This window comes from Promicromonospora thailandica, from assembly GCF_024171955.1.
Classification (GTDB): Bacteria; Actinomycetota; Actinomycetes; order Actinomycetales; family Cellulomonadaceae; genus Promicromonospora; species Promicromonospora thailandica.
The window spans coordinates 113,004-226,263 of the sequence record NZ_JAMTCS010000009.1; the positions used below are offsets into that span (position 1 = coordinate 113,004).

The 113,260-nt window shown below is 73.4% G+C and carries 100 protein-coding genes and 7 tRNA genes (2 of these 107 only partly in view); 57 read left to right on the top strand and 50 right to left on the bottom strand.

The features are described 5' to 3' along the window. Window positions 1-896 carry the 5' portion of a septation protein SepH gene (gene sepH, locus APR03_RS15445; protein WP_253837017.1) on the bottom strand. 313 nt of this gene lie to the left of the window's left edge, so the window shows 896 of its 1,209 coding nt (coding positions 1-896); the start codon lies at window positions 894-896; the stop codon falls past the left edge of the window. A 120-nt stretch (window positions 897-1,016) separates the two neighbouring features. Between sepH and APR03_RS15450 the strand changes: the two genes are divergently transcribed. After that, complete coding sequence (locus APR03_RS15450) at window positions 1,017-1,904, top strand: inositol monophosphatase family protein (RefSeq protein WP_253837018.1); 888 nt, start codon at window positions 1,017-1,019, stop codon at window positions 1,902-1,904. A gap of 305 nt (window positions 1,905-2,209) precedes the next feature. Further along, a complete protein-coding gene (locus tag APR03_RS15455) occupies window positions 2,210-2,509 on the top strand; it encodes a DUF4193 domain-containing protein (RefSeq protein WP_116675819.1) in 300 nt (99 codons plus the stop codon). 113 nt (window positions 2,510-2,622) lie between these two features. On the opposite strand, the gene APR03_RS15460 is transcribed toward APR03_RS15455, so the two are convergent. Continuing rightward, on the bottom strand, window positions 2,623-3,066 hold the full coding sequence (locus tag APR03_RS15460; RefSeq protein ID WP_253837019.1) for a DUF3093 domain-containing protein: 444 nt from the start codon (window positions 3,064-3,066) through the stop codon (window positions 2,623-2,625). A gap of 133 nt (window positions 3,067-3,199) precedes the next feature. On the opposite strand from APR03_RS15460, the gene dut reads away from it, so the two are divergent. From dut to APR03_RS15480, 4 genes are all read left to right on the top strand, one after another. Beyond that, the gene (gene dut / locus APR03_RS15465) at window positions 3,200-3,634 is read left to right on the top strand and encodes a dUTP diphosphatase (protein ID WP_372494900.1); all 435 of its coding nucleotides are present in this window, start codon (window positions 3,200-3,202) and stop codon (window positions 3,632-3,634) included. A 160-nt stretch (window positions 3,635-3,794) separates the two neighbouring features. Continuing rightward, the gene (locus tag APR03_RS15470) at window positions 3,795-4,517 is read left to right on the top strand and encodes a DUF3710 domain-containing protein (RefSeq protein ID WP_253837023.1); all 723 of its coding nucleotides are present in this window, start codon (window positions 3,795-3,797) and stop codon (window positions 4,515-4,517) included. Between the two features lie 17 nt (window positions 4,518-4,534). Continuing rightward, window positions 4,535-4,921 (top strand): OB-fold nucleic acid binding domain-containing protein, encoded by a 387-nt coding sequence (locus tag APR03_RS15475; protein WP_253837025.1) that lies wholly within the window; start codon window positions 4,535-4,537, stop codon window positions 4,919-4,921. A gap of 35 nt (window positions 4,922-4,956) precedes the next feature. After that, window positions 4,957-5,724 (top strand): DUF3159 domain-containing protein, encoded by a 768-nt coding sequence (locus APR03_RS15480; RefSeq protein WP_253837027.1) that lies wholly within the window; start codon window positions 4,957-4,959, stop codon window positions 5,722-5,724. Window positions 5,725-5,745: 21 nt separating this feature from the next. Here APR03_RS15480 and APR03_RS15485 read toward each other — a convergent pair whose 3' ends face one another. Beyond that, entirely contained in the window at window positions 5,746-6,207 is a 462-nt protein-coding gene (locus APR03_RS15485) for a hypothetical protein (RefSeq protein WP_253837029.1), read from the bottom strand. 114 nt (window positions 6,208-6,321) lie between these two features. Here APR03_RS15485 and APR03_RS15490 point away from each other — a divergent pair, with 114 nt between their 5' ends. Continuing rightward, entirely contained in the window at window positions 6,322-6,903 is a 582-nt protein-coding gene (locus APR03_RS15490) for a TetR family transcriptional regulator (RefSeq protein WP_253837031.1), read from the top strand. Here the strand turns inward: APR03_RS15490 and APR03_RS15495 are convergent. Continuing rightward, complete coding sequence (locus APR03_RS15495; protein WP_253837033.1) at window positions 6,900-7,565, bottom strand: potassium channel family protein; 666 nt, start codon at window positions 7,563-7,565, stop codon at window positions 6,900-6,902. The two genes, APR03_RS15490 and APR03_RS15495, sit on opposite strands and share 4 nt — an antisense overlap. After that, on the bottom strand, window positions 7,565-8,218 hold the full coding sequence (locus tag APR03_RS15500) for a potassium channel family protein (RefSeq protein WP_253837228.1): 654 nt from the start codon (window positions 8,216-8,218) through the stop codon (window positions 7,565-7,567). Before APR03_RS15500 ends, APR03_RS15495 begins: the two co-directional genes overlap by 1 nt. A gap of 83 nt (window positions 8,219-8,301) precedes the next feature. Between APR03_RS15500 and APR03_RS15505 the strand changes: the two genes are divergently transcribed. From APR03_RS15505 to acnA, 4 genes are all read left to right on the top strand, one after another. Further along, window positions 8,302-10,299 carry an APC family permease gene (locus APR03_RS15505; RefSeq protein WP_253837034.1) on the top strand — a complete coding sequence of 666 codons (1,998 nt, stop codon included), beginning with the start codon at window positions 8,302-8,304 and terminating at the stop codon, window positions 10,297-10,299. A gap of 63 nt (window positions 10,300-10,362) precedes the next feature. After that, on the top strand, window positions 10,363-11,745 hold the full coding sequence (locus APR03_RS15510; protein ID WP_253837036.1) for a class I SAM-dependent RNA methyltransferase: 1,383 nt from the start codon (window positions 10,363-10,365) through the stop codon (window positions 11,743-11,745). A 49-nt stretch (window positions 11,746-11,794) separates the two neighbouring features. After that, window positions 11,795-12,622: an SGNH/GDSL hydrolase family protein gene (locus APR03_RS15515; RefSeq protein WP_253837037.1), complete on the top strand. Its 828-nt coding sequence runs from the start codon at window positions 11,795-11,797 to the stop codon at window positions 12,620-12,622. 142 nt (window positions 12,623-12,764) lie between these two features. Then, on the top strand, window positions 12,765-15,524 hold the full coding sequence (gene acnA, locus APR03_RS15520; protein ID WP_253837038.1) for an aconitate hydratase AcnA: 2,760 nt from the start codon (window positions 12,765-12,767) through the stop codon (window positions 15,522-15,524). A gap of 101 nt (window positions 15,525-15,625) precedes the next feature. Here acnA and APR03_RS15525 read toward each other — a convergent pair whose 3' ends face one another. From APR03_RS15525 to APR03_RS15545, 5 genes are all read right to left on the bottom strand, one after another. Next, complete coding sequence (locus tag APR03_RS15525; protein WP_253837039.1) at window positions 15,626-17,536, bottom strand: cupredoxin domain-containing protein; 1,911 nt, start codon at window positions 17,534-17,536, stop codon at window positions 15,626-15,628. A 35-nt stretch (window positions 17,537-17,571) separates the two neighbouring features. Beyond that, complete coding sequence (locus APR03_RS15530; RefSeq protein ID WP_253837040.1) at window positions 17,572-21,564, bottom strand: ThuA domain-containing protein; 3,993 nt, start codon at window positions 21,562-21,564, stop codon at window positions 17,572-17,574. A 31-nt stretch (window positions 21,565-21,595) separates the two neighbouring features. Next, complete coding sequence (locus APR03_RS15535) at window positions 21,596-22,636, bottom strand: multicopper oxidase domain-containing protein (protein ID WP_253837041.1); 1,041 nt, start codon at window positions 22,634-22,636, stop codon at window positions 21,596-21,598. A 410-nt stretch (window positions 22,637-23,046) separates the two neighbouring features. Next, window positions 23,047-23,664, bottom strand: a complete 618-nt coding sequence (locus APR03_RS15540; protein WP_253837042.1) for a hypothetical protein — start codon at window positions 23,662-23,664, stop codon at window positions 23,047-23,049. Between the two features lie 62 nt (window positions 23,665-23,726). Further along, the gene (locus tag APR03_RS15545; RefSeq protein ID WP_253837043.1) at window positions 23,727-24,626 is read right to left on the bottom strand and encodes an alpha/beta fold hydrolase; all 900 of its coding nucleotides are present in this window, start codon (window positions 24,624-24,626) and stop codon (window positions 23,727-23,729) included. Window positions 24,627-24,694: 68 nt separating this feature from the next. Between APR03_RS15545 and APR03_RS15550 the strand changes: the two genes are divergently transcribed. The 3 genes from APR03_RS15550 to APR03_RS15560 are packed head-to-tail and all read left to right on the top strand — an operon-like array spanning window position 24,695 to window position 27,075. Then, on the top strand, window positions 24,695-25,384 hold the full coding sequence (locus tag APR03_RS15550; RefSeq protein ID WP_308216505.1) for a TetR/AcrR family transcriptional regulator: 690 nt from the start codon (window positions 24,695-24,697) through the stop codon (window positions 25,382-25,384). Between the two features lie 9 nt (window positions 25,385-25,393). Beyond that, window positions 25,394-26,107: an NUDIX hydrolase gene (locus APR03_RS15555; protein ID WP_253837044.1), complete on the top strand. Its 714-nt coding sequence runs from the start codon at window positions 25,394-25,396 to the stop codon at window positions 26,105-26,107. After that, window positions 26,107-27,075 carry a threonine/serine dehydratase gene (locus tag APR03_RS15560; RefSeq protein WP_253837046.1) on the top strand — a complete coding sequence of 323 codons (969 nt, stop codon included), beginning with the start codon at window positions 26,107-26,109 and terminating at the stop codon, window positions 27,073-27,075. Before APR03_RS15555 ends, APR03_RS15560 begins: the two co-directional genes overlap by 1 nt. Window positions 27,076-27,079: 4 nt before the next feature. Here the strand turns inward: APR03_RS15560 and APR03_RS15565 are convergent, their stop codons facing one another. Further along, window positions 27,080-27,772 carry a DUF4241 domain-containing protein gene (locus tag APR03_RS15565; protein ID WP_253837048.1) on the bottom strand — a complete coding sequence of 231 codons (693 nt, stop codon included), beginning with the start codon at window positions 27,770-27,772 and terminating at the stop codon, window positions 27,080-27,082. 34 nt (window positions 27,773-27,806) lie between these two features. Then, window positions 27,807-28,697: an aminoglycoside phosphotransferase family protein gene (locus tag APR03_RS15570; RefSeq protein WP_253837050.1), complete on the bottom strand. Its 891-nt coding sequence runs from the start codon at window positions 28,695-28,697 to the stop codon at window positions 27,807-27,809. A gap of 81 nt (window positions 28,698-28,778) precedes the next feature. Here APR03_RS15570 and APR03_RS15575 point away from each other — a divergent pair, with 81 nt between their 5' ends. Continuing rightward, window positions 28,779-29,207 carry a DUF1801 domain-containing protein gene (locus APR03_RS15575; protein WP_253837052.1) on the top strand — a complete coding sequence of 143 codons (429 nt, stop codon included), beginning with the start codon at window positions 28,779-28,781 and terminating at the stop codon, window positions 29,205-29,207. Between the two features lie 78 nt (window positions 29,208-29,285). Continuing rightward, entirely contained in the window at window positions 29,286-31,394 is a 2,109-nt protein-coding gene (locus APR03_RS15580) for a HelD family protein (RefSeq protein ID WP_253837054.1), read from the top strand. Between the two features lie 25 nt (window positions 31,395-31,419). On the opposite strand, the gene APR03_RS15585 is transcribed toward APR03_RS15580, so the two are convergent. Further along, window positions 31,420-32,871: a GuaB1 family IMP dehydrogenase-related protein gene (locus tag APR03_RS15585; protein WP_253837056.1), complete on the bottom strand. Its 1,452-nt coding sequence runs from the start codon at window positions 32,869-32,871 to the stop codon at window positions 31,420-31,422. Window positions 32,872-33,053: 182 nt separating this feature from the next. Here APR03_RS15585 and dxs point away from each other — a divergent pair, with 182 nt between their 5' ends. Both dxs and APR03_RS15595 read left to right on the top strand, forming a co-directional pair. Next, a complete protein-coding gene (dxs, locus tag APR03_RS15590; RefSeq protein WP_253837058.1) occupies window positions 33,054-34,943 on the top strand; it encodes a 1-deoxy-D-xylulose-5-phosphate synthase in 1,890 nt (629 codons plus the stop codon). Window positions 34,944-34,951: 8 nt separating this feature from the next. Then, a complete protein-coding gene (locus APR03_RS15595) occupies window positions 34,952-36,037 on the top strand; it encodes a carboxylate-amine ligase (RefSeq protein WP_253837060.1) in 1,086 nt (361 codons plus the stop codon). Window positions 36,038-36,044: 7 nt separating this feature from the next. On the opposite strand, the gene APR03_RS15600 is transcribed toward APR03_RS15595, so the two are convergent. After that, window positions 36,045-36,476: a helix-turn-helix domain-containing protein gene (locus tag APR03_RS15600; RefSeq protein ID WP_253837063.1), complete on the bottom strand. Its 432-nt coding sequence runs from the start codon at window positions 36,474-36,476 to the stop codon at window positions 36,045-36,047. A gap of 597 nt (window positions 36,477-37,073) precedes the next feature. On the opposite strand from APR03_RS15600, the gene APR03_RS15605 reads away from it, so the two are divergent. Then, a complete protein-coding gene (locus APR03_RS15605; RefSeq protein WP_253837065.1) occupies window positions 37,074-37,751 on the top strand; it encodes a GNAT family N-acetyltransferase in 678 nt (225 codons plus the stop codon). Between the two features lie 3 nt (window positions 37,752-37,754). Here APR03_RS15605 and APR03_RS15610 read toward each other — a convergent pair whose 3' ends face one another. Next, complete coding sequence (locus APR03_RS15610; RefSeq protein WP_253837066.1) at window positions 37,755-38,399, bottom strand: MSMEG_1061 family FMN-dependent PPOX-type flavoprotein; 645 nt, start codon at window positions 38,397-38,399, stop codon at window positions 37,755-37,757. Window positions 38,400-38,475: 76 nt separating this feature from the next. On the opposite strand from APR03_RS15610, the gene APR03_RS15615 reads away from it, so the two are divergent. From APR03_RS15615 to APR03_RS15625, 3 genes are all read left to right on the top strand, one after another. Further along, window positions 38,476-40,677 (top strand): DEAD/DEAH box helicase, encoded by a 2,202-nt coding sequence (locus tag APR03_RS15615; protein WP_253837067.1) that lies wholly within the window; start codon window positions 38,476-38,478, stop codon window positions 40,675-40,677. A gap of 45 nt (window positions 40,678-40,722) precedes the next feature. Further along, window positions 40,723-43,344, top strand: a complete 2,622-nt coding sequence (locus APR03_RS15620; RefSeq protein WP_253837068.1) for a tetratricopeptide repeat protein — start codon at window positions 40,723-40,725, stop codon at window positions 43,342-43,344. A 214-nt stretch (window positions 43,345-43,558) separates the two neighbouring features. After that, entirely contained in the window at window positions 43,559-43,783 is a 225-nt protein-coding gene (locus APR03_RS15625; RefSeq protein ID WP_253837069.1) for an excisionase family DNA-binding protein, read from the top strand. 121 nt (window positions 43,784-43,904) lie between these two features. On the opposite strand, the gene APR03_RS15630 is transcribed toward APR03_RS15625, so the two are convergent. After that, on the bottom strand, window positions 43,905-44,537 hold the full coding sequence (locus tag APR03_RS15630; RefSeq protein WP_253837070.1) for a metallophosphoesterase: 633 nt from the start codon (window positions 44,535-44,537) through the stop codon (window positions 43,905-43,907). 57 nt (window positions 44,538-44,594) lie between these two features. Next, complete coding sequence (locus tag APR03_RS15635) at window positions 44,595-46,442, bottom strand: ICP22 family protein (RefSeq protein ID WP_253837071.1); 1,848 nt, start codon at window positions 46,440-46,442, stop codon at window positions 44,595-44,597. Window positions 46,443-46,581: 139 nt separating this feature from the next. Here APR03_RS15635 and pdxR point away from each other — a divergent pair, with 139 nt between their 5' ends. Then, window positions 46,582-47,994, top strand: a complete 1,413-nt coding sequence (gene pdxR, locus APR03_RS15640; protein WP_253837073.1) for a MocR-like pyridoxine biosynthesis transcription factor PdxR — start codon at window positions 46,582-46,584, stop codon at window positions 47,992-47,994. On the opposite strand, the gene APR03_RS15645 is transcribed toward pdxR, so the two are convergent. From APR03_RS15645 to APR03_RS15675, 7 genes are all read right to left on the bottom strand, one after another. Then, window positions 47,939-49,258: an APC family permease gene (locus tag APR03_RS15645; protein ID WP_253837075.1), complete on the bottom strand. Its 1,320-nt coding sequence runs from the start codon at window positions 49,256-49,258 to the stop codon at window positions 47,939-47,941. The two genes, pdxR and APR03_RS15645, sit on opposite strands and share 56 nt — an antisense overlap. Before the next feature lie 9 nt (window positions 49,259-49,267). After that, window positions 49,268-51,082: an NAD-binding protein gene (locus APR03_RS15650; RefSeq protein WP_253837076.1), complete on the bottom strand. Its 1,815-nt coding sequence runs from the start codon at window positions 51,080-51,082 to the stop codon at window positions 49,268-49,270. 81 nt (window positions 51,083-51,163) lie between these two features. Next, the gene (locus APR03_RS15655; RefSeq protein ID WP_253837077.1) at window positions 51,164-53,290 is read right to left on the bottom strand and encodes a 3-hydroxyacyl-CoA dehydrogenase NAD-binding domain-containing protein; all 2,127 of its coding nucleotides are present in this window, start codon (window positions 53,288-53,290) and stop codon (window positions 51,164-51,166) included. A 3-nt stretch (window positions 53,291-53,293) separates the two neighbouring features. After that, window positions 53,294-54,544, bottom strand: a complete 1,251-nt coding sequence (locus APR03_RS15660) for a thiolase family protein (RefSeq protein WP_253837078.1) — start codon at window positions 54,542-54,544, stop codon at window positions 53,294-53,296. 499 nt (window positions 54,545-55,043) lie between these two features. Next, window positions 55,044-56,096, bottom strand: a complete 1,053-nt coding sequence (locus tag APR03_RS15665; RefSeq protein WP_253837079.1) for a lipid II:glycine glycyltransferase FemX — start codon at window positions 56,094-56,096, stop codon at window positions 55,044-55,046. Between the two features lie 33 nt (window positions 56,097-56,129). Further along, window positions 56,130-57,443, bottom strand: a complete 1,314-nt coding sequence (locus APR03_RS15670; protein ID WP_253837080.1) for an HRDC domain-containing protein — start codon at window positions 57,441-57,443, stop codon at window positions 56,130-56,132. Then, window positions 57,440-58,108 carry a DUF3000 domain-containing protein gene (locus APR03_RS15675; RefSeq protein WP_253837081.1) on the bottom strand — a complete coding sequence of 223 codons (669 nt, stop codon included), beginning with the start codon at window positions 58,106-58,108 and terminating at the stop codon, window positions 57,440-57,442. Before APR03_RS15675 ends, APR03_RS15670 begins: the two co-directional genes overlap by 4 nt. A gap of 164 nt (window positions 58,109-58,272) precedes the next feature. On the opposite strand from APR03_RS15675, the gene gnd reads away from it, so the two are divergent. From gnd to zapE, 5 genes are all read left to right on the top strand, one after another. Beyond that, entirely contained in the window at window positions 58,273-59,709 is a 1,437-nt protein-coding gene (gene gnd, locus APR03_RS15680; RefSeq protein ID WP_372494894.1) for an NADP-dependent phosphogluconate dehydrogenase, read from the top strand. Continuing rightward, entirely contained in the window at window positions 59,706-61,007 is a 1,302-nt protein-coding gene (locus tag APR03_RS15685) for a carboxylate--amine ligase (RefSeq protein WP_253837082.1), read from the top strand. The genes gnd and APR03_RS15685 overlap by 4 nt, the downstream gene beginning before the upstream one ends. 193 nt (window positions 61,008-61,200) lie before the next feature. Then, window positions 61,201-61,662: a DUF805 domain-containing protein gene (locus tag APR03_RS15690; RefSeq protein WP_253837084.1), complete on the top strand. Its 462-nt coding sequence runs from the start codon at window positions 61,201-61,203 to the stop codon at window positions 61,660-61,662. A gap of 79 nt (window positions 61,663-61,741) precedes the next feature. Further along, window positions 61,742-62,380, top strand: a complete 639-nt coding sequence (locus APR03_RS15695) for an SDR family oxidoreductase (RefSeq protein ID WP_253837086.1) — start codon at window positions 61,742-61,744, stop codon at window positions 62,378-62,380. A 53-nt stretch (window positions 62,381-62,433) separates the two neighbouring features. Next, window positions 62,434-63,483, top strand: coding sequence for a cell division protein ZapE (gene zapE, locus APR03_RS15700; RefSeq protein ID WP_253837088.1), 1,050 nt, complete (start codon window positions 62,434-62,436; stop codon window positions 63,481-63,483). 69 nt (window positions 63,484-63,552) lie between these two features. Here zapE and APR03_RS15705 read toward each other — a convergent pair whose 3' ends face one another. The 3 genes from APR03_RS15705 to glgX all read right to left on the bottom strand — a co-directional run bounded on the left by APR03_RS15705 (window position 63,553) and on the right by glgX (window position 68,510). Further along, window positions 63,553-64,476, bottom strand: a complete 924-nt coding sequence (locus APR03_RS15705; protein WP_253837090.1) for a PPK2 family polyphosphate kinase — start codon at window positions 64,474-64,476, stop codon at window positions 63,553-63,555. A gap of 55 nt (window positions 64,477-64,531) precedes the next feature. Then, on the bottom strand, window positions 64,532-66,292 hold the full coding sequence (locus APR03_RS15710) for an alpha-amylase family protein (protein WP_253837092.1): 1,761 nt from the start codon (window positions 66,290-66,292) through the stop codon (window positions 64,532-64,534). 70 nt (window positions 66,293-66,362) lie between these two features. After that, window positions 66,363-68,510, bottom strand: a complete 2,148-nt coding sequence (glgX, locus tag APR03_RS15715; RefSeq protein ID WP_253837094.1) for a glycogen debranching protein GlgX — start codon at window positions 68,508-68,510, stop codon at window positions 66,363-66,365. A gap of 141 nt (window positions 68,511-68,651) precedes the next feature. On the opposite strand from glgX, the gene APR03_RS15720 reads away from it, so the two are divergent. Continuing rightward, entirely contained in the window at window positions 68,652-68,897 is a 246-nt protein-coding gene (locus APR03_RS15720) for a hypothetical protein (protein WP_253837096.1), read from the top strand. 219 nt (window positions 68,898-69,116) lie between these two features. Here APR03_RS15720 and APR03_RS15725 read toward each other — a convergent pair whose 3' ends face one another. The 5 genes from APR03_RS15725 to APR03_RS15745 form a co-directional block, all read right to left on the bottom strand. Beyond that, window positions 69,117-69,392: a hypothetical protein gene (locus APR03_RS15725; protein ID WP_372494896.1), complete on the bottom strand. Its 276-nt coding sequence runs from the start codon at window positions 69,390-69,392 to the stop codon at window positions 69,117-69,119. A gap of 391 nt (window positions 69,393-69,783) precedes the next feature. Then, complete coding sequence (locus tag APR03_RS15730) at window positions 69,784-70,977, bottom strand: cystathionine gamma-synthase (protein WP_253837098.1); 1,194 nt, start codon at window positions 70,975-70,977, stop codon at window positions 69,784-69,786. 45 nt (window positions 70,978-71,022) lie between these two features. Next, window positions 71,023-72,390 (bottom strand): cystathionine beta-synthase, encoded by a 1,368-nt coding sequence (locus APR03_RS15735; RefSeq protein ID WP_253837100.1) that lies wholly within the window; start codon window positions 72,388-72,390, stop codon window positions 71,023-71,025. A gap of 124 nt (window positions 72,391-72,514) precedes the next feature. Then, window positions 72,515-72,838 (bottom strand): DUF2277 domain-containing protein, encoded by a 324-nt coding sequence (locus APR03_RS15740; protein ID WP_253837102.1) that lies wholly within the window; start codon window positions 72,836-72,838, stop codon window positions 72,515-72,517. Between the two features lie 72 nt (window positions 72,839-72,910). Continuing rightward, window positions 72,911-74,359: an MFS transporter gene (locus APR03_RS15745; protein ID WP_253837104.1), complete on the bottom strand. Its 1,449-nt coding sequence runs from the start codon at window positions 74,357-74,359 to the stop codon at window positions 72,911-72,913. 116 nt (window positions 74,360-74,475) lie between these two features. Here APR03_RS15745 and APR03_RS15750 point away from each other — a divergent pair, with 116 nt between their 5' ends. The 5 genes from APR03_RS15750 (at window position 74,476) to APR03_RS15770 (ending at window position 79,208) form a co-directional block, all read left to right on the top strand. Continuing rightward, window positions 74,476-74,934, top strand: a complete 459-nt coding sequence (locus APR03_RS15750) for a MarR family winged helix-turn-helix transcriptional regulator (RefSeq protein WP_253837106.1) — start codon at window positions 74,476-74,478, stop codon at window positions 74,932-74,934. A gap of 47 nt (window positions 74,935-74,981) precedes the next feature. After that, window positions 74,982-75,671: a FadR/GntR family transcriptional regulator gene (locus tag APR03_RS15755; protein WP_253837108.1), complete on the top strand. Its 690-nt coding sequence runs from the start codon at window positions 74,982-74,984 to the stop codon at window positions 75,669-75,671. Continuing rightward, complete coding sequence (locus tag APR03_RS15760) at window positions 75,668-76,435, top strand: creatininase family protein (protein WP_253837110.1); 768 nt, start codon at window positions 75,668-75,670, stop codon at window positions 76,433-76,435. Before APR03_RS15755 ends, APR03_RS15760 begins: the two co-directional genes overlap by 4 nt. Before the next feature lie 107 nt (window positions 76,436-76,542). Beyond that, a complete protein-coding gene (locus APR03_RS15765; RefSeq protein ID WP_253837112.1) occupies window positions 76,543-77,649 on the top strand; it encodes a CE1 family esterase in 1,107 nt (368 codons plus the stop codon). Then, window positions 77,646-79,208, top strand: coding sequence for an AbgT family transporter (locus APR03_RS15770; protein WP_253837114.1), 1,563 nt, complete (start codon window positions 77,646-77,648; stop codon window positions 79,206-79,208). The genes APR03_RS15765 and APR03_RS15770 overlap by 4 nt, the downstream gene beginning before the upstream one ends. Before the next feature lie 46 nt (window positions 79,209-79,254). Here the strand turns inward: APR03_RS15770 and APR03_RS15775 are convergent, their stop codons facing one another. Beyond that, entirely contained in the window at window positions 79,255-80,481 is a 1,227-nt protein-coding gene (locus APR03_RS15775; protein ID WP_253837116.1) for a sialidase family protein, read from the bottom strand. 105 nt (window positions 80,482-80,586) lie between these two features. Further along, on the bottom strand, window positions 80,587-81,507 hold the full coding sequence (locus APR03_RS15780) for an AraC family transcriptional regulator (protein ID WP_253837118.1): 921 nt from the start codon (window positions 81,505-81,507) through the stop codon (window positions 80,587-80,589). 73 nt (window positions 81,508-81,580) lie between these two features. Between APR03_RS15780 and APR03_RS15785 the strand changes: the two genes are divergently transcribed. Next, entirely contained in the window at window positions 81,581-82,633 is a 1,053-nt protein-coding gene (locus APR03_RS15785; RefSeq protein ID WP_253837120.1) for an SDR family NAD(P)-dependent oxidoreductase, read from the top strand. Between the two features lie 22 nt (window positions 82,634-82,655). On the opposite strand, the gene APR03_RS15790 is transcribed toward APR03_RS15785, so the two are convergent. The 3 genes from APR03_RS15790 to APR03_RS15800 are packed head-to-tail and all read right to left on the bottom strand — an operon-like array spanning window position 82,656 to window position 85,871. Beyond that, a complete protein-coding gene (locus tag APR03_RS15790) occupies window positions 82,656-83,972 on the bottom strand; it encodes an ABC transporter substrate-binding protein (protein WP_253837122.1) in 1,317 nt (438 codons plus the stop codon). Window positions 83,973-84,010: 38 nt separating this feature from the next. Continuing rightward, window positions 84,011-84,922, bottom strand: coding sequence for a carbohydrate ABC transporter permease (locus APR03_RS15795; RefSeq protein ID WP_253837124.1), 912 nt, complete (start codon window positions 84,920-84,922; stop codon window positions 84,011-84,013). Continuing rightward, window positions 84,912-85,871, bottom strand: coding sequence for a carbohydrate ABC transporter permease (locus APR03_RS15800; RefSeq protein WP_253837126.1), 960 nt, complete (start codon window positions 85,869-85,871; stop codon window positions 84,912-84,914). The genes APR03_RS15795 and APR03_RS15800 overlap by 11 nt, the downstream gene beginning before the upstream one ends. Before the next feature lie 175 nt (window positions 85,872-86,046). On the opposite strand from APR03_RS15800, the gene APR03_RS15805 reads away from it, so the two are divergent. The 3 genes from APR03_RS15805 to gap all read left to right on the top strand — a co-directional run bounded on the left by APR03_RS15805 (window position 86,047) and on the right by gap (window position 89,334). Then, on the top strand, window positions 86,047-87,096 hold the full coding sequence (locus tag APR03_RS15805) for a LacI family DNA-binding transcriptional regulator (RefSeq protein ID WP_253837128.1): 1,050 nt from the start codon (window positions 86,047-86,049) through the stop codon (window positions 87,094-87,096). A gap of 10 nt (window positions 87,097-87,106) precedes the next feature. Beyond that, window positions 87,107-88,063: a GlxA family transcriptional regulator gene (locus tag APR03_RS15810; RefSeq protein ID WP_253837130.1), complete on the top strand. Its 957-nt coding sequence runs from the start codon at window positions 87,107-87,109 to the stop codon at window positions 88,061-88,063. 272 nt (window positions 88,064-88,335) lie between these two features. Next, on the top strand, window positions 88,336-89,334 hold the full coding sequence (gene gap / locus APR03_RS15815) for a type I glyceraldehyde-3-phosphate dehydrogenase (protein ID WP_253837132.1): 999 nt from the start codon (window positions 88,336-88,338) through the stop codon (window positions 89,332-89,334). Here gap and APR03_RS15820 read toward each other — a convergent pair. Continuing rightward, complete coding sequence (locus APR03_RS15820; RefSeq protein WP_253837134.1) at window positions 89,300-89,770, bottom strand: protein-tyrosine phosphatase family protein; 471 nt, start codon at window positions 89,768-89,770, stop codon at window positions 89,300-89,302. The genes gap and APR03_RS15820 overlap by 35 nt on opposite strands. An 86-nt stretch (window positions 89,771-89,856) precedes the next feature. On the opposite strand from APR03_RS15820, the gene APR03_RS15825 reads away from it, so the two are divergent. Both APR03_RS15825 and APR03_RS15830 read left to right on the top strand, forming a co-directional pair. Then, entirely contained in the window at window positions 89,857-90,438 is a 582-nt protein-coding gene (locus APR03_RS15825; protein ID WP_253837135.1) for a dihydrofolate reductase family protein, read from the top strand. 25 nt (window positions 90,439-90,463) lie between these two features. Beyond that, a complete protein-coding gene (locus APR03_RS15830; protein ID WP_253837136.1) occupies window positions 90,464-91,027 on the top strand; it encodes a hypothetical protein in 564 nt (187 codons plus the stop codon). A gap of 147 nt (window positions 91,028-91,174) precedes the next feature. Here APR03_RS15830 and APR03_RS15835 read toward each other — a convergent pair whose 3' ends face one another. Next, the gene (locus APR03_RS15835) at window positions 91,175-92,851 is read right to left on the bottom strand and encodes a beta-1,3-glucanase family protein (RefSeq protein ID WP_253837137.1); all 1,677 of its coding nucleotides are present in this window, start codon (window positions 92,849-92,851) and stop codon (window positions 91,175-91,177) included. Window positions 92,852-93,049: 198 nt separating this feature from the next. Beyond that, window positions 93,050-93,343 carry a membrane protein insertion efficiency factor YidD gene (yidD, locus tag APR03_RS15840; RefSeq protein WP_253837138.1) on the bottom strand — a complete coding sequence of 98 codons (294 nt, stop codon included), beginning with the start codon at window positions 93,341-93,343 and terminating at the stop codon, window positions 93,050-93,052. A gap of 278 nt (window positions 93,344-93,621) precedes the next feature. Here yidD and APR03_RS15845 point away from each other — a divergent pair, with 278 nt between their 5' ends. After that, complete coding sequence (locus APR03_RS15845; protein ID WP_253837139.1) at window positions 93,622-94,554, top strand: alpha/beta fold hydrolase; 933 nt, start codon at window positions 93,622-93,624, stop codon at window positions 94,552-94,554. A 62-nt stretch (window positions 94,555-94,616) separates the two neighbouring features. Here APR03_RS15845 and APR03_RS15850 read toward each other — a convergent pair. The 6 genes from APR03_RS15850 to APR03_RS15875 all read right to left on the bottom strand — a co-directional run bounded on the left by APR03_RS15850 (window position 94,617) and on the right by APR03_RS15875 (window position 98,645). Beyond that, window positions 94,617-94,688: transfer RNA gene (locus tag APR03_RS15850), tRNA-Val, on the bottom strand. A gap of 82 nt (window positions 94,689-94,770) precedes the next feature. Next, entirely contained in the window at window positions 94,771-95,619 is an 849-nt protein-coding gene (locus tag APR03_RS15855) for an aminotransferase class IV (protein ID WP_253837140.1), read from the bottom strand. A 13-nt stretch (window positions 95,620-95,632) separates the two neighbouring features. Continuing rightward, window positions 95,633-96,235, bottom strand: a complete 603-nt coding sequence (locus APR03_RS15860; RefSeq protein WP_253837141.1) for a dihydrofolate reductase family protein — start codon at window positions 96,233-96,235, stop codon at window positions 95,633-95,635. A 42-nt stretch (window positions 96,236-96,277) separates the two neighbouring features. Then, a complete protein-coding gene (locus APR03_RS15865; protein ID WP_253837143.1) occupies window positions 96,278-96,676 on the bottom strand; it encodes a VOC family protein in 399 nt (132 codons plus the stop codon). Further along, window positions 96,673-97,533: a helix-turn-helix domain-containing protein gene (locus APR03_RS15870; RefSeq protein ID WP_253837145.1), complete on the bottom strand. Its 861-nt coding sequence runs from the start codon at window positions 97,531-97,533 to the stop codon at window positions 96,673-96,675. Before APR03_RS15870 ends, APR03_RS15865 begins: the two co-directional genes overlap by 4 nt. Beyond that, window positions 97,530-98,645 carry a chorismate-binding protein gene (locus APR03_RS15875; protein ID WP_253837147.1) on the bottom strand — a complete coding sequence of 372 codons (1,116 nt, stop codon included), beginning with the start codon at window positions 98,643-98,645 and terminating at the stop codon, window positions 97,530-97,532. The genes APR03_RS15870 and APR03_RS15875 overlap by 4 nt, the downstream gene beginning before the upstream one ends. A 155-nt stretch (window positions 98,646-98,800) precedes the next feature. Here APR03_RS15875 and APR03_RS15880 point away from each other — a divergent pair. From APR03_RS15880 to APR03_RS15890, 3 genes are all read left to right on the top strand, one after another. Then, window positions 98,801-98,872: transfer RNA gene (locus tag APR03_RS15880), tRNA-Gly, on the top strand. A 45-nt stretch (window positions 98,873-98,917) separates the two neighbouring features. Further along, window positions 98,918-98,988: transfer RNA gene (locus tag APR03_RS15885), tRNA-Cys, on the top strand. A 12-nt stretch (window positions 98,989-99,000) separates the two neighbouring features. After that, window positions 99,001-99,072: transfer RNA gene (locus APR03_RS15890), tRNA-Val, on the top strand. Window positions 99,073-99,134: 62 nt separating this feature from the next. Here the strand turns inward: APR03_RS15890 and APR03_RS15895 are convergent. Next, window positions 99,135-99,689, bottom strand: a complete 555-nt coding sequence (locus APR03_RS15895) for a dihydrofolate reductase family protein (RefSeq protein WP_275977627.1) — start codon at window positions 99,687-99,689, stop codon at window positions 99,135-99,137. A gap of 77 nt (window positions 99,690-99,766) precedes the next feature. Further along, window positions 99,767-100,165: a PPOX class F420-dependent oxidoreductase gene (locus APR03_RS15900; protein WP_253837149.1), complete on the bottom strand. Its 399-nt coding sequence runs from the start codon at window positions 100,163-100,165 to the stop codon at window positions 99,767-99,769. Between the two features lie 142 nt (window positions 100,166-100,307). On the opposite strand from APR03_RS15900, the gene APR03_RS15905 reads away from it, so the two are divergent. The 3 genes from APR03_RS15905 (at window position 100,308) to APR03_RS15915 (ending at window position 100,549) form a co-directional block, all read left to right on the top strand. Next, window positions 100,308-100,379, top strand: a tRNA-Gly gene (locus tag APR03_RS15905). Between the two features lie 26 nt (window positions 100,380-100,405). Further along, window positions 100,406-100,476, top strand: a tRNA-Cys gene (locus APR03_RS15910). 1 nt (window position 100,477) lies between these two features. Further along, window positions 100,478-100,549, top strand: a tRNA-Val gene (locus APR03_RS15915). Between the two features lie 205 nt (window positions 100,550-100,754). Here APR03_RS15915 and APR03_RS15920 read toward each other — a convergent pair. Further along, window positions 100,755-101,441 (bottom strand): tyrosine-protein phosphatase, encoded by a 687-nt coding sequence (locus tag APR03_RS15920; protein ID WP_253837150.1) that lies wholly within the window; start codon window positions 101,439-101,441, stop codon window positions 100,755-100,757. A gap of 10 nt (window positions 101,442-101,451) precedes the next feature. Then, entirely contained in the window at window positions 101,452-103,236 is a 1,785-nt protein-coding gene (locus APR03_RS15925; RefSeq protein WP_308216506.1) for a cation:proton antiporter, read from the bottom strand. A 207-nt stretch (window positions 103,237-103,443) separates the two neighbouring features. Here APR03_RS15925 and APR03_RS15930 point away from each other — a divergent pair, with 207 nt between their 5' ends. From APR03_RS15930 to APR03_RS15975, 10 genes are all read left to right on the top strand, one after another. Then, window positions 103,444-103,728 (top strand): hypothetical protein, encoded by a 285-nt coding sequence (locus APR03_RS15930; RefSeq protein ID WP_253837151.1) that lies wholly within the window; start codon window positions 103,444-103,446, stop codon window positions 103,726-103,728. A gap of 140 nt (window positions 103,729-103,868) precedes the next feature. Further along, entirely contained in the window at window positions 103,869-105,884 is a 2,016-nt protein-coding gene (gene thrS, locus APR03_RS15935; RefSeq protein ID WP_253837152.1) for a threonine--tRNA ligase, read from the top strand. Beyond that, window positions 105,884-106,450, top strand: coding sequence for an HIT family protein (locus tag APR03_RS15940; protein ID WP_253837153.1), 567 nt, complete (start codon window positions 105,884-105,886; stop codon window positions 106,448-106,450). The genes thrS and APR03_RS15940 overlap by 1 nt, the downstream gene beginning before the upstream one ends. Beyond that, entirely contained in the window at window positions 106,450-107,109 is a 660-nt protein-coding gene (gene pgsA, locus APR03_RS15945; RefSeq protein WP_253837154.1) for a phosphatidylinositol phosphate synthase, read from the top strand. Before APR03_RS15940 ends, pgsA begins: the two co-directional genes overlap by 1 nt. Continuing rightward, window positions 107,106-108,059, top strand: coding sequence for a phosphatidylinositol mannoside acyltransferase (locus tag APR03_RS15950; protein WP_253837156.1), 954 nt, complete (start codon window positions 107,106-107,108; stop codon window positions 108,057-108,059). Before pgsA ends, APR03_RS15950 begins: the two co-directional genes overlap by 4 nt. Continuing rightward, on the top strand, window positions 108,056-109,279 hold the full coding sequence (locus APR03_RS15955) for a glycosyltransferase family 4 protein (protein ID WP_372494898.1): 1,224 nt from the start codon (window positions 108,056-108,058) through the stop codon (window positions 109,277-109,279). The genes APR03_RS15950 and APR03_RS15955 overlap by 4 nt, the downstream gene beginning before the upstream one ends. Further along, window positions 109,276-109,863 (top strand): hypothetical protein, encoded by a 588-nt coding sequence (locus APR03_RS15960; protein WP_253837157.1) that lies wholly within the window; start codon window positions 109,276-109,278, stop codon window positions 109,861-109,863. The genes APR03_RS15955 and APR03_RS15960 overlap by 4 nt, the downstream gene beginning before the upstream one ends. A gap of 135 nt (window positions 109,864-109,998) precedes the next feature. Continuing rightward, entirely contained in the window at window positions 109,999-110,913 is a 915-nt protein-coding gene (pdxS, locus tag APR03_RS15965) for a pyridoxal 5'-phosphate synthase lyase subunit PdxS (protein WP_308216507.1), read from the top strand. A gap of 611 nt (window positions 110,914-111,524) precedes the next feature. Continuing rightward, window positions 111,525-112,787: an ATP-binding protein gene (locus APR03_RS15970; protein WP_253837158.1), complete on the top strand. Its 1,263-nt coding sequence runs from the start codon at window positions 111,525-111,527 to the stop codon at window positions 112,785-112,787. A gap of 114 nt (window positions 112,788-112,901) precedes the next feature. Next, window positions 112,902-113,260, top strand: the 5' end (the start) of a protein-coding gene (locus APR03_RS15975; RefSeq protein ID WP_253837159.1) for a hypothetical protein. It continues 577 nt past the right edge of the window; 359 of the gene's 936 nt are visible here — the first part of the coding sequence; its start codon is at window positions 112,902-112,904; its stop codon lies beyond the right edge, outside the window.

A 113,260-nucleotide genomic window follows, 5' to 3' on the forward strand; every position in this document is an offset into this window, starting at 1 on the left:
GCCTCCCACTCCAGGTCGGCGGGGGAGTCCGGCACCCGCACGGGCGGCATCGTGGCGCGCGCGCCGCCGCGGCGTGCGCCGATGTCGACCACGGCGGCGGACTGCTCTGCCGGCTCGTCGTCCGCGGGCGCGCCGGGGCCGTCCGGCTCCAGCAGGTCGGGCAGGTCGAGGCCGGGGTCCGAGCGCCGGGCCGGGCGGTGGCCGCGCCGCTCCGAGAGGTTGTCGAGCAGCAGGTCGGTGTCGTCCGGCTCGGGCGGTACCGGGCGCGACGGCTGCCCCGGTCGGTGAGGCGGCAGCGCGGACACGCCGGCCAGGGCCGGGCGGTCCTCGTCCTGCGGCAGGCCGAGCCAGCGCGCCTCGTCGTCGAGCGGCTCGACGAACCCGCCGCGCGGCTCGAGCGACCAGCGCGCCACCCGCGGTCGGTCGGCCGCCGTGAACTCGACCTGCACGATCCACGGGTGGGTGCCCTCGCGGGTGGCGGTCCACACCGCGTCGTCGGGCCGCACGCCGCGCGACCTCAGCCGCTCGTCGGCGACCTCGCCGAGGGTGGTCGCGGCGTCGTCGTCCGTGCGCACGGCCTTGGCGCGCACGCGGGAGACGGAGTGCTCGCGCTCCGAGATCACGGGGTACTCGAAGCGCCGCACGTGCTCGACGGGCAGGCCGGAGGCCTCCGCGAGCTGCTCGACGGTCTCGCCCGCACGCAGGCGCGCCTGGATCTCGCGGGGGCGCAGCGCCGACTCCTCCTGGGCCCGGATCGACTCCATGCGCGGCCGGTCGCCTCGGACGGCGGCGCGCAGGGCATCGGTGATGGGCAGGGTGCTCTGGGCGCCGTCGCGCGCGACGAGGACGAGCCGCTCGCCGTCCTCGTGCAGCCGTACCAGCTCCAGCTCGTCCATGCCAGTCCTCCCGGGGTAGTCCTGTGGGCCGAGCCTGCCACCGCGGGCCCGCCCCGCGGCGCAGGCGCGTCGGTGTGCCGCGGGATAGTGGCCCGCGGCGGGGTGCGGCAGGATGGACGGGTGATCGCACCCGTACCGCCCGCTCTGCCCGACGGCGTCACCGTCACCGCCCTCCGCGACCTCGCCGTCCGCCTCGCGACGGCGGCGGGCGCCCTGGTCCGCGAGGGCAGACCGGAGCGGGTGGTCGTGGCGGCGACCAAGTCGAGCGTCGTGGACCCGGTCACCGTCATGGACCGCGCCTCGGAGGACCTGCTGCGCGAGATGCTCGCGGCCGAGCGGCCCGACGACGCGATCATGGGCGAGGAGGGCGACGACCGCCCCGGCACCAGCGGCCTGACCTGGGTGCTCGACCCCATCGACGGCACGGTGAACTACCTGTACGGGGTGGCGTCGTGGGCGGTGTCGGTGGCCGTGGTGGCGGGCCCGCCCGACCCGGCCTCCTGGACGGTGCTGGCCGGCTGCGTGCACAGCGTGACCGACGGGCGCACGTGGTCGGCGGGGCTTGGCGAGGGGGCCACGCGCGACGGCGAGCCGGTCCGCGTGGGCTCCGCCGCGTCGCTGGCCACCGCCCTCGTGGGCACGGGCTTCGGGTACGACGCCGGCCGCCGGGCCCAGCAGGCCCAGGTGCTGGCCCAGGTGCTGCCGCGGATCCGCGACATCCGCCGGCTCGGCTCCGCGGCGATCGACCTGTGCCTGCTGGCGGACGGCTCGCTCGACCTCTACTACGAGCGCGGCCTGAACCCGTGGGACATGGCGGCGGGCGCCGTCGTGGCGACCGAGGCGGGCGCGACGGTCGCCGGCCTGCGCGGCGCGCCGGCGGGCACCGCGATGCTCGTCGCGGGCGCCGAGCACCTCGTCGCCGAGCTCACCCCGATCCTCGAGGAGGCCGACGCCGACGGGGGCGCGGACGGGGGCACGAAGGGGTCTTCGGCGCCCGGATTCGGGTGATCTTTTTCTGACACGGACTGTGACGTGCGCCCGCCCCGGGCGGCGTCCGGATACCGGTCTGAAAGGCGTCGATGCAGGTCAGAGCGTGCGTGACCGGGGTTACACCGGTACATGTAGCGCGCCTGACAGAAATGGTGCACAATCCGTGGGCCGACTCGGGAACAAATCCGGGGCCGCATGCATTATCAGCGCGTACACCCGCTGAGGGCGCCGTCCCGCGGCGCTGTGCGGAGTCCCGGCCGGGGCGGCGTCGACCCCGGATGGTCCGAAGTCCGGCGCGACCACCTACCGACGGAGAACACCACATGGCAACTGACTACGACGCCCCACGCAAGACCGATGAGGATGTCGAGCAGGACTCGATCCAGGAGCTGCAGGCACGTCGTTCTGACAAGTCCTCGGGCGTTGTGGACGAGGACGAGACCGAGGCGGCCGAGGGCTTCGAGCTCCCGGGTGCCGACCTGTCGGGCGAGGAGCTCGCCGTACGTGTGCTGCCGCGTCAGGCGGACGAGTTCACGTGCTCCAGCTGTTTCCTCGTGCACCACCGCAGCCAGCTGGCCTACGAGAAGGCCGGTCAGATGATCTGCACGGAGTGCGCCGCCTGATCCACCAGGCAACGGCGTACCCCGTCGAGCACAGGCGGGTACTGACGACACGACCGGGCTGTCATGCGAAGCGTGGCAGCCTTCGTCGTACCCGGGGGCGGGCCGGTGCCCGCTCAGCCCTCCAGCGCCCGGACCAGCAGCTCCGGCCGGCGGGTGGAGACCAGCCAGTACGGGGTCGGGTCCGCGGGGTCATCGAGCGCGACCCGCACCCCGGTGCGGGCCCACGCCCGCAGGCACACGTAGGCGCGCGCGTCGAGGCCCGGTCCGAGCTCGTGCCGCATCGCGGTCACGTCCAGGGCCTGCGCGGCGCCGAGCAGCGCGACCGGGATGCGGGCGCTCCCGGCGCGCAGGACGCCGTCGGACACCTCGACCACCGGCGAGGTCGCCGCCAGGGCGGCCGCCGAGCCGAGGCACACCACGAGGCCGGTGACCGCCGCGGCCACGGCGTGCACGGGCCACAGCGCGATCGCCACGATGACGCCCAGACCGACCGTGCCGAGCCAGCCGCCGGGACCGGGCAGGAGACGCTCGTGGAAGGTGAGGGTGGTCGCCGTCATGTGCACATCATCCCAGCCCCGGGGGGCCGCCCCGACACCTCGCGCGACACCTCTCGCGGCGGCGCGCCCCGAGGTGGCGTACTCTTCCGGCGTGCCCACCCCCGAGACCACCGCTGACGGCAGCACGGTCGACGTGCTCATCCGGCTCCTCGACGACGTCCCCGTCCCGTCCTACGCGCACCCCGGCGACGCCGGGGCCGACCTGGTGACGACGATCGACGTCGAGATCCCGCCCCAGGGGCGGGTGATGGTCCCCACGGGCGTCTCGATAGCGCTGCCCGACGGCTATGCGGCGTTCGTGCACCCCCGGTCCGGTCTGGCGGCGAAGCACGGCGTGACGATCGTGAACGCTCCGGGCACCGTGGACGCGGGGTACCGCGGCGAGATCAAGGTCACGCTGCTCAACACCGACGCCACACAGGCCGTGAAGCTGGCCCGCGGCGACCGGGTGGCGCAGCTCGTGGTCCAGCGGGTCGAGCGCGCGAGGTTCCTGCAGGCCGAGACGCTGCCGGGCTCGCACCGCGGCGACGGCGGCTTCGGCTCGAGCGGCGGTTTCGCCGGACGCTGACTTCCGTACCGGCCGCGGGCCGGACGGGTCTAGGCTGTAGGTAACGAGCGGATAACAACGCGTGGGGCGCCGTCGTGTGCGGCTGACCGTGCACGCAGGTGAGCGGCCCGGGCGTGGGATCCGCCGCACTGAGACGAACGAACGACGAAGGAGCGTGGCTGTGGGTCTGTTCAGCCGACGGGGCACGGCGAGCGAGCCTGCCCCGGTCGAGTGGGCTTCCGTGGAGGCCGAGCAGCAGAAGCGGCCGCACGGCCCGTTCGACCGGTCGCAGGTGGACGAGATGGGTCCCCGGGTCGACCTGGGTGCCATCTGGCTGCCGGTGATGCCGGGCCTCGAGCTGCGCATGGAGATCGACAAGAAGACGCAGAAGGTGACGGGGGTGACGGCCGCGCTGGAGGGGTCGAACCTGCAGATCCAGGCGTTCGCCGCCCCGCGCACCGAGGGCATCTGGGACGAGATCCGGCACGAGATCGCCCAGTCGGTGAGCGGCCAGGGCGGTGTGGTCGACGACGTGCCCGGGGTGTTCGGGCGCGAACTGCTGGTGCGCATGCCGGTGACCGGCCCGGACGGGCAGCCGGCGCAGCGCCCGGCGCGCTTCGTCGGCGTGGACGGCCCGCGCTGGTTCGTGCGCGGCGTGCTCGCGGGCCGGGCGGCCCTGGACGCCGAGGCGGCCAAGCCGCTCGAGTCCGTGTTCGCCAACATCGTCGTGGTGCGCGACCAGAGCCCCCGGCCGCCGCGCGACCTGCTGCCCCTGGCGCTGCCCAAGTCGGCGCGCAAGGACGGCGCGCAGCCGCCGGCGCAGGCCGCCCCCGAGAACGCGGCGCCGCAGGCGTCGGACTTCAACCCGCTGCGCCGCGGTCCTGAGATCACCCAGATCGGCTGACCCGAGGTGAGGTACTGATGTCCCTGCGTTCGGCGCTCGCGTCGCGGGTGGCGCGGACGCTCGCGTCCAACGAGCAGGTGTCGGACACCGAGGAGCGGGCCGACGCCTCGCGCAACGCGGGCTGCGCCCCGGTCGCCGCGGTGCCCCCGCGCACCCGCGGCAAGGTCGCGGGCGTGCTGCGCTGCGTGGTGCTGCACCCTCGCGAGGGCGTGCGCACGCTGGAGGCGGAGCTGTTCGACGGGTCCGGCGCGCTGAACCTGGTGTGGCTCGGCCGCCGGACGATCGACGGCATCGAGCCCGGCCGCCGCATCCGCGTCGAGGGCATGGTGAGCGAGGTCGACGGGCGCCGCACCATGTTCAACCCGCGCTACGAGCTCCGGCCCCGGCCGGGGGAGTGCGGGTGAATCAGCACCCCGCCGAGCACGGCACAATGGGGCCCATGAGCGAACCCGCACGTGGCGACGTGCCCCCGCAGTCAGAGCCGCAGTCCCCGCAGCAGGGGCAGGCCCCGGCGCGGGGCGTGCGCGCCCTCACCGGCGACGAGTTCTCGGCGGCGCAGGCCGTGGGCGGCGTGCGCGGCCTGGTCGAGGCGGTGCTGCCCGGCCTGGTGTTCGTGGTCGCCTTCGTGATCGTCAACGACCTGATGGTCCCGCTGATCGCGTCGGTGGTCGCCGCCGTGGTGCTGGTCGCGGCCCGGCTCGTGCAGCGCACGCCCGTCACGCAGGCCCTGGGCGGCCTGCTCGGCATCGCGATCGGCGTCGTCTGGGCGTGGACGTCCGGCGAGGCGGAGAACTACTACGCGGGCGGTCTCCTGCTCAACGCCGCGTACCTCGTCGTGCTGCTGGGCACGATCCTCGCCCGGCGCCCCGCCGTCGGCTACGTCGTCGAGGGGCTGCGGGCCGGCCTCACGCCGGACGCGGTGCGGGCCGAGGCGAACCGGGACCCTGACAGCGACGCGCCGTCGCCCTTCGCCGCCCTGACCGCCTGGCGGCAGGACCCGGGCCTGGTGCGCACCTACACGATCGCCACCTGGCTCTGGGTCGGGCTGTTCGCCCTGCGCCTGGCGGTCAAGACGCCGCTCTACCTGGCCGGCGACATCGCGTGGCTGGGCACGTTCCACCTGCTGCTCGGCGTGCCGCTCTGGGCGCTCGTGCTGTACCTGACCTGGTACGTCGTGCGACGCCCGAAGGCACCGGCGGCCCGGTAGGGCCCGGCGGGCCCGGCCCGGTCACCGCCGGCGCCACAGCAGCACCACCGTCACGGCCCCCGCGACGCAGGGCAGCGCCTGGAGCCAGCCCAGCGCGGGCGCGAGGCCGACGTCCCCGGACGTGTCGGTCACGGTGAGGGCCGCGACGCTCCAGCAGACCGCCCCGGCCAGAGCCAGCGCGGCTGCCCACGGTGCCCACCGCTTCCCGGCGCGCGCGGCGCCGGCGACCACGAGCCACGTGGCGACACCGAGCACGCCGACGGTGGTCAGGATCGCCAGGTAGGCGGTCACCGCGGCGTCGACCTCCGCGCCGCCGTAGGCCGGGTAGGACGCCGCGACGTGCCGGGCGAGCAGCCCCGTCGTGGCCCGGTCGACGTACGGGTAGACCGTGGCCAGCACCGTCAGGACCAGCCCGGCCACCAGGGCGCCGAGCGCGGCGCGGTGCCGGTCGGCGGGGCGGGTGGTGGTCAGGGACTCGGACATGATGCCTCCTGCGTCTGTCGTTCTGAGAGTGACTGTCTGTACGAATGTCGCTCCCAACAACCGCGAAGTCAAGGCGTTTCTGGAAGTCACTGTCAGAACCGCTACGCTCACCGCATGGCAGGACTTCGTGAGCAGTGGCGGCGCACCGCGATGCGCACCATCCAGGAGCGCGCGCTCGACCTGTTCGACGAGCGGGGTTTCGGGGCGGTCACCATCGAGGAGATCGCCGCGGCGGCCGAGGTCTCGGCGTCGTCGGTGTACCGGTACTTCGGCACCAAGGAGGGCCTGCTCGTTGCCGACGAGCTCGACACCATGAGCCCCGCCGGGCTGGCGGACCTGGTGGACCCCGCCGACCCGGTGACCAGCCTGGTCGAGGCCGTGCGCCGCTACGAGGCGCCGCAGGAGCCGGCCGGCGAGGGCCCCTGGCGCCGGGTGCGGTACTTCTTCACCGAGCCGTCCGTGCGCTCGGCCGCTCTCGCGGCCATGGACCGCGCCGCCCGCCGGATCGCCCCGCACCTCACCGACGGCCCGGCCGGGCTGGACGCCGCGCAGGCGCGCGTCGCGGCCCAGGCGCTCGCGTTCGGGTACTTCGCGGCGCTCGAGACCTGGTACGACGACGGCGGCGCGCGCCCCATCGCCGGGTACGTCGAGGACGGCCTGCGCCCGCTGCGCGCCGTCTGGGGGCGGGGCGACTAGTCCTTCGGCACCAGCAGCCGCTGCAGGGCGTCGGTGTCGGCGTCGGCGCCGGCCACGAGCAGCAGCTCGTCGCCCGCCTCCAGGGTGTCGTCGCCGCTGGGCGCGAGCGGCCGGCCGTCGCGCACGATGGTCGCGAGCGTCACGTCGGCGGGCCACACCACCTGGCCCACGCGCGTCCCGGCCACGCGCGAGTCGGCGGGCAGCGTGAGCTCCAGGATGTCGGCCCGCGACTGGTGGAAGCTGAAGATGCGCACCAGGTCGCCCACCGCGACCGCCTCCTCGACCATGGCCGTCATGATGCGCGGCGTGGACACCGCGACGTCCACGCCCCACGACTGGTCGAACATCCACTCGTTCTTCGGGTTGTTCACGCGCGCCACGGTGCGCGGCACCCCGAACTCCGTCTTGGCCAGCAGGGAGAACACCAGGTTCACCTTGTCGTCGCCGGTCGCGCCCACCACGACGTCGGCCTGCTCCGTCCCGGACTTCTCCAGGGCGGGCAGCTCGCACGCGTCCGCGAGCAGCCACTCCGCCTCGGGCACCTGCGAGACCCGCATGGCCGCGGCGCTCTTGTCGATGAGCGTGACCTCGTGGTCGTGGCTGAGCAGCTCCCGCGCGATGGACCGGCCCACCGAGCCCGCACCCGCGATGACGACGCGCATCAGTCCTCCTCGGCGGGCGGGGCGGCGGTGAGGATGCGCTCGACGTCGGCCGACGCGTCCGCCGTCATGAGCAGGTGCAGCGCGTCGTTCTCCTGGAGCACGACGTCCGGCGTCGGGAGCACCGCCGCGGTGTAGCGGGTCACGAACGCGACCCGGGCGCCCGTCGCGGCCTCGACCGCGAGCACGGGGCGGCCCACCCACCGCCGGTGGTAGTCGATCTGCGCCAGGCGCACCGTGCCGGAGGGGTCCACGTACTCGTCGGTCGAGCCCAGCGGGAGCATGCGGCGCAGCACCTGGTCGGCCGTCCAGCGCACGGTCGCGACCGTGGGGATGCCGAGCCGCTGGTAGATCTCGGCGCGGTGCGGGTCGTAGATGCGCGCCACGACGTTGTCCACGCCGTACGTCTCGCGCACCACCCGCGCCGACAGGATGTTGGAGTTGTCGCCGTCCGACACCGCGGCGAACGCGTACGTGTCCTCGATCCCCGCCTGCACGAGCGTGTCCCGGTCGAAGCCCACGCCCGTCACCTTCTTGCCGGAGAACTCCGCGGGCAGGCGCCGGAACGCGTCCGGGTTCTGGTCGATGACGGCCACGGAGTGCCCGCGGCCCTCGATCTCCTGGGCGAGGCTGGAGCCCACGCGGCCGCAGCCCATGATGACGAAGTGCACGGACGGAACGCTACCGCGCCCGCGGGCACTGCGGCGGGCGGGTCGCGACGGGCATAGAGTCGTCCAACGTGTCGGACATCGTCGATGCGGCCAAACGCCTCCTGGTCGGCCGCCCCATGCGCAGCGAGAGCCTGGGGCACACGCTGCTGCCCAAACGGATCGCCCTGCCGGTGTTCGCCTCGGACGCGCTGTCGTCCGTGGCCTACGCGCCGGACGAGATCCTCCTGACCCTCTCGCTGGCCGGGATCGCCGCGCTCGCGTTCTCGCCGTGGGTCGGTCTCGTGGTGGTCGTGGTGCTGCTCATCGTGGTCGCCTCCTACCGCCAGAACGTGCGCGCCTACCCTTCCGGCGGCGGCGACTACGAGGTGGCCACCACCAACCTCGGGCCGACGGCGGGCATCGGCGTGGCCTCGGCCCTGCTCGTGGACTACGTGCTCACCGTCGCGGTGTCGATCTCGTCCGCTGCCCAGTACGCGTCGGCCGCCCTGCCGGGCCTGCGCGGGCACGAGACGCTCGCCGCCGTCGTCGCCGTCGCGCTGCTCACCCTCGTGAACCTGCGCGGCGTGCGGGAGTCGGGCACCGCCTTCGCCATCCCGACCTACTGCTACATGGCCGCCATCGGCGCGCTCGTGGTCACCGGCGCGTTCCGCTACTTCTCCGGCACCCTGCCGCGGGCCACCAGCGCCGAGTTCGAGCTGTCCGGCGAGGCGGCGTTCGACCAGGGCCTGGTGGGCCTCGCCGGCGCCTTCCTCCTGGCCCGCGCGTTCGCGTCCGGCTGCGCCGCGCTGACCGGCGTCGAGGCCATCAGCAACGGCGTGCCCGCCTTCCGCCGCCCCAAGTCGCGCAACGCCGCCACCACGCTCCTGCTGCTGGGCGCGATCTCGTCCACGATGATCATCTCGATCCTCCTGCTGGCCCAGGCCACCGGCGTGCAGTTCGCCGAGGACCCGCACGAGCAGCTCACGCTGGACGGCCAGCCGGTCTCGGACCACTACGTCCAGATCCCGGTGATCGGCCAGCTCGCGGAGGCCGTGTTCTCCGGCTTCCCGCCGGCGTTCTACGCGGTCTCCGCCGTCACCGGCCTCATCCTCGTGCTCGCCGCCAACACGGCCTTCAACGGGTTCCCCGTGCTCGGCTCGATCCTGGGCCGCGACGGCTACCTGCCGCGCCAGCTGCACACCCGCGGCGACCGCCTCGCCTTCTCCAACGGCATCATCACCCTGGCCGTCGCGGCCATCGTGCTCGTCGTCCTGTTCGACGCCGAGGTCACCCGCCTCATCCAGCTCTACATCGTCGGCGTGTTCGTGTCGTTCACGCTGTCCCAGCTCGGCATGCTGCGGCACTGGACGCGCGAGCTGCGCACCCAGCACGACCCCGTGGTGCGCAGCCGCATGCGGCGCTCGCGGCTGGTCAACGGCGTCGGGTTCGGCCTCACGGGCGCCGTCCTGGTCATCGTGCTGGTCACCAAGTTCACGCACGGCGCGTGGATCACGCTGCTCGCGATGGGCGTGCTGTTCGTGTTCATGCGGTCCATCCGCCGGCACTACGACCGGGTGCGCGACGAGCTCGCGCTGGACGACGTCTCCGCGGCCCGCGCGCTGCCCAGCCGGGTGCACGCCGTGGTGCTGGTCTCCAAGGTGCACAAGCCGACCCTGCGGGCGCTGTCCTACGCGCGCGCCGCCCGGCCCAACGTGCTGGAGGCGGTCACGGTGGGCGTGGACCGCGAGGACGTCGACGGCCTCGTGGCCGAGTGGGACGCCCTGGACCTGCCCGTGCCGCTGCGCATCCTCGACTCGCCGTTCCGCGAGATCACGCGGCCCGTGGTCAAGTACGTGCGCTCGCTGCACCGGGAGTCGCCGCGCGACCTGGTCATCGTCTACATCCCCGAGTACGTGGTGGGCCACTGGTGGGAGCAGCTGCTGCACAACCAGTCGGCGCTGCGGCTCAAGGGCAGCCTGCTGTTCACGCCGGGCGTCGTGGTCGCGTCGGTGCCCTGGCAGCTCGCCTCGTCGCGCGGGCACACGGGTCTGGAGGGCGACACCTTCCTGCGCGGGCGGCGCATGTAGGGCGGCGGACGTCACGGCGCCGGCGGTCGGTGCGGGAGGGGGCCGTGGGAGATACTTGGGCACATGCCCCGCAACCCCGACCGCCGCACCGCGCCCGCCGACCCGGAGTCGGGCGGCCGCCCGCGCCGCCGTCCGCAGCGTTCCCCGCGGCCGGGCCGCGCCCGTCGCGTGAGCGACGTCCCGGACCCCGCGGTGGGCCGCGAGGTCGAGCTGGAGGTCGGCCCCGTGGCGCACGGCGGCCACTGCGTCGCGCGCCTGGACGGCCGGGTGGTCTTCGTCCGCCACGCCCTGCCGGGCGAGCGGGTGCGCGCCCGCGTCACCGAGGGCGGACCCACGTTCTGGCGGGCCGACGCCGTCGAGGTGCTCGAGGCGTCCGGCGACCGCGTCGAGCCCGCGTGGCCCGCGGCCGGGCCGGACGGTGCGGGCGGCGGCGAGCTGTCGCACGTCGCGATGGCCGCCCAGCGGCACTGGAAGCGCACCGTGCTGATCGAGCAGCTCCAGCGGCTGGCCCGCATCGACCCCGAGTGGCTCGAGCGCGAGGTCACGGTGGAGGCGGCGCCGGGCGACGACGAGCGCCGCGGGCTGCACTACCGCACCCGCATCGAGCTCGTGGCGGACGCCGACGGCCACGCCGGCATGCGCGCGCACCGCGGCCACCGGGTCGTGGCGCTGAAGAAGATGCCGCTCGCCACGACCGAGCTCTCGGAGTTCGCGGTGGCGGAGGACGTGTTCACGCGCCTCTGGACGCCGGGCGCGCACCTGCGGCTCGTGGCGCCGTCCGAGGGCGACCCGCTGCTGCTGGTGGACGGCGCGCCGTGGCGCCGCGGCCGTCCGGACCCGCGGGCCAACGCCCGCCGCTCGGTGTCCGAGGTCGTGTCCGGGCCGTGGGGTACGCACCGCTACCGCGTGGCGGCCGACGGCTTCTGGCAGGTGCACCGCGCCGCGCCGGCCCTGCTGACGGGCGCCGTGCTCGACGCGACCGGCGCGACGGCGGGGGAGCTCGCCGGGGCGACCGTGCTGGACCTGTACTCCGGAGCGGGGCTGTTCACGCTCCCGCTCGCGGACGCCGTCGGCCCGCAGGGGCGGGTGATCGCCGTCGAGGGCGACGAGCGCGCCGTGAAGGACGCGCGCCGCAACGCGCACGCGTTCGACCAGGTGCGGCTCGAGGTGGGCGCCGTGGAGCAGGTGCTGGCCGGGGACGTCCCCGCGGCCGACGTCGTCGTGCTGGACCCGCCGCGCACGGGTGCCGGCCGCGCGGTGGTCGACGCGATCGCCGCGCGCGACCCGCGCCGGATCGTGTACGTGGCCTGCGACCCGGCCGCCCTGGCGCGCGACGTGGGCTACCTCGCGGCGCACGGGTACACGTTGTCCGGCGTACGCGGGTTCGACCTCTTCCCGCACACGCACCACGTCGAGGCCGTGGCCGTGCTGGACCGGCGGGGCTGACGGGCAATATGGACAAAACACCCCCGTCGAGGCGCATAGGATGCGGGTCGTGCGGACAGGCATCGTGAAGCGGTGGGTGGTGGGCGGCGCGCTGGCCGTCGGGGTGGCGGCGGCGTTCGTGCTGGCCGTGGTGGTGGGCATGTTCCTCGGCGGCGGCAGCTACGTCGCGGGCGACACGGCGGTGGCGGTGCCCACGGCGATGCCGGCCGCGGCGGTCTCGCCCACGCCCGGCTCCACGCCCGACCGGGTGGCCACGGGGGAGACGGCGCTGCCCACCCCGCTGCCGACCCCGACGGCGCCGCTGCCCCGGACCGGGGCCAAGCCGGCGATCGCCCTGTTCGTGGGCGACTCCTACACGGCCGGCCAGCGGGCCTCCACGCCGGACGCCCGGTGGAGCTCGCTCGTGGCCGGCACCATGCACTGGACCGAGCGCAACGTCGCCGACGGCGGCACCGGGTTCGTGACCCGGTACCCGGGCCGCGGCCTGCTGTCCTACGCCGAGCAGCTGCGGTCCGTGAAGTACCCGAAGCGCATCGACGTGGTGGTGATCGCGGGCGGGCAGAACGACTTCGACGAGCTGCGCACCGAGCCGGGCACCGTGTTCAGGGCGGTCGACGAGACCTACGCGCTCGCCGCGCGGCGCTTCCCGGACGCGCGGATTATCGCCGTCGGCCCCTCCACGCCCTGGGCGGTGGGGCTGGAGGCCCGTGCCCTGGACAGCGCGGTGCGGGCGGCGGCCGAGCGCTACGGCGCCACGTACGTGTCCCTCATCGACCCGAACGTGGTGCGCCGCGACCACCTCGACGCCGACGGGATCCACGTGACCGACGAGGGCTACGCCGCGATCGCGCGCCGGGTCGTCACGCAGATATCTTGACGTCAAGATAAATGCGTTATGCTGGGCGGAGCAGCCCGGCCTAGGCTGGGTGAAGCCCCCTGGAACCCCCGCGACGGCTCCATCGCGCGACGACAGCGCCTCGTGAGAGCCGACGCACCGTCAGCCCCGCAAAGGAGCCAGAGTGAGCACCGTGGACACGTTCGGATCAAAGGGAACGCTGGAGGTCTCCGGCAAGTCCTACGAGATCTTCCGGCTCAGCGCGGTCGAGGGCACCGAGCGCCTCCCGTACTCGCTGAAGATCCTCGCCGAGAACCTGCTGCGCACCGAGGACGGCGCGAACATCACCGCCGACCACGTGCGCGCCCTCGCGTCCTGGGACCCGGACGCGCAGCCCGACACCGAGATCCAGTTCACGCCGGCGCGCGTGATCATGCAGGACTTCACCGGCGTGCCCTGCGTCGTGGACCTCGCCACCATGCGTGAGGCCGTGGCCGCGCTCGGCGGCGACGCGACCCGGATCAACCCGCTGGCCCCCGCCGAGATGGTCATCGACCACTCCGTGCAGATCGACGTCGCCGGCCGCGCCGACGCGTTCCAGCGCAACGTCGAGTTCGAGTACCAGCGCAACCACGAGCGCTACCAGTTCCTGCGCTGGGGCCAGACCGCGTTCGACGACTTCAAGGTCGTGCCGCCGGGCACCGGCATCGTGCACCAGGTCAACATCGAGTACCTGGCCCGCACGGTCATGACCCGCGAGGTCGAGGGGGCGCTGCGCGCGTACCCCGACACCTGCGTCGGCACCGACTCGCACACCACGATGGTCAACGGCCTGGGCGTGCTGGGCTGGGGCGTCGGTGGCATCGAGGCCGAGGCCGCGATGCTCGGCCAGCCGGTCTCGATGCTCATCCCGCGCGTCGTGGGCTTCAAGCTGAACGGCTCGATCCCGGCCGGCGTGACCGCCACCGACGTGGTGCTCACGATCACGCAGATGCTGCGCCAGCACGGCGTGGTCGGCAAGTTCGTCGAGTTCTACGGCGAGGGCGTGGCCCAGGTGCCGCTCGCGAACCGCGCCACCATCGGCAACATGTCGCCCGAGTTCGGCTCGACGGCCGCGATCTTCCCGATCGACTCCGTCACGGTCGACTACCTGCGCCTGACCGGCCGCTCCGAGGAGCAGCTCGCCCTCGTCGAGGCCTACGCCAAGGAGCAGGGCCTCTGGCTCGACGCCGACTCGCCCGAGCCGGTGTTCTCGGAGTACCTCGAGCTCGACCTGTCGACCGTCGTCCCGTCGATCGCCGGGCCGAAGCGCCCGCAGGACCGCATCGAGCTGACCAGCGCCAAGCAGCAGTTCCTGCACGACCTGCCGAACTACGCGCCCGACTTCGCGGACGTGGACGAGGCCGGCCGCGAGTCGTTCCCCGCCTCGGACTCCCCGGCGCCCGCCGCGAACGGCCGCAAGCACGTGCACGTGACCAACAGCGAGGGCAAGGAGTTCGAGCTGTTCCACGGCGCGGTCGCGATCGCCTCGATCACGTCCTGCACCAACACCTCGAACCCGTCGGTCATGCTGGCCGCCGCGCTGCTCGCCAAGAACGCGGTCGAGAAGGGCCTCGTCTCCAAGCCCTGGGTCAAGACCTCCATGGCCCCCGGCTCGCAGGTCGTCACCAACTACTACGAGAAGGCCGGCCTCTGGCCGTACCTCGAGAAGCTGGGCTTCCACCTGGTCGGCTACGGCTGCGCCACCTGCATCGGCAACTCGGGCCCGCTGGACGACAAGGTCTCCGAGGCGGTCAACGACCACGACCTGTCGGTCGTCTCGGTGCTCTCGGGCAACCGCAACTTCGAGGGCCGCATCAACCCGGACGTCAAGATGAACTACCTGGCCTCCCCGCCGCTGGTCATCGCCTACGCCCTGGCCGGCACCATGGAGTTCGACTTCGAGCACGACCCGCTGGGCCGCGACGAGGCCGGCAACCCGGTGTTCCTGCGCGACATCTGGCCCTCGCCCGAGGAGGTCGAGGCCACCATCGCGTCCTCGATCGACCGCAAGATGTTCGAGTCCGACTACGCCGACGTGTTCAAGGGCGACGAGCGCTGGGCGGCGCTGGAGACCCCCGAGGGCGACACGTTCGCCTGGGACGCGGAGTCGACCTACGTGCGCAAGCCCCCGTACTTCGACGGCATGGGCATGACGCCCGACCCCGTCACCGACGTGACCGGCGCGCGCGTGCTGGCCAAGCTGGGCGACTCGGTCACCACCGACCACATCAGCCCGGCCGGCTCCATCAAGGCGGACAGCCCGGCGGGCAAGTACCTCGCCGAGCACGGCGTCGAGCGCCGCGACTTCAACTCCTACGGCTCGCGTCGTGGTAACCACGAGGTCATGATCCGCGGCACGTTCGCGAACATCCGCCTGCGCAACCAGCTCCTCGCCTCGGAGAACGGCGGAGCGGGCGTCGAGGGTGGCTTCACCTTCAACTTCGTCAAGAACGCGCAGGACACGATCTACGACGCCGCGCAGGACTACGCCGCGCAGGGCACCCCGCTCGTGGTGCTCGGCGGCAAGGAGTACGGCTCGGGCTCGTCGCGCGACTGGGCGGCCAAGGGCACCGCGCTCCTGGGCGTCAAGGCCGTCATCACCGAGAGCTTCGAGCGCATCCACCGCTCGAACCTCATCGGCATGGGCGTGCTGCCGCTGCAGTACCCGGCCGGCCAGAACGCCGAGTCGCTGGGCCTGGACGGCACCGAGGTCTTCGACATCGCGGGCGTCACCGCGCTGAACGAGGGCGTCACGCCCGAGACGGTGGCGGTCACGGCCACGAAGGCCGACGGCTCGCAGGTCGCCTTCGACGCCGTGGTGCGCATCGACACCCCGGGCGAGGCGGACTACTACCGCAACGGCGGCATCCTGCAGTACGTGCTCCGCTCCCTGGTCGCCTGACCCGAAGTAGAACTGCAGCGAGATAGAACTGCCGCCCACCCCGGAAGGGTGGGCGGCAGCTCTCGTTCTATCTCGCTGCAGTTCTATCTCGGCGGGGTGGGTCAGCGGCCGACGTCGGACTGGCGGGCGGCCCGGATCAGCTTCGTGGCCTCCTGCGGCGTGATGAGGTCGACGTCGTCGAGCTGGTCGGCGACCTGCGTCACGTGCAGGACGAAGGCGCTGTGGCTGATCCACGCCCCGTCCGCGTCGACCAGGTCGGCGATGGTGCAGCCGTTGCCCGTGTCGACGTTGGCGACCTTGCTGTCCTTGTTGCCGATGATGACCGTCGGGCGCTCGTCGGAGACGGGGCACGCGTCGATCGTGGACCGGGACACCGAGAAGCGCAGCGTCCCGGTGCGGGTCACGTTCCCGGCGTTGTCCGTGGCCCGGTAGGCCAGCGCGTGCGCCCCCGGGTCGGTGACGTCGAACGGGCCGGTGTACTCCCGGAACGCGGTGTCGCCGAACGCGTACTCGACGAACGCCACCCCGGACTCGTCGTCCCGCGCGCTGATCGACACCGTCGCGACCTCGAGGTAGACCCCGTAGTCGTCCTGGTCGCCGTCGACCTGCGCCGACGCGATCGGCGGCGTGACGTCCGGCGGGTCCGCCCCGCCCACGACCACGACGTCCACCGAACCCGGCTCCGACGTGTTGCCCGCCGCGTCCGTGGCCCGGTACGTCAGCGTGTGCGAGCCGGTCACATCGACCAGCACGGGGTCGCCGTAGTCGGTCCAGCCCGCGCCGTCCAGGTCGTACTCGACGCTCGTCACCTCGGACGCCTCGTCCTCGGCCATCAGGTGCACGGTGGCCGAGCCGACGTACGCGCCGTCCCCGTCCTGCTCGCCCATGACGTGCGCCGTCACGGTCGGGGGAGTGGTGTCCTCCTGCGAGGGCTCCACCACGGTGAACGTCGCCGAACCCTCCTGCGAGACGTTGCCGGCGTTGTCCGTGGCCCGGTAGGTGACCGTGTGCTCGCCCGGTGCGTCGACCACCACGGGGTCCGTGTAGGCCGCGTACCCGGCGCCGTCCAGGTCGTACTCCACGCTCGCCACACCCGAGCCGGCGTCCAGCGCCGACAGGTTGACGGTCGCGGTGCCGACGTAGGCGCCGTCCTCGTCGAGATCGCCGGTCACCTCGGCCGTGACCGTGGGCGCCGTCGTGTCCTCGCCGTCGGCGGACACCACGGTGACCTCCACCGAGCCGGGCTCGGAGACGTTCCCCGCGTTGTCCGTGGCCCGGTGGGTCAGCGTGTACGTGCCCGGCTCGTCGAGCACGACCGGCTCGCCGTAGGGCACGTAGTCGCCGCCGTCCAGCGCGTACTCGACGGAGGCGACGCCCGAGGCGTCGTCCTCGGCCGCCAGGCTCACGGTGGCCGACCCGATGTAGGCGCCGTCACCGTCCTGCTGCCCGGCGACCTGCGCCGTCACGACCGGGGCCGTGGTGTCCTCGCCCGGGCCGTCGGTGACCACGAGCTCGCCCACCATGGTGCCGTGCCCCGGGATGGCGCAGAAGTACCGGTACGTGCCCGGGGTCAGCTCGACCTCGGCCTCGTAGCGGCCCCCGTTGCTGTCCAGGGGGTTGGCGAGGATGTCCAGCGTGACGTCGTGGTTGTACCCCGGCGTGCTGGTGTCGAACGTCAGCGTGTGGCTCATGGCGATGTTGTTGCCGGTCGCCGTGCTGTTCTCGAAGACGATCGTCGTCGGCCCCGCCGTCGCGGTGGCCGGCGCCGACGCGTACTGCGTCACGCTGGCGCTCGCCGTCCAGGTCAGCACCTGGCCGGCGACCTCGGCGGCGGCGCCGTCGGCCGCCGTCGCGGCCTCGGGCGCCTTCGGCGCGCTCCCGGCCGGGGGAGACCACGCGGTCACGCCCTCGTCCTTGGGCTCCACGGCCGCGGCTCCGGTCGAGGCCAGCGGCAGCGCCACGAGGGCACCGACCGCCACCCCCGCCAGGAGGCGGGACAGCTTCTGTCTCATGGGCCTACCTCTCCTGTTCGTCTCCGCCCGCGTGCTCACAGGTCACGCACCCGGATGTTGCGGAACTCCATGGCGTCCGCGTCGCTGTGGTTCTGCAGGCCGATGTACCCCTCGAGGAACTGCCGCAGGTCCGTGGGCGGGTCGCCCGCACGCGAGGACTCCTTGCCCGGCGAGTTCTCGAACTCGTTGATGACCTCGCCGTTGCGGATGATCGTGTACTGCTGGCCGACCACCTGGATCTCGTAGTCGTTCCACTCGCCCTTGGGGGTCACCCCGGCCTGGTCGAGGGTGTTCGGGTCGAAGTTGTACACCGAGCCCGTCTTCTGCGGCTCTCCGGTGGCCCCGTCGTAGATCTGGATCTCGTGGCCGCAGTAGATCGCCACCCAGGCCTCGTCGTCGGTGCCCTGCCCGCACTCGGGCTGCTCGTCACGCGGCAGCCGCGGGTCCGGGAACCGGGTGAACACGCCGCTGTTGGCGCTGCGCCCCTCCGGTGCGGTGTCCTTGAACTGGAGCTTGAGCGAGAAGTCGCCCAGCTCCTCGCCCGGGTACCAGAGCATGCCCAGGCCGCCCGTGGCCAGGATGGAGCCGTCCGGCTTCAGGTCGAACTTGCCGCCCGGGGCCTGCCGCCAGCCGGCCAGCGACTCGGCCGTGCCGTCGAACAGCCACCGGTAGCCGGTGGGGGCGTTCTCCCCGCCGATGCCGGACTCCTGCGCGGCGGCCACCAGGGCCTTGCGCTCCTTCTTGGTCACGACCTTGTCCGCGAGGAGCTGGTCGGCCACCGCGGTCACGTGGTTCACGAACCGGCCGTTGGTGTCCCACTCGGCCTCGTCCCGGACCAGGTCGTTGATGGTGCAGCCGCCCAGGTCGTCGTTGGCGACCGTGCTGTCCACCTCGCCGACGTGCACCGTGGCCCGGTCGTCCGGGATGGTGCACTCGGTGGTGACCGGCACGTCGACCGTGGTGGTCTCGCCGTCGGCGTAGGTCACCGTCAGCGTCGCCTCGTAGCTGCCCACGCGGGCGTAGGTGTGCCGCGGGTTCGCCTCGGTCGAGGTGCTGCCGTCGCCGAAGTCCCAGGCGTAGGAGACGCCGCCAGACGGGCTGCCCGTGAAGGCGACCGTCAGCGGGTCGCTCTGCACGCTGGCGCCGGACCCGGCCGGGACCGGCGTGGCCGGGCCGCCCGTGTAGCTGATCCGGACCAGCTTCTGCCGGTTGGTCAGGGAGAAGAAGCCCCCGCCGTAGTCCAGCAGGTAGAGCGCCCCGTCCGGACCGAACTTGGCGTCCATCCACTGCTCGACGGCGGCGTTCCCGTTGCCGCCGCGGACGATCTGGCGCAGGTCCTCGGCGAAGACCGGGGGACCGGCCTCGTCGACGGTGTCCGGGTTCACCGTGACGGCGATCCGGTTGTTCGCGTTCGACTGGTCACCGATGAACCACTTGTCGTCCCAGTACTCCGGCCACGCCACACCGCTGTCGGTGTCGACCTGCGACCGGTGGTAGGTCGGGCCGTCCATGATGGCCTGGCCGCCGCCCCGCAGGTACGGCTGCGTGTACGTGGCCTCCTCGTCGACGTACGACGGGATGCCGTCCTCGCCGATCGGGAAGACCGGGCCGCCGCCGCTGGGCGAGTACCAGATCATGTTGTCCCGCACCGGCGGGAGGTCCACCAGGCCGGTGTTGCGCGGCGAGGTGTTCTTCAGGTTGTCGCAGTCGTACCAGCCGGTCAGGACGCTCGCGTCCTCGTTGCTCCGGTCACGGTACGGCTGCCCGTCGCCCATGCAGTACGGCCAGCCCTGGTTGCCCGCCGACGTGATGATCGTGGCGGTCTCGTACTTGGCCGGGCCGAGCTCCGGGTTCGGCAGGCTCGCGTCGGGCCCCACCCAGGCGGCCGTCAGCCAGTCGTTCTCCTTGTCGTAGGCCAGGCGCGAGATGTTGCGCACGCCCATGACGTAGATCTCCGGCCGCGTCTTGTCCGCCGGGTACTCGCCCTCGGGGAAGAGGTTGCCCTCCGGGATCGTGTACGTGCCGTCCGGCTCCGGGTGGATCCGCAGGATCTTGCCGTTCAGGTCGTTCGTGTTGCCCGCCGTGCGGCGCGCGTCCTGGAACGAGATGCCCGCGAACTCCTGCGTCCAGTTGTTGCCCGAGTAGCCGTCCGAGCCGCCCGACGAGTTGCTGTCACCGGAGCCGATGTACAGGTTCCCGTCGTTGTCGAAGTCCATGCCGCCGCCCGCGTGGCAGCAGCTGTGGATCTGCGTGTCCCAGTGCAGCAGGTCCACGCGCGTGGCCTGGTCGATGGTGTTCGCCTCGGCGTCGTACGTGAACCGCGAGACGGTCCGCTGACCCACGCGCCGCTCCACGTCGATCGACTCGTGCGGCATCCAGTAGAGGTAGACCCACTGGTTCTCCTCGAAGTTCGGGTCCAGCGTGATGCCCAGCAGACCCTCCTCGTTCTTGACCAGCTCGCTGCCGCTGCCGCGGTTGCCCATCACGTCGAGGGTGGTGAGCAGCGTCGTCGACTCCGACTCCGGGTCCCAGCGGTGCACCGTGCCGCAGCCCAGGCCCACGTCCGGGTCCTCCCACGGCACGACCGGCCCGGACGGGCACGCGGCCTTGCCGATGTAGAAGACGCCGCCGTCGGGCGCCACCGTCAGGCCGTGCGGCTCACCGATCTGGTCCAGCTGGCCCGAGGCGTTCTGCGCCGTCAGGCGCTCGGCCTCGTAGTTCGCCGCGATGGTCGCCTGGCAGTCGCCGCGCACCATGCCCGTGGACCACAGCAGACCGCCCAGCAGGTGCGCGCGGAAGTCCTCCTCGGCGTAGCTCGCCGTCGTGCCGCCCATGCCCGTGTAGAACGACCGGCCGCCGTCGTAGTCGCGGCACCACGAGATCGGGTGGAAGGCGCCGTTCGCGCCCTTGCCCGGGTCGTAGTCCCACTCCTGCACCTGCGCGACGGTGTGCACGTCGCCGATCGGGTTCGGCGACCAGTTCAGCCACCGGTCCGAGCGGGTCCAGTTCAGCGGCAGCCCCTCGTTGGCGGGGTGGTCGCGGTCGACGACGTTCACCGTCGCCTCCTGCACCGGCACCACCGGGTCGGGCTCCTCCTCGGCGGACGCGTCGAACAGCTCGATCTCGGCGAGCTGCGTCAGGTCGTCGCCCGCGTTCGCCGTGATGTCGAGCCGGTAGTGCTGGTAGGCCGTCTCGTTCTCGAACCGGTAGTCCATCGGCGTGAACCGGTCGGGGAACTCCTGACCCTCCTGCGCGTCCAGGTCGGTCCACGTCTCGCCGTCGGTCGAGCCCTGCAGCGTCCAGGCCTGCGGGTCGCGGCCGGCGAAGTCGTTGGCCGACGTCAGCGCGTAGCGCGTGGCCACGGCGGGCTCCGCCAGCTCCAGGTCGATGACCGCCGTCGGCTCGAACGCGAGCCACTTGGTGTTGGTGTCGCCGTCGATCAGGTTCGGGGCGTCCTCGTTCGGCGGGTTCTCGGCGCTCGCGGTGACGCTCGCGACCTCCAGCGGGTCCGGCAGGTTGCCGGCCGGCCGGGTGCCGATCAGCCCGGTGAACCACTGCGAACGGTCCTGGGCGCGCGCGGCGTCGCGCACGCCGAGGAAGCCGCCGCCACCTTGGACGTACCCCTTGAGCGCGTCCTCCTGGGCCGTGCTCAGCTCGACGCCCTCGGCGGAGAGGAAGACCACGCCGCGGTAGTCCGCGAGGTTCTTCGCGGTGAAGACCTTCGGGTCGCTCGCCGTGTGCACGGTGAACCCGTTCTGGGCGCCGAGCTCACGGAAGGTCTTGACGGCGGTCGTGACCGGGTCCTTCTGCTGTGCCGGTGCCCCGTAGAACACCAGCACCGTGACGTCCGCGGCGTCCTGCGCGGCCGCCACCGGGGCGGTGTCCGCGACCGCGGTGCGCTGCGCCTGGGCGGGCACCGTCGCCATGCTGACGACGAGCGCCGCTCCGGCGAGCGCGGCGAACGCGCCCCGTACCGTTCTGCGCGAGGCGGCCGCCCCGCGTGTCCTGCGTCGTAATGTCCGTTCCATCACTGCTCCCTTGCGCGTGAGTGCGTGCTGGTCAGTGGCCGGAGTGGCCCGAGGCCTCGGCGTCCGTGCCTGCCTTCGTGTCCGCCTTCGTGTCCGACGCCGCGGCGTGGCTCCCGTGGTCGTGGAACCGGTCGATGGCGTCCTGCGCGCCCTCGGGCATGGAGCCGTCGGCGTTGCGCACCAGGAAGATGCCCGCCATGCCGCCGTCCGAGTGGAACTGGACGTGGCAGTGGTACATCCAGGCGCCCGCGCCCACCCGCTGCCCGGCCTTGACCTGGAAGCCGAACGAGTCGCCGGGGTTGAGGTCGCGGGTGTCGATCACCTGGCTGGGGTCGTCGGGCCCGGTGAGGTACCCGGTCCGGTTGTTGGCCCAGCGGTGGGCGTGCAGGTGGAACGTGTGGAACTGGTCCCCGTGCCCGATGGCGAGGAACTCCACCGTCTCGCCCAGGTTCGCCTCGAACATCGGGGTGTCCGGCGCCGACCTGTTGTTGATCGTCATGTCGTTGAACACGACCGTGTAGGTGCGGTCCGGCAGCACGTCGCCCTTGCGGCGCACGATCAGGCCGCCGTACAGGCCCGCGCGCAGGCCCGCCGTGCCGTGCTCGCCGTCCATCGCGTGGTCGTGGTACTGCCAGTAGCCGGCGCTGCCCGGCACCCAGTGGCCGTCGTCGAGCTGGGTCTGCACGTGGCTGCGCCAGGTGTACGTGCGCGTCTCGCCGGGCTCGTTGAAGGACGCGTTGAACGGGCTGCCGTCGGAGTCGGTCGAGTAGTCCACGCCGTGCGGGTGGATGGACAGGCGCTTGTCGGTGTTGTTCACCAGCTCGATCTGGAGGGTGTCGCCCTCCCACATCTCCAGCAGCGGTCCGGGGATCGTGGCCTTGCCCGGGGCCAGGCCGTATCCGTACTGCCCGCCGGACAGCTTCTCCGCGTAGATGGTGATGTGCCGGGTGGTGCCCAGCGTGGTGATCGGCCCGGGTCCGGCCGCGACCGCGCTGTCGGCGCCGAGCGCGAGGGCTGCCGTCGGGGCCATCAGGCCGGCGAGCGTCCCGGTGAGGACCGTACGGCGGGACACGCCGCCCCGCATGGTTCGGGTGTCAGAGCTGTTCTCAGGCATGCGTCTCCGTTCGACACCGCCGGGCGGGCGGTCGGGCCGGCCCGGCGAGACAGGGATCGGGAGGGATGGGGGCAGCTGACAGCGGTGTCACGAGGTGGACCACATCGTCGTTCCCTCCCAGGACGTCGGCTCGTGGCCGTCAGCGGCGACGGCCACGCCCTCATGACCCATGCGGCCGCCTTGCCGGGATGGCGAGGGTTGGCTCGCATGCGTGGTGTGCACCACAAAGTGGCTTTGTGAACCTATGGCGACTTCTGCCGAGTGTCAAGCAAAAGATGACGGACAATCGCCAGACTTCATCGGCTCGCACGGGTAAAAGGGGTGGTGAGACTGCTGCTCGCGCGCACCTTCCACCCCCACGCGAGGCGTCACAGAGCGGGCAGCAGCACCCAGAGGCCCGTCGCGACCAGGGTCGCGCCCGTGAGCAGGCCGGTCAGCGGGTGCACCAGGGCCACCGTGGGCCGGGCCAGCCGGGGGCGGGTGAGCGGACGCAGCGCCCACCCCAGCGGCCAGGCGAGCAGCGCGACGGCGACACCCGCCGCGCCGCCGAGGTACAGGGCCGGCACGTCGAGGGTGTCCGCGATCACCACGAGCTGGAGGCCCGTCGAGACGGCGACGACCGTCGGGATGAGGTGCACGCGGGACTTGCCCACGGTGACCCCGGCCTTGGCGTCGTCCTTCGCCGCGGCCACCGCCCGGCGGTACCTGCTGGCGAGGAGGCCGGTGCACAGCCGCGTGAGCCCCGCGTGGACCAGCAGTGCCGCGGCGTAGATGGCCACCACGCCGCCCGTCACCACGGTGCCGTCGGACCATGCCCGGACGGCGGCCAGGGCGCCGGCCGTCGCCAGGGCCGCCGCGGCGGCCGCCCCGGCGACCGGCAGCACGCGGGTCCAGGGGCCTGAGTGGCGTACGGTCCAGCCGAACCAGGCGGCGGCCAGGAGCCCCGCCGCCGTCGCTGCCAGGGCATGATCGCTCGCGTGCTCCATGGTCTTCCCTCCACCCGGAAAAACGGCACAAACCGGGCGGAAGCCTAGATCGTTTCCGCAGGTCAGGGAAGGTTTTGCGTATCCCGCTGGTGATGTCGCGCGACGTTCACGCGGTGTTCACCACCGCCGGCCGCGACGTGGCCCACGACCGCGGCGCGCGCGGCCGCCTCGTCGAGCGCGCTGTTGTGCCCGGCGTCCACCTCGAGCAGCCGGCTGCGGGGGTGTGCGGCGTGCAGCGCCCGGGCCGCGGCGGCCGGCACCTCGCGGTCGCGGGTGCCGTGCACGAAGAGCGCGGGTGCCGGGGCGGGGTGGCGCAACAGGTCGAACCGGTCCACCGGGTCGCGGTCCGCGGGGAACAGTCGGGCAGCGACCAGCGCGGCGTGCCGGGCGTCCAGCGCGGGCGGCATGTCGATGGTCCGCAGGAAGCCCGCGTTCAGGGCGCTGAACGACGGGACGGCGGCCACGGTCGCGAGCACGGCGCCCGGCAGGCCCTCCGCAAGGGCGATGCCCGCGGCGAGCCCGCCGAACGAGTGGCCGACGACGCCGGCGAACGGTCCGGCGTCGTCGGCGATCCGGCGGGCGATCGCGAGGTGGTCCAGGATCGTCGTGCGTCGTCCGGTGGAGTCGCCGTGGGCCACGCCGTCGAAGGCGAGCACGTGGTGGCCCGCCTGCTCCAGGTCGTCCACGAGGCGCGCGAACCGAGACGCGCGCGACTGCCAGCCGTGCACGAGCAGCACCGGGCTGCCCGCCGGGTCGCCCCACGCGTAGGTGGCGACCCGCTCGCCCGCGACGCGCAGCTCGCCGCGTCGCGCCCGCTCGTGGGTGGCGCGGTCCGCCTCGCGCACCGGGGTGCGGGGGCCGATCGTGCGGAACAGCCGGTAGGCGGCCGTCACGGCGAGGGATGGCGCCAGGCGGCCCGTCGTCCGGAACGCGGCGCGGACGGCGGGGTGGATCCGGGGCATGGGGGCTCCTGTCGAAAGTGTCTGGACGACCGTACGGATAGTATCCGAACGGTCGTACACTTTCCACCATGACCATGGGACGGGGCACCGGGACGGGTGCACGGCCGGCACCGGAGACCGACGGGCGGCGCCTGCGCGGCGACCGCACCCGCCGCGTCGTGCTCGACACCGCCGTCCAGGAGGCATCCGTGAGCGGCCTGGACGCGCTGTCGTTCGGCGCTCTGGCGGCGTCCGGCCCCGTCAACAAGAGTGCCGTCGCAGGCCTCTTCGGGTCCAAGGAGGGGCTGCAGCTCGCCACCGTCGAGCGCGCCCGCCAGATCTACACCGAGCACGTGATCGTCCCGGCCCGCGGCGCCCGGCGCGGCCTGCCCCGGCTGTGGGCACTGCTGCTGGCCTGGACCGAGTACTCCCGGGCGCGGGTGTTCCGCGGCGGGTGCTTCTTCCGCACCGTCGAGGTCGAGTTCGACATGCGGCAGGGCGCCGTGCGCGACGCCGTCGTCGCGGCACAGCGCACCTGGGAGTCCTACCTGGTGCACCACGCGCGCCTCGCGGTCGACGCCGGCGAGCTCGCCGCCGACACCGACCCCGAGCAGGTCGCCTTCGAGGTCGGCGCGGTACTCAACGCCGCCAACGACCGGTCCCTGCTGCTGGGCGACGACGCCGTCTACGACAGGGCGCTCGCCGCCGCGCGCGCCCTCCTGGTGGCGCACGGCGCCGACCCCGACGCCCTGGCCGGCAGCACTCCTGGGCCGGGTTAGGGTCGTTCGGTGAGCTCCACAGCATCCGCACGAGCATCCGCACGAGAGTCCGCACGCACGCAGCTGGTCGCCCTCGCCGAGCGGGGCTTCGAGGAGCCGTGGCCGCACGCCCGCGGCGCCTTCACGGGCGACGCCCGCCCCGCGTCGGTGCTCGTGCTGTTCGGCGTGCTCGACGACCTCCCGGCCGACCGTGCCCCGGACGCCGACACCGTGGTGCCCGCCGACCTCGACGTCCTGCTCCTGGCCCGGGCCGCGACCCTGCGCAGCCACGCCGGCCAGGTCGCGTTCCCCGGCGGCCGCGCCGAGGACGGGGAGGACGCCGTCACGGCGGCCCTGCGCGAGGCCGAGGAGGAGACGGGTCTCGACCCCGCCGGCGTCGAGGTGCTCGGCGCGTTCGGCGAGCTGCCCATGCCCGTGAGCAACCACGTGGTCACGCCCGTGCTCGGCTGGTGGGCGCGCCCCACGCCCGTGCGCGTGGTGGACGTCGCCGAGTCGGCCCACGTCTTCCGCGCCCCCGTCGCGGACCTGCTGGACCCCGCCAACCGGTTCACCACCGTCATGCGCCGCGGTCGTCAGACCTGGCGGGGCCCCGGCTTCCACGTGCACGACGGCGACGTGACCCACCTCGTGTGGGGGTTCACCGGCGGCATCCTCGACGCCATGTTCGACCAGCTCGGCTGGACCGAGACCTGGGACCGCACCCGAGAGCTGGAGATCAGCTGATGACGACCCCGACGACCGCAGAGACCACCCCGGGAACCGCGGAGGTGACCCGCGACGCGATCCGCGCCGCCGCGGTCCTCGTCCGCCCGCACGTGCGGCACACGCCCGTGCTCGACGTAGACCTCGCCGACCTCGGCGGCCCCGCCCACCCGCTCGCGCTCAAGCTCGAGTGCCTCCAGCACTCCGGCTCCTTCAAGGCCCGCGGCGCCTTCACCAGCCTGCTCACCCGCGACGTGCCCGCAGCCGGGGTCGTCGCCGCCTCGGGCGGCAACCACGGCGCCGCCGTCGCCTACGCCGCCGCACGCCTGGGCGTCCCCGCCACGATCTTCGTGCCCAGCGTGACGTCCGCGGCCAAGGCCGACCGCATCCGCGGCTACGGAGCCACCCTCGTGGTCGGCGGCGACCGGTACGCCGACGCGCTCGCGGCCAGCGAGGAGTTCGTCGCCGGCACCGGCGCCATGACCGTGCACGCCTACGACCAGCCCGCCACGCTCGTCGGGCAGGGCACCCTCGGCCTCGAGATCGGGCAGGACCTGCCCGACCTCGACACCCTCCTGGTCGCCGTCGGCGGTGGCGGGCTCATCGGCGGCATCGCCGCCTGGTTCCGCGGCGACGTCCGCGTCGTGGCCGTCGAGCCCGAGGGCGCCCCCACCCTGCACCGGGCGCTCGCGGCGGGCGAGCCCGTCGACGCCCCCACCGAGGGCGTCGCCGCCGACTCGCTCGCACCCCAGCAGGTCGGCCGGCTCATGTTCCCCATCGCCCAGCAGTACGTCGCCGAGTCCGTGCTGGTGAGCGACGACGACATCGTGTCCGCGCAGCGTGCCCTCTGGGACGCGGCCCGCGTCGTGGCCGAGCCGGGCGGCGCGACGGCGCTCGCGGCGCTGCTCTCCGGCGCCTACGTGCCCGAGCCGGGCGAACGCGTGGCGGTGCTCGTCTGCGGCGCCAACACGACGGCCGTCCAGCTCTGAGGGCTCAGTCCTCGTCCTCGTCCTCCTCGTCGTCGGGACCCGCGACGAGCAGGTCGATGTGCACCCCGAGCAGCGTCCCGTCCGCGGCGTGCGTGGTGACCACGGGGTAGAAGCCGTCGCCCCAGCCCGAGTGGGTGAGCACCACGTTCTCACCGGCCCGGGCCAGCGGCATCGTGATGTTCGCGCTGCCCTCGCGGTAGTGGTCCGCGGAGTCCATGAGCTCGAACCACGAGCCGGGCTCGCCCGAGTCGAACAGCAGGTCGTACCAGTCGGTCGAGTCCGGCGGCATGCACCGGGTGATCGCCTCGGCGTCCGCGAACCCGACGGTGCCCGCGTCGACGCCGACCCCGTAGTGCTCGCCGTCGTCCGCGGGCTCGGCGCCCTCCGGCGTGACGCCCCGCACCTCGGCGACGGGCGCGGCGTCCGAGATCACGAGCGACAGGTACGCCTCCCGCGGGTGGCTGCCGTCGCGCTCCTGCGAGACGTCGGCCACCGTGACGAACACGGGGTAGGAGCCCGGCTCGACACGCACCACCAGGCTCTCGCCCAGGGAGACGTACGGGTCGGACGCCTCGATGCGTCCCGACGGTGCGTGGAGCACGCCGAGGGCGTGCACCGTCTGGGGGTAGGGGGTGCCGTCGGGTGTCCCGTCCAGCAGCGCGAAGAAGGGCTGGTCGTACGCCGTGCCTGAGGTCATGCTGGGAAGGTAGCGGGACCCACTGACACTGTGCTCAGCCGAGGAGCTGCGCCATCGCGTGCTCCCCGACCCCCACCATCACCGGGTGGGTGTCGGGGTAGGAGAAGCAGATGGTCGTGTACAGCAGGGCCCAGCCCTGGGCACGGCGCCACATCCCCGCGTCCCAGCCGCGTCCGCCCCGGGCGCGGGCGTCCACCACGGCGCGGAACCGGCGCCGGCCCTCCGCGTCGAACGTCAGCCACATCGCGCCGAGGTCGGACGCCGGGTCGCCGCTGGTCACGTCCCCGAAGTCGATGACGGCCGCCAGGCGGCCGCCGTCGGCCACGAGGTTGGCCGGGTGCGGGTCGCCGTGCAGCCACATCGCCACGCCGTCGTACTCCGGCGCCGACACGGCGTCGGCCCACAGGGCACGGGCGCGCCGGTGCAGGCGCTCGGGGAGCAGCGGCAGGCGGTCCTCGAACGTCGCCTGGCGCTCGCCGACCGGGATGCCGCGGAACCTGTTGCCGGGTGCGTCCTCCGGCGCCGGCCGGTGCAGCGCCACGAACACGTGCGCCAGCTGCTCGGCCCACGCCGTCCGCTCGGGGACCGGGACATCGGCCGCGGGGACGCCGTCCGCCCAGCGCACCACGCCCCACGGCCACGGGTACCCGAGCGCGGCGCTGGGGGTGCCGACCCGCACCGGGGCGGGCACCGGCACGGGCAGGCGCGGCGCGAGCAGGGGGAGCACGCTGTGCTCGTTGCGCATGAGCTGCGCCCCGAGCTCGCGGCGGGGCAGCCGCAGCGCGAGGTCGTCGCCCAGCCGGACCATCACGTTGTCCCAGCCGTTCGCCACGATCCGCAGCGGGCGGTCCGCGAGGTCGGGGTGCTGCTCGGCGAGCAGCGACCGGGCGAGGTCGACGGTCACGTCGAGGTCGGCGGCGACCACGGGCGTCCTCCGGGGTGTGTGGCGGGCGGGGGCGGCCCACGCTACCGGGCGCGGCCCTGCCGGGGCGGGGATACTGGGGGCATGGTCACCACCTGGACCGACGCCGACCCCGACGCGTACCTCGACGCGGTGACCCCGGCCGTGCGGCGACGGGACGCGCTGACGCTCCGTGAGCTCATGGAACGGGTCACGGGCGAGCCGCCGCGCATGTTCGGGAGCTCGATCGTGGGCTTCGGCGAGTACCGCTACGAGTACCCGAGCGGACGCTCGGGGCACGCGGCCGCCGCGTCGTTCGCGCCCCGGCGGGCCGCCACCACGGTCTACCTGCCGGACGGCGTCGGCGCGCACGCCGGGCTGCTGGAGCGCCTCGGGCCGCACACCACCGGCGTCGGCTGCCTGTACCTCAAGGACCTCGGCGCCGTGGACCTCACGGTGCTGGAGGAGATCGTGCGCCGGTCGTGGGAGACGGTGAGCGGCGGGACGTTCGGGCAGCGGGCGCGGGAGTCCTGAGCGGCGGCCCGGGCAACGGCCCGGGAACGTTCGGCGGCCCGATCGCGTTGACACCAGGCCCGACGACGAGGAGACCCGGTGCAGTCACGCCCGACCGAGCAGTTCCCCGAGCAGCAGACCCCGCAGCGGCCCGCCCAGCAGGCCGTCGAGCAGGCGTACGTGGACGCCCTGTACGCCCGCCTGGACGCCGACACCGCCCGCGTGCGGGCCGACCTCGGCGCGGCGCTGCGCGAGAAGGGCGACCCGGAGGACGCGTACACGCGGGAGGTCCGCGTCGCGATGCTGGACCGCCGGGTCCGCGCGCTCGACGCGGCCGAGCACCACCTCTGCTTCGGGCGCATCGACCACGCCGACGGCGGCTCGCTGCACCTCGGCCGCACCGGGCTGAGCGACGGCGACGAGCAGCTCCTCGTGGACTGGCGCGCCGAAGCCGCCCGCCCGTTCTACGCCGCCACGGCGGCACACCCCATGGGCCTGCGCCGACGGCGGCACCTGGGCCTGGACGGCCGCCGCGTCGCCCGCGTGAGCGACGAGATCCTGGACGGCTCCGACCCGGGGCCGGACGACGTCGTCGGCGACGGGCCGCTCCTGGAGGCGATCAGCGCCCGGCGCACCGGCCGGATGCACGAGGTCGTGGCGACGCTGCAGGCCGAGCAGGACGCGATCATCCGGTCCGCGCACCGCGGCGTCACCGTCGTGGAGGGCGGGCCCGGCACCGGCAAGACGGTGGTCGCGCTGCACCGCGCCGCGTACGTCCTGGCGGGCTTCGAGGACGCGCGGGCCGACGGCGTGCTGGTGCTCGGTCCCAACGCCCGGTTCCTCGACTACATCGCGGAGGTGCTGCCGTCGCTCGGCGAGAACGACGTCACCCTGAGCACCGCCGACCGCCTGGTCGCCGACGCCCTGTCGGACGTGCTGCCGGACGCGGCGTCGGCCACGCCCGGGTACGAGCTGCGCCGGGCGGCCGGGGACGTGCGCCTGGCCGACGAGCTGGCGGAGATCGTGCGCGGCTACCAGGCGCCCTCGGGCACCCTGACGGTGCTGGTCGACGGCGACCCGGCGACGCTCGACGAGCACGCCCTGGCCGAGGCGCGGGAGAACGCGGCCGGCACCGGGCTGCCGCACAACCAGGCCCGCGCGGTGTTCAAGGACCTGGTCGTGGACTTCGTGGCCGACGAGGTGCAGGCCCGGGCGCGGGTGCTGCTGGCGAGGCTGGACGAGGACATCGAGGTGCTCACCGGCGGCGTGAACGTCGACAAGGCCGCCGCGGCGGACCTGGCGCGGCTCGGCTTCGCGCCGGACGAGGGCGGCGCGTTCGGGCACGCCGCGGCCGTGGCCGAGCTGGACCCGGGCGCGCTGCGCGCCGAGCTGACGGGCGACCTGGCCCTGGAACGGGCGGTCGAGGCCGCGTGGCCCCGGCTGGAGGCCCAGGACGTCGTGCTGGACCTGCTGGACGCCCGCCCGGAGCTCGCGGCCCACGACGGCGCCCCCGGCGCCCCGTGGTCGGTCGCCCACCTGCCGCTGCTGGACGAGGCCGAGCACCTGCTGAACGGCCCGCCCGCGCGGACGTACGGGCACGTCGTCGTGGACGAGGCGCAGGAGCTGACGCCGATGCAGTGGCGGTCGGTCCTGCGGCGCTGCCCGGGCCGGTCCATGACCGTGGTCGGCGACCTGGCGCAGGCCGGGCCGGCCACGGGGGCGGCGTCCTGGGCGGACGCGCTGGGCGCCGACCTGGCGCGGCGGGCCGACGTGCGCACCCTGACCGTCTGCTACCGCACCACCGCCGAGGTGCTGGCCGAGGCCGCGCCGCTGCTCGGGCGGATCGCCCCGGACCAGGAGCGGGCCCGGGCCGTGCGGCACGGGGACGCGCCCCGGCACCGCGCCGCACCGGACGACCTCGCCGCGGCCGTGGCGGAGGAGGTCGGCCGCGAGCTCGGCCACGGGGACCTCGTGGCCGTCGTCGCCGCCGACGACGCCGTGCCCGCCCTCGCCCGGGCCGTCGGCGACGCCGCCAACGCGGCAGGCGCGGTGCGCGTGGTGCCGGTCTCGCAGGTGCGCGGCCTGGAGTTCGACGCCGTCGTCGTGGCCGACCCCGAGGGCATCACCGCGGCCCGTCCGGGCGGGGAGCGTGACCTCTACGTCGCGCTCACCCGGCCGACACGCCGGCTGGTGGTCGTCGAGGCGTGACCTCCGCGGCCCCGGCCGGCGCCGCTCACCAGCTCGTCGCGACCGGCATGCCCTCCTGGTAGCCGGCGGCGGACTGGATGCCCACCACGGCCCGCTCGGAGAACTCCGCCAGGGAGCGGGCGCCCGCGTAGGTGCACGAGGAGCGCAGCCCCGAGGTGATCTCGTCGAGCAGGTCCTCGACCCCGGGCCGGGCCGGGTCGAGGTACATCTTGCCGCTGGAGATGCCCTCCTCGTACAGGGCCTTGCGGGCCCGGTCGAACGCGGTGCCGCTGCCCGCCGTGCGCGCGGCGACGGCACGCGCCGACGCCATGCCGAACGAGTCCTTGTAGAGCCGGCCGGTGCCGTCGTCCTTGAGGTCGCCCGGGGACTCGTACGTGCCCGCGAACCACGAGCCCACCATGACCTGGGAGGCGCCCGCGGCCAGCGCGAGGGCGACGTCGCGCGGGTGCCGCACGCCGCCGTCGGCCCAGACGTGCCTGCCGAGCTCGCGCGCGGCGGCCGCGCACTCCAGCACGGCGGAGAACTGCGGCCGCCCGACGCCGGTCTGCATGCGCGTGGTGCACATCGCACCCGGGCCCACGCCGACCTTGAGGATGTCGGCGCCGGCGGCGACGAGGTCGCGCACGCCGTCCGCCGTGACCACGTTGCCCGCCACGACGGGCACGGACGGGTCCACGGAGCGCACGGCGTCCAGCGCGGCGAGCATGCGGGTCTGGTGGCCGTGCGCGGTGTCCACCACGAGCACGTCCACGCCCGCGGCCAGGAGGTCCTTGGCCTTGGCGGCGACGTCGCCGTTGATGCCGACCGCGGCCCCCACGCGGAGCCTGCCGCTCGGGTCGAGCGCGGGCGAGTAGATCGAGGAGCGCAACGCGCCCTTGCGGGTCAGCACCCCGGCCAGCAGGCCGTCGCGCACCACGGGCGCCACGTCGAGGCGTGCGGAGTGCAGCACGTCGAACGCCGCCTCCAGGCCGCGCGGGCCGTCCAGCACCGCGGCGTCCAGGAGCAGCGGCTCGGCGGACATCACCTCGGACACGCGGGTGAACCGGTCGACGTCGGCGCAGTCCGACTCGGTCACCACGCCCACCGGGCGGTCGTCCTCGACGACCACGGCGGCGCCGTGCGCGCGCTTGCCGAGCAGGGTCAGCACGCTGTGCACGGTGTCGTGCGGGGAGACGACCACCGGCGTCTCGACCACCGGGTCCTTGGCCTTGACGTCCGCCACGACGCCCGCGACGACGTCGGCCGGGACGTCCTGCGGGAGGATCGCCAGGCCGCCGCGCCGGGCGACCGTCTCGGCCATGCGGCGACCGGCCACCGCGGTCATGTTGGCCACGACCACGGGGATCGTGGTGCCGGTGCCGTCGTCGGACGAGAGGTCCACGTCGAACCGCGACGTGACGTCCGAGCGCGAGGGAACGAGGAACACGTCACCATAGGTGAGGTCCGTGGTGGGGGACTGCCCCGGGAGGAAGCGCACGGTTCTCAAGAGTAAAGAGTTCTTCTGCCTGTGCCTATGAGTCTGAGCACATCGGTGTGGAGGTATCGCAGATGCCCTCCGAACAGGCAGGGGAGAGGCCACCGAGGTGGCACAGTGGAGGTGTCGGCGCCCCTTAGAGTGGGGCCCCGATCCGCCCGAGAGGGCACGACGAAAGGACGCGCATGGGTCTGCTGAGCGACATCCGCCTCCCCGAGGACGTCCGGGCGCTCACGCCCGGCCAGATGCCGGAGCTCGCCGAGGAGATCCGCCGGTTCCTCGTGGAGAGCGTCTCGCGCACCGGCGGGCACCTGGGGCCCAACCTGGGCGTGGTCGAGCTGACCATCGCACTGCACCGGGTGTTCGACTCGCCGCGCGACGCCATCGTGTTCGACACGGGCCACCAGTCCTACGTGCACAAGCTGCTCACGGGCCGCCAGGACTTCTCCGACCTGCGCAAGCGCGGCGGCATCTCCGGGTACCCGAGCCGCGCCGAGTCCGAGCACGACGTCGTGGAGAACTCGCACGCCTCGACCGCGCTGTCCTGGGCCGACGGCATCGCCAAGGCCAACCAGGTGCGCGGCAAGGACGACCACGTCGTCGCCGTCATCGGCGACGGCGCCCTGACCGGCGGCATGGCCTGGGAGGCGCTGAACAACATCGCCGAGAGCCGTGACCGGAAGCTCGTCATCGTCGTCAACGACAACGGCCGGTCCTACTCGCCGACCATCGGCGGCCTGGCCAACCACCTCGACACGCTGCGCACCACGCACGGCTACGAGGCGTTCCTCGGCTGGGCCACCCGCGCGCTGCACCGGTCGGGCGCCCCCGGCCGCTTCGCCTGGCGCTGGCTGCACGGCCTGAAGAAGGGCCTCAAGGACGTCGTCGCGCCGCAGGGCATGTTCGAGGACCTGGGCATCAAGTACATCGGCCCCGTCGACGGGCACGACACCGAGGCGCTCGAGCGGGCGCTCGGCCGCGCCAAGGCGTACGGCCGGCCCGTGATCGTGCACGCCATCACCGAGAAGGGCCGCGGCTACAAGCCCGCGGAGGAGGACATCGCCGACCGGTTCCACGCCGTCGGCGTCATCCACCCCGAGACCGGCCTGCCCGTGGCGCAGAGCCGGTTCGGCTGGACCAAGGTCTTCGCCGACGAGATCGTGCGGATCGGCCGCCGCCGGCCCGACGTCGTCGCCATCACCGCCGCGATGCTGCACCCCGTGGGGCTCGCGCCGTTCCAGGAGCAGTTCCCCGAGCGCACGTTCGACGTCGGCATCGCGGAGCAGCACGCCGTCACCTCGGCCGCCGGCATGGCCTACGCGGGGCTGCACCCCGTGGTCGCCGTCTACGCCACGTTCCTCAACCGGGCGTTCGACCAGGTGCTCATGGACGTCGCGCTGCACAAGGCCGGCGTCACGTTCGTGCTCGACCGCGCGGGCGTCACCGGCGACGACGGCGCGAGCCACAACGGCATGTGGGACATGGCCATGCTGCGCATCGTGCCCGGCCTGCGTTTGGCCGCGCCGCGCGACGAGCCCACGCTCCGGGAGGCGCTGCGCGCCGCCGTCGACGTCGACGACGCCCCCACCGTGGTGCGCTACCCCAAGGGTGCCGTCGGCGACGACGTCCCCGCGCTGGAGTCGCTCGACGGCGTGGACGTCGTGGGCCGGTTCGAGCCCGCGACCGCCCGCACGGGCACCCCGCGGCGCGTGCTCGTGGTGGGCGTCGGCTCCATGGCGGGCTGCGCCCTGGAGACGGGCGAGGCCCTGGCCGCGCACGGCGTCGGGACGACGGTCGCGTCGCCGACCTGGGTGCTGCCGGTCCCCGAGAACCTGGTCAAGCTGTGCGGCGAGCACGACCTCGTCGTCACCGTGGAGGACGGCGTGGTCGACGGCGGCGTGGGCGACATGCTCGCCCAGCGCGCCGGCGAGCAGGGGATCACCACGCCTCAGGTGCACCTCGGCCTGCCCGTTGCGTTCCTCGACCACGCCAGCCGTGACCACATCGTCCGGACGCAGCGGATGACCGCCGCGGACGCGACCCGGGACGCCCTCGCGGCGCTGGCCCTCCTGTGAGCGCCGGGATGACGGGAACCGGCCGCACCGTCGGCGTCGAGGAAGAGCTCATGCTGGTCGGGCACGACGGCGCACCCATCGCCCGGGCGCAGGACGTGATCGGCAGCGCGCGGCCCGACGACGGGCCGCTCGAGTACGAGCTCATGGAGGAGCAGATCGAGACGGCCACCCCGCCGCGCTCGTCGCTCGAGGACATCGCCGCCGCGATCCGGGAGGGCCGCGCCGGGGCCCAGGCCGCCGCCGAGCGGCACGACGCGCGCATCGCCGCACTGGCCACCTCGCCGCTGGCGCTCGCCGGCACGACGGTCGGCAAGCTGCGCTACCTCCTGGCGCGGGCCGAGTTCGGCCTGACGGCGCGCGAACAGCTCACCAGCGGCTGCCACGTCCACGTCTCGGTGGCGGACGATGCCGAAGGTGTCGCCGTCCTCGACCGGATCAGCCCGTGGCTGGCGCCGCTGCTGGCGCTGTCGGCGAACTCGCCCTACTGGATGGGCGACGACTCGGGGTACGCGAGCTTCCGGTCGCAGGTCTGGGCCCGGTGGCACACGGCCGGCCCGACCCGGCGGTTCGGCAGCCCCGAGGCGTACCACGACGCCGTCAAGAGCCTGGTCGCCACCGGCACCATCCTCGACGAGGGCATGGTGTACTTCGACGCCCGGCTGTCGGCCCGCTACCCCACGGTCGAGATCCGCGTGGCGGACGTGTGCCTGTCCGCGGACACGGCGACGCTCCTGGCGGCGCTCGCCCGCGCGCTGGTGGAGACGGCGGCCCGGGCCCGGGACACCCCGGCGCCGGACGTGCCCGTCGAGATCCTGCGCACGGCCCTGTGGCGGGCCGGGCGGTCCGGTCTCAAGGACGACCTCGTGGACCCGCGCACCTGGCGGCCGGCCCCGGCGCACGACGTCGTCGGCGCCCTGGTGGCCCACGTGCGCGAGGCGCTGGTCGACCAGGGCGACCTCGACACCGTCACCGAGCTGCTCGGCGGCCTGTGGGCGTCGGGCGGCGGCGCAGCCCGGCAGCGTGCCTGGGCCGCGGAGTCGGACGGCGACCTCGCGGCCGTCGCCCGGCGCGCGGCAGAGGCGACGCTGGCCTGACCGCCGCTCACCACGCCCGGCCGGGGGCGCCCCGCCGCCCGGTGTGCGGTTCCGCCACCAGCACGGCGGCGTCGCAGCCGAACAGGAGCGCGAGCACACCGACCTGGTCGAGCGTCCACGCCGTCCGGCCGCGGAACCGGGCGGAGACCGCCGCCCGGGACAGCCCCACCTCGGCCGCGATCTGCATCTGGCTGAGGCCGCGCCGTGCGGCCTCGAACCGGATGGTGGCGGCGCACAGCTGGGCGAGGCCGTCGGTGTAGAGCGTCGGGGCGCGACGCTCCCGGACGACGGGCTGGAGCGCGTCGTCGAGGTCCGGGTCGAGCCCGTCCGGGTCGTCGAGGTTGCTGAGGTCGATGCCCAGCACCTGGGCGAGGTCGGCGTCGAGCGGTCGGTCGATGTAGGGGTGCGGGGTGCGCGGGGTGTCGTCGGCTGCGGCCATGACACCAGCCTGCCCGCCCGTCCTCCCGGGTGCGCCGCTCCGTCCACAGGTCTGGAGGTCTGCGCGCCCTGGACCGCCCCTGAACGGCACCGAATCGTCCTGAACGGCCCTGGGCTTGTCCTGACGGCCCCGGGCTTGTCCTGACTGCCCTGGGGAGCCGGACTGCCAGGCGTGCCTGGAACGCTCGGACTGGCCGAGCACGTCGGGGAATGCCGGGCCTGCTGGGATCGCCGGGAGTGCCGGGCCTGCCGGGCCTGCCGGGACTGCCGAAAGAGCCGAGCCTGCCGGAAGTGCCAGTAGTGCCGGGAGTGCCGGGCGCGCCGGGAGCGCCCGGGAGTGCCCTGTGGCGCGCCGCGGGGCGCCTCGCCTCGCGGGTGGGGTGCCGGCTGGGCCAGATCGCGTCGACGTCAGCCACGACGAGTCTTCGTGAGCCGAACAGTACGGCTCACGAAGACTCGTCGCGGCTCAGGCGAACGGAATCAGGCCTGCCCGGCACCCGCTCGACGAAGAACCTCGTCGCCGCGGCGGAATGTCCGTTCCGACGTGCGGAGGCGGGATTCCTTGCGGCGCGGGGGCCGGAGCGGCGAGGGTGGACGGATGGATCTGGATACCGCCTTCCCGCCCTTCGGCCTGCGGCTCACCAGCGGCGACCTCGAGCTGCGCATGCCGCACGACGGGGAGCTGCTCGCGCTGGCCGACGTCGCGCTTGCGGGGCTGCATGCGCCCGGCAGCCGGCCGTTCATGCGCGAGTGGAACCTCGGCGACCCGGCCCGGGTGCGGATCGACCTGCTGCAGTTCCACTGGAGGCGGCGTGCCGCCATGTCGGCCGAGAGCTGGGCGCTGGAGCTGGTCGTGCTCCGCGACGGCGTGCCGATCGGCGTGCAGGGCGCCCACGCCGCCGAGTTCCCGCTGCTGCGCACCGCGGAGACCGAGTCGTGGCTGGGGCTGGAGTACCAGGGGCAGGGGATCGGCAGGCGGATGCGCCTGATGATGCTGCACCTGCTGTTCGAGGGCTTCGGCGCCGTCGAGGCGACGACGGGCGCGTTCGCGGACAACCCGCAGTCGAACGGCCTGTCCCGGTCGCTCGGGTACACGCCGAACGGGCAGGTGCGGCACGACCGGGAGGGCGAGGTGGCCACGGAGCACCGCTTCCGCATGGCGCGCGAGACGTGGGACGCGCGGCCCGCCGAGCACCGGCCCGACATCACCCTGGAGGGCGTGGGCCCGGTGCGCGCGATGCTGGGGATGGACGAGCCGGCGGCCGCGCCCGCATAGCCGTCAGCCGTAGATCGTGTCGGCGTACCGCGGGCCGTAGTACGCCTCGACCTCGTCGAGCGTCTGGTCCTGCCGCTCGAGCGTGTGCGCGATCACCGCGCGGCCCGGCACGGCCTCCGGCTCCCAGGTCTCCGGGTCCCAGGCGCGCGAACGCAGGAACGCCTTGGAGCAGTGGTGGAACACCTCCTCGACGTCCACCTCCAGCGCGAGCACCGGCACGTTGCGGCGCACCTGGAGCTCCGCGAGGTAGGGCGCGTCGCGCACGAGGCGCGCCCTGCCGTTGACCCGCAGGGTGTCGCCGCGGCCCGGGAGGAGAAAGATGAGTCCCACGTGCGGGTTGGCCAGCACGTTGAGGAACCCGTCGGTGCGGCGGTTGCCGGGGCGCTCCGGGATCGCGAGGGTCCGCTCGTCCAGCACGCGCACGAGCGAGCCCGCGGGGTCTCCCTTCGGGGAGACGTCGACGGTCCCGTCGGCGTCGGACGTCGCGACAAGGCACAGGGGCGAGGCCTCGAGCCACCGACGGTCGAGGTCGTGCAGCGCGGTGCGCACCTTGCCCGCGGCCGGGCCCAGCGGCGGCGGGACGATCTCGCGGAGCTCCTCCACCGTCGTGACGGGCGTTCCGCCGAACCTGCTCTGCTCGAGGGTCATGCGCCCAACATAGACCCGCCGTACAGGACCGGCGCAGATGGGACATGTCAGACCATCCGGGTACGCTCGCAGCGCCATGACCGAGCAGAGCACCCTCACCGACCCCGCGGACGCCCCCGCCGTCCCGCCCCGCACGTGGAAGCCGCGCGCGGCCCGCCGCGTCCTGGACCAGGCCCGGGACCTGCTCGCGGACGCCCGGCTGCTCACGACCGCGGACCTCGACCTGCGCGAGCGCGTCCGCGACGCGTACACGGCCACCCGCGAGGTGCGCGTGCACGCCGGGCTGCGCACCGTGCCCGTCATGGCCCTGGAGGAGCGGCGCAAGAAGCTGCGCGTCGCCGTCCTGGAGAAGGCCGGCTTCACGCAGGTCACGCAGGTGCTCGTGGCCGGCACCGAGCGGCTCGTGGCCGCGGGCATCGGCGCGGGCACCGCCCGGCTCGCCGTGTCCGCTGCACGCGAGCTCGCCGACGAGGTCGACGCCGACCTGCGCTTCCGCATAGACGTCGACCCCGACGACCCGTACGCGACCGTGCTGGTCCAGGCGCTGTACGCCTTCGGGCTCGCCACCGACGCCCGCCACCGGCACCTCGACGAGGCGCGCCGCGTGGCCGACGTCGTCCCCGCCCGGCTCGAGCCGGCGCTCCCGGCCACCAGCCTGTGGCGACGCCTCATGACCCCCGCCGACCGCCGGTCGGCGGCCCACGCCGCCGTCTCGGTGCTCGCCGACCAGGTCACGGCCGCCCGCCTGACCGACGACGCGCGGGCGGTGCGCGCCGCCGTCGGGCAACCGCCCGAGGGAGCCCAGGTGTGGGCCGACTTCGAGGCCCGGTCCGCCGAGTACTACGGGCTGCTCTCCCAGGTGGTCGACCTCGGCGACGACCACGAGGCCGCCGAGGGTGGCCTGCCCGCCGACGTCGTGCGGCGGGTCGAGGCCCAGCCCCTGGACCGCAGCCTGCTGCGCGCCAGCCTGCGTGGCTACCAGCAGTTCGGCGCGAAGTACGCCCTGGTGCAGCGCCGCACGATCCTCGGCGACGAGATGGGCCTGGGCAAGACCATGCAGTCCATCGCGGTCGCCGCGCACCTGGTGGCCACCGGCGGCACCCACGTGCTCGTGGTCTGCCCGGCGAGCGTCGTCACCAACTGGAAGCGGGAGGTGGAGCAGCACTCCGACCTCACCGCCGTGGTGCTGCACGGAACCGACCGGGAGCAGGCGGCGGCCCGCTGGGCCGACGACGGCGGCGTCGCGGTCACCACCTTCGAGGTGCTCGGCCGGCTCGACCTGCCCCACGACCTGCGGCCCGCGCTCACGGTCGTCGACGAGGCGCACTACGTGAAGAACCCCGAGACCCTGCGCGGCCGCGAGGTGCGGCGCTGGGCCGACCGCTCCGACCGCGTCCTGTTCCTGTCCGGTACACCGATGGAGAACAAGGTCGCCGAGTTCAAGAACATGGTGGGCTACCTCCAGCCCGAGGTCGCCGCGCAGCTCGACCCCAACGCGGGGCTGTCGGGCGCCAAGGCGTTCCGCCGCATCGTCGCGCCCGCCTACCTGCGCCGCAACCAGGAGGACGTGCTCACCGAGCTGCCCGAGATGGTGCAGGTCGAGGAGTGGGAGCAGTTCGGTCCGGTCGACGGCGCCGCCTACCGCGACGCGGTGCTCGCCGGGAACTTCATGTCGATGCGCCAGGCCGCGTTCGCGGTCTCCGACGCGGCCGACTCCGCCAAGCTCGTGCGCCTGCGCGAGCTCGTCACCGAGGCCGTCGACGGCGGCCGCCGCGTCATCGTCTTCTCCTACTTCCTCTCGGTGCTGGACCAGGTCATGAACCTGCTCGGCGACCTTGCCGTCGGCCCGCTGACCGGAGCCGTACCCGTGCCCGAGCGGCAGGCCATGGTCGACGCGCTGTCCGCACCCGGCGGACCGTCCGTGCTGGTCAGTCAGATCACCGCCGGGGGCGTCGGCCTCAACGTGCAGGCCGCCAGCGTGGTCATCTTCTGCGAGCCCCAGGTCAAGCCCACCATCGAGGCGCAGGCCGTCGCCCGCGCCCACCGCATGGGCCAGACCCGCACCGTCCAGGTGCACCGGCTCCTCGTGGAGCAGTCCGTGGACCAGCGCATGATGGAGATTCTCGGCTCCAAGGCCGCGCTCTTCGAGGAGTTCGCCCGGCAGTCCGAGATCACCGACGCGTCGCCCTCCGCGGTCGACGTCGACGCGCCCTCCGAGACCTCGCTCTCACGCACCATCCTCGCCGAGGAGCAGCGCCGCCTCGGCAGCCCGGTGTGACGACACAGCCGGGCACGACGGGTGTGATAACCGCAGGATGCGGACATGGGGTTCACTGACGTGGTGCCCCTGCCGTCGACACGCTCCGGTACGACCCCCACGCACGCCACCTCACCCGCACGGCTGCTCGCACCCGCGCGCCGCACCGTGCCGTTCGTGGGCCGCGCCGCCGAGCTGGCGTCGTACCGCGCCTGGTGCGCCGACCCGCGGCCCGTCGCCGTACGCCTGGTCAGCGGCCCGCGCGGCGTCGGCAAGACGCGGCTCGCCCGCGAGATCGCGCACACGCAGGCACGCACGGGCTGGACCTGCCTCCACGTACCCGACGGCGCGGAGCGCACCGCCCTCGCCACCGTGCCCGAGGGCGTCCCCGCGCTCCTCCTCGTCGACGACGCCGCCGGCCGGGGCCCGGCGCTCACGGACCTGCTGCGGTCCGCGGCGCGGCGCCGGACCGGGACCCTGCGCATCCTGCTGGTGGCGCGCGAGGCGGGCGTCTGGTTCGACCGTCTGGAGACGGGCGATCCGGGCACGGAGGCGCTGCTCGGACCGGCGCGCGTCGACCGGGCGCTGCGGGCGGAGGTGCTCCCGGGACAGGTGGACGCGCGCATGGTGGCGGCGTTCGCCGGGCCGTTCGCCGAGGCCCGCGGGCTGGCGGCGCCGGAGATGGTCGTCGCGTCCGTGCCGGGCAACGGTGCCCGCATGCTCGACCTGCAGGCGGCGGCCCTGTGCGCCGTCCTGCGGACCCGGGCGGACCGGCCGGCCGGTCCGGTGCCGGTAGACGTGGCCGACGCGCTCGACGAGCTGCTCGAGCACGAGCGCTGGAGCTGGTTCCGCTCTGCGGAGGAGGCCGGCGTGCTGGGGGAGAAGGGTTTCCTGCCCGAGGCCATGGACGCGCTCGTGGCCGCGGCGACGCTGACGGACGTGCGGACGCCCGAGCTCGCGGAAGGGCTGGTGCGGCGGGTCGGCGTGGTGCTGCCGGGCGCGGTGCCGGGGGCGCCGGACCGGGTCCCTTCCCCGGGCGGCGAACGGGTGGCGCGGTGGCTCCTCGACCTGGACCCTGCGCGGTCGCTGCCCGGCCGGCTGACCGACCCCCATCTGCTCGCGGAGCTGGCCGACGTGCCCGGCCTGCTCGGTGCGTCCGTGGGCACCGGGGACCCGTCCTCGGGGCCGTCGGCCGCGCTCCGGGCTGCCCTGCGGATGGCCGACGCTGTGGCCGAGCGGCTCGACGCGCGGACCGAGGACCACGGCCCGGCGGTGGACCGGCTGGGCGCGGTGGTCGCGGCGCTGCCGGAGGACCACGACGTGCTGCGGAGGGTGTCCGGGGCGCTGCCGCACCCGTCGCTGGCGCTGGGGGAGCTGCGGGCCGAGCTCGCGCTGCGGACGCTGGCCGCGGTCGGCGCGCGAGATGCGGGTCCCGACGACCGCGAGCGGCTCGCCGAGGCGGCCCGCGATGCGGGCGCCGCCCTGCGCGCCGTGGGCCGGCCGCGCGAGGCGGAGCGGCACGAACGCCGGGCGGAGGCCGCGCTCCGCGAGCTCGCCGCGGCCGATCCCGGCCGGTTCCGCCCGCGCCTGGCCGCTCTGCTCGCGGGACTCGGCGCGTCGTACGCGGACCAGGGGCGTCCCGCTGAGGCGGCGGGCTGTGCCCGGGAGGCGGTCGAGCTGTTCCGCCGCACGGCCGCGGACCGGCCCGACGGCGCGAACGCGGGCGTGGCGGACGCCGGCCTGGCGGACGCGCTGTCGGTCCTGGCCGCGGCGTCCGCCGCGCTCGGGGACGTGCCGGCCGCCCTGGCCGCGAGCCGCGAGGCGGCGGACTTCTGGCGTGGTCTCGCGGCCGAGGAGCGGTCCGCGCCGGGCCTGGCGCGGACGCTGACCGACGTCGCGCGGAACCTGGCGGCGCTCGGGCGCACGGCGGAGGCGGTCGGCCCCGCCGACGAGGCGCTGCGGCTGTGGCGGAGCCTGGCCGGGAGCGACCCGGACCGGCACCTGCCCGGCCTGGGCGACACGCTGCGGGTGGCGGGCAAGGGTCTGGCCGCTCAGAGCGCCGGTGAGGTCGCGGTGGCGTACCTCGAGGAGGCGCTCGACGTGCACCGGCGCACCGCCGAGGAGAATCCGGGCCGGTACCTGCCGGACCTCGCGGACTCGCTCCAGGCGCTCGGCGAGGTGCTGTCGGAGGCCGGCCGGGGCCAGGAGGGCGTCACGCTCCAGCGGGAGGCCGTCGAGGTGCAGCGCCGGCTCGTGGCCGACGACCCCGGGCGGTACCGGCCGCGGCTGGCCGGCGCGCTGTCGGCCGTCGGCTCCGCGTACTCCCGCCTGGACCGGCCGCTGGCGGCCCTGGACGCGGAGCGCGAGGCGACCCGGACGTGGCGGGAGCTGGCCGCCGTCGAACCGGGTCGTTACGTGCCCCGCCTGGCGCGGTCGCTGACCACGGTGAGCACGAGCTTCTCCGGCCTGCGGCTCGACGACGAGGCGGTGGCCCCGGCCGCCGAGGCGGTGGAGCTGCTGCGCGGGCTGGTGGAGCGGGACGCGGGTGATGCCGCCGTTCCGGAAAGAGACCGGCACCGGGCGCTGCTGGCCGAGGCCCTGCGCGCACTGGCCCTCGCGCTGCACGACCAGGAGCGTTTCGGGGAGGCGCAGGCGGCCCGTGCGGAGGCGGAGGACCTGGCCCGATGACTGCGGAGCCGTCCGGCGTCGGTGACGGCGACCGCCACGACGGTTTCGTGACGGTGGAGCGCGTGATGACGTGGGCGTTTCTTCGCGGACCTGTCGAGGGTGAGATTTCATTGCCTCTTTAACCGCAAGAGTGGAGAAAAGAATCATCGTTCAATATCGCAACTCGCACCGATTCGACTGGACTCCGGGCGCCTGGAAGCGCAAGACTTGCCGTGTGAACGAAATCACATTGGAAGCCGAAGCCAGGACGCAGGACCTCACCACGCTCGAAGCCGCGCGACTGCTGGGTGTGTCGAAGCTCCACGTCATCGACCTGCTGGAAGCGGGCGAGATCGATTACCACATGGTCGGTACGGACCTCCGGTTCGACGCCGCGGAGATCGCCTCCTACAAGACGGACCGCGAGCACCGCGACGCGGAGTCCCTCGTATCCGCATGACCCCCGCGCAGCGGGCGCCCTGGCGCTTCCGCTGACGCCGTGCGGGAGCCTCGCGTACCTGCGATGCCACGCACTCCGACGCCTGAGCGCACGTTCGTCACCAACAGAACGTGCGCTCTTGTCATGTCCAGGCCACCGGCGCGAGCTCCTGCGGGCCGTCCGCGACCAGGGTCGCGACCGTCCCGGCGGCGACGGGCCGTCCGCCCCACGCGTCGACGCCGACGTTGATCTGGCGGCCGCGCTGCCGCCAGGTGGTGTGCACGTGGCCGTGCACCACCCAGCCGCCGCGGTCCGCGGGCCGGTACTCGACGTACCGGTCCTCGCCGTGCGAGTCACCCGAGTACGGGAAGTGGGACAGGGTCATGTCTCGGCCGTCGACGACGACCGTCGCGGGGCTGTCGTGGATCTCGGCGAAGCCGGCGTCCAGGTAGCGCTGCCGCGCGGCCGTGCGCCGCCGCTCCCGGGTCTCCGGGTCGCCCGTGCGCAGGGCGCGGTCGCCCGCCCAGCAGCGGTCGTGGTTGCCGGGCACCAGGAGCTTCCGCCCGGCGAGACGGCCGACGCAGGCGAGCGACTCGTCCAGGGCGCCGAGGGCGACGTCCCCGAGCACCCAGACGGTGTCGCCGTCGCCGACCGTCTCGTTCCAGAGCCCGACCAGCCGGTCGTTCATCGCCGGGACGTCGGGGAACGGGCGGCCCGTGTACCGGATGATGTTGAGGTGTCCGAGGTGCAGGTCGGACGTGAAGTACGTAGTCATGTCGGTCGTATTCAACCGTGTCCCGGCGGTCAGCGCCCGTAGGTCAGCGCTCGTAGGTCAGCGCTCGTAGGTCCACGTGCAGAAGGACCCGCTGGCCGTGAAGGTCTCCTTCGTGACGCCTTCCTCGTACCAGCCGGCCACGACGCCGTCGTGCCGGGTGGCGGTGAGGTAGGTCCCGGCGGGCAGCGTGACCGTGGTGCTCGGGTGCGTCAGCGAGTAGCCCGAGCACACGGGCGCGTCGCCGTCCCGGGTGACCGGTTCGCAGTCGTCGCAGGCATCGATCTGCACGCTGCCGGTGGCAGGCCCGGAGTAGACCAGCTCGAACGGTTCCGGGCTGTAGTTGTAGTACGTGATCGTCACGGTCCCGTCGGGTTCGTCCCGCGCGGGCAGCTTCACGCCGGCGTCGGGGTCGACGCTCGCGATGCCGACGGCGATCGCGAGGCGCTCCGCGTACTCGGCCTGGTCCGACCGCGGGTAGGAGTCGGCGACCGCGTCCAGGTTCGTCAGGGCCGTCGTGTGCTGCTCGCCCTCGAACATGCGCACCGCGCACTTCACGAGACCGGCGGGCACCTTCGCGCGGGCCTTGTCGGCCAACGCGCTGACCTCGGCGGAGTCGAACCCCGCGAGGTACGCCGTCGACTCCGCCGCCCGCCTCGTGTCGGTGCACCCGCCCATCCGCCCGAGGCCCGCGATCACGTCGTCCCGCCATGCGGCGAGCTCTCCGGGCAGCTCCTGCGCGGGGTCGCTCGTGGGGTGCTCCGCGAGGAGCTCGTCGAGCATGGGCCGTGCCGTGGCGAACACCCCTTGCTTCGTCGAGAGCAGACCGCACTCGCTCAGAGCCTTCGGCAGCTCGTCCTGGGCCGTGGCCCGCAGCGGTCCCGCGACGCCGTCCTCGGCGAAGTGCCGTACCGCGGCGACGGCGTTGCAGGGCCCGGTGCCCTTGGCCTGGTCGTAGAGATCCTCGACCAGGCCGGGGACCCGCTCCGCGGCGCGTGAGCCCGGGTGCTCGGTCGTGGTGCGCACGTAGGTGGCGTAGGCGTTGTCGTAGAGCTTCTCGTACGGCGGGAACACGGTGCCTGCCGCGTCGAGGTCCTCCTGGGCCTGCACCAGGTCGTGGGCCAGGTACTGCTCCAGCACCTCGTTCTGCGTCACCACGTACGCGGTGGCCAGCAGCGGGACGACGGCGAGCGTCGCCCACGCCACCCGGCGCGCGGCACGGGGCGACCACACCGTGCGCGGCGGAGTGGGCTCCGCGACCCGCCGGACGCGACGCCGGGCCAGGAGGGCGCCGTCGACGGCGAACAGCAGCAGCGCGCCGAGGTAGCCCAGCGCCCACCAGACCGCGATCGGCTCGCGGCCGATCGGCAGGGCGACCCACACCAGACCCGACGTCGCTGCCAGGGCGACCACGAGCCGCACCCACGCCCGCAGGTGCAGGTAGCCGAGACCCAGCCCGCTCAGGTTGAGGAGCGCCGCGGTGAGCGGCCGGGCGGCAGGCGCGGGGACGACGGCGGTGCCCGCCGGGTTGTCGGGTGCCTCGACGGTCGTCTCGGTCGCTCCGCCCGCGGCCCCGGACGGGGCGTCGCCGGTGACGTGGCCCGAGAGGTCGGCCGGGATATCGGCGGGGACGCCGGCCGACGTCTCCTCCGGGAGGGGTGCGGACCGATCGCCCTGGTCGTCCGCCGAGCCGTGAGGCGGCACCTCGTCCGACTCCTCGCCCGGGCCTTCCAGCCTGTCGTCCGGAACGGCGCCCAGGACGGCGTCCAGCATGGTGTCCGGCCTCGTGTCCGGCCTCGTGTCCGACCCGGCGCGGGACGTGGCCTCGGACGGGGTGCCCGGCGCGCTCGCCGGTGCGTCGTCCGCCGGCCGGCCGGCCGGCGCGGGCGACGTCTTCTCGGTGCTCATGAGCCGCGATGCTAGGTCCAACAACGGGGCGAAAAGCTCGAAAAGCAGCGGTTGGCCGGGTGATTTGTCCGCTGAGTCCGAACCGTAATCGCCTCATGACCGATCGGACATATGCGGCTTGGTGCGCGATGATCGGCGGGTGGACCTCGTCGTCGACCTCAGCCACCGCGCCGGGCGCACCGACGCGATCTACCGCGCCCTGCACGGCGCCCTGACCAGCGGGCGGGTCCCGGCGGGGGAGCGGCTCCCCTCGACGCGTGACCTGGCGCGCGACCTCAGGGTGTCCCGCGCCAGCGTGGCCACGGCCTACGAACGCCTCGTGGCGGAGGGGTTCCTGGAGTCCCGCCCGGGGGCGGGCACGTACGCGACCGCGGCCGCCGGCGACGTGCCACCCGCCCGGCGGCGCAGCCCGGGCGCACTGCGCCCGCGACAGGGCTGGCGCTGGAGCCCGCGGCCGGTCAGCGGCGACGCACCCGCGCCCGCCCACGACTTCCGCGTCGGCATCCCCGACGCGAGCCTCTTCCCGTTCGACACGTGGCGCCGCATCCTGGCGGCCGAGTCGCGTGCGGGCGGCGCGTCGGCGGGCAGCTACAGCGGCCCCGCCGGCCTGCCGCGGTTCCGCGCCGCCGTCGCCCGCTACGTGTCGGGGGCGCGCGGCGTGCACGCGGGCGCGGACGACGTCATCGCCACCACGGGTGCGCAGCAGGCGCTCGACCTGGTGGCGCGCGTGCTGCTGGAGCCCGGCGACGTCGTGGCGGTCGAAGACCCGGGTTATCCCGAGGCGCGCGAGCTGTTCGCGCTGCACGGTGCCCGCGTGGTGCCCGTGCCGGTCGACGCCGAGGGCCTGGTCGTGGACGAGATCCCCGCCCGCGCCCGTCTGGTCTACACCACGCCGTCGCACCAGTTCCCGCTCGGGATGCCCCTGTCGCTGGCCCGGCGCCGGGCGCTGCTCGCGCACGCGGCGCGGCACGGCACGGCCGTGGTCGAGGACGACTACGACAGCGAGTTCCGCCGCACCCGCCGGCCGCTGGAGTCGCTCCAGGCCCTCGATCGGGACGGCCGCGTGGTCTACGTGGGCACCTTCTCCAAGTCGCTGCTGCCCGGCCTGCGCGTCGGGTACCTGGTGGCACCGCCCTCCCTGCGGGACGCCCTGCTCGCGGCGCGGCAGCTCACCGACGGACACGGCGCCGTGCACGTGCAGGCGGCGCTCGCCCGCCTCATCGACGACGGCCTGCTCGCGCGCCACGTCCGCAAGGCGTCGGCCCGGTACGCCGAGCGGCACGAGATCCTGCTGGACGCCCTGGCCGGCCTGCCCGTCGAGCCGGTCCCGTCCGCCGCGGGTCTGCACGTGGCCGCCTACCTGACGGCGGACGCCGCCGTCGGCTCACGGACGCTGGTCGCGCGAGCCCGGCGCCGGTCCGTCGCGGTCGAGTCCCTCGGCGCCTTCGCGACCGGACTGCACCGGGACGGCCTGGTGCTCGGGATCGGCGGCGCGGTCACGAGCTCGATCCGGCCAGGGATCCAGGAGCTGGGGCGTCTGCTGGCTCCGTGACCGGCGGCGCACCGGCACCTGCCGCCGTAGCGGCGCGGCCGCGCCGCCGGCGCCATGTAGACCAGGCCAGGCCGCCGAGCGCGGCCAGGACCGTCCCGGTCATGTGCGCCCCGGACATCACCAGCAGGCCGAGCGCGGCGACCAGCGAGACCACCGCGCACCACCACGCGACGCCCCACCGGGGCAGCAGGCGCAGCGCCGCGGCCGCGCCCACGACGTAGAGCAGCGAGAACGTGGCGGTCGCCAGGAGCAGGATCGCGTCCGTGGACTGGTGCAGGACGGCGAGCAGGGCCGTGGTGCCGAGGGCGACGACGGTGATGAGGGCGAGCGAGCGCCGCGGTGTGCGCCCCGGCGCGGCCGCGAGGACGGCGGGCAGGGCGCCGTCGCGGGCCAGGGCGGCGCCCATCCGGCTGCCGCCCGCGAAGTACACGTTGATGGCGCCGACCGTCAGGAGCACGGCCACGACCGTGGTGACGGGCCGGGCGGCCTCGCCGAAGCCGAGCACCAGCAGGTCCGACAGCGGAGCCGGACCCGGGTTCGGCCCGAGCACGGCGACCGTCGCGAACGCGACGCCCAGGTACAGCACGCCCACGGCGGCGACCGCGATGGCCGTCGCGCGGGGGATGTCGCGGTCCGGCCGGCGGTACTCGGCCGACAGCGAGCCCAGGATCTCCCAGCCGGCGAACGCCCAGACGAGCAGGGCGGCCGCCGGCCCGACCGCGCCCCAGCCGTGCGGGGCGAACGGCGCCAGGTGGGCGGGCTGCGCGTGCGGCAGCGCGACCACCACGGCCACGGCGAGCAGGAGCGCCACCGAGCCGGCGATGGCGAGCTGCGCCGTGCCGGAGACCCGCAGGTCGAACCAGTTCATGACCGCGCACACCGCGATGATGCCGACCGTGGTGGCCAGCGCGGCGCCGGCGCCGCCGCCGGTGGCGTCGGCGACGTAGGCGCCCGCGAAGCCCGCCGCGGCGGGCGCGCCCACCGGGATGGTCGCGTAGAAGGCCCAGCCGACCATGGTCGAGGCCCGCTCCCCGAACGCGAGGCGGGCGTAGGTGGCCACACCGCCGCCGTCCGGGTGCCGGGCGCCCAGAGCGGCGAAGGTCGTGGCGAGCGGCACGGACAGGAGGACGAGCCCGGCCCAGGCGACCAGGGACGCGGGTCCGGCGAGGTCGGCGGCGAGAGCCGGGAGCGAGATGACGCCGGTGCCGAGCATGGCACCGAGGGTGAGCGCTGCGCCCTGGGGGACGCTGAGACCGTTTCGCATGCCCCGAAGCTATGGCTCCGGTGGACCGCTGAACGGGCCGGTCCGGGCCCGATCGTCCAGTCCACTCCGCAGGGTCACGGCACCAGGTCCGGTGCCCGCCCGCGCCTGCTCGCGCACGTGCTGCAGGCCCGCGGTGGTCGCGACCACGTACACCCGGTCGCCGGGCTGCAGGTAGCGCCCGGCCGCCGGCTCGATGAGGTGGCCGCCCCCTCCGCTGTCGAACGAGAGCGTGCGCACCGCCAGCAGGCGGCTCTTCATGCCCGGCCCCGCCCCGGGGACGTCGAGCTCGGCGGAGTGCCGCCCGACCAGCCGGCTGTGCTCGCCGACCTCGATCTCGGCCAGCACGAGCACCCGGTCCCGGTAGGGGATCGTCGCCTTGACCTCCTGGCCGATCATCGCCGCGGCGAACCAGGGCGCCGCCAGGAAGGACGAGCTGAGGCCCACCGAGTCGGGCACCTCCCGGCGGATCCGGCGCGAGAGGTCGCGGTCGTAGACGCGCAGGACGGTCCGCAGCGGCGGGGCGTCGACCGCGCGGGGGACCGACCGCGCCGCGAAGCCCACGCCGATCGTCGTGGCGCCGCCGCTCGTGACCACGACGATCGCCTGGGCCGCGCCGACGTACGCGCTGCGCAGCGTGGTCGCGCGGCGCGCGTCGCCGATGACGACGGGCACGTCGCGGGCCCGGGCGACGGCGATGCCGCGCGCCGCCTCGTCGACGTCGACCGCGACCACCGGGACGCCGCGCCGGTCCAGGGAACGCACGATGCGCGTGCCGAGGTCGCCCATGCCGACCACCACGACGTGCCCGGACATCCGGTGCAGCGGCGCGCCCGTGTCGAGCAGGCGGCGCGTGCGCACCACGCCGTCGACCACCACACCCGTGACCCACGGGATCACGGCGACGCTGACGACCGTCAGCGCCACCTGGGTGGCCTTCACGACCGGGACCGCCTCGTGGTCGGGATCGCTGCCCGCCAGGGACGGCAGCACCGCCTCGTAGAGCGCGTCCGCCCAGGACGACCCCGTCGCCAGCCGGATGGTCACCGCGCCGAGCAGCACCACCACGACCAGCACACCCGCCGCGATCAGCAGGTTGCGGCCGGAGGTGATCGTGAGGGAGCGCAGGTACTCGCGCAACCTGCGGTGGCGGTGCGGGTCCACCTCGTCCTCGTCGGGTTCGAGGTCGGCGCGGACCTCGGGCAGCACGTCGTCCTCGGCGGCGTCGGCCAGCAGCACCTTCGGCGTCAGGTGCGGCCCCTCGACGTCGGAGGGCAGCGTCACCACCGCGCCGTCGGCGGCGGTGGCGAACAGGACCATCCGCGCGGGCAGGGCCTCCTCGTCGTCGGTGACCGTGACGAGCCGGCGATGGTGCACGGGCAGGCGGATCTGCCGGCGCAGGGCCGCGGCGACGATCTCCGGCGCCGCGAAGGCCGACGACGAGAGCACCGTGCAGCGGTCGCGCTCCAGGTGCCGGCCGAGCGACTCGTCGAAGATCCGGACCACCACGTGCAGCCGGGGCCACTTCTCCCGCAGCAGCAGCGCGAGCGCCACGTTGCCGCCGTCGTCCTGGTCGACGAGCGCGGCGGACAGGGCGCGGTCGGCGCCGGCGGCCGTCAGCGCCCCCTCGTCGACGCGGGCGGCCTCCAGGACCTCGACCGCGGGCAGGTCCGCCATCTGCTGCGCGTACCGCGACGTACGGTCCGGCACCAGCACGGCCACCGTGCCGCGGAACCGGGTGCCGAGCGCGCGCGTGAGGCGCAGGGCGAGCGCGCCGTCGCCGACGACGACGTAGTGGGCTCGCGTACCCGGGGTGGCATCCGTCATGGCCGCGAGCGTAGCGGGACCCTCCGACACGCCGGGCGCGGGTGCGCCGGATGCCGGAGGGTCCCGTGGGTGCCGTCGGTGTCAGCCGGCGGCGGGAACGTTCGCCACGCCGTCCGGCAGGAACCGCCGGCCGAGCACCTTCTCGCTGTAGCCCGTGCGGTCCAGGTACGGCGTGATGCCGCCCGTGTGGAAGCCCCAGCCGGCGCCGAGGATCATCGCCAGGTCGATCTGCTGCGGGCCGGGCACGACGCCCTCGTCCAGCATCAGGCCGATCTCGGTGGTCAGGGCCGTGAGCACCGAGTCGAGCACGCCCTCGGCGTCGAGCACGCCCGGCTCGCCAGGGTGGGCGGGCCCGAAGTACTCCTGGATCGCCGGGTTCACCGGCTTGGGCAGGCCCTTGGCCGGGGCGTCCAGCACCACGCGGGCGCCGTCCTCCACGATCTTCGCCAGGCCCTGCGAGGCCGGGATGCGGTCCCCGAGGTTCTCGCGCAGCGAGGTGAGCACGTGCAGCGCCACGGCCGGACCCACGAGGTCGGTGAGCTCGAACGTCGGCATCGGGAATCCGAGCGGCGCGAGCGCGCGGTCCGCGACCTCGACCGGGGTGCCGCCCTCGATCGCGTCCACGACCTGGCCCATGACCAGCAGCAGGAGGCGGTTGACGATGAAGCCCGGACGGTCGGCGGAACCGATCGCCGTCTTGCGGAGCTTCTTGGTCACGGCGAACGCCGTGGCGAGCGCCTCGTCCGAGGTCTTGTCGGCCTTGATCACCTCGACCAGCGGCATCTGGGCCACGGGGTTGAAGAAGTGGATGCCGACCACGCGCTCGGGGTGGGCCAGGTCCGCGGCCATCTCGGTGACGGAGAGCGCGGAGGTGTTCGTCGCGAGGACCGTCTCGGGGGCGATGATGCCCTCGAGCTCGGCGAACACCTTCTTCTTGAGCCCCATCACCTCGGTCACGGCCTCGATCACGAAGTCGCAGGAGGCGAACTCCGTGATGTCCGTGGTGCCGGACACCGAGGCGACGATGCGCGTGGCGGCCTCCGGCGTCAGACGCCCGCGCCCGGCCAGCTTCTCGGCCGTCTCGCGGACGAAGCCCAGGCCCTTGTCGACCCGCTCCTGGTCCAGGTCGCGCATGACGACGGGGACGCCGAGCCGCTGCGCGAACAGGAACGCCATCTGCGCGGCCATGAGGCCCGCGCCCACGACGCCGACCCGGGTGATCGGCCGGGCAAGCTTCGGGTCGGGTGCGCCCTCGGGCTTCTTGCCCGCGCCCACGAGGTTGAACGCGTAGATGCTGGCGCGCATCTCGTCGGTCATGATCAGGTCCGCGAGGGCCTGGTCCTCGGCCGCGAACGCCTCCTCCTTGGTGGCGTTCCGGGCCGCTGCGATCAGCTCGAGCGCGCGGGCCGGGGCGGGGCGCGACGTACCGACCACGGCGTCCAGCCGGGCCTTCGCGGCGCCGACGACGGCGTCCCACACGGGCTGCGGGTCGAGCTCGCGGCGCGGCACCTCGATCTCGCCGGTGACCACCTTGGCGGCCCACTCGATCGACCGCTCCAGGAAGTCGGCGGCCTCGAACAGCTCGTCGACCAGGCCGATCTCCAGAGCCTCGGCGGGCTTGAACGGCTTGTTGGCCGCGGGCCGCGTCAGGATGACGTCGACGGCCTTCTCCACGCCCACCAGGCGCGGCACGAGGTAGGCGCCGCCCCAGCCGGGCACGAGGCCGATACCGGTCTCGGGCAGGCCGAGGGCCGCGGCGTCGGACGCGACGGTGCGGTAGTCGCAGTTGAGCGCGACCTCGAGGCCGCCGCCCAGCGCCAGGCCGTTGACGAACGCGAACGTCGGCACCCCGGTCTCGGCGCGCAGGTCGCCCAGGATCGTGTACGCGGCGTGGCCCATGCGGCCCAGCTCGACGGCCTCGTCGTGGCCGTGCACCGACGTGATGCCCTTGAGGTCGGCGCCCGCGGCGACGAAGTAGGGCTTGCCCGTCACGCCGACGGCGGCGATCTCGCCGGCCCGGGCGCGGTCGCGGACGACCTCCAGGGCTGCCTTGAGCTCGGCGATCCCGGCCGGGCCGAGCGTGTTCGGCTTGGTGTGGTCCAGGCCGTTGTCGAGCGTGACCAGGGCCAGGGTGCCCGCGCCGCCGGGGAGCCGCACGTCCCGGACGAGGGAGTGCGTGACGCGCTCGGTGAAGGTGTTCTCGGTCACGGGTCAGTTCTCCTCGTCCGTGTGGCCGGAGTAGTCGGCGTGGTGCGGGTTCTCCCAGATGACGCTGCCGCCCTGGCCCAGGCCCACGCACATCGCGGTGAGCCCGTAGCGCACCTCGGGGTGCTGCTCGAACTGGCGCGCGAGCTGCGTCATGAGGCGCACGCCGGAGCTCGCGAGGGGGTGGCCCATGGCGATGGCGCCGCCGTAGGGGTTGACGCGCGGGTCGTCGTCGGCGATGCCGTAGTGGTCCAGGAAGGACAGCACCTGCACCGCGAAGGCCTCGTTCAGCTCGAACAGGCCGATGTCGTCGATGGTCAGGCCGGCCGCCTTGAGCGCCTTGTCCGTGGACGGCACCGGACCGTAGCCCATGATCTCCGGCGGCACGCCGGCGAAGCCGTAGGAGACCAGGCGCATCTTCGCGGGCAGGCCCAGCTCGGCTGCGGCGTCGCCCGAGGCGAGGATGGCGGCGGTGGCGCCGTCGGTCAGCGGGGACGACGTGGCCGGGGTGACGCGGCCGCCCGGGCGGAACGGCGTCTTGAGACCCTGGATGGACTCGAAGGAGGTCTCCGGGCGGGGCAGCTCGTCGGCCGTGGCCAGGCCCCAGCCGAGCTCCGCCGAGCGGACGGCGACCGGCACCAGGTCGGGTTCGATGTCGCCGTTGGCCAGCGCCTTGGCGTACTTGGCCTGCGACTCGACGGCGAACCGGTCGGCGCGCTCCTTGGTGAGCTGCGGGAACTTGTCGTGCAGGTTCTCCGCGGTGACGCCCATGTTGAGGGCCTGGGGGTCCACGAGCTTCTCGGCCACGAACCGGGGGTTGACGTCGGCGTCGAACCCCATCGGGTGGCGGCCCATGTGCTCCACGCCGCCCGCGATCACGACGTCGGCGGCGCCCATGGCGATGCCCGCGGCGGTGGTGGTGGCGGCCGTCATGGCGCCGGCGCACATGCGGTCGATGGCGTAGCCCGGCACGGACTGGGGGAGGCCGGCGAGCATGCCCACGGTGCGCCCGAGGGTGAGCCCCTGGTCGCCCTGCTGCGTGGTGGCGGCGATCGCCACCTCGTCGATGCGCTCCGGCGGGAGCTCGGGGTGCCGCCGCAGCAGCTCGCGCACCACCTTGACGATCAGGTCGTCGGCACGCGTCTGTGCGTACAGGCCGTCAGGCTTGGCCTTGCCGAACGGGGTGCGGGCGCCGTCGACGAAGACGACGTCGCGTACCGCACGACGGGCACGCGGTGTTTCCGGGGCTGCGGTCATCAGCTCCAACTCCTGGTTCGGGGACGGCGACGTCCGATGAGCGACGTCGCTGGTTCGAGATACACGCTACCGCGAGTATCGGTAAAAAGCACGCACGATCTGAGACCCAGTTCGGGGGCGTCTGAAACGGAGTCTCCGGGGGTGGGTGCCCGTCGATCCGCGAGCTCGGTCACGTGCAGTCGCGCGCCGACGACTTCGGTCGCTTGCCTCGAGATCGGTCGATTGAACGACCGATCTCGAGGCAAGCGACCGAAGTCAGCGTGAGGGGTGACCCATGTGACCGAAGTCAGCGTGAGGAAGGGACCCACATGACCGAAGTCAGCGCGAGGGAGGTACCCATGTGACCGAAGTCAGCGTGAGGAAGGGACCCACATGACCGATGTCAGCGCGAGGGAGGTACCCAAGCGACCGATGTCAGCGCGAGGGGCACCCACATGACCCAAGTCAGCGCGAGGCGGGACGCAAGCGACCGGAGTCAGCGCGGTGCCCCGCCCAGGGGTCAGCCGCGGCGGAGCTTGCGGACCACCTTCTTGGCGGTCGGCAGCGCCGTGTTCCAGGTGTTGTACCAGCGGGAGAAGGCGACGTCGATGGAGCCCGCCAGCTCGTCGGTGTGCTTGGCGAAGCTCTTCTTGAAGTCGCTGATGCCGTCGTTGAGCAGGCCGTTCATGTCGTACCGCACCAGGCCCTGCTCCTGGGCGATCTCGATGGTGCGCCAGTACGTGGGCGCCGTGGCCGTCGCCTTGCGGCCGGCGTCGTTGCCGCCGCCGTACAGCAGGAACGAGGTGCTGGCCGAGTTGACGCACCAGGCGAACGTCGCGGGCGCGTCGTCGATGTACGTGGCCACCAGCACCGAACGCTCGCCGAGCTCGCGGTGGATGTCGAGGTAGTACTTGTCGTGGTGGATCGCGAACCCGGCGCGCTCGGCGGTCTCCTTGTAGACGTCGAGCACGCGCAGCACCTCGGACTCCTCGGTCACCCGGCGGATGTCCATCCCCGACCGGGTGCCCTTGCGGATCTCGTAGCGCGTGGACTTGCGCATGTCGGCGAGCAGCTCGTCCTTCGACCGCGTGAGGTCGAGGATCAGGGTGCTCGGGATCATGATGTGGTTCGGCGCCACCCGCTGCCCGGCCAGGTCGAGCTGCGTCCCGGCGGGCCAGTCGGGCTCGAGCGTGATGCCGACGCCGCCCACGTTCTCGCGCGCCCACTGCACCACGGTGTTGGTCACGGCGTTGCGCGTCGCGGTGTCGCCCACGCCGAACACGGCCTGCGCCGTCTCGCCGTCGTGGTGCGCCACCACGGGGCCGCGCGGCACGTAGGACAGTGCGCGGAACTGCGCGGGCAGGGGCCGCACGAGGAGCTGTGCCAGGCCCACCGTCGTGCCGTCCTCGGTCACGCGCAGGCGGTGCGCGCGCCAGCTGCCGGCCGCCTTGACCTCACCCCACCCCCAGAGCTGGAGCGGGTGCCCGCCCAGGGCGAGGACCTCGCGGTCCCAGGTCGAGGGTTCGGTGACGACGTCGACGGCGAGCGTGATGGGCTCCGACAGGGCTGGCATGGGGACGACTCTACTGGGGTGCGGGGTGCGCTTTCACACCGGGTCGGCAGGTGAGTCAGCGGGGGACTCACCAGGTAACTCAGCAGGCCGCGCGGTCGCCGCGTCGGCGAACGCCCGCTCCAGGCCCTCCGCCACGAGCCCGATCTGCCACTCGCGCGCGCCGCGGCCGCGCAGGAACTCGGCGATGCCCGCGGCGTCGGCCGTCGCGGGCGGCGTCCAGCACAGGCGACGCAGGGCGTCGGGCTGCAGCAGGTTCTCCACGGGCACGCTGAGCTCGTCCGACAGCCGCGTCACGAGCTCGCGCGCGAACGCGAGGCGCCGGGCGGCCACCGGGTCGCGGTCGCCCCAGGTCCGCGGCGGCGGCGGTCCGTCGGAGCGGGGCCCGCGCACGGTCGGCAGCTCCGAGTCGGGCAGGGCGCGCGCCTCGTCGATGGCCCGTTGCCAGTAGGCGGCCCGGCGCTTGGTGCCCTTGCCGCCGAACTCCTGCAGCGTCACGAGCTGGCCCGCGGTGCGCGGCATCGCCTTGGCCGCCGCGACGATGGCGCGGTCGGGCAGCACGCGGCCCGGCGACACGTCGCGCGCCCGGGCGCTCGCGTCGCGCGCGAGCCACAGGGAGCGGACGGCGGCCACCTGGCGCGGGTTGCGCAGCACGTGCATGCCGGACGTGCGGCGCCACGGGTCCACGCGCGGCGCGGGCGGGGGAGCGGTGCGCACGGCCTCGAACTCCTGCTCGGCCCACTCCCACTTGCCCGCGGCCACGAGCCGCTCGGCGAGCCGGTCGCGCAGCTCCACCAGCACCTCGACGTCGAGCGCGGCGTACCGCAGCCAGTCCTCGGGCAGCGGGCGGGTGGACCAGTCGACCGCGGAGTGCTCCTTGGCCAGCCCCAGGCCCAGCACCTCCGCGACGACGGCCGCGAGGCCCACGCGCTCCATACCAAGCAGTCGCGCGGCGAGCTCGGTGTCGAAGATCCGCGCGGGGCGCAGACCGTGCGCGGCGAACCCGGGCAGGTCCTGGGAGGCGGCGTGCAGCACGAACTCGGCGTCGCCGACCGCCTCGCCCAGCGGGGAGAGGTCCGGCACACCGACGGGGTCGATCAGCGCGGTGCCCGCACCCTCGCGGCGCAGCTGGACCAGGTAGGTCGCCTGCCCGTACCGGTACCCGGACGCGCGCTCGGCGTCGCCCGCGACGGGTCCGGACCCGTCGGCGAACGCCTCGACGACGCGCGCGAACGCACCCGGTGTCGCCACGACGTCGGGCAGCCCGTCGGCGGGCTCGGTCAGCGGCGTGACGGGTGGTGGCACGGGCGTCGATGTCTCCGCGGGGACTCCTCGCTCCGTGGTGGTCATGGGCCTACCGTATGGCGTTGCCTCGAACGGTCGGAAAAACGCCTGGTGAGAGCCGCGACGCCGTCGGGCAGCGGGGGCACGCCCGCCGCCATGGCGAGCAGGGCGGCCCACGCGCGCAGGTGGGTGCCGAGGTGGGTGTCCAGCGGTGTCCACGACGCGCGGATCTCGAGGTCGACGGCGTCCGGGGCGCCGTCGAGCGCGCCGTAGCTCTGCGAGAGCACCCGGGTCACGGTGCCGCCCTCGGCGACGGTGCCCGCGCCGGGCTCGAGGCCCACGGACTGGAGGCACTCGCCCACCCAGGACCAGGCGACGTCGGCGAGCATCGGGTCGGCCGCCATCTCCGGCTCGAGCGTCGCGCGCACGAGGGTCACCACGCGGAACGTGCCGTGCCAGGCCTCCTGGCCGGCCGGGTCGTGCAGCACGACGAACCGTCCGGTGGCCAGCGGCTCCTCGGCGTGGTCGTGGTCCTCGGGGCCCGCGGGCCCCGCCGACGGACCGGACGCCCCCGGGAGCACGTCGCCCGCCAGGGCCGCGCTGAACGGCGCCACCCGGCGCGGCGCGGGGATCTCCGTCAGGCGCACCTCGGCGCGCAGGGCCTGGTGCCGCAGGTCGGCGAGAGCCGCTGCGAAGTCGACGGGGACGCCGGTGGGCGGGCCGCTGGTCACCCTGCCACCGTACGTCCGCCCGGCGGTCACCCGGCGGAGGCGCGCGGCCGTCGCCGGATCGTGACCTGCGTCGCCGCCGCTTCGCGGGCCCGACTAGGCTGGACGAGGGTCACGGCGCGCCGTGCGTGGGCCGGCCCGGTTCCCACTGCAGAAGGAGCAAGAACGTGTCAGGCACAGCACAGATCGGCGTCACCGGGCTGGCGGTGATGGGTCGCAACCTCGCGCGGAACTTCGCACGTCACGGGTACACCGTGGCCGTCCACAACCGCTCGTACGCCCGCACGCAGTCCCTCGTCGAGGAGCACGGCGACGAGGGCACCTTCGTGCCCAGCGAGTCGATGGCGGACTTCGTCGCCTCGCTCGAGCGGCCGCGCAAGGTCGTCATCATGGTCAAGGCCGGCGGTCCCACCGACGCCGTCATCGACGAGCTGGTGCCCCTGCTGGAGGAGGGCGACATCGTCGTCGACGCCGGCAACGCGCACTTCCCGGACACCATCCGGCGCGAGGCGGCGCTCAAGGAGCACGGCCTGCACTTCGTGGGCACCGGTGTGTCCGGCGGCGAGGAGGGCGCGCTCAACGGCCCGTCCATCATGCCGGGCGGCACGCGCGAGGCGTACGAGTCCCTGGGCCCGATCCTGGAGGACATCTCCGCGAAGGTGGACGGCGTGCCGTGCGCCACCTACGTGGGCTCCGACGGTGCCGGGCACTTCGTGAAGATGGTGCACAACGGCATCGAGTACGCGGACATGCAGCTCATCGCCGAGGCGTACGACCTGCTGCGCCAGGGCCTGGGGGCCTCGGCGGCGGAGATCGGCGAGATCTTCGCGCAGTGGAACACGGGCGACCTGGAGTCGTTCCTCATCGAGATCACGGCCGACGTGCTCAAGCACACCGACGCCGACACCGGCAAGGCCTTCGTCGACATCATCCTCGACCAGGCCGAGCAGAAGGGCACCGGCCGCTGGACCGTGCAGAACGGCCTGGACCTCGGCGTGCCGATCACGGGCATCGCGGAGGCGACGTTCGCCCGTGCGCTGTCCGGCTCGGTGCCGCAGCGCGAGGCCGCGCGCGCAGTCCTGCCGGCCCACGCCGCGCAGTGGGAGGTCAAGGACCGGGACGCCTTCATCGAGGACGTCCGCCAGGCCCTGTACGCCTCCAAGGTGGTCGCCTACTCGCAGGGCTTCGACCAGATCGCCGCGGCCGCCACGGAGTACGGCTGGGACATCGACCGGGGCGCGATGGCCCGGATCTGGCGCGGTGGCTGCATCATCCGCGCCCGCTTCCTGAACCGCATCACCGAGGCGTACGAGCGTGCCGCGGACCTGCCGCTGCTGCTCGCCGACGAGTACTTCACCGACGCCGTCGCGAGCGGTCTGCCCGCGTGGCGCCGCGTCGTGGCCGGGGCGGCCCAGAACGGCGTGCCCACGCCCGCGTTCTCGTCCTCGCTCGCGTACTACGACGGCGTCCGCGCCGAGCGGCTGCCCGCCGCCCTGGTGCAGGCACAGCGCGACTTCTTCGGCGCGCACACCTACAAGCGAGTCGACCGCGAGGGCACGTTCCACACCGAATGGTCCGGCGACCGCACGGAGGCCGAGGCGTGAGCGGTATCCCCGCGGAGCAGGTGCCGGGTCAGGGCGCGGCGCAGTCCGTCCCGGAGATGCTGGTGGTGGGCGTCGGCGGCGACGTCGGCATGTACGCCCTGGTGCGCGCGTTCCACGAGCAGTACCGCACGCCTGCGGTGGTGCTGTCCAAGGTGGCCACCCGCGCGATGCAGGACTCGGCGATCGCCGAGAACGTGGTCGTGCCGAACCTGGACGAGGTGGACGTGCTCCTCTCGACCCTGGAGGGCCTCGCCCAGCAGCACCGCGACAAGGTGCTGGTGCTGCTGACGAACGCCGACTGGCACGTGCGCACCGTGATCCTGAACCGGGAGCGGCTGGAGGCGGCGGGCTACGTGCTGCCGTACCCGTCGCTCCCGGTGCTGGAGCAGGTGAGCAGCAAGGAGGGCTTCGCCGAGGTGTGCGACCGGCTCGGCATCCCGACGCCGCGCACGGTCGCCGTCGACGTCGCCAAGCTGGTGGCGGACGGCGGCCGCGCCGCGGTCCCGGGCCTGGAGGTCGACCTCCAGTTCCCGGTGGTCGGCAAGCCGTCCAACAGCGCCGAGTGGTACTACGTGGACTTCCCCGGCAAGGCGAAGATCCACCACATCGACTCGCGCGCCGAGCTCGACGAGCTGCTGGGCCACCTCGCGGACGCGAACTTCCCGGGCACCTTCCTGGTGCAGGAGTTCATCCCGGGCGACGAGACGCAGATGCGGTCCCTGACCGCGTACCGCGACACGTCGGGCGCGGTGACGCTGCTGGCCACGGGCCGGGTGCTCCTGGAGGAGCACACGCCGGGCACGCTCGGCATCCCGGCGGCGATCCTGGTGGAGCCGTACGACGACGCCATGGACGCCGCGACCCGGTTCCTCGACGAGACCGGGTACGTGGGCTTCGCGAACTTCGACTACAAGCTGGACCCGCGCACGGGCCGGCACGTGTACTTCGAGGTGAACCCGCGCATCGGCCGCAACAACTACTACGTGACGGCGGGCGGGGCCAACGTGGCCCGTGTGCTCGTGGAGGACTGGGTGCTGCGGCGCCCGATCCGCCCGGTGCACGCCGTGCGCGAGGTGCTGTACACGGTGGTGCCGTTCGGCCTGCTGGCGAAGTACGTGCTGGACCCGGAGCTCAAGACCCGGATCAAGGCGCTCAAGGCGAGCGGCGACGTGGTCAACCCCCTCAAGTACGACGGCGACTCGGGCCTCAAGCGCCGGCTCATCGTCGAGGGCATCACGCAGAACTACCGCCGCAAGTACGCGCAGTACTACCCGGAGCCGACGTCGACGGGCTACTGACCCGCCCCGTCCCGCACGTGTCAGACGCTCAGGTCGCCCCCGCGGCCTGAGCGTCTGCCACGTTGCGGGTGGTTTTCTCACCCATGGGGAGTTCTGCCCTCTTTTGCACTTGTGCGCGCCGTGGCGCATCGGGACACTATGTGCGCACTTACCGGAGATTTCCGGCACAAAACGTGAGAGAGGCAATTCCCTGATGTCGTTCATCGAGTCCATCCGGACCGTGCTGGCGAAGTACGCGGTCTTCAGCGGCCGCGCCCGGCGTTCCGAGTTCTGGTGGTACTACCTCGCCCTGGCCATCGTCGAGGGCGTGCTCTACTTCGCGCTCGTCGTCCCGGGCCTGACCGCGTACACGACGGCCACGATGGAGTACGCCATGGCCGGTGACCCGAGCGCCGCCGTGCCCGCCATGCCCGGCTCGCTGGCGGTCGGCTACCTCGTCGTCTCGCTGGTCGCGCTCGCGCTCCTGCTGCCGACGCTGGCCGTGATCGTCCGCCGCCTGCACGACACCGGCAAGCCCGGTGCCCTGGCGTTCCTGCTCCTGATCCCGGTCGTCAACTTCATCCTGATCATCGTCTGGGGCGCCACGGCCGGCACCCCGGGCCCGAACCAGTACGGTCCGGACCCCAAGGCCGCCGACCAGCCCGTCGCGGCCTGAGACGCGGACTGAGACGCGGACTGAGACCAGGCACCGGGTCACGGCGCAGGACGCCGTGGCCTGACCTAGGGTGAACCGCATGACCAGCCCCCGCCCCGTCCTCGTCGTCGGTGGCGGGGGCTACGTCGGCAGCCGGGTCGCCCACGGCCTGGCTGCCGACGGACGCCCGGTGCTCGCCGCCTCCCGCCACCCGGTCGAGGACGCCGGACCTGGCGTGACCCCCGTCGTGTACGGCACCCTGCCCACGCTGCCCGACGCCGTCCGCGCCACCTGCGCGGACGCCGGGCTCCCGCTGCCCGGCGCCGTCGTGGCGTCCATCGGCGGCTGGCACAAGGGCGCCACCCTGCTCGACGACGACCCCGAGCGGTGGACGGCGACCCTGGCGTCCCACCTCACCGCGCACCTCGACGCCGCCCGCGCCCTCGCACCCCTCCTGCGGCCCGGCGACCCCTACGTCGTGCTCAACGGCGCGGCGTCCCGCGAGCCCATGGCCGGCTCCGGCGCGATCAGCGTCACCGGCGCCGGCCTCGCCATGCTCGTCCAGGTGCTGCGCCGGGAGACGGACGGCGTGCGCTTCCACGAGCTCGTCATCGACCACGCCGTCGCGGGCGACGACCGCAACGAGGACCCGGCCCAGACCCGGACCCCCGCACAGGTGGTGCGGGCCCTCGGCGAGGTGCTGGACCAGCCCGGCGCAGCCGCCGTCGTGCACGTGTGACGTTGCTCTCCTGAGCCGCCCGGGGCCGCCGCCCGCCGGTAATCTTCTGCCTCGTGACAGCCCCCTCCACGACCGACGCCCAGTCCGTTGCGACCGCCCTCAGCGCGGTCCGGCCGCAGGTCCCCGTCGACCGGCTCGTCACCGACCTCGTCCCGCCGCGCCACTTCGCGGACGCCCGGTTCGCCACCTACCGCGCCAACCCCGCGCACCCCAGCCAGGGCCGCGCGCTGACCCGGCTGCAGGAGATCGCCCAGCAGGTCACCGCGCCCCGGCGCGGACTGTTCGCCCGCCGCAAGGCGGCCCCCGCCGTCTACCTCGACGGCGGCTTCGGCGTCGGCAAGACCCACCTGCTCACCTCGCTCGCCCACGCCGTGGGCGAGGCGCACGGTACCGACGCCGTCGCCTACGGCACGTTCGTCGAGTACACCAACCTCGTGGGCGCCCTCGGCTTCCACCGGACCGTCGAGGCCCTCGCGGTCAAGAAGCTCGTCTGCATCGACGAGTTCGAGCTCGACGACGCGGGCGACACCACCCTCATGTCGCGCCTCATGCGCGAGCTCGCCGACCGGGACGTGGCGCTCGCGGCGACGTCGAACACGCTGCCCGACGCGCTCGGCGAGGGGCGCTTCGCGGCCCAGGACTTCCAGCGCGAGATCAAGGCGCTGTCCGACCGGTTCGAGACCCTGCGGGTCGACGGCGAGGACTACCGCCACCGCGACGTCGTCACCGACTCCGAGCCGCTGAGCGAGGCCGAGGTGACCGCGGCGGCCGCGGCCCGTCCCGGCGCCACGCTCGACGCGTTCGACGACCTGCTCGACCACCTCGCCACCGTGCACCCCAGCCGCTACGGCGCGCTGCTCGACGGCGTCACCGTCGTCGCCCTGACGGGGGTGCACCCGGTGGAGGCGCAGGCCGTGGCGCTGCGCCTCGTGGTCCTCGTCGACCGGCTCTACGACCGCGACGTGCCGGTGCTCCTGGGCGGCGACGGCGACACGCGCGGCCTGTTCACGCCCGAGATGCTCGCCGGCGGCTACCGCAAGAAGTACTACCGGGCCCTGTCGCGCCTGGGCGCCCTGGCCGAGGAGGGCCGGGCTCTGCTCTGACCCGCTGAGTGCGGGATGTTCGCCCTTCCGGCACACGAAAAAGGGCGAACATCCCGCACTCAAGGGCGGTCAGGTGGCGGAGAGGCGGGCCCTTTCCGCCGCGACGTCGAAGTCCGCGGGCGGCCAGCCCAGGTCCAGGGAGCGCAGCGCGCCCGTCAGGAGCTCCGTGACGGCCAGGCGGGCGTACCACTTCCGGTCCGCGGGGACGGCGTACCAGGGCGCCTCGTCCGTCGAGGTGCGGTCCAGCAGCTCCTGGTAGGCCGCGACGTACTCGGGGAACTTGCGGTGCACGTCGATGTCGCCGGGGTCGTACTTCCAGTGCTTGTCCGGCCGGTCGAGGCGCTCGGCCAGGCGCGCCTTCTGCTCGCCCGGCGACACGAGCAGCGCCACCTTCACGAGCACCGTGCCCGACGCCGCCACCTCCGCCTCGAACTCCTTCAGCTCGCGGAAGTGCGTGCGCCACGTCTTGACGGGCTCCAGACGGTCCACGCGGACCACCAGCACCTGCTCGTGGTGCGAGCGGTCGAACACACCGAGGTAGCCCGGCCGGGGCAGGGCGTTGCGGACGCGCCACAGGTAGCCGTGCTCCCTCTCCTCCGGAGTCGGCACGCCGAAGCTGCGGTGCATGACGCCCTGCGGGTCCACCATGCCCACGACGTGCCGCACGATGCCGCCCTTGCCGGACGTGTCCAGCCCCTGCAGCACCAGCAGCACCGACCGGTCGCCGCCCGTGCGGCCGTGCGCGAACAGGCGCTCCTGCAGGTCGGCGAGCTCGGGTGCGCGGGCGGCCAGCAGCGCCTCGGCGTCCCGCCGTCTGCCGGACCAGCCGGGCGTGGACGCCGCGTCGACGGCGCTCAGGTCGGTGCCGCGTGCCCAGCGGAGCGCCTCGGCGGGCGGGACGTCCCAGAGGGCGCCGGGGTCGTGCGCGGCCGCCTTCCTGCTCTTCTTCGACTTCTTCGACGTCTTCGTCGAGCCCTTCGCAGCCTTCGCCATCGGGTGCCTCCTTCACGCGGGGCCGACGCCGCCGGTCCGGTTCCAGGCTCCCAGGTCAGGCGTCGGCGCGCAGCACGGCGGTCATCCGCGGCGGCACGGTGAGCGTGTCCCCGACCAGGCGGGTCGCCCCCGGCTCCCAGGCCGCGGCCAGGCGGTAGGAACCGGGCAGGGGCGCCTTCACGGCACCCTCGGCGGGACGCAGCAGGCTGCCCAGGCGCAGCGCGGCCAGGCCGTGCCCCGTGTTCAGCACGAACGCCAGGGTGCCGCGCAGCACCGCGATCACCGAGCGGTCGGCGCTCGACCGGATCTCCAGGGGCAGGTCCAGCTCCTCGGCCACGCCGTGCCGGATCGCGATCAGGTCGCGCGCCCACCGCACCAGGCGGCGCTCGTTGTCGTTGCGGGGCACCACCGGGGCGTGCACGGTGTCCAGGACCAGCGGGTTGCCCGCCAGGATGACGGTGGCGAGCACGCTGGCGCGGATGTCGACGTCGTCCACGGCCAGCAGCGCGGTGGCCGGGCTCTCCTCGCCCGCCCACGGCACGGTGAGCTGCGTGGCGGGCAGCCGCGTGATGTCCTCGACCACGCTCGCGCCGGCCCGGACCCGGCTGCGCCGTCCGCCGTTCTGGCGGGTCGCCCGGCGCACGGACGGGTGCACCAGGTCGGCGAGCATCTGCAGGGCCTGGATGTCCTCGGTGCGGCCCGGGCCGGACAGGATGCGCAGCAGGATCGACGTCAGCCGGTCGCTGCGGCCGGGACCGTCCACGAGCAGGCTGAACCGCCGGTCGAGCTGCTCGCCGAGGCCCACCACGTAGTCGGCCAGCTCACCCAGGAACGGGTTGGGGGAGCGGTCCACGAGCGCGTCGACGTCGAGCACCAGGCCGTCCACGTGGTACTCGCGCAGCCAGTGCCGGGCGTCGTCGACCAGGAAGTCGCGCGGGCCGCGGCTGCCGCTGCCCTCGAGGTTGATGCGGTCGCCCACGTAGTCGGTGCGGACCGTGGGGGCCGACGGCACCTTGCCGGCCCGCGTGCCGATGCTCGGCACCTGGCCGGTGCGGAGCTGGATGGGCCCCGTGCGCGGGCGGTCCAGGGGTACCTGGCCGGTGCGCGGCCGCATCGCCTGGACGGCGTGCTCGCCCGCGTCGCCGAGGTCGGGCCGGGGCGCGCGCGGCCGCCCGCCACCGCCCATGAGGTACGGCCCGTACGCCTCCAGGCCGAGCTCGTCGGCCACGGCCCACCGGTAGGGGATGTCCAGGACGACGGCGAGACCCGCGGCGTGCGCGGCGTCGACGAACCGCTGGAGCGCGCGCGGGCCGCCGTACGGCTCGTGCACCGAGTACAGGCGCACGCCGCGCGAGGGGCCCAGGGCCGGGTCGAAGGCGGCGACGGGCGCGAGCTCGACGCCGTGCAGGCCCATCTCGGCGACCGTCGGCAGCAGCCGCGCGGCGGCGTCGAGCGTGCCCTCGGGCGTGAAGGTCTCGACGTCCACGTGCATGAGCACGCTCGTGGACAGGTCCGGCGGGGACCAGGTGCCGTCGGTCCACTCGAAGGCCGGGTCGAACACCCGGGTGGGGCCGTGGATGCCCTGCGGCAGCCAGACGCTGCGCGGGTCGGGCAGCAGCGGCCCGCCGTCCACGGAGTAGCCGTAGTCGGTGCCGTGGCCGAGCACGCTGTCGGCGCCCCAGTACCCGGGCTCACCGGCGCCCACGAGGCGCAGCGGCATGTGCTCCGGCTCCTCGTAGGGGTCGTAGGGCACGAGCACCTCGATGATGCGGGCACGCGGCGCCCACACCACCGGTCTGGGCCCGGGAACGGGCATGTCGGGGCCAGGTCGGGGCGGTGGTGTGGTCCCTCCGGTTCCACTCCTCGGTCCGGTCACGGCCGACAGCCTAGCCCGCTGTCCGGGATGGGCGAGTCAGTACCACGACGCTCCGGTCTGTCACGGTCAGTCCCGCACCCGCCGTCAGCACCGTGCCGGGCTCCGCGTTGCCGTCGGTGTCCAGCACCACGGTCCACTCGGCGCCGTAGCGGGCGGGCGGCAGGGTGAAGTCGAGCGCCTCCGAGTGGGCGTTGAGCAGGAGCAGGAACGAGTCGTCGACCACCGCCTCGCCCCGGGAGCCCGTCTCGGTGATCGCGTCGCCGCGCAGGAATACCGTCACGGTGCGGGCGTAGGACTGGTTCCAGTCCGTGTCGTCCATGCGGGCGCCGGTCAGGTCGAGCCACTCGATGTCGGCGGGGCCGTCGTCGTCCGCCGTGTCCGTGCCCTCGAAGAAGCGGCGGCGGTGCAGCACGGGGTGGTCCCGGCGCAGCCGGACCGCACGGCGGGCGAACTCCAGCAGGGCCGTGCGCTCCTCGTCGAGACCCTTGTCGCCGCCCCAGTCCACCCAGGTGAGCTCGTTGTCCTGGCAGTAGGCGTTGTTGTTGCCCTGCTGGGTGCGGCCGAGCTCGTCGCCGTGCGCGATCATCGGCACGCCCTGGCTCAGCAGCAGCGTCACCAGCAGGTTGCGGCGCTGGCGGGCGCGCAGCTCCAGCACCGCCGGGTCGTCGGTGGGGCCCTCGACGCCGCAGTTCCAGGACCGGTTGAAGCTCTCGCCGTCGTTGTTGTCCTCGCCGTTGGCCTCGTTGTGCTTCTCGTTGTACGCGGTCAGGTCGGCGAGCGTGAAGCCGTCGTGGGCCGTGACGAAGTTGATCGACGCGCTGGGGAACCGGCCCGAGTGCTCGTACAGGTCGCTGGAGCCGGTCAGCCGGGAGGCGAACTCCGGCAGCGTGGCCGGCTCGCCCCGCCAGAAGTCGCGCACGGTGTCCCGGTAGCGGCCGTTCCACTCGGTCCACAGGGGCGGGAACCCGCCCACCTGGTAGCCGCCGTCACCCAGGTCCCATGGCTCGGCGATCAGCTTGACCTGGGAGATCACCGGGTCCTGGTGCACGATGTCGAAGAACGCGCTCAGCCGGTCGACCTCGTGGAACTGGCGGGCCAGCGTGGCCGCCAGGTCGAACCGGAACCCGTCGACGTGCATCTCCTCGACCCAGTACCGCAGCGAGTCCATGATGAGCTGCAGCACGGCGGGGGAGCGCATGAGCAGCGAGTTGCCCGTGCCGGTGGTGTCGAAGTAGTGCGCCTCGTCGCCGTCCACCAGGCGGTAGTAGGCGGCGTTGTCGATGCCGCGGAAGCTCAGGGTGGGGCCGAGCTGGTTGCCCTCGGCGGTGTGGTTGTAGACCACGTCGAGCAGCACCTCGATGCCTGCCTCGTGCATCGCCTTGACCATGGCCTTGAACTCCATGACCTGCTGGCCGCGGCGGCCGTAGCCGGCGTAGCCGTTGTGCGGGGCGAAGAACCCGATCGTGTTGTAGCCCCAGTAGTTGGTCAGGCCCTTGGCCGCCAGCGACGGGTCGGTGACGAACTGGTGCACCGGCATGAGCTCGATCGCCGTCACGCCCAGGCTCTTCAGGTGGTCGATCACCGCGGGGTGGGCCAGGCCCGCGTACGTGCCGCGCAGCTCCTCCGGCACGTCGGGGTGGCGCATGGTGAGGCCCTTGACGTGCGCCTCGTAGATCACCGTCTCGTGGTACGGCGTGTCCGGCGGCCGGTCGTGTCCCCAGTCGAAGAACGGGTTGACCACCACGGAGACCATCGTGTGGCCGAGCGAGTCGGCGCCGTCCGGCGTCGTGCCCGTGACGGACTGCTCGACGTCGTCGAAGGCGTAGGAGAACAGCGACGGGTCGCCGTCCAGGTCGCCGTCCACGGCCTTCGCGTACGGGTCCAGGAGCAGCTTGGCCGGGTTGCACCGGTGGCCCGACGCCGGGTCGTAGGGCCCGTGCACGCGGTACCCGTACCGGCTCCCCGGGCCGACGCCGGGCAGGTACACGTGCCACACGTGCGCGTCGGTCTCGGTGACCTCGATGCGGGTCTCGGAGTCGTCGTCGGCCAGGAGGCACAGCTCGACCCTCTCGGCGACGGAGGAGTAGAGCGCGAAGTTGGTGCCGGTCCCGTCGAACGTCGCGCCGAGCGGGTAGGGGCGCCCTGGCCAGGTCTGCATCGCACGATCATGACACCCCTCGGCGGTGCTCGCGGGGAGAAGTCGTGGTGGGCGTGCCGTGGACGTGGAGGCTTGGCAGGGATCGCAAAATACTGTGCCATGCGGATGCGAGCGGACCGAGGTTGCTGCGAGGATGGTCACATGATCACGGGGGAACCCCAGTCCGCCACAGGACCCGCCGAGTCAGCTCCGACCGACCTGATCGACGAGTCCAACGCTTCCTACGCCCACATCGCGCCGCCGGCGGTCCGCCGCGCCGCGACCCGTCGTGGCCTGCTCGGGGGCGGTGACGTCTCCAAGGCGCCCCGCAACCTCGCGGGCTGCGAGCTCGACCCGATCTCAGGAGCCTCCAGCGGGGTCTCCTGGGACGACCCGGAAGAGCTCTGACCCGACGGGTCTGACCCGCCGCGTCCGCGAGGACCCGCGGGACCTGGCGCGACGTGGTGCCCGGTGCGACGCCGCACCGGCGCCGAGGGTCGCCAGGCGCTTCGACGTGCCGTGCGACGGTGCGGCGCCCCGGGTGTTTCGCCTGGTGTGTAGCTGGCGCCAGGTGCTCCTGCCGGGCGGGCCGTGTGTTGCCGGCGCCGTGTGTTGCCGGCCGCCCGCTCAGCGGGGCAGGCGCGCGGGGTCGACCGGGATGATGCGCGGCATGCCCGCGGGCGCCACGGCGCTGAGCGCGAGGTAGCGCGCCTCGGCGCGGTGCAGCCGGATGTGCTCGTCCAGCGACCACTGCGGGCCGTTGGTCAGCGTCATGCCGCAGGAGCAGTCGATCTCCTCGCGGTCGCCCGGCAGGTTCCGCACCAGGCCGACGGTGACGTGGGAGGCGCGCGCGTCGGCCTTGGCCCGGTGCATCGCGGCGCTCACGGGCGCATGTTCGCTCACGCCCCCACCCTAAGCGCGCGGCGGCGCCCCGCCGAGACCTGGTGTCGCGTCGCTGCCGTGCTCCGGCGCGGCGCGCGAGATCTGGTGCAGCGACCCTTGGCGGCTCCTGGTGCGCGCTGAGATCTGGGGGCCGTGCCCCGCCATGCTGCTGGCGCCCCGCCGAGATCTGGGGTCGCGTCGCCGAGATCTGGGGTCCGCGCCGAGATCTGGCAGTGCGCCACCAGATCTCAGCGTCAGCGCCAGATCTCAGCGGCGCGACCCCAGATCTCGGCGACGGAGCGGCGGTCCGGCTGCGGCAGTGCAGCGGCGACACCAGATCTCGGCGCGGCGGCCTCCGGCGTCAGCGGCGCGACACCAGATCTCGGCGGCGGAGCGCCCGCCGTCCCCCCCGTCAGAGGCGGGACAGGGCCTGCTCGACGTCCTCCAGGAGGTCCGTCACGTCCTCCAGGCCCACCGACAGGCGCACGATCGACGGCGGCACCTCCGCCTCCGTGCCACGCACCGACGCGTGCGTCATCTCGCTCGGGTAGTTGACCAGCGACTCCACGCCGCCGAGCGACTCGGCCAGGAGGAACACCCGGGTCGACTCGGCGAAGGTCCGCGCTGCGGCCTCCCCGCCGGCCAGGTCGAGCGAGATCATGCCGCCGAACCGCGACATCTGGTGCGCCGCGACCTTGTGGCCAGGGTGGTCCGGCAGGCCCGGATACAGCACGCGGCCGACGGCGGGGTGGTGCACCAGGCGCTCGGCGAGGGTCTGGGCGTTCTCCGAGTGGCGCTGCATCCGCACGGCGAGCGTCTTGATGCCGCGCGTGGTCAGGAACGCGTCGAACGGGCTGGACACGGCTCCCGCCGCGAACTGGACGTAGCGCACCTGCTCGGCGAGCTCGTCGGCGCCGTCGCGCAGCACGACGGCGCCGCCCACCACGTCGGAGTGCCCGCCCAGGTACTTGGTCGTGGAGTGCACCACCACGTCGGCGCCGAGGTCGAGCGGGCGCTGCAGCGCGGGGGAGGCGAACGTGTTGTCCACCACCAGGAGCAGCCCGTTGTCGTGCGCGAGCTGGGCCAGCGCGGGGATGTCGCTGATCTTCATCAGCGGGTTGGACGGCGTCTCCACCCACAGGATCTTCGTCTCGGGCCGGACCGCGGCGCGCACGGCGTCGAGGTCCGAGGTGTCGACGGTCGTGTGCGCCACGCCGGCCTTGCCGTGCACCGTGCGCACGAGGCGGTGCGTGCCGCCGTAGACGTCGTTCGGCACGAGCACGTGGTCCCCGGGCGCGACGACGGCCCGCAGCAGCGCGTCCTCGGCGGCCAGGCCGGAGGCGAACGACACGCCGTGCGCGCCGCCCTCGATCGCCGCGAGCTGCTCCTCCAGGGCGGTGCGCGTGGGGTTGCCGCCGCGCGAGTACTCGTACCCGCCGCGGAGGTTGCCGATGCCGTCCTGCGCGTAGGTGGACGTGACGTGGATCGCCGGGATGGCGTCCCCGGTCGACGGGTCGGGGTGCTGCCCCGCGTGGATCGCGAGGGTGTCGAACCGGCTGGGCCTGACGTCGTTCGTGCCGGCGTCGTTCGTGCTGGCGTCGTTCATGGTGGTCTCTTCTCGGGGTCGCGGTCGTGCGGTGGAGGGCGGCCGTCAGACCGCGAGGTAGTCGAGCAGGTCGGACCGGGACACGACGCCGAGCGCCTTGCCGCCGTCGGTCACGAGCAGGGCGGTCTCGCCGGTCAGGGCCGCCCGCAGCGTGCCGACCGGCTCGTTGACGCCGATGAGCGGCAGGGGGCGGCCGATGAGCCCGCCCACCTCGTCCGACAGGTTCGCCTTGCCGGCGAACACGCCGTCGAGCAGCTCGTCCTCGTGCACGGCTCCGGCGATCTCGCCGAGCACCACGGGCGGCTCCGCGGTGAGCACGAGCAGCTGGGAGACGCCGGACCGCGTCATCCGGTCGATCGCCTCGCGCACCGTGTCCGTGGGGTGCACGTAGAGCACCGGCGGGGTGCGGTCGGCCTTGGCGGCCAGCACGTCCGCGACGGTGTGGTCCTCGATCGCGGGAGAGAACCCGTAGGACCGCATCCAGGTGTCGTTGAAGATCTTGCCCAGGTAGCCGCGGCCGCCGTCGGGCAGCAGCACCACGACCACGTCGTCCGCGGTCAGGTCGCGTGCCGCCCGGAGGGCGGCGACGACGGCCATGCCGCTGGAGCCGCCCACGAGGATGCCCTCCTCCCGGGCGAGCCGGCGCGTCATCGCGAACGACTCGGCGTCGCTCACCGCGATGATCTCGTGCGGCACGCTCGGGTCGTACGCGGTGGGCCAGAAGTCCTCGCCCACGCCCTCGACGAGGTAGGGCCGGCCGGTGCCACCGGAGTAGACGGACCCCTCGGGGTCGGCGCCGATGATGCGCACCCGGTCGCCCGAGACCTCGCGCAGGTAGCGGCCGGTGCCGGTGATGGTGCCGCCCGTGCCGACGCCGGCGACGAAGTGCGTCACGCGGCCCTCGGTGTCGCGCCAGATCTCGGGGCCGGTCGTCTCGTAGTGGGAGCGCGGCCCGTTGGGGTTGGAGTACTGGTCGGGCTTGAAGGCACCCGGGATCTCACGCACCAGGCGGTCGCTCACCGAGTAGTAGGACTCGGGGCTGTCGGGCGCCACCGCCGTCGGCGTCACGACGACCTCGGCGCCGTACGCGGTCAGCACGTTGCGCTTGTCCTCGCCCACCTTGTCCGGCAGCACGAAGACACAGCGGTACCCGCGCTGCTGGGCCACCAGCGCCAGGCCGACGCCGGTGTTGCCCGAGGTGGGCTCGACGATGGTGCCGCCGGGCCGGAGCTTGCCCTCACGCTCGGCCGCGTCGATGATGCGGCCCGCGATACGGTCCTTGGAGGAGCCGCCGGGGTTGAGGTACTCGAGCTTGACGAGCACCGTCGCGTCGGTGACGCCCTCGGTGACGTGGCCGAGCCGGACCAGGGGGGTGTTGCCGACGAGCTCGACGACAGAATTGACGTACTGCACCTGTTTCTCTTCCTGTTCTGTGCGCGCGACGGCGCGCGCGGGGGACTGACGGACCGGGAGGGTGGTCAGTGACAGCAACAGGAGAGCGGTGCGAGCACGTCGCCACTGTAGCGGCGCGGGCCGCTCAGTGCGAGTGCGCGATGCCCAGCTCGTGCATCCGCTCATGCTCCTCGCGGTCCTTGATGCGCTGCGCGATGCGCGCCTGGACCTCCGCGCGGCGCAGCGGCGGCACCGTCTTGGGCGGCTGACGGCGTTCGGGCAGCTCGTCGAGCAGGCGCGTCACGATGTCGGCGATCTCGGCGGTCGCCCGCTCCACGGGGTCACGCGTGGCGTCGCTGACCTTCGTCACACCCGTCACCTTGCGCACGAACTGCAGGGCGGCGGCCGTGATCTCCTCGTCGGTGGCGGCGGGTTCGAGGCCCCGCAGCGTGGTGATGTTCCGGCACATGTCTCGACGGTACGCCGGGTGCCGCCGCCCCGGGAGGGCGCGGGGCGGCGGCAGCGCGGCGTCAGTGCCTCGTCAGTGCGAGGTGGCCTGGTCGCGCCGGCCGCGTGCGGGGATCGCCGCGGCCACCGCCGCGGCCACGACGGCGACGCCGCAGCCGAGCAGCAGCGCCACCCGGAACCCGTTCTCGGTGGGCAGGGTGTGCTCCCCGACGGTGGTGCTCATCCGGGCCAGGACGACGCCGACCACCGCCGCGGACGCCGAGGTGCCGATGGACCGCATGAGCGCGTTGAAGCCGTTGGCGGCGGCCTTCTCCGTGGCGGGCACCGAGCCGAGGATGATCGCGGGCATCGCGCCGTACGCGAGGCCGACGCCCGCCGCGGCGACGAAGGCCGTGGTGGCGAGCCCCAGGAGCGTGCCCATCGCGAGGGTCGACAGCCCGTAGCCCAGCGCCATCACGAGGCCGCCGACCACGAGCGTGGTCTTGGGGCCGCGGGCGCGTGTGATCCGTGCGCCCACGGGGGACATGAGCGTCATGGCGAGGCCGGACGGCGCCATCCACAGTCCCATCTGCAGCATCGACTGGCCCAGGCCGAACCCGGTCGCCGTCGGCGCCTGCATGAGCTGCGGCAGGATCAGGGACTGCGCGTACATGGCGAACCCGACGAGGATCGACGCCAGGTTGGTCAGCAGCACGGCGGGCCGGGCGGTCGTGCGCAGGTCGACCAGCGGGTCGGCGGTGCGCAGCTCCCAGCGGCCCCATGCCAGCAGCACGACGACGGAGCCGCCGAACAGGCCAAGCACGAGCGGGCTGCCCCAGCCCCAGTCGGCGCCCTGCGAGACGGCGAGCAGCAGGGCCACCAGGCCGGCGGCGAGGCCGAGCACGCCGATGTGGTCGAACCGGCTCCGTACGCGGGCCGGTGCGGCGGGTGCGGGAACGCTCCGCCAGACGGCGAGGCCGACGGCGACCGCGCACGCCGTGACGAGCCAGAAGAGGATGCGCCAGCTGGCGAGCTCGGCGACGGCGGCGGCGAACGGCAGGCCGAGCGCGCCGCCGATGCCGAGCGAGGCGCTCATCAGCGCGATGGCCCCGGCGGTGCGCTCCCGGGGCAGCAGGTCGTGCAGCATGCTGATGCCGAGCGGGATGAAGCCCGTGGCCAGCCCCTGCAGCGCGCGCCCCGTGACCATGACGGGCACCGTGGTCGCCACGGCGCAGACCGCCGAGCCGAGCGCCAGCGGCGCGAGGGACACCAGGAGCATCCGCTTCTTGCCGTACAGGTCGCCCAGGCGCCCGGAGACCGGGGTGCAGACCGCCCCCACGAGCAGGGTCACGGTGATGATCCAGGAGGTCTGGGACGCGGGGGCGTCGAAGATGACCGGCAGCGACGCGATGATCGGGACCACGAGGGTCTGGGTCATGGCCACGACGATGCCGCCGACGGCGAGGATCGCGACGATGCGGTGCGGGTGGATCGCCGCGGCGGTGCTCGCGCCGTCGGCGGGTCGGGACGAGGTGGTCGTCACGATGCTCCTTGAAGAGTGGGATGTGCATCATGCACATGGGGTGGGACGCACCCAGCGTGCCATACGATGTGCATGATGCACATTCAATATCGTGACGGCGGGCCCGGGGGTGGACGATGACGTCCTCGATCGATCGGATCGAGTACGAAGGCATGCTGTTCGGGAGGCACCTGACGTCGCTGCCGGCCGGCCGGTCGCGCCGCCGGGGCGGCCTGCTCGACCCGAGCGCCTACGTGCTGCTGAGCCTGCTCGAGGCCGGGGGGCCGTCCACCATCGCGCAGCTCACCGCCGCCACCGGGCTGGACGCCTCGACGCTCAACCGCCAGACGGCCGCGCTGCGCACGGCGGGGCTCGCGGAGCGGTTCGAGGACCCTGACGGCGGGCCGGCGCGCAAGCTGCGGCTGTCCGAGCACGGGCGGCGGATGCTGGACGAGGAGCGGCGGGCCAGCCGGGACTCGCTCGCCGAGCTCGTGACCGACTGGTCCGAGGAGGACCGGGCGCGGTTCGCCGAGCTCCTCGCCCGGTGCAACCGTGCGGTCGAGGAGCGCTCGGGGCGGTACTGGCCACGTCCCTGACCCCCGGGCGCTTGACCCGGCGCGTGATCAAGTGATTTAGTCACTTCATGACTCAAGGTAGAGCCTCCTTCTCGGAACAGCTCGCGGACGACATCGTGCGGCTGATCCGCTCCGAGAGCCTCGGCCCCGGCGACGTGCTGGAGTCCTCCCGCGACCTGGCCAAGCGCTTCGCCGTCACCACGCCGACCGTCCGCGAGGCGCTGCGGCGGCTGGAGGCCACCGGCGTGGTCGAGCTGCGGCACGGCTCCGGCACGTACATCGGCCCGGGCATCGAGCGGTCCGTGCTGGCCAACCCGCACCGGCCCCGCATCACCCGGTCCTCGGTGATCGAGCTGGTCCAGGCCCGTCTCGTGATCGAGCCCGGCATCGCGGCGCTGGCCGCGAGCGCCCGCGACGACGCCGCGCTGCAGCGGCTGGAGGCGGCTGCGGCGACGGCGTTGCAGCCGCCGGTGCACGGCCACCGGCCGGCGCTGAACTTCCACGTGGAGCTGGCGGCGGCGTCGGGCAACGGGCTGCTGCGCGAGACGGTGGAGGCGCTGCTGCACGTGCGTGCCTCGGAGCAGACGGAGATCCGGTTCCGGTACGACGACCGGCAGCGGGACCACGCGGAGCACGTCGAGATCCTGGCGGCGGTGCGCGACGGTGACGCGACGGCGGCGGAGCGGCTGACGCGGGAGCACCTGACGACGATCCGGACGTCGCTGGAGTCGGCCGACTTCGGGGAGGTGGCACCGTGACCGCTCCGGACCGCCTCGCCGAGATGACCACGCGGGAGGCCGCCGACGCCGTGGCCCGCGGCACGGTGGTGCTGATCCCGGCGGGTGCGCTGGAGCAGCACGGCCCGGGCATGGTGCTGGGTACCGACCTGGTGCGGGCCGAGGGCGTGGTCGCCCGGGTGGCCGCGAACCTGGCCGGGCGCGTGGTGGTCGGCCCGTCGATCCCGGTGGGGGTCTCGCCGCACCACATGGCCTTCCCGGGCACGGTCACCCTGACCACGACGACGTTCGCCGCCGTGGTGCGCGAGTACGTGACCAGCCTGCACCGGCACGGCTGGACGCGGTTCCTCGTCGTGACGGGGCACGGCGGCAACAACGCCACCCTGACCGCGGTGGCCCAGGACCTGCTGGTGTCCCACCCGGGGATCCAGCTCGCGTGGTCGCCCCTGACGTCGCTCGCGGGCGACGCCGTCGCCGCCCTGGACCCGAGCCCCGTGCACGGGCACTCCGGGGAGGCGGAGACCGCGCAGATGCTCCACCTCGCACCGCACCTGGTGCACACCGACCGGCTCGAGCCGGGCACCACCACCCACGACGAGCTCGACGACGTCTCGCGGACGGCGCGGCACCACGCGCAGCCCACGCTGACCCTGCCGTACGACCGGCTCAGCGCGAACGGCGTGCTCGGCGACCCCCGCCGCGCCACCGCGGAGGACGGCGCGGCGATCGTGAAGGCGATCGTCGCCCGGATCACGGCCTTCCTCGAGGAGTGGCCGGCCGCCTAGCGACCGCCACGACCCGACACCCCCACCGGCGCCCGGCCCCACCGGGTGCGGCTCCGCCCTGCCCGAGAAGCACCTGTCCAGGAACGCCCTGCCCAGAGAGGACTCGCATGTCAACGACGACAGCACCGCAACCCACCCCCGCCGCGCACGGGGCCCGCCGACGGCGGCGCCCCGCCGCCCTCGTGGCCGCCCTGGCGCTCGCGCTGTCGGGGCTGGCCGGCCTGGCCGGCCCTGTCGGCCCCGCCACCGCGGCCCCCGCACCCGTGCTGCCCGACGCTGCCACGACGCCGTCGGGCAGCACGACACAGGGCAGCCCGAGCCGTCCCGTACGTTCCGCCGGCTGCGGGACCGCGCCCGGCCAGCAGCCCGGCACGAGCGTGCTGCGCACCCTGACCAGCGGCGGGCGCGAGCGCACCGTGCAGCTCCACCTGCCCGACGGCTACCGCGCCGACCGGGCGTGGCCCGTGGTGCTCGTGTTCCACGGGCGCGGCAACACCGGCGCAGGCACTGAAGCCTTCTCCGGCCTGGACGCGCTGCCCGCCGTCGTCGCGTACGGCAACGGCGTGGTCGGCACGGGCGACGGCGACCGCCAGGCCTGGGAGGGCGCGCCCTACTCCGCCCCCGGCGTCGACGACGTCGCCTACACGAACGACCTGCTCGACACCCTCGAGGCCGAGCTGTGCGTCGACACCCGGCGCGTGTACGCGACCGGCAAGTCGAACGGCGCAGGGTTCACCGCGATCCTCGCGTGCGAGCTCTCGGACCGGGTCGCCGCGATCGCGCCCGTCGCCGCCGCGCTGTACGGCACCGGCCACCCCACGTGCGCGCCCGAGCGGCCGGTACCCGTCATCGACTTCCACGGCACCGCCGACGCCACCATCCCGTACGGCGGCGACGCCGACCGCGGCCTGCCCGCGGTCCGCGACTGGGTGGGCGGCTGGGTCGACCGCGACGGCTGCCGGCCCCGGCCCCGCGTCGAGCAGACGGCGCACGACGTGACCACCACCCGCTGGACCGGGTGCCGTGCCGGCGCCGAGGTCACGCACGTGGCCGTGCTCGGCGGCGGCCACACCTGGCCCGGCGAGGACAGCTACTCCGGCGGCGGGTACGCCACGCACAGCATCGAGGCCCACGAGGTCATGTGGGAGTTCCTGCGCGACGAGCGGCTGCCGCTGCGGTTCGCGCGCACCACCGACACGGAGGCCCGGTCATGAGCACCACGTCCACACCGCGCACGGGCGCCGAGGCCGACCGCCTGCCCGCCGTCCTGCGGGCGCTCGCCGTCGTCGAACGCGTCGGCAACGCGCTGCCGCACCCGTTCTGGCTGTTCTGGATCCTCGCGGCGATCCTCGGTGTCACGAGCGCGGGCCTCGCGGCCGCGGGCGTGTCCGTGGTCTCCCCGGCCGACGGCGAGACCGTCGTGGTGCAGAACCTGCTCAGCGGCGCCGGGCTGGCCATGGCCGTGTCCACCGCGGTCGACAACTTCGCGACGTTCGGACCGATGGGCACCATCGTCGCCGTCATCATGGGCGTCGCGATCGCCGAGCGCACCGGCTTCCTGTCCGCGGCGATGAAGGTCTCCGTGTCCCGGGTGCCCGTCTCCTGGGTGGTGTTCGCCGTCGCGTTCGCCGGCACCGTCTCGCACGTGGCCAGCGCCGCCGCGTACATCATCCTGGTGCCGCTCGGCGGGCTCGCGTTCCGGGCCGTCGGCAAGTCGCCGATCCTCGGCGTCGTCGTCGCGTACACGTCCATCGCGTCCGGCTACGACGCGAGCCCCGTACCCACGCCCAACGACGCGATCTTCGCCGGCATCACCACGGAGGCCGCGCGCATCATCGACCCGGCCGCCTACGTGTCACCCGTGAGCAACTGGTACTTCAACATCGGGTCCTCGCTGCTGCTCGCGATCGTCATCACCCTCGTCACCAACCTGGTGCTGGCCAGGCGCCCCGACCTGGACGCGGATCCCGACACCCTGCAGGGCGAGGGGCTGGAGGACGTCGAGCGCCTCGAGCTCTCGCCGCGGGACCGCGCGGCCCTGCGTGCCGCCCTGCTGACCGGGCTCACCGCGATCGTGCTGGTCGCCGCGGTGGTGCTGCCGCCGTCGTCCCCGCTGCGCGGCGAGGGCGGGAGCCTCACCGAGTCCCCGTTCCTGGACGGCATCGCGGCGCTCGTGGCCGTGCTGTTCGCGCTGGTCGGCATCGTGTACGGCTGGCGCTCCGGCGCCGTCACCAAGGCCGGCGACGTGCCCCGGCTCATGGCCGAGGGCGTACGTCAGATGGCGCCCGTGCTCGTGCTGTTCTTCGCCATCGCCCAGTTCCTGGCCTACTTCGACTGGACGCACATCGGCGACGTCATCGCCGTGAACTCCGCCGAGGCCCTCGAGCAGACCGGCGTGCCCATCTGGGTCGTGTTCCTCGCGATCCTCGCGCTGCTGTCCGTGGTCAACGTGCTCGTCACCAGCGGCTCGGCGATGTGGGCGCTCGCGGCGCCGATCGTGGTGCCGATGCTCATGCTGCTGGAGGTGCCCGCCGAGACCACGCAGGCGCTGTTCCGCATCGCGGACTCCGGGTCCACGGCGGTCACGCCGATGAGCCCGTACTTCATCATGGCGCTCGGGTTCCTGCAGCGGTACCGCAAGGACGCCGGCATCGGCACCCTCGCCTCGTACACGCTGCCGCTCGCGGTGTGCATGACGCTGGCCTGGACGCTGCTGTTCTTCGCCTGGTGGGGGCTCGGCATCCCGCTCGGACCGGGCGCGCCCGTGCGCTGACGTACCGGGGCCCCGCCGTCGTCCACGACCGCGGGGCCCCGGTACGTCAGTCCGGCAGGTCCGCGACCGCGAAGTACGTGGTGCAGGCGCCGCCCTCGGCCTCGTAGCCCGTCGACAGCTCGAGCACCTCACCCCGCTCCGGCAGGGCCAGGAGGGTCGGGCTGTAGTTGGGGCAGTAGTCGTTCCAGGGGTCGAGGATGCCGACCGGCGCCGGCGCGGCGGCCCACGGCGACTCCGGGGCGGCGTCGTTGGCCAGGAGCGTGGCGCCGCTGCCGGGCAGCACGTTCCCGTCCGCCCCGTACAGCATCTGGCCGACGGCGAGCAGCCGCCCGTCCGGCGTGCCGTCGTCGTACCAGGAGATGTTCGGTGTGTGCCGGAAGTGGACGCCGTCCGCCGTGGTCACGGGGTGGCCGAGGACGGCGGGGTCGCCCCAGGAGGTGCCGTCGGGGGAGCGGCGGGTGTAGTGCCGGCAGTCCTCGACCGGGCCGCACACCTCGTAGCTCATCAGGTAGGTGCCGTCCGGCAGGGTGCGCACCACCGGCATGCCGGGCCGCAGGTCCGGGTTCTGGGCGGCGACGACGTTCTCCAGCGGCCCCCACGTGCGGCCGTCGGGCGAGGTGGTCTGCACGAGCGTCTGGCTGTGCGCGGGCTGCTGGTTCTCGTCCGAGACGTACAGCGCGAGCCGGCCGTCCGGCGTGACGGCGAGCTCCGGTTCCCACAGGCCCTTGCCGCCGGGCGCCGTGGCCGCGGTGGAGACGTGCTCCCACGTGCGGCCCTGGTCGGCGCTGGCCCAGACGGGCAGCGTCATGCGGCGCGTGGACTCGTCCTCCTGCTGACCCACCGACGCCGACCACAGGAGCGTGCCCGCCGCGAGGTCGCCCACCTGGCGGGGCAGCTCGTACAGCGTCGAGCAGCACAGGCCCTTCGTCGCGCCGGGGTCGGAGACGGTGCCGGTGCGCTCGAACGTGCGGCCGTCGTCCGTGCTCGTGAAGATCGCGCCGTGGCCCACGTCGCCGTCGAACGTGACCACGCTCGCGACGATCGTGCCGTTCGCCGCACCCGAGTGCGCCAGCCGGACCGCGCGCGGGTACAGGGCGACGCCGTCCATGAGGCGGGTGCCGTTCAGGGCGCCGCCGGGCGGTGCCTCGGCGGCCGCCGCCGGTGGGTCGGCGGTGGGCGTGGGAGCGGGCGTGGCTGCGGCGGCCCCCGGCACGGCGAGGGCCGCGAGGGCGAGGGCGGCGAGGACGGGACGGACGGCGCGACGTAGGACCACGGAGGGCACCTCTCTGATCGACTCTGATCTCGGCGTTCACGCTAGTGACCGGGTGAATCTGAGTCAACGTTGAATCAGGCCCTGTTCGTCGGTGGCCGGCGGTGCTCAGGAACCGGCCCGAGCCCGGTACCGCAGCGGCGACACCCCGACCTCCCGCTTGAACGCCGTGCTGAACGCGCCCTCGGAGGCGTAGCCCAGCTCGGCGGCCAGCGCCCCGACCCGCACGTCGGTGCGGCGCAGCGCGCGCTGGGCCAGCAGCATGCGCCACCGGTTCAGGTAGGTGATGGGCGGCACGCCCGACACGGCGCGGAACCGCTCGGCGAACGACGTCCGGGACATCGCGGCAGCCCGGGACAGGTCCACGAGCCCCCAGGCCCTGGCCGGCTCGCCGTGCATGAGGCCGACGGCGGGTCGCAGGCGCTCGTCCGCGAGCAGCCGCAGCCAGCCCGGCGGCCCGGTCCGTCCGCCGGTCTGCTCCACGTAGGCGCGCAGCACCTCCAGCAGCAGGACCTGCCCGTGCTGCCGCACCGCGAAGGCCGACCCCATGCGGCGTTCCGTCACCTCCACGTACAGGCGGTGCAGGGTGGCGCGCAGGCTGGTCGCCGCCGCGCCGGTGCCCCGGACGTGCGCCAGGGCGGGGAGCGCCTGGCCCAGCAGCGACCGCCCCGCGGGGTCGAGGTCGACGTGCCCGCCGATCACGACGTCACCGTCCGCCCCGACCAGGGGGAACGAGGCGAAGTCGGCGTCCGGCTCCACCTCGCGCGGCGGGCCGTCGCCGTCGCCGCCCTCGGCGACCAGTCCGAACCGCCCGTTCAGGACGCCCACGTCGCCGGCCTCCAGGACGACCGGCCCGGCCGTGTCCACGCCGTCGAGGGTCAGGCGGGCGCTGCCGCCGACCACGGCGAGGAACTTGATGCCGTCGACCTCGGCGTGCGAGACCCAGGGGCCGCGCACGGCGAACCCGCCCGACACCAGGCCGCGCACCTCGACGAGGTCGAACACCTCGGAGAGCTGGTCCTCGATCACCTCCGTACTATCGCGGAAGAAATGCGGACCGACAACCATTCATAGTCCGGTCGGGGCGGGTCAGGCTGGTGCCATGACATCGAGAACCTCCCACAGCGCCCAGCACCCCCTCGGAACCGGCTTCACCCCGGCGTCCACGGCGGACGACGTGCTGCGCGGCATCGACCTGACCGGTACGAACGTGATCGTCACCGGTGGCCACAACGGCATCGGGCACGAGACCACCCGGGCCCTGGCGGCCGCGGGCGCCACCGTCACCGTCGCCGCACGCAACCCCGACCGGGCCGCGGAGCGGCTGGCCGGCATCCCACGCGTCGAGACCAGCCGGCTGGACCTCATGGACCCGGCGTCGGTCGACGCGTTCGTGGGTCGCTACCTCGACTCCGGTCGCGCCCTGCACGTGCTGGTCAACAACGCGGGGATCATGGCGGGCCCCCTGGTGCGCGACGCGCGGGGCTACGAGTCGCAGCTCGCGACCAACCACCTGGGCCACTTCCAGCTGACCCTGGGCCTGCTGCCCGCGCTGCGGGCGGCGCACGGCGCGCGCGTGGTCAACCTGACCTCCGGGGGGCACCGTCTCTCGGACATCCGGTGGGACGACCCCCACTTCACGTCGGGCTACGACGACCTGGGCATGCTGGCCTACGGCCAGTCCAAGACCGCGAACGTGCTCTTCGCCGTTGAGCTGGACCGGCGCTGGGCCGCCGACGGCATCCGCGGGTACGCCGTGCACCCCGGCATCGTCATGACCACCAGCCTGGGTCCGTTCCTCGCCGAGGGCGAGGAACGGACCCCGTGGCTGGACGACGACGCGCAGCGTGCCATGGGGCTGGTCGACGAGGCGGGCGAGCTCGTCATCGACCCCTACCACGAGAAGAAGACCGTCCAGCAGGGGGCGAGCACGAGCGTGTTCGCGGCCACGAGCCCCCTGCTGGCGGACGTCGGCGGCGTCTACCTCAAGGACAACGACGTCTCCCCGCTCGACGAGTCGCCCCAGCGGCTGGACTTCACCACCGAGCAGAACCCCGCGGCCACCGTGGTGCCGCACGCGATCGACCCGGTCTCGGCCCGCCGCCTCTGGGCGCTGAGCGAGGAGCTGGTGCGGGCGGGCACGGCCGAGGCGTGACCCGTCGGGCCGCGGGCTCCGGTCAGCCGGCCGCCTCGACGGCGGACCGGAGCTCCTCGATGAACGCGTCGGCGGCCTGCTCCGGCGTGAGGTCGCCGAACTGCACCCGCTGGTTGTAGCGCGAGAGCATGGTGTCCACCTCGCTGGCGCCGTTCGGGGTGATGGGCGGGGCGTTCCCCGACCGGTCGGTGACCTGCTCGGTGAAGGTGAGCGCCTTGCGGCCCGCCTCGTCCAGGGTGGGCTCGAGGTCCGCCTGGAACTGCTCGTTGGCGGGGATGCCGCGCTCCGTGCCGAACGCCTGGGCGACCTCCGGGTCGTTGACGAGGAAGTCGATGAGCAGCGCGGCCTCGGCCGGGTGCTCGGACTGGGACGACGCCGCCCAGTACATCGACGGCTTCGGGTACTGGAAGCCCGGCGGCGTGCCCGGGTCGGTGGGCCAGTCCACGATCTCGTAGTCGAAGTCCGGCGCGGCGGCGGCGATCGCGGTGAACAGGCCGCCGGGCTGGAACGACATCGCGGTCCTGCCGAGCACCGTGTCTCCCTGGTCCAGGGGCAGGCCCTGCTGCTCGCTCAGGTGCGCCGCGTCCGGCGCCGCGCCGGACTCGATCCAGTCGAGCTCCTGCTGCCAGTAGGCGGCGAGCGTGTCCGGGTCGATGGCGACGTCGCCCTCGGCGTCGAACAGCTCGTCGCCCCGCTGGCGGGCGAAGATCCCCAGGGAGAACGACTCCCAGCCGAACGGGCTGACGCCGTACGCCTCCCCGCCGGACGCCTCGCTGATCGCCTCCGCGGCGGCGTCGAAGTCGTCCCAGGTCCAGGTGTCGGTGTCCGGGACCGGCACGCCGTACTTCTCGAAGAGGCTGGTGTTGAGCACCACGCCGTTGCCGGCCACCCCGATCGGCACCGCGTACAGCCTGCCGTCGACCGTGCCGGAGGCGAGCACGTTCTCGGGCAGCGAGCTCGCGTCCAGGAACTGCGGTACCGCGTCGAGGTCGAGCAGCGCCCCCCGGCCCGCGTAGGAGGACAGGTAGAGCTGGTCGAACTGCACGACGTCGGGCATGTCCGCGGCCGCGGCAGTCGTCGCCAGCCGGTCCCAGTAGCCCGACCAGTCCGAGTAGGTGGGCTCCACCGTGATCCTGGGGTGCTCCTTCTCGAACAGCTCGATGGCGTCGAGCGTCGCCTGGTGGCGGGCGTCCGCACCCCACCAGGTGATCGAGAGGGTGACCTCGCCGTCGCTGAGCTCGGCGTCGGCCGGGTCGGGCGCGATGCCGCACCCGGCCAGGCCGAGCACCAGGGTCAGCGCGGAGCCCACCAGCACGGTCCGGCGCGCGGGTCGTTCCATCGTCGTCCTTCTTTCGGTCGGAGGTGCCGGTCGCCGCATCACTTGCCCCCGGTGGTCGCGATCCCGCGCAGCAGGAAGCGCTGCCCGAACAGGAACACCAGGAACACCGGGACCAGGGACACGACGCTCATCGCGAACAGCGCGCCGAAGTCGGACTGCGACTGGGCGTCGATGAACTGCCGCAGCGCCACCGGGACGGTGTAGAGGTCCGGGTCGGTCACGAAGATGAGCTGGGAGAAGAAGTCGTTCCAGGTCCAGATGAACGTGAAGATCGTGGTGGTGGCCAGGGCGGGCACCATCAGGGGCAGGATCACCTGGAGGAAGATGCGCGCGTGGCCGGCGCCGTCGATCCGCGCCGCCTCGTCGAGCTCGCGCGGGATGCCGCGCACGAACTGCACCATGAGGAACACGAAGAACGCGTCGGTGGCGAGCAGCTTGGGCACGATGAGCGGCAGGTAGGTGTTGATCCAGCCGAGCTGGGCGAACAGCACGTACTGCGGGATGATCAGCACGTGCACGGGCAGCATGATCGTGAGCAGCATCGCCGCGAACGCCACGGTCTTGGCCCGGAACTTCAGCCGGGCGAACGCGTAGGCGGCCATCGAGCAGGACACCAGGTTGCCGACCACCGAGCCCAGCACCACCACCACCGAGTTCAGCAGGTAGCTGCCGAACGGCTTGCTCAGCGCGTTCCAGCCGTCGGGGTAGTGGCTGAGGTCGAACGTGTCGACGAACAGCCCGGGGTGGGTGAAGATCTGGTCGTTCGGGCGCAGCGAGCTCGTCACCATCCACAGCAGCGGGTAGAGCATCACGACCGCGACCAGGATCAGGCCGACGTGGGCCAGGATCCGGGGGCGGCGCCGGCGCTGCGTGACGGTGAGGGGGCGGTCGCCCGGCTCCGCGGCCGGGTCGATGGTCGGGTCGGGGGTCGCGAGAGTTTCAGTCGTCATAGAACACCCAGTACTTCGAGGCCCAGAAGTTCAGGGCCGTGAACGCGCCGATGATGAGGAGCAGCAGCCAGGCGAGCGCCGACGCGTACCCCATGCGGAAGCCGGCGAAGCCTTCCTGGTAGAGGTACAGCGAGAAGAAGAGCGTGGAGTCGGTGGGCCCGCCGGAGCCGTTGGAGACGATGTAGGCCTGCGTGAACGACTGGAAGGTGCCGATCAGGCCGAGCACCAGGTTGAAGAAGATGATGGGGCTGAGCAGGGGCAGCGTGATGGAGCGCAGCTGCTGCCACCGGTTGGCGCCGTCCGTGGCGGCGGCGTCGTAGTACTGCCGGGGGATCTGCCGCAGGCCCGCGAGGAAGATGACCATGGGCGCGCCGAACGTCCAGACGTGCAGCACGATCAGGGTGCCCAGGGCCGTCTCCGGTTCGGCGACCCAGGCGGGTCCGGTGATGCCGAACAGCCCGAGGAACGCGTTGACCAGGCCCTCGCCGCCGAAGACGAGGCGCCACAGCACCGCGATGGCGACGCTCGCGCCGAGCAGCGACGGCAGGTACAGCACCGAGCGGTAGAACGCGAGCCCCCGGATGCCCCGGTCCAGCAGGTACGCCAGCGCGAGGGCGACGACGAGCTGGATGGGCACCGACACCACCACGTAGGTGAGCGTCGCGGCCAGCGACCGCCCCAGGCGCTCGTCGCCGAGCATGCGCTGGACGTTCTCCAGGCCCACGAAGTTCGGGTCCTGCAGCAGGTTGTAGTCGGTGAACGCGAGGTACAGGGAGGCCAGCACCGGGCCGACGGTGATGCCGAACAGGCCCACGAGCCACGGCGCCAGGAACACCAGCGCGGCGCGGGAGTCCCGGCGTCGCTCCTTGGCCTCGGCCTCCTTCTGCGCGGGCGAGAGGCGGCCTCGGCCGGTGCGCCGCAGGGTGCGCAGCTCGCCGATCGCGCTCACGGTGTGCCGCCGTGCGGGAGGGTGCGGCGGAATCGGGACATGGATGCTCCTTCGGATCCTGTGGCGTGCGTCGGTGCAGATAGTGAACGTTCACTTTTCGACCGCCGTCACGCTAGTGAACGTTCACTATGCTGTCAACGGTCATGTCGGCCGACGGGACCGGAAGGGAACATGCATGTCCGAGGACGCGGTGCGGCGACCGACGATCGTCGAGGTGGCGCGCCTGGCCCAGGTCTCCCACCAGACGGTCTCGCGGTACCTGCGGCACAACGGCGGGCTCAAGCCCGAGACCGTCCGCCGCGTGGAGGCGGCGATCGAGGAGCTCGGCTACCGACCCAACCTGGTCGCCCGGTCCATGCGCACGCGGCGCACCGGCCGGCTGGCGGTGCTGCTGCCGGCCAACGTCGCCGCCCTGCCGACCCGGCTGCTCGGCGCCGCGGCGACGGCGGCCCACGAGGCCGGGTTCCTCATGGAGATCGTCACGGTCGAGGGCGGGCCGCAGGAGCGGACGGACCGCGCGCGCGACCTCATCACCTCCGGGCAGGTCGAGGGCGTGCTCTCGCTCAGCTCGCTGCCCGGGCTCAGCGACCGGCCCTCCACGCCGTCCAGTGCGGCGTGCGTGGTCGTGGGGGAGTACGACGAGGAGCTCCGCGGTATCGGCGAGCTGGCCGACGGCTCCATGGTGGGCGAGATCATCGAGCACCTCGCCGGGCTGGGGCACCGCGACTTCCTGCATGTCGCGGGTCCGGAGACCTGGGCGTCCGCGCGGGCCCGGCGCGCCGTCTACCTGGAGGTGGTCGACCGGCTCGGCCTCACCTCGCACGGCGTGGTCGACGGCGACTGGTCGGCCCGCGCGGGCTACGACGCGATCCACGCGCTGCCCGCGACGAGTCCGGTCACGGCCGTGATCGCGGCGAACGACCCGACCGCGACCGGTGTGGTGCGGGCCGCGCTCGAACGGGGCTGGGGCGTGCCGGAGCACCTGAGCGTGGTGGGCTGGGACGACGCCGAGCTGGTCCAGTACGCCACGCCGTCGCTGTCGAGCGTCGCGGTCGACCGGGAGGGCCAGGGAACCGACGCGATGCGCCGGCTGATCGCGCTCGTGCGGGGCGAGGAGCCGCCCGCACCCGTGGCCCGGCCGCTGAACCGGCTCATGCTGCGCGAGTCGACGGGGCCGGCGCAGCCGGGCGGCGTGAAGCCGCCGGGCGCGGCCGGCGGCACCTAGGATCGTCGGCGTGAGCCCGACCGACCGGAGCAACCATCAGATCGCGGTGCTCGTGCTCGAGGGCGCCAAGCCGCTCGACGTCGGCATCCCCGCGCAGGTGTTCTCCAACCGGCCGAGCATGCCCTACGAGGTGCGCGTCTGCGGCGCTGCGCCCGGCCTCGTGACCGGCGGCGACGGGCTGTCCTACCACGTGGCCGAGGGGCTGGACGCGCTGGAGCGCGCCGACACCGTCTTCGTGCCCGGCTACCGGACACCGGCCGACGCCGACCCGCCGGGCGTCGTCGTCGACGCGCTCAAGGCCGCGCACGCGCGCGGGGCGCGGCTGGCCGCGATCTCGACCGGGGCGTTCGCGCTCGCGGCGACCGGCCTGCTCGACGGGCGGCGCGCGACCACCCACTGGCACTACACCCGGGCGCTGCGCGAGCGGTACCCGCGGGTGCAGGTCGACGAGAACGTGCTGTTCGTCGACGAGGGCGCCGTGCTGACCTCGGCCGGTGCGGCCTCGGGCATCGACCTGTGCCTGCACCTGGTGCGCCGCGACCACGGCGTGGGCCTGTCCAACCACGTGGCCCGGCGGCTGGTCGCCGCGCCCTACCGCAGCGGGGGACAGGCGCAGTACGTGCCCCGCAGCGTGCCCGAACCGCTCGGCGACCTGTTCGCCGACACGCGTGCCTGGGCCCTGGAGCACCTCGCCGAGCCGCTCACGCTGGAGGCGCTCGCGCGCAACGCGCGGGTCTCGGCGCGCACCTTCTCGCGGCGGTTCGTCGAGGACACGGGCTACACGCCCATGCAGTGGGTGCTGCGCGCGCGGGTGGACCTGGCGCGCGAGCTGCTGGAGCGCAGCGACCTGGGCGTGGAGCAGATCGCGCACCGCGTGGGGCTGGGCACGGCGGCCAACCTGCGCCTGCACTTCCACCGGATCCTCGGCACGTCCCCCACGGAGTACCGGCACACGTTCTCGGCGTGAGCTCGGTCCGTTGCACCGCCCGGCCGACTGGATTCGGTCCCTTGCCTCGAGGTCGGTCCTTCGAAGGACCGACCTCGAGGCAGGCGACCGAACTCAGGGAGCGGGGCGCGCAGGTGACCGAGCTCAGGTGTCTCAGGTGTCTCAGGTGTGGCGCGATCCTTGCGAGGTATGGCGAAACACCTGGCGTGATCCTTGCGCCCACGGTCTTTCCAGCCGCTTTCGCCGCCGACGGCCGCGCCGCAGCATGGTGGGGACGAAAGGACACGGAACCCATGACCCGTATCGCCATCAACGGCTTCGGCCGCATCGGCCGCAACTCCCTGCGCGCGCTCCTGGAGCGTGACAGCACGCTCGAGGTCGTCGCGATCAACGACCTCACCGCCCCGGACGCCCTGGCGCACCTGCTCAAGTACGACAGCGCGCTCGGCCGCCTCGGCCGGCCCGTGGAGGTCGACGGCGACGAGCTCGTCGTCGACGGGCACCGCATCCGGGTGCTCGGCGAGCGCGAGCCCGCCAAGCTGCCCTGGGCCGAGCTCGACGTCGACATCGTGCTGGAGTCCACCGGACGCTTCACCTCGGCCGACGCCGCCCGCGCCCACCTCGGCGCCGGCGCCCGCCGCGTGCTGGTCAGCGCCCCCGCCGCCGGTGCCGACGTGACCCTCGCGTACGGCGTGAACACCGACGCCTACGACCCGGCCGCGCACACGATCGTGTCCAACGCGTCCTGCACCACGAACGCGCTCGCGCCGCTGGCCTCGGTGCTCGACGACCTGGCCGGCATCGAGCACGGCTTCATGACCACCGTGCACGCCTACACGCAGGAGCAGAACCTGCAGGACGGCCCTCACCGCGACTGGCGCCGGGCGCGCGCCGCGGCGGTCAACATCGCGCCGACCACGACAGGCGCCGCCAAGGCGATCGGCCTGGTGCTGCCGGGCCTGGACGGCAAGCTGTCGGGCGACTCGATCCGCGTGCCCGTGCCGGTCGGCTCCCTCGTGGAGCTGAACACCACCGTCGAGCGCGAGGTCACCCGTGACGAGGTGCTCGCCGCCTACCGCACCGCGGCCGACGGCCCCCTCAAGGGCATCCTCGACTACTCCGACGAGCCGCTGGTCTCCAGCGACATCACCGGCGAGGCGGCGTCCGCCATCTTCGACGCGGCCCTGGTCCGCGTCGAGGGCAGGCACGTCAAGGTCGTGGCCTGGTACGACAACGAGTGGGGCTTCTCCAACCGGGTCATCGACACCCTGGAGCTGCTGGCCCGCTCCTGAGCGCGGCACCGGCCTCCTCGACCCAGTGCCGCTGGCGCCGGGTCTCCACCGCGCGCGGGTGGTAGTGCGCGCGCACCCAGGCCACCGCGCCGGACGGGTCGACGCCGCTCAGCACCGCCAGGAGCGCGAGCGCCGTCCCCGTCCGGCCGACGCCCCCGCCGCACGCGATCTCGACCCGTTCGGACCCCGCCCGGGTGTGGGCCTCGCGGAGGGCGGCCAGGGCGTCGTCGGTGGAGGCGGGCAGACCGAAGTCGCGCCACCGCACCCACCGGTACTCCCAGCCCGCCACCCGGGGGTCGCGCCCGCGCAGGTAGACCGCGAGGTCGGGCGGGGGCGCGTCCCCGCGAGGCCTGCGCAGGCCCGTGCCGCGCACGCGCCGCCCGTCGGGCAGCTCCACGACGCCGTCGGCCGGTGGCCACGTGCGGGTCTGCTCCATGGCGCTCACGCTATCCGCGGCGCCCACCGATGAGTACTGCGGTTCCCCGCAGTCGACAGGGGAGGCGAACCGGAAGGAGCACCCGGATGAGTACCGTGTTCACGCACATGACCATGTCCCTGGACGGGTTCATCGCCGACCCCCAGGACGGGATCGACGACATCTTCGACTGGTACGACGCGGGCGACGTGGAGGTGCCCAGCGCCAACCAGGGCGTCTCGCTGCGGGTCGACGAGGCGAGCGCCGGCATGCTGTCCGACCTGATCGGCCGGACCGGCGCGCTCGTCTCGGGCCGGCGGCTGTTCGACATCACCGACGGGTGGGGCGACAGCCACCCGGTGGGCGCGCCCGTCGTCGTCGTGACGCACCGGCCGCCCCCGGACGCGGACCGGTGGCCGCGCACCACCTTCGTGGGCGACGTCGCGGACGCCGTCGCGCGGGCCCGGGAGATCGCGGGCGACAAGGACGTCACGATCGCGAGCGCGAACGTGGCCCAGCAGGCGCTCGCGCTCGGGCTGGTCGACGAGGCCTGCGTCAGCCTGGCGCCCGTGCTGCTGGGGGAGGGCATCCCGTACTTCGCGAACCTGCCCGCGCGGCTGATCCTGGGCGATCCCGAGGTGGTCCAGGGGCGCCGGGCCGTGCACCTGCGCTATCCGGTGCGGCGCTGAGCCACCGCGTGCCACGATGGCCGGCATGGTGACGAACTCGCGGATCCCTGCCGTCGAGCGCGCGACCGGGCGCGGCTGGGAGGAGTGGCTGGCATTCTTCGGACGCATCGGCGCGGCCGACCTGAGCCATCACGAGATCGCGACGGCGGTGCTCGGGGAGCTGGACGGTACCGGCCTGGAGAACCCCGCGTGGTGGGCGCAGTCCGCCGCGGTGGCGTACGAGCAGCACATCGGCCGGCGCATCCCCGGGCAGCGGCCGGACGGCACGTTCCAGACGAGCGTCAGCAAGGCGACGTCGCTGCCGATGGCGGCTCTCATGGACGCCTGGACGGCATTCGCGGCGGCGGACGACGACGTCCGCGGGCTGGTCTCCGCCGACCCGCGGGTCAGCGGCACCGACAAGCGCATCACCTGGCGGGCGAAGGGTCACGACGGGGAGTCGGTCGTGGTGATCAGCGAGCCGAAGAAGGACGGTGCGGCGTCGCTCGTCGTGCAGCACCTGGGCGCGGCCACACCGGAGCGCAACGACGAGGCACGGGAGCTCTGGCGCGCGGTGGTGGCCCGCTTCGTGCTGGGTGTGGAGCGCTGACCCTGCCTCTGCCTCTGCCTCTGCCTCTGGCTTCGGCCCCAGCCCCGGTGAGGTCGGTCGGTTGCCCCGAGATCGGTCCATCGATGGACCGATCTCGGGGCAACCGACCGACCTCACCGGGGCGTCAGAGGGTGTCAGAGGGGTGTGTCAGAAGGTCCAGCGCTGGGACTGCGCACCCGAGCAGGTACGGATCTCCAGGCGCTGGCCGTCGTGCTGCGGGGTACCGCCGACGGTCGTCAGGCACTTGCCCGACTGCGGGTTGACGAGCTCCTGGCTCGCCGACCGGTAGGTCCAGCTCTGCGCCCCCGTGCCGTTGCAGGTCCAGAGCTGCACGGCGGTGCCGTCCGTGGTGTTGCCGCCCGACACGTCGACGCAGCGGCCGAGCGCGCTCAGCGTGGAGCCCGAGCGGGTCCACGTCTGGGCGGCGTTGCCGCTGCAGCTCACGATCTGCAGCGGGTTGCCGTCGAACGAGTCGGCCCACGGCACGTCCACGCACATGCCGTTCGCGGCGCGCACCGTGCCGGTGCCCTGCGGCAGCGCGTCACCGCCACCACCGTTGCCGCCGTCGCCGCCCCCGCCGTCGCCCACCGAGCCGGGGATCGGGGACGCCGCGCCCTGGAACGGGTCGAGCTGCATGTACGCGGCGGTCGGGTTGCCGTCGTGCACCAGGGACTCCTGCGCCAGCACGTCGTCGAACGCGAAGCCGTACGCCTTGCCGTTGGCCATCTGCTGGTGGATGAACTTCGAGTAGTGGTCGGTCACCGGCTCCTGGTAGAAGTTCGAGGTGTTCGTGCCCGGCTGCGTGGTGGTCGAGTGCAGCGTCGTGCGGTGGAACCCGGCGCACAGGGTGCGGGCGATGGCGCCGATGTCGTTGTTCGGCGCCTCCAGGTCGCGGTAGCAGCCGAACACCGAGTCGCTGGACGGCTTGCGGAACTCGGTCACGTAGGCGCCCGCGGCGTTGGTGAACCGCATGATGCCGTTCTGCACCCGGCCGTAGAACACCTTGCCCGGCTCGTAGGAGTACGGCGCCACCGTCAGCGTCTCGTTCGTGTACTTGGACCACACCCGGTCGATGTAGGACGCCAGGGCGTTCGGGTCCATCTGGCCCGTCTCGATCGCGTGGCTCGGGGCCAGGATGCGCAGCAGCGAGCCGTCGGGCGCGAACTGCTCCAGGTTGTTCCAGCCGGGCGTCGCGTCGAGCGCGGAGCGCACGTTGGCGTACCCGTTCGGCTTGAGCATGCCGGTGCTGATCACCGTGCCGTCACTCCTGCGCAGACCCGTCTGGTACGGCGCCGACAGGAAGTCGACCTGCGTGCTGTTGATCCACAGCCCGTCGTCGTTCAGCGTGAACTCCGTCCAGCTGAACAGCTTGTTGCGGTTCGGGTCGCTGGGGTTCTGCACCGCCGGCTGCACCAGGCGGCCGTTGTTCACGATCTTGAACGACAGCTTCTGGCCGTACGAGAAGTAGATGCGACCCGACAGCTTGGGCAGCTGGATGGTCATCGACTGGCCCCGCGCCGGGCCCGCGATCGCCGCGTCCGGCGCGTCGACCGGCGTGCCGCCGACCGTGGGCCACTGGTGGAACGTGCCCGACGCGTCCGACCAGCCCAGCCGGTCCTCACCCGGCGTGCCCAGCACGTACACCCAGACCTGGTCGTTCCGGTCCGAGCTGTTGTAGACGGTCAGCGGGATCGTCGCCGGGACCGCCTCGGCGGCCTGCGGCTGGGGGCCGACGACGAGGGCGCTCGCGGTGAGGGCGAGCACGCCGAACGCCGCGACGGCGTTCAGCAGACTGCGGAATCTGAACCTGCGGGCTCGTGCCATGGGGGAGCTCCTTCGATCCGGCGGTACGACCTGTACTGACCGCTCTGTCAGTTACGCGGATGTTAGTGAGGAGACCTGCCATTGTCACCAGTCGGGAGCGTGGAAGCGCTTCCGCATGTGTAGGGGAGGGGTTAAAAAAGGCTTGCTACTGCGGATTGCGGCGGGTCAGAGCCTCCGCGCGGACGAGGGTGTGCCGGGTCAGCGGCGGGGTGATCGCCAGCCGAACGGGATCGGGATCGGCCCGCAGCAGCAGACGCCCTGGACGTCGGCCAGGGCCAGCATCCGCGCCGCCTGGTAGCACGCGAGAAAGCGTGCGGCCATGGGCAGGGCGGTCCTGACGAGTCCGTGCCGGGCGAGCAGGGTCCGCGCGGCGGAGGAGCAGCCGTCGTCGCCGTACAGGACGCCGTGGGCGCAGTGCCAGCCCTTCCGCGGCGAGATGCGTCGCTGATAGGTGGCGATCGCGCGGTCGACTGCTCGGGCTGCCGGGCTCATCTCGACACCGTACGGTCGCCCGGATCCACTCGCGTCCGGGCCCGGAGGCCGGCTGACCGTTCGAGATCTGGTGTTCGCGCCGAGATCTGGTCGCGCGCGACCAGATCTCGGCGCGAACACCAGATCTCAGCGGGGTGCGAGCACCGCCAGATCTCGGCGAGGACCCCAGACCTTGGCGGCGGGAACACCAGATGTCGGCGGGCCGGACGCCGAACACGACGGTGGCGACACGGGAGTTCACGCCCGCCCCACGGCGTCGGTCCGGCTAACCTCGAGAGATGGGTGTCCACAAGCCGCGTCACCTCAGCGTCGAGGTGGACGGCGTCGAGATCTTCTACCGGGAGGCGGGGGCCGCCGACGTGCCCGGTACGGCGAGCCGCCCCGGAATCCTGCTGCTGCACGGCTACCCGAGCTCGTCCCACATGTTCCGGGACGTGCTCGCCCCGCTGGCCGAGGTGGGCCGGGTGGTCGCACCGGACCTGCCGGGCTTCGGGTTCTCGGCAGCGCCTTCGGTCGACGAGTACGAGTACACGTTCTCGCACCTGGCCGACACGGTCGAGGCGTTCCTCGAGCGGATCGGGCTCGACAGGTTCTTCGTCTACCTGCACGACTTCGGCGCGCCCGTCGGGTACCACCTCGCCACCCGCCACCCCGAGCGCATCCTCGGGCTCGTCGTGCAGAACGGCAACGCGCACGACGCCGGCCTGGGCAGCCAGTGGGACAGTGCCCGAGCGTTCTGGGCCGACCCGTCGGACGCCAACCGCGCCCGGCTGCCGGAGTGGCTCACCTTCGAGGGCACCCGCGACGAGTACGTGAGCGGGCTGCCCGACCGGGTGCGAGTGCTGCACCCGCCCGAGTCGTGGCACCTCGACTGGGAGCGGATGTCGCGCCCGGGCAACCTGGACGCACAGTTCGAGCTGTTCCGCGACTACGCGAACCACGTGGCTCGCTTCGCGGAGCTGGCCGAGTACCACCGGGTCCACCAGCCGCCGTGCCTGGTGCTGTGGGGCCGGCACGACGCCTACTTCGACCTGGCCGAGATCATGGCCTACGCGGGTGTGCTCGACCGGCTGGAGATGCACGTGTACGACGCCGGTCACATGGTGCTGGAGACGCACTCCCGGGAGTGCGGGGCGGCCATGCGCGATTTCGTCCGGGACGTCGCCGCGGGCGCCTGGGATCGGCCCGCTTCGCTCGCCCGGCCGCTGTGACCAGGCAACGCGAAAGGCCCTCCCGCTCAGCGTTTCCGCTGGCCGGAGGGCCTTCGACACGGTGGGCGATACTGGGTTCGAACCAGTGACCTCTTCGGTGTGAACGAAGCGCGCTACCACTGCGCCAATCGCCCGTGTCGCTCGCCCGGTGGGGCGTGCGTGGACGATATTAGCCTGCTTCGCGCGCGGATGTGAAATCCAAACCGGCAGGTCGCGTCAGGGGTCGATCCGCTCCCGCATGTTCCGCTCGAACAGGTCGCGCGCGGCGGCCGACAGCTCGCCGATCTCCAGGTCCGCACCGTCCAGCCAGACGGTGGGCTGCACGTTGCGCACCGAGCCGGTCAGCAGCATGCGGGCCTCGCCCGCGGCCACGCGGTCGAGCACGGAGAACGGCAGCTCGCCGTCCTTCGCCTCGCGCACCGGCAGGCCCGCCTCCGCACCCCACTCCAGCAGCAGCTCGCGCGTGATGCCGGCGAGGCAGCCCACCGACAGCGGGGGAGTGACCAGCTCGCCGTCGATCTCGAGGAACACGTTGGAACCCGTGCCCTCGCACAGGTCGCCGCGGGTGTTGGCGAACACCGACTCGTCGGCGCCCTTGGTGATCGCGTCGTTGAGCGCCACGACGTTCTCGGCGTACGACGTCGTCTTCAGGCCCGCGACCGCGCTGTTCTCGTTGCGCGTCCAGGGGGAGCGGGCGGCGCGGCCCGTCGGCAGGACGACGGCGGGCGTCGCCGCCACCACCACCGTCTGCGGGCCCTCGGACCGTCCGGAGCCCAGCGGGCCGATGCCGTCCGTCACCGTGATGCGCAGGCGGCCGGCGTCGGGCGCCCCGACCAGCACGGCGTCGACGCCGTCGCGCACCGTGCGCAGGTCGAGGGGCGCCATACCCATGCCCGCCGCGGACCGCTCCAGGCGTGCCAGGTGCCTGGTCAGGGCGAACGCCTGTCCGTCGAGCACCGCGCAGGTCTCGAAGACGCCGTCGCCGACAGTGATGCCGTGGTCCACCGCGCTCAGCGCGGGGTCGCCGGGCGCGACCATGCGCCCCTCTGCCCAGATGACCGTCATGCGACCCAGTGTGTCACCGGCGCAGGGTGACGTGCGTGACCTCCGGTGTGTGCCGCACGGAGGTCGTGCGGAACTCCTGCGGCGGCACGCCGTCGAACACCCGTGTGCCCTGGCCGAGCGTGAACGGCCCGACGTGCAGTCGCAGCTCGTCCACGAGGCCCGCGGCGAGGTACTCGTTGAGGGTGGTCGCGCCGCCCGCGATCGAGATGTCCCGGTCGCCCGCGGCGGCCCGTGCCTGCTCGAGCGCGCTCTCGATCCCGTCGGTGACGAAGTGGAACGTGGTGCCGCCCTCCATCGGGACGGCCTCGCGCGGGTGGTGGGTCAGCACGAAGACGGGTCCGTGGTACGGCGGGTTCTCGCCCCACCAGCCCGTCCAGCCCGGGTCCCACTCGCCGCGGCCGGGCGTGAACATGTTGCGGCCCATGATGTAGGCGCCCGCACCGATGACGGCGTCCACCTCGGCCCGGTGGTCGTCGCCGTGCTCGAACATCCACCCGGCCATCCACCCGTCCAGGCGTTCGCCCGTGCCGCTGCCGAACGGGTGCTCGCGGCTCTGGTCGTGCCCGGCGGAGTAGCCGTCGAGCGATACGGAAAGGTCTGCTCTGAGGATTCCCATGCCTGTCCGACGACGGCCCCCGCCGGAACTCATCGGTGCCCGTCAGCCCTCGCCGCGGTAGCTGCCGAAGCTCCACAGGTTGCCCTCCGGGTCGCGCACCACGCACGAGCGCCCGCTGTAGTCCTGGTCGGCGGGCTCGCGCACGCTCGTCCCGCCGGCGGCGAGCGCCGCGGCGTAGGTGCCGTCGACGTCGTCCGTCACGGCGTAGGCCGAACCCGTGCCCACCTGGTCGGGCCAGGCGGGTCGCGGCCGGTGGGAGCCGAGCATGACGCCACCGCCCTGCGGCCAGTCCAGCTCGGCGTGGTGCACGACGGCGGGGTCGGCGTCGTCCCGGAAGACGGCGCGCTCGGTGAAGCCGACCGCCGTGAGCCAGGCCATGCCCGCGTCGGCGTCACGGTAGCTCAGGGTCACCCACAGTCCGGTGCTCGTGCCGGTGGTCATCGTGGTCCTCCTCGCTCGGGTGCGTGCTCAGGTGTCTCCCACGATGGCCGCGCCGGGTCGGCGACGTCTTGAACGTACGGGAGCTCCTCGCGCAGCCAGGTCGACGGTGTGCACCCGGCCAGGGCCACCCATTCCCGGGTCATGTGGGCGTGGTCGGCGTACCCGGCGCTCGCGGCGACGTCGGCCAGGGTGACCCGGCCGGAGCGTGCGGCCACGACGAGCGCACCGCGCGAGCGGGCCAGGCGCGCCACGCGGCGCAGGTCACGGGGCGTGAGCCCGCACTCGGCGCGCACCAGGTCCTGCAGGTGGCGGCGGCTCCAGCCCTGCTCGGCGGCGGCGTCACGCACCTGGCCGCCGCGTGCGATCACGGCGAGGGCGCGCCCGACGTCGGCCCGCGGGCCCGGCTCCTCGGCCCTGGCGAGGTGCTCGGCGAGCACCCGCGCGACGGTCGCCGGCGTGGGGGAGTCTGCGAGCAGCTCCGGCAGGTGGGCGAGGTGGGGTGCGACCTCGGCCAGGCTGGTGAGCTCCCCGGCGAGCTCGCCCGCCGGCATGCCGAGCAGCGCCCGCGCGCCGCGCAGGGTGAGGGACACGCTGATGCCGTGCTGGTGCCCGCGGTGATGGATCGCGGCGGGGCGGGTGTGCAGGCCGGACACGCACGACCAGACCTGCCGCCGGCTTCCGTCCTGCCCTGCCCACGCGACGTCGAGGGGTTCGTCGAGGGGCAGCTCGAACGTCAGGCCGGGTCCGGGCATGCCCCGGTGCACGCCCGGGGGACCCATGTCGAGGTCGTACGGGACGACGGCCGTGACATAGGGGGCAAGGGCCGCCGGGAGGTCCGGCGCTGTGCCGTGGGTCACACCTCCACGGTAGCCGGGGGGTCTGACACCGGCCCCGACGCGAGCCCCACCAGACGCTCCGCCTTGAGCTCGGTCTCGTGCCACTCGGCGGTCGGGTCCGACCCCCAGGTGATGCCCGCGCCGGTGCCGAAGCGGAGCACGCCGTCGGCCCACCAGAACGTGCGGATGCCGACCGCGAGGGACGCGACGCCGTCGTCCACCCAGCCCACGGCCCCGCAGTAGGGGCCGCGCGGGACGGGCTCCAGCTCGCCGATGATCCGCAGCGCGCTCGTCTTGGGGGCGCCCGAGACCGAGCCGGGCGGGAACGTGCCGGCCAGCAGCAGGCACCACAGCTCCTCGGAGCCGGCGACGTCGTCGCGCAGCACGCCGCGCACGCGGGAGACCAGGTGCACCAGGCCGGGGTGCTCCTCGACGGCGAGCAGCGAGCTGACCGCCACGGTGCCGGGCCGGCAGACGGTCTGCAGGTCGTTGCGCACCAGGTCGGTGATCATGACGTTCTCGGCGCGGTCCTTCTCGGTGAGGCCGTCCGGGGTGCGGGCCGTGCCCTTGATGGGGCCGGACTCCACGACCGTGCCGTCCGGTCCGCTGCGCACCGAGAGGTACAGCTCGGGGGAGGCGCTGACCACCCACACGGGGTCGAGCCCGCTCGCGGCGGGCACGTGGACGGCGGCCGCGTGGGGGGCCGGGTTCCCGGCCGCCAGCCGTGCGGCGAGCGCCCGGGCGTCGGGCTCGGCGGGCAGCGGCGCCGACAGCACCCGGCAGATGTTGGCCTGGTAGACGTCGCCGTCGCGCACGTGCGCGCGCACCCGGCGGACGGCGGCCTCGTAGGTGGCCTGGTCCATGGACGTCGTCCAGGCCTCCGGGGCGGGCCCCTGCCAGTCGCCGGACGGCGGTGCGGTGGCCCCGGCGTCCGACACCCGGGCGAACCGCCACGCCCGCGCCCTGCCCTCGAAGTCGGCGACCACGAACCAGGTGCCGGTCGCGAGCCTGCCCGGCTCTGCGCGGACGTCGACGCACTCGACCGCCTCCGTGGCGACGCGGCCGGCGAAGCTCGCCCAGCCCGTGGCCCCGGTCACGTCCTCGGGGACCTGCGCGCCGCCGGGTCGCGCCATGACCGCTGGAATCGCGCGGTTTGCTGGTGGATGGGTCGAACGTGGGGCCACGGGTCAACCGTACGGGCGGCGCGCGCGATTGGACGGGTCGCCCTCCGGTCGATTAATGTTCATCACGCCGGAACACCGGGGGAAACCCCAGGATGCCCGGCTTCGCGGATGTAGCTCAGTGGTAGAGCATCACCTTGCCAAGGTGAGGGTCGCGGGTTCAAGTCCCGTCATCCGCTCGGAACACCGCTCTCTCGGGCTCTCGGCCCAGAGAACCCGAGCACGGTGGGTTGGCCGAGAGGCGAGGCAGCGGCCTGCAAAGCCGTACACACGGGTTCGAATCCCGTACCCACCTCGCAGGCGCGACGGGCGATTGGCGCAGCGGTAGCGCGCTTCCCTGACACGGAAGAGGTCACTGGTTCGATCCCAGTATCGCCCACAGACAGGCCCCGGACCCACGGTCCGGGGCCTTTGTGCTGCGCCGGTTCCGGCGCGACGCCGTCAGCCCTCGGCTCCCGGCGGCGCGTCCAGCACCGTCGGCACGTACTCCAGCAGCTGCAGGTTGCCGTCGAAGATGCGGTGCGACACCAGGTCGAGCGAGACGTCCGGGTAGCCGTCGAAGATGCGTTCCTTCCCGGAGGCGCCCGTGATGACCGGGAACAGGACCACGCGGAACGTGTCGACCAGGCCCGCCCGGAGCAGCGACCGGGACAGGCTCAGGCTGCCGAGCGTGCGCAGCGGCCGTTCGGAGGTGCGCTTGAGCTCCCGTACGGCCGCCACGGCGTCGCCGCTCACCAGCTCGGTGTTCGCCCAGTCCAGGGGCGCCTTGAGGGTCGTGGAGAACACGATCTTGGGCAGGGGCGCCATCGGGTCGTCGGGGGAGCCGGCGTGCATCCCCGACATCACGCGGTACGTCGTGGCGCCCATGAGCGTGGTGTGCCGGGTCTCGGCGTCCTCACCGAGGAAGGCCAGGTACTCCGGACCACCCTTGCCCCAGAGCCCCGGCCAGCCCTCGGCGGCCGCGTAGCCGTCGAGCGAGATGATGAGGTCCACCATGAGGTCGGGCACGGTTCTCTCCTTCGTCGCGGATGCGTTCAGAGGGGTGACCGGCCTCGTGGCGGGAACTCATCGGCTCACTGCGTCGTGTAGCTCTCGATGCTCATCACGAGGATCACGCGGTCCGCGCTGTCGGCCGGCGGCTTCTGGTCCGGGTTGCCGTAGCGCTTGCCCAGGTAGACGTAGAACTCCCCGGTCGGGTCGGGCACCACCTCGACCAGCCTGCCGCGCACCTCCAGGTAGTTGAACGGGTTCTCGGGGTTGCCGATCGCGAGGCTCATCGACGGGTTGTGCTGCAGGTTGCGGTACTTGGCGCGGTACGTCGTGTGCGTGAAGCGCAGGGTCTCGCCGTCGTAGTCGAACCACATGGGGTTGACCTGGACGGTGTCGTCCGGGCGGATCGTGCCGAGGAAGGCGTAGTTCGGGTTCTCCAGCAGGTGGATCAGGTGGGCGGGGATGATGTCCGTGGCGCTCATACGGCTGAACATAACCCTCTGCAGCCCTCGGGGACTCGCCGCAGGTGGCGCGCCCCTTTTCGATTGGACCGGCGCACCGTTTGTGAACTACTCTTCCGGAGCGTCACCACGCCGGGCCCGCAGGGTTCGACGTCGGTACTTCGCGGATGTAGCTCAGTGGTAGAGCATCACCTTGCCAAGGTGAGGGTCGCGGGTTCAAGTCCCGTCATCCGCTCGACACCCGCTTTGGTGGGGGAGCACGGTGGGTTGGCCGAGAGGCGAGGCAGCGGCCTGCAAAGCCGTACACACGGGTTCGAATCCCGTACCCACCTCGGGCGATTGGCGCAGCGGTAGCGCGCTTCCCTGACACGGAAGAGGTCACTGGTTCGATCCCAGTATCGCCCACAGCAGAGGCCCCGGACCCACAGGTCCGGGGCCTTCGTCGTTGCCGGCGCCCGACGGCGCTGCCCGGGATCGGTCCCTCGCACAGCGCGACCTGCCGAGCTCGGTCGGTTGCACCGAGATCGGTCAGTTGAAGGACCGATCTCAGTGCAACGGACCGAATCCGCCGCGCCGGAGGCCGCAACAGACCGATGTGGGTCGTCAGCCCTCAGGCCACCAGGCGGGCGCGGAGGGTGCGGACGTGGCCCGGGGTCAGGCCCGCGCCCACCAGGTAGTCCTCCACCGAACCGTGCCGTGCCCGCACGTGCTCCAGCGCCCCGAGGATGACCTGCCGCGTGGGCGGGATCTCGCGGCCGGTCGGGATCGCGCGGTCCGGGTCCAGCGCCGCGTACCGCGGTTCGAGCCGGGCGTTGGTGGCCTCGTAGTCGGCGCCCACGGCCGTGAGGTCCGCGCCCACGAGGCTCAGCGTGAGCGCCACCACGAGGCCCGTACGGTCCTTGCCCGCGGCGCAGTGCACCAGCACGGGCCCCTCCGGGGCGTCGGCGACGGCGGCCACGGCCCGTGCGAACAGCTCCGGCCTCCGGTCCAGCAGCCCGGTGTAGAGGTGCACCCAGGGGCCCTCCTCCGGGTCCCCCGGACCCTGCACGGGCAGGTGCAGGTGGGCCAGCGGGTTCGGGTAGAGCGCGGTCTCGTCGGGCCGGCGCAGGTCGATGACCCGCGCCAGCCCGTACGCGGTGGCGGCCGCGACGCCGTCGTCGGTCAGGAAGCTGGGGCTGTCGGAGCGCACGAGGGCGCGCGGGCGGACGGTGCCGCCGCCCGTCAGCGGCAGCCCGCCCAGGTCACGCGTGTTGAGACAGCCCGGCCAGTCGAGGTGGAGCGGTGTGTAGTCCGTCACGCCCGGGAGGCTAGCGCTCCGTGTCCTGTGCGCGAAGGGGAGCCCTGCCCTTGCGCATCTCGACGGCGATCTGCTCGGCGTCCAGCAGGTCCAGCACGTTCCCGAGCTGCGCCGAGTCGTACGTCCCGGCCGAGCGCGCGGCGAGCAGCTCCTCGCGCTGCGCGGCGATCGTGGCCAGGCGCAGCTGGCGGTACTGGGCGAACCGCTCCTTGGTCAGCACCACGTCCTGGTCCTGCGACTCGTGCTCTCGCACCATGTCGTTGCGCACGCGGGCGACGACGCTCTCGTCGTACGGCGTGCCGTCCGGCCGGCGCGGGTCCTCCAGGAACGCCCGGGCCGCGTCCTCCGTCTCGCGGCGCAGGGCGGGCAGGTCGCTGGCCGTGTCCTGCCCCACGAGGCCGAGGCGGCGGGTCACCCAGGGCAGCGTGCTGCCCTGGACCAGCAGCGTGCCGAGCGCGACGCCGAACGCGACCAGGATGAGGAAGGACCGGTTCGGGGTGTCGTGCGGCAGGGTCTGCGCGGCGGCGAGCGTGACCACGCCTCGCATGCCCGCCCACACCAGGAGCGTGCCCTCGCGCCAGCCGAGCGGCCGGGACAGGTCGTAGTCGATGTCGGCCCGGCGGCGCCGCAGCGCGTCCTGCACGCGCTCCAGCCGCTCCGCCGCGGAGCGCCGGCCCTTGGGCCGCTTGCCGCGGCCCGGGCCGGCGGACGGTGGGGCGGTGGGTGCCGCCGCCGCCCGCTGGTCGAGCCGGTCCTGGAACGCAGTGAGCGTCTCGCGCACGGCCTCGCCCCGCCGCGCGCGGCGCGCCTGGATGCCGATGAGCGGCGTCACGAACGCCGTCCGCACCACCAGGATGGCCACGCTCGCCATGCCCGCGACGACGGCGGCGCGCCAGAGCGAGCCGTCCCCGGCCTGCACGTCCTCGACGAGGGCGAACAGCTCGATGCCCATGATGAGGAAGACAGCGCCCTCCAGCAGCAGCTCGACCGTGTGCCAGTTGGACCGTTCGGCGATGCGGTCCTGCGGCCGCAGGTGCCGGGCCGCGCCGTTGCCGGTGACCAGGCCCGCCGCGACCACGGCGACCAGGCCGGACGCGTGCAGCTCCTCGGCCGGCAGGTACGCGGCGAAGGGCACGACGAACGACACGGCGGTGCTCAGGGCGGCGTCGCGGAACCGCTTGCGCACGCGCAGGCCGATCCAGCCCACGGGCACGCCGATCGCGACGGCCACGCCGGCCGCGTAGGCGAAGTCGCCCACGACCTCCCACAGGCTGACCGACGCCGCCGTGGCCGCGATCGCCGACCGGAGCAGCACCAGCGCGGACGCGTCGTTGAGCAGGGACTCCCCCTCGAGCATGGTGACGCTGCGCGGTGAGGCCCCGAGCCGCTTGACGATGGACGTCGCCACCGCGTCGGTGGGGCTGACGATCGCCCCCAGGGCGATGGCGGTGGCCAGGTCGATCCCGGGGATCAGCCAGCGGAACAGCAGGCCGAGCAGCACCGAGCTGAGCACCACGAGCATCACCGACAACCCGCCGATGGCGGTGAAGTCGCGCCGGAAGTCCATCGACGGCAGGCCCACCGCCGCCGAGTACAGCAGGGGCGGGAGCACGCCGCCCAGGATCAGCTCGGGCGGCACCTCGACGGCCGGCACCCACGGCAGCAGGCTCACGCCCGCGCCCAGCACCACCAGCACCAGCGGGGAGGCTACGCCGGCCCGTGGGGCGAGCGCCGTCACCGCGATGACGAGGGTGGCGGCGAGGACGGCGATGGTCAGGTACTCCACGTTCTCCACGGGCTGACGGTACGAGACCGGTGCCGCCGACGCCGAGCGTGCCACTCCGGTTCGCGGTGTACGCGACGTGTATCACGTTTCGCGCTCGTGCCCGGGGGCCCCTGCCGTGCGGTCCCCGGTGCTCGCGCGTAGGTTCGAACCGACGGCGGGACCCCGTCGTCGCCGCAGGGGGCGCACCGTGGTGTGCCTGACGAGAGGAGTCGGACCATGGGGCTTTTCGACAAGGCCAAGGAGTTCGTGACGGACAAGGACAACGTCGAGAAGGCGCGCGAGCAGCTCACTGACGAGCGGGTCGACGCGGCCACCGACAGGCTCAAGGGCGTCGCGCCCGACCAGGCCGACGGCGTCATCGACCAGCTCGGCGACCGCGCCAAGGACTGGGGCGGCAACGAGCAGGAGGAGGGCCGGCAGACCGAGCGCCGCGCCGCCGAGCAGGGTGGCGGGCAGGGCGGCGGGCAGGCCGGCGAGCAGCGCGGCCACGAGGGCCGCTGAGCAGCCGTCCGCGGCACACGCCGCCGTCGCGCCCGCGCTTGCGGCGCCCGCGACGCGCGGTCGGTACGATCGAGGGGCACCGTCGGCGACGACGGCGCCCCTCGATCCGTTTCTCGTGACCTTTCCCTAGGAGCACAGTCGTGTCCGACGTCGTATCGCCGCCCAGCACCACCGATCTCACCCCGGCTGAGAACCCCACGGAGGCGACGACGACCACGGCGACGACCACCGGCGCCGAGCTCTACGGCGAGCGCCGCGATGTCGTCGTCGTCCGGGTGGACGGCGAGCTGTGGGACCTGGACCGGGAGATCCCGGCCGGGCACAAGGTGGAGCCGGTCACCCTGTCCGAGCCGGACGGGCTCGCGGTGCTGCGGCACAGCGCCGCCCACGTGCTGGCCCAGGCCGTCCAGCAGGTCAACCCCGACGCCAAGCTCGGCATCGGCCCGCCGGTGACGGACGGCTTCTACTACGACTTCGACGTCGAGAAGCCGTTCACGCCCGAGGACCTCAAGGCCCTCGACAAGGCGATGAGCCGCATCATCCGGGAGGGGCAGACCTTCCGCCGCCGCGTCGTCACCGAGGACGAGGCGCGGGCCGAGCTCGCGGACGAGCCGTACAAGCTGGAGCTGATCGGCCTCAAGGGCGGCTCGGACGACGAGAACGGTGAGGCCGTCGAGGTCGGCGGCGCCGAGCTCACGATCTACGACAACGTGCGTGGCGCCGGCCGGGAGAGCGAGACCGTGGTCTGGAAGGACCTGTGCCGCGGGCCGCACCTGCCGAGCACCCGCCTGATCGGCAACGGCGTGCAGCTCATGCGCTCGGCCGCGGCCTACTGGCGGGGCAGCGAGAAGAACCCGATGCTGCAGCGCGTCTACGGCACGGCGTGGCCGTCCAAGGACGAGCTCAAGGCGTACCTGGAGCGGCTGGCGGAGGCCGAGCGGCGCGACCACCGGCGCATCGGCACCGAGATGGACCTGTTCAGCTTCTCCGACGAGGTGGGTTCCGGCCTGCCGCTGTTCCACCCCCGCGGCGGTGTGATCAAGCGGGTCATGGAGGACTACGTGCGGCAGCGGCACATCGAGGAGGGCTTCTCGTACGTCGGCACGCCGCACATCACCAAGGACGGGCTGTTCCACACGTCCGGGCACCTGCCGTACTACGCGGACACGATGTTCCCGGAGATGGACCTCGAGGGGTCGAAGTACCGCCTCAAGGCGATGAACTGCCCCATGCACAACCTGATCTTCGCCTCGCGCGGGCGCTCCTACCGGGAGCTGCCGCTGCGCCTGTTCGAGTTCGGGTCGGTGTACCGGTACGAGAAGTCGGGCGTGGTGCAGGGCCTGACCCGCGTGCGCGGGCTGACGCAGGACGACTCGCACTCGTACGTGACCCCGGAGCAGGCGCCCGCCGAGGTCAAGCACCTGCTGGACTTCATGCTCAGCGTGCTGCGCGACTTCGGCCTGGACGACTTCTACCTGGAGCTGTCCACGCGGGACGACTCCAAGCCGGACAAGTTCGTCGGCTCGGACGAGGACTGGGCCGCCGCGACGGCGATCCTGGAGCAGGTGGGCCGGGAGACCGGCCTGGAGCTCGTGGCCGACCCGGGCGGCGCCGCGTTCTACGGTCCCAAGATCTCGGTGCAGGCCAAGGACGCCATCGGCCGCACGTGGCAGATGGGCACCGTGCAGTACGACTTCAACCAGCCCAAGGGCTTCGGGCTGGAGTACACCGCGGCGGACGGCACCCGGCAGCAGCCGGTCATGATCCACTCGGCGAAGTTCGGCTCGATCGAGCGGTTCATGGGCGTGCTCATCGAGCACTACGCCGGCGCGTTCCCGGCGTGGCTGGCACCCGTGCAGGTCAAGATGGTGCCGGTCGCCGAGGCGTTCGACGACTACGTCAAGGACGTCGCGGCGCAGCTGACCGCGCGCGGCATCCGCGTCGAGGTGGACCTGTCCGACGACCGGTTCGCCAAGAAGATCCGCAACGCCTCCAAGGAGAAGGTGCCGTTCACGCTCATCGCGGGCGGTGAGGACGCCGAGGCGGGCGCGGTGTCGTTCCGGTTCCGCGACGGCACGCAGGAGAACGGTGTGCCGGTGGCGGACGCCGTCGAGCGCATCGTGGCCGCCGTGGCCGAGCGCGCGCAGCAGGCCTGATGGAGCCGGTCTCCCAGGACCGGGCGGACTTCGGGCCGCCGGACGACGGGTACCAGCGGCTGTGGACGCCGCACCGCATGGTCTACATCGGCGGGCAGGACAAGCCCGCCGACTCCAGCGCGGGGCAGTGCCCGTTCTGCCGGATCCCGCAGGGCGACGACGAGCAGGGGCTCGTCGTCGCCCGCGGTGAGCGGTGCTACGCGGTGCTCAACCTGTACCCGTACAACTCCGGGCACCTCATGGTGCTCCCGTACCGCCACGTCTCGGACTACACGGACCTCGACGAGGCCGAGACGGCCGAGCTCGCGCACCTGACTCAGCAGGCCATGCGCGTGTCGCGCGCCGTCTACGCGCCCGCAGGCTTCAACCTTGGTATCAACCAGGGTGAGGTGGCAGGCGCGGGCATCGCGGCGCACCTGCACCAGCACGTGGTGCCGCGGTGGCTGGGTGACGCGAACTTCCTGCCCGTCGTGGCACAGACCAAGGCGTTGCCGGAGCTGCTGGCGGACACGCGTCGCCGGCTCGCCGAGGCGTGGGGGACCGCGGGGGGCGGAGAGGAGAACTGATGCTGCGGGGCCTGCGCTCCTTCATGACCACGCTGTTCACGCCCTTGGCCCGGCTCCTGCTCGCGCTGCACGTCTCGCCCGACGCCGTCACGATCGCCGGCACGGTGATCGTCTCCGCGACCGCGCTGGCGCTGTTCCCCACGGGGCACACCCTCGTGGGCGGGCTCCTGGTCGGGTTCTTCGTGCTGTTCGACTCGCTCGACGGCGTCATGGCCCGCCAGGCGGGTCGGAGCGGCCCGTGGGGCGCGTTCCTCGACTCGACGCTCGACCGTCTGTCCGACGGCGCGGTGTTCGCCGGGATCACCCTGTGGTTCGTGCTGCACCCCGACGAGCACCACGGCCTGTGGGGCCTGGTCGCCGCCCTGGCCTGCCTCGTGCTCGGCAGCGTCGTCCCCTACGCCCGGGCGCGCGCCGAGGGCGTGGGTGCCACGGCCCAGGTCGGCATCGCCGAACGCGCGGACCGGCTCCTGCTGGCCCTCGTGCCGTTCACGTTCCTCCAGGCCGGGCTGCCCGTCGTGGTGCTCGAGGTGGTGCTGACGCTGCTGGCGCTGGCCAGCCTCGTGACCGTGTTCCAGCGCATCGCGACGGTGCGTGCCCAGCTCGCGCCGTCCGGCGTCGAACCCCACGACGGCCCGCTGGCCGGTCAGGACGCCTCATGAACGTCGCCTCCGCCTACACGTTCGCGTGGCGCAACGCCACCAGGATCCCCGAGCCGGTGCTCCGCGCGCTGTTCACCGTGGTCGCCGACGTCACCTGGCTGCGGCACGGCAAGGCCGTGCGGCGCATGGAGGCCAACTACGCCCGCGTGCGGCCCGACCTCGACGCGGCCGCCGTCCGCCGCCTGTCGCGTGCGGGCATGCGCAGCTACATGCGCTACTTCCGGGAGGCGTTCACGCTGCAGGGCGTCAGCACCGAGCGGCTGCGCGCCCGCGTGCGGCTCGAGGGCTACGACGAGCACGTGCGGCCCGTGATCGCCGACGGCGGCGCCGTCTCCCTGGCCCTGGGCCACCTCGGCAACTGGGACCTGGCGGGAGCCTACGGCTCCCAGAACCTCGCCGGGGTGCTCACCGTCACCGAGCGGCTCAAGCCCGCCGAGCTGTTCGACGAGTTCGTGCGCTTCCGCGGCTCCCTCGGCATCGAGGTGCTGCCGCTGGGCGGCGGGGACGTGCTGGGTGCGCTGGTCCGTGGCGCCAAGGAGGGCGGTCGGCTCATCCCGCTGCTCAGCGACCGTGACCTCACCTCGACGGGCATCGAGGTGGACCTCGCCGGGCACCGCGCCCGCGTGGCCGCGGGGCCCGCCCTGGTGGGCCTGGAGGCGGGCGTGCCCGTGCACGCCGTCGGCATCACCTACGAGCGGCTGCACGGCGCCCGCCGCCGCGCCGCCGGCACGCCCTGGGGCATCGTCATCCGGTTCTACCCGCCCCTGCCCGTGCCGGACGCCGCCCTCCCGCGCGACGAGCGCGCCCGGCTGCTCACGCAGGGCTGGGTGGACCAGCTCGCCGGCACGATCGTGGAGCACACCCAGGACTGGCACATGCTGCAGCGGGTCTTCGTCGCCGACCTCGGGCCGGCCCGGCAGCGCGCCTCCGGCGGGCAGGCCACGGGGTGAGAGCCACGCGGCGCCGGGGCCACCTGCGGGTGGGCATCGTCTGCCCGTACTCCTTCGACGCCCCCGGGGGCGTCCAGTTCCACGTGCGCGACCTCGCCGAGGCGCTCCAGGCCGCCGGGCACGAGGTCTCCGTGCTCGCCCCGTCCAGCGACGACACGGACCTGCCCGACGTCGTCACCGCCGCCGGGCGCGCCGTCCCCGTCCCGTACAACGGCTCCGTCGCCCGCCTCACGTTCGGCCCGGTCACCGCCACGCGGGTGCGCCGCTGGCTGGAGGCCGGCATCGGGGGGCGGCCCTTCGACATCGTCCACCTGCACGAGCCGATGGTGCCCTCGCTCTCCATGCTCGCCCTCTGGCAGGCCGCCGAACCCGTCGTCGCCACCTTCCACACCTCCCAGACCCGCTCGCGCGCGCTGCAGGTCGCCTACCCGCTCGTCCGGCAGTCCCTGGAGAAGATCGCCGCGCGCATCGCCGTCTCCGAGGACGCCCGCCGCACCCTGGTCGACCACCTCGGCGGCGACGCCGTCGTCATCCCCAACGGCGTCTACACCGACGTGTTCGCGAGCAGCCCCCGCCGCCCGGAGTGGACGGGCACGCCCCAGGCGCCCACCGTCGCGTTCCTCGGCCGGCTCGACGAGCCGCGCAAGGGCCTGGACGTCCTCGTCCGCGCGATCCCCGGCATCCTCGCCCAGGCGCCCGGCACGCGGTTCCTGGTCGCCGGACGCGGCAACGGGGCCGTCGGCGAGACCCGGGAGGCGCTCGGCGACCTCGCCGCCTCCGTCGAGTTCCTCGGCGGCGTGTCCGACGCCGACAAGGCCGCCCTGCTCGCGTCGGCCGACCTGTACGTCGCGCCGCAGACCGGCGGCGAGAGCTTCGGCATCGTGCTCGTCGAGGCCATGGCCGCCGGGTCCGTCGTCGTCGCCAGCGACCTGGGCGCCTTCCAGCGCGTGCTCGACGCCGGCGCCGCCGGCGCCCTGTTCCGCACCGGCGACCCCGACGACCTCGCCGCGACCGTGCTCGCCCTGCTGGCCGACCCCGCGCGCCGCGACGCCTACCGCGCCCACGCCGAGCACTGGGTCCAGCGGTTCGACTGGTCCGGCGTCACCGAGCAGGTGCTCGCCGTGTACGACATGACCCTGGCGGCCGACCACGCCATCGGCGGCGACGTCGTCGGCCGCGTCATGGGGCTGTTCCCGCGCCGCGTCGGAGGTGACGCATGAGCTGGTCCGAGACGGCGCTCGCCGCCCTCGCCGTGCTCGCGGTGGCCCTCCTGCTCGCCTGGCGCGGCGCCTCCCGGGTCGACCGGCTGCACCGCAAGGTCGCCGCGTCCCGGATCGCGCTCGACGCGCAGCTCGTGCGGCGCGCGTCCGCCGCGGTGGAGCTGGCGGCGTCCGGCGCGCTGGACCCGGCGAGCTCGGTGCTGGTGGCCGACGCCGCGTACGCGGCGTCCGACGCGGGGCCGGTCACCGAACCCGCCGCCGCCCTCAAGATGGACGGGCTGGGACCGGCGCGCGAGCGCGCCGAGTCCGGGCTGACGGCGACCCTGCGCGAGGCGCTGGAAGCGCCGGAGGCCGCGCAGGAGCTGCTCGCGGGGCCGTCGGGCGAGGTGGTCGCGGCCCTGGGCGCTGCCTGGTACCGGGCGACGCTGGCCCGGCGCTTCCACAACGAGGCCGTCGCGCAGACCCGGCGCGTGCGCCGCCTCTGGTACGTGCGGCTGTTCCACCTGGCCGGCCGGGCGCCGATGCCGCGCACCGTCGAGCTGGACGACGTGCTGCCGCACAGCCTCGAGCCGCACGGCGGGTGAGCGGTGACCGGTGGCTGAACGCACACCGGGGGCCGCCGGTCCGGACGATAAGATCGGGACAGGGTGCAGACAGCGCCCGCGACGACCGGCGTCGACAGCGCCCGGAACGACCGGCGAGAACTATGCGAGGTAACCGTGACTGAATCCGTGACCGGCGAGAACACCGTGGGCACGGTCGGCACCGCGCGCGTCAAGCGCGGTATGGCCGAGATGCTCAAGGGCGGCGTCATCATGGACGTCGTCACGCCCGACCAGGCGAAGATCGCCGAGGACGCGGGCGCGGTCGCCGTCATGGCGCTGGAGCGGGTGCCCGCCGACATCCGTGCCCAGGGCGGCGTGTCGCGTATGAGCGACCCCGACATGATCGACGGCATCATCGAGGCCGTCTCCATCCCCGTCATGGCGAAGGCCCGCATCGGCCACTTCGTCGAGGCGCAGGTGCTGCAGTCGCTCGGCGTCGACTACATCGACGAGTCCGAGGTGCTGACCCCCGCGGACTACACCAACCACATCGACAAGTGGAACTTCACCGTTCCTTTCGTGTGCGGTGCGACCAACCTGGGCGAGGCGCTGCGCCGCATCACCGAGGGCGCCGCGATGATCCGCTCGAAGGGCGAGGCCGGCACCGGCGACGTCTCGAACGCGACCACGCACATGCGCAAGATCCGCCAGGAGATCCGCCGCCTCACGGCGCTGCCGGAGGACGAGCTGTTCGTCGCCGCCAAGGAGCTTCAGGCGCCGTACGAGCTGGTCAAGGAGATCGCGACCACGGGCAAGCTCCCCGTCGTGCTGTTCACCGCGGGCGGCATCGCCACCCCGGCCGACGCCGCGATGATGATGCAGCTCGGCGCCGAGGGCGTGTTCGTGGGCTCCGGCATCTTCAAGTCGGGCAACCCCGAGCAGCGCGCCAAGGCGATCGTCCAGGCCACGACGTTCTTCGACGACGCCGACGTGATCGCCAAGGTCTCGCGCGGCCTCGGCGAGGCCATGGTGGGCATCAACGTCGAGGAGGAGCCGGCGCCGGTGCGGCTCGCGGAGCGGGGTTGGTGACGCTCTGTTCCCAGGGCGTTGATCTGCCCTGAGGCGGTTGACGAGGCCCTGCAGACTTCACCTCTGCAGGGCCTCGCTGTCTCCTCCAAGGAGGCTCGGCGCAGTCTGCGGTCAAGACGCTAAGGTCGTTCGTTCGCTGGTTCCTCACGGGTCAGGCTGTGCGTAAGTCGATCAGTGCGGATGGTTCCCGCGAACCTGGGTCGGGCTGGTCCTGCGAGCGCCGGGTCACGTGCTCACGGCGCTCGGTGTCCTTTCGGGGCGCTCACGTGGCTGGACAGCCGTGCGGCCAACCGCGAGCAGATCGAGCCGGCGACCGAGGCCAACGAGCGAGAGCGGGCCGACTGGCAGCGTGAGGCAGCTCAGCAGGCGGCGGAGTCGACGGCCGTAGCCGAGGCGCCCGTTCGCCTGTCCGCCGAGTACTCATTCTGGATGGGGCCGAAGGGCTACGCCTTTTCCGACGCGCTGTTGGATCTCGGCGGGATGCCGTGGGACTCGACTGCGACCCCCAGCGTGCGGATCAGCGGATTTCTCACTGCAGAACAGCGACTTGGGTTCTGCAGAACAGCGGGTTTGTGCTTGCAGAACAGCGACTTACAGGGTGTCATGGTGCTGTGACCTCGAACGACATTCTCTCCCGCCATGCCCTCTCGTGGGCGAAGGAACTCGTCGGCTCCTTCCCCGCCGTCGTCATCGAGGGTGCGCGACAGGTGGGCAAGAGCACGCTCGCCACGATGCTCGTCGAGGGCTCGGAACGGCCGGCGCGCTACCTCACCCTGGATGACGACGTGCAGCGGGCTGCCGCGCAGAACGACCCGCAGGCTTTCGTGAATCAGCTCCCCGACGGGATGCTCGTCATCGACGAGATCCAGCGTGCCCCCGAACTGCTGCTGCCGATCAAGGCGTCCATCGATCGACATCGCACCCCGGGCCGGTTCCTCCTCACCGGGTCGGCCGATCTGCTACGGCTCGAACGAACGCCCGACTCCCTCGCGGGCCGAGCCGTCACGCTGCCGCTGCGGACCTTGAGCCAGGGGGAGATCAACGGCCGCCTCGACGACTTCGTAACCCGTTTCGTGGCGGGGGTAGATCCCTTCGACGTCCGCTCGACGGTCTCGCGTGAGGACTACGCGAATCTTCTGGCAGCGGGCGGGTATCCGGAGGTCTTCCGACGCTCGCCGAGACTGCGAGCGGCCTGGTTCGATGGGTATGTAGACCGCATCGTCCAGCGCGACGCCCGCGATGTTCGGCGTCTGGTTGACGGCAACCGCTTGGCGACGGTCCTGCGCCTGGTCGCAGCGAACCAAGCCGGTGAGATGGTCCGCGCCCGCCTCTCGCGAGACGCCGATGTCCCTGAGACGACCATGACTGCATACCTCGATCTTGTCGAGACGCTGTATCTCGTCGAGAGGATTCGGCCGTGGACAGGGAACCTCACGACCCGCCAGACCGGCAAGGCCAAAGGCCTCATCACCGACTCCGCGCTCGCGATGCATCTCTCGGGTGTCACGGCTGCCCGTGCCTCCGCACTCGTCGGCGGTGGTGAGCTGCTGGGTCCTCTGCTGGAAGGTCTCGTGGTGTCCGAGCTGCGCAAGCAGCAGACCTGGAGTGACACGCGGTTCTCCGTCTTCCACTACCGCGAGACATCGGGTGTCGAGGTGGACGTTCTCCTTGAGCTCGACGACGGCCGTGTGCTCGGCCTCGAGGTGAAAGCGAAGCAGACCTACAAGCCCGAGCACTTCCGTGGTCTGCAGCGGCTTGCTGAGCGCCTGGGCGACAGGTTTCTTGGTGGAGTCGTGCTCGGTACAGCGGACCAGGGTGTGCGATTCGGCCAGAACCTCGTCGGGTTGCCCATCGCCTCCTTGTGGGAGCTCTGACACGACAATCCTGGACCACGGCATCAACGTCGACGAGATCCCGGAGCCGCACCGGCTGGCCGAGCGCGGCTGGAAATGGCCGGCCCTGTCGGGCGCGCCGCTACTCTGGCATGCATGTCCGACGACCACGCGCTCGATGCGCAGGTGCTGAACGGTCTGGTGCGCTCGGCGTCGGTCATCCGCGTGTACGACCGCGGTGCGTCGGGGAGCCCACCGCGCGACGTCGAGCCTGTGCTGACGATCAGCGATCGTGCTGAGCTCGACGAACTGGCCCGGTTGCTGGAGATCTCCCGATTCACGGGCATGTCCTGCATGTGCCTCGGCGACTCCGCGTTCGAGCTGCTGGACCACGAGGGCACCGGAATCGATGTCCTCGGCTGGCATCACGGCTCGACGCTCCGTTGGCAGGGCTCGCCTGAAGGCGATGTCGAGCTTGCGCACGGTCCGGAGCTCATCGCCTGGATGGCTGATCA

Coding starts and splice junctions, on each gene's coding strand:
- APR03_RS15785 (WP_253837120.1), top strand. CDS start 81,581: ATGACATCGAGAACCTCCCACAGCGCCCAGCACCCCCTCGGAACCGGC.
- APR03_RS15500 (WP_253837228.1), bottom strand. CDS start 8,218: ATGGGCTGCGGCCGCGTGGGCTCCAGCCTCGCCCAGGAGATCGAGGGC.
- APR03_RS15495 (WP_253837033.1), bottom strand. CDS start 7,565: ATGCGCGTCGTCATCGCGGGTGCGGGCTCGGTGGGCCGGTCCATCGCG.
- APR03_RS15475 (WP_253837025.1), top strand. CDS start 4,535: ATGTCCCTGCGTTCGGCGCTCGCGTCGCGGGTGGCGCGGACGCTCGCG.
- APR03_RS15565 (WP_253837048.1), bottom strand. CDS start 27,772: ATGACCTCAGGCACGGCGTACGACCAGCCCTTCTTCGCGCTGCTGGAC.
- APR03_RS15575 (WP_253837052.1), top strand. CDS start 28,779: ATGGTCACCACCTGGACCGACGCCGACCCCGACGCGTACCTCGACGCG.
- APR03_RS15710 (WP_253837092.1), bottom strand. CDS start 66,292: ATGCCCGTTCCCGGGCCCAGACCGGTGGTGTGGGCGCCGCGTGCCCGC.
- APR03_RS15455 (WP_116675819.1), top strand. CDS start 2,210: ATGGCAACTGACTACGACGCCCCACGCAAGACCGATGAGGATGTCGAG.
- APR03_RS15770 (WP_253837114.1), top strand. CDS start 77,646: ATGAGCACCACGTCCACACCGCGCACGGGCGCCGAGGCCGACCGCCTG.
- APR03_RS15605 (WP_253837065.1), top strand. CDS start 37,074: ATGGATCTGGATACCGCCTTCCCGCCCTTCGGCCTGCGGCTCACCAGC.
- APR03_RS15560 (WP_253837046.1), top strand. CDS start 26,107: ATGACGACCCCGACGACCGCAGAGACCACCCCGGGAACCGCGGAGGTG.
- APR03_RS15895 (WP_275977627.1), bottom strand. CDS start 99,689: ATGGTGGACCTCATCATCTCGCTCGACGGCTACGCGGCCGCCGAGGGC.
- APR03_RS15825 (WP_253837135.1), top strand. CDS start 89,857: ATGAGTACCGTGTTCACGCACATGACCATGTCCCTGGACGGGTTCATC.
- APR03_RS15490 (WP_253837031.1), top strand. CDS start 6,322: ATGGCAGGACTTCGTGAGCAGTGGCGGCGCACCGCGATGCGCACCATC.
- APR03_RS15525 (WP_253837039.1), bottom strand. CDS start 17,536: ATGAGACAGAAGCTGTCCCGCCTCCTGGCGGGGGTGGCGGTCGGTGCC.
- APR03_RS15650 (WP_253837076.1), bottom strand. CDS start 51,082: ATGACGGATGCCACCCCGGGTACGCGAGCCCACTACGTCGTCGTCGGC.
- APR03_RS15660 (WP_253837078.1), bottom strand. CDS start 54,544: ATGACCGCAGCCCCGGAAACACCGCGTGCCCGTCGTGCGGTACGCGAC.
- APR03_RS15930 (WP_253837151.1), top strand. CDS start 103,444: ATGGGGCTTTTCGACAAGGCCAAGGAGTTCGTGACGGACAAGGACAAC.
- pgsA (WP_253837154.1), top strand. CDS start 106,450: ATGCTGCGGGGCCTGCGCTCCTTCATGACCACGCTGTTCACGCCCTTG.
- APR03_RS15510 (WP_253837036.1), top strand. CDS start 10,363: ATGCCCCGCAACCCCGACCGCCGCACCGCGCCCGCCGACCCGGAGTCG.
- APR03_RS15670 (WP_253837080.1), bottom strand. CDS start 57,443: ATGACCACCACGGAGCGAGGAGTCCCCGCGGAGACATCGACGCCCGTG.
- APR03_RS15695 (WP_253837086.1), top strand. CDS start 61,742: ATGACCAGCCCCCGCCCCGTCCTCGTCGTCGGTGGCGGGGGCTACGTC.
- APR03_RS15805 (WP_253837128.1), top strand. CDS start 86,047: ATGTCCGAGGACGCGGTGCGGCGACCGACGATCGTCGAGGTGGCGCGC.
- APR03_RS15705 (WP_253837090.1), bottom strand. CDS start 64,476: ATGGCGAAGGCTGCGAAGGGCTCGACGAAGACGTCGAAGAAGTCGAAG.
- APR03_RS15615 (WP_253837067.1), top strand. CDS start 38,476: ATGACCGAGCAGAGCACCCTCACCGACCCCGCGGACGCCCCCGCCGTC.
- APR03_RS15720 (WP_253837096.1), top strand. CDS start 68,652: ATGATCACGGGGGAACCCCAGTCCGCCACAGGACCCGCCGAGTCAGCT.
- APR03_RS15635 (WP_253837071.1), bottom strand. CDS start 46,442: ATGAGCACCGAGAAGACGTCGCCCGCGCCGGCCGGCCGGCCGGCGGAC.
- APR03_RS15950 (WP_253837156.1), top strand. CDS start 107,106: ATGAACGTCGCCTCCGCCTACACGTTCGCGTGGCGCAACGCCACCAGG.
- APR03_RS15855 (WP_253837140.1), bottom strand. CDS start 95,619: ATGACGGTCATCTGGGCAGAGGGGCGCATGGTCGCGCCCGGCGACCCC.
- yidD (WP_253837138.1), bottom strand. CDS start 93,343: ATGAGCCCGGCAGCCCGAGCAGTCGACCGCGCGATCGCCACCTATCAG.
- APR03_RS15485 (WP_253837029.1), bottom strand. CDS start 6,207: ATGTCCGAGTCCCTGACCACCACCCGCCCCGCCGACCGGCACCGCGCC.
- APR03_RS15740 (WP_253837102.1), bottom strand. CDS start 72,838: ATGTGCCGGAACATCACCACGCTGCGGGGCCTCGAACCCGCCGCCACC.
- APR03_RS15540 (WP_253837042.1), bottom strand. CDS start 23,664: ATGGAGCACGCGAGCGATCATGCCCTGGCAGCGACGGCGGCGGGGCTC.
- APR03_RS15690 (WP_253837084.1), top strand. CDS start 61,201: ATGTCGTTCATCGAGTCCATCCGGACCGTGCTGGCGAAGTACGCGGTC.
- APR03_RS15755 (WP_253837108.1), top strand. CDS start 74,982: ATGACTCAAGGTAGAGCCTCCTTCTCGGAACAGCTCGCGGACGACATC.
- APR03_RS15630 (WP_253837070.1), bottom strand. CDS start 44,537: ATGACTACGTACTTCACGTCCGACCTGCACCTCGGACACCTCAACATC.
- APR03_RS15790 (WP_253837122.1), bottom strand. CDS start 83,972: ATGGAACGACCCGCGCGCCGGACCGTGCTGGTGGGCTCCGCGCTGACC.
- dxs (WP_253837058.1), top strand. CDS start 33,054: ATGGGTCTGCTGAGCGACATCCGCCTCCCCGAGGACGTCCGGGCGCTC.
- APR03_RS15765 (WP_253837112.1), top strand. CDS start 76,543: ATGTCAACGACGACAGCACCGCAACCCACCCCCGCCGCGCACGGGGCC.
- APR03_RS15610 (WP_253837066.1), bottom strand. CDS start 38,399: ATGACCCTCGAGCAGAGCAGGTTCGGCGGAACGCCCGTCACGACGGTG.
- APR03_RS15600 (WP_253837063.1), bottom strand. CDS start 36,476: ATGGCCGCAGCCGACGACACCCCGCGCACCCCGCACCCCTACATCGAC.
- APR03_RS15460 (WP_253837019.1), bottom strand. CDS start 3,066: ATGACGGCGACCACCCTCACCTTCCACGAGCGTCTCCTGCCCGGTCCC.
- APR03_RS15875 (WP_253837147.1), bottom strand. CDS start 98,645: ATGGCGCGACCCGGCGGCGCGCAGGTCCCCGAGGACGTGACCGGGGCC.
- APR03_RS15830 (WP_253837136.1), top strand. CDS start 90,464: ATGGTGACGAACTCGCGGATCCCTGCCGTCGAGCGCGCGACCGGGCGC.
- APR03_RS15960 (WP_253837157.1), top strand. CDS start 109,276: ATGAGCTGGTCCGAGACGGCGCTCGCCGCCCTCGCCGTGCTCGCGGTG.
- APR03_RS15620 (WP_253837068.1), top strand. CDS start 40,723: ATGGGGTTCACTGACGTGGTGCCCCTGCCGTCGACACGCTCCGGTACG.
- APR03_RS15750 (WP_253837106.1), top strand. CDS start 74,476: ATGACGTCCTCGATCGATCGGATCGAGTACGAAGGCATGCTGTTCGGG.
- APR03_RS15845 (WP_253837139.1), top strand. CDS start 93,622: ATGGGTGTCCACAAGCCGCGTCACCTCAGCGTCGAGGTGGACGGCGTC.
- glgX (WP_253837094.1), bottom strand. CDS start 68,510: ATGCAGACCTGGCCAGGGCGCCCCTACCCGCTCGGCGCGACGTTCGAC.
- APR03_RS15835 (WP_253837137.1), bottom strand. CDS start 92,851: ATGGCACGAGCCCGCAGGTTCAGATTCCGCAGTCTGCTGAACGCCGTC.
- gap (WP_253837132.1), top strand. CDS start 88,336: ATGACCCGTATCGCCATCAACGGCTTCGGCCGCATCGGCCGCAACTCC.
- APR03_RS15480 (WP_253837027.1), top strand. CDS start 4,957: ATGAGCGAACCCGCACGTGGCGACGTGCCCCCGCAGTCAGAGCCGCAG.
- APR03_RS15900 (WP_253837149.1), bottom strand. CDS start 100,165: ATGAGCGCCACGGACATCATCCCCGCCCACCTGATCCACCTGCTGGAG.
- APR03_RS15730 (WP_253837098.1), bottom strand. CDS start 70,977: ATGAACGACGCCAGCACGAACGACGCCGGCACGAACGACGTCAGGCCC.
- APR03_RS15530 (WP_253837040.1), bottom strand. CDS start 21,564: ATGGAACGGACATTACGACGCAGGACACGCGGGGCGGCCGCCTCGCGC.
- APR03_RS15860 (WP_253837141.1), bottom strand. CDS start 96,235: ATGGGAATCCTCAGAGCAGACCTTTCCGTATCGCTCGACGGCTACTCC.
- APR03_RS15940 (WP_253837153.1), top strand. CDS start 105,884: ATGGAGCCGGTCTCCCAGGACCGGGCGGACTTCGGGCCGCCGGACGAC.
- APR03_RS15645 (WP_253837075.1), bottom strand. CDS start 49,258: ATGCGAAACGGTCTCAGCGTCCCCCAGGGCGCAGCGCTCACCCTCGGT.
- APR03_RS15665 (WP_253837079.1), bottom strand. CDS start 56,096: ATGCCAGCCCTGTCGGAGCCCATCACGCTCGCCGTCGACGTCGTCACC.
- APR03_RS15550 (WP_308216505.1), top strand. CDS start 24,695: ATGACCATGGGACGGGGCACCGGGACGGGTGCACGGCCGGCACCGGAG.
- APR03_RS15795 (WP_253837124.1), bottom strand. CDS start 84,922: ATGACGACTGAAACTCTCGCGACCCCCGACCCGACCATCGACCCGGCC.
- APR03_RS15595 (WP_253837060.1), top strand. CDS start 34,952: ATGACGGGAACCGGCCGCACCGTCGGCGTCGAGGAAGAGCTCATGCTG.
- APR03_RS15545 (WP_253837043.1), bottom strand. CDS start 24,626: ATGCCCCGGATCCACCCCGCCGTCCGCGCCGCGTTCCGGACGACGGGC.
- APR03_RS15820 (WP_253837134.1), bottom strand. CDS start 89,770: ATGGAGCAGACCCGCACGTGGCCACCGGCCGACGGCGTCGTGGAGCTG.
- APR03_RS15865 (WP_253837143.1), bottom strand. CDS start 96,676: ATGACCACCGGCACGAGCACCGGACTGTGGGTGACCCTGAGCTACCGT.